Raw genomic sequence first — 111,946 nt, forward strand, 5'->3', positions numbered from 1 at the left:
CCTCCGGCCCCGGGTGTGGGGGGGGGCGCCCCGCGGGGGCGCGCGCGGGGGCCCCACCCCCCCCGCCGCCGCCCGCGGGCGGCCCCCGGGGGGGCCCCCCCCGCCCGCGGCCGGCGCGGCGTCCGCCGAGAGCGCCGGGCCGTGGCTCATCGGGTGCGCCCGGACGGGGAGGTGCGCCGGGTCCTGGCCATGGGCCCGGGGACGGGCGCGGTCGTGGCCCTCCTGCGGTAGACCAGGTACGGCCGGGCGAGGTACCCGATCGGCGCGCTCCACACGTGGACGAGCCGGGTGAACGGCCAGGCGGCGAAGAGGAGGCAGGCCGTCAGGGCGTGCAGCTGGAACAGCAGCGGGGCTCCGGAGATCGCCTCCGGCTGCGGCTGGAGGACGAACAGGCCGCGGAACCACACGGAGATGGTGGCACGGTAGTCGTATCCGGGGCCGAAGACGTTGTGGGCGGCGGTGGCGGTGATGCCCAGCAGCACGGTGGCCGCCAGCAGCGGGAACAGGACCTTGTCACTGCGGTCGGTGCCCAGCCGGATCGGCCGGGTCATGAGGCGGCGGGCACACAGCATGCCGAGCCCCGTGACCATCGCGACGCCCGCCACCGAGCCCGCCCAGACGGCCGTGGTGTGGTAGGCGTGCTCGGAGATGCCCACGGCCTCGGTCCACGAGTCGGGGACGGCGAGCCCCACGACGTGCCCGCCGATCACCATGAACGCCCCGAGGTGGAACAGGGGACTGGCCCAGCGCAGCCAGCGGTGCTCGAAGAGCTGGCTGGTGCGCGAGGTCCAGCCGAACTGGTCCTGCCGGTACCGCCAGACGTGGCCGACCACGAACACCGCGAGGCAGACGTACGGGACGGCGACCCACAGGAGCAGGTCGGCGCCGCTCGCGGGGGCGGCCGCCACGGGGAGGAGCGGGGCGTTCATCGGTGGCCTTCCGTACGGCTCGTCGGGTGGGTCGGTACGTGGGCCGCGCGGTCCGGTTCACGGGACGGCGGCGCGGGCGGCGGGGGCACGAACGTGCCCGGCGGGGCGAACTCCCCCTGGCCGTAGGTCCCGTACGGGTCGAGACCGACGTCCTCGTTCGGCGGGCCCTCGGCGATGAGCCGGGCGACGGCGGCCCGGTCCGCCTCCGTGGGCGGCGGGAGCAGGGTGAGCAGCGCCGACAGCACGTGCCGGTAGGGGGAGTCGGAGTCGGTCAGTGCGCGGTGGATCAGTTCCAGTCCGCGCCGGTGCTGGCGCAGCGGCGCCTCGCCCGCGCCGGTGCCGGTGAGGGCCGCGAACTCCAGCACGACCGGGAGGTGGTCGGGAAGTTCGCCGCCGTCGGTGTCCCAGCCGGCGGCCCTGTAGCGCTGGTTGAGGGTGAGCAGGGCCATGCCGCGGCGGCGGGTGTCGCCGTGCAGGTAGTAGGTGAGGTAGAGGCTGCTCTTGCGGCGCAGGTCGAACATCTCGACGTAGTGGCGCTCCAGGGCGTCCGGTTCCTGTGTGGTGAGCCAGTCGGTGAAGGCGGTGAGGTCCCCGGCGGCGGGGGAGGGCGGCAGCGCCGCGACGGCGGCCGCCAGGACGGGCCGCGCGGTGGTGAGTTCGGCGTCGGGGTACTGGAGGAGGAGCGAGCACAGCCGCATGACCGTCGTGCGGGCCTCGGTCTCCTCCGGCGTCAGCCGCGACGGCCGGCGCACGGCGGCCCGGACGCGGGTGCGGACGAGGGCGGGGATGCTCGCGGACATGGGGTTCGCCCGGACGGAGTCGGGCGCGGCAGGGCTCATGACTGGTCTCCGGTCTTCTTGCGGCGCAGGGTCGGGATCCCGAGCATCACCCGTCCGCCGGTGTCGTCGCCCGGGAGGCCGGACGTCTCGACCGGGCAGCGGTCCTCCATCGCGCTCAGCGCCGCGGCGTCCTCCTTGTGCGCTGCGGGGACGACGTACCGGTCCTGGTACTTGGCGACGGCGAGGAGCCGGTGCAGGTCCTCCGCCTCGCGGGCGGTGAGGCCGACGGACTTGAGCACCGTCTCGTCGCCGTCCTCGCCCAGCGTGCGCTCGCGCATGAAGGAGCGCAGTGCGGTGAGCTTCATGAGCACCCCGGCGACGACGTCCGCGTCGCCGGCGGTGAACAGCTCCGCCAGGTACTCCAGCGGGATGCGCAGCCGGGTGACGGCGGCGAAGACGTGGTCGGGGTCGTCCTGGTTGCCGCCCGCCGCGTCGACCGCGTCGAGGACGGGTGAGAGCGGGGGCACGTACCAGACCATCGGCAGGGTGCGGTACTCCGGGTGCAGCGGCAGGGCCACCTTGTACCGCATGACCAGGTCGTACACCGGGGAGCGGCGGGCGGCGTCCAGCCAGTCCTCGGGGATGCCCGACTCCCGCGCCGCCGCGATGACGTCGGGGTCGTGCGGGTCGAGGAAGACCCCGCGCTGGGCGTCCAGCAGGTCCTTCTCGTCCGGGGTGGCCGCCGCCTCACCGACCCGGTCCGCGTCGTAGAGGAGCAGTCCGAGGTAGCGCAGGCGGCCGACACAGGTCTCGGAGCAGACGGTGGGCTGTCCGGCCTCGATGCGCGGGAAGCAGAAGGTGCACTTCTCGGCCTTGCCGGTGGCGTGGTTGACGTACACCTTCTTGTACGGGCACGCCGTCACGCACATCCGCCAGCCACGGCACTTGTCCTGGTCGACCAGGACGATGCCGTCCTCGACCCGCTTGTACATCGCGCCGGAGGGGCAGGCGGAGACACAGGCGGGGTTGAGGCAGTGCTCGCACAGGCGGGGCAGGTGGAAGAGGAAGGTCTGCTCGAACTCGAACTTCACCTTCTCGGCCCATTCGCCGCTGAGGTTGGGGTCGGCGCCGGCGTTCTCGCCCGCGCCGCCGAGGCCGTCCTCCCAGTTGGCGCCCCAGGTGATGGCGGTGGGTTTGCCGGTGAGGACCGAACGGGGCTGGGCCACCGGGAAGTCCGGGCCCGCCGGGGCGCTGACCAGGTTGTCGTAGTCGTAGGTGACCGGCTCGTAGTAGTCCTCGATGGACGGCAGGTCGGGGTTGGAGAACAGCGACATCAGGCGCTTGACGCGGCCGCCCGAGCGCAGCACCAGCCGGCCGCGCTTGTCGAGCATCCAGCCGCCCTTCCACTGCTCCTGGTCCTCGTAGCGGCGCGGGTAGCCGACTCCGGGCTTGGTCTCGACGTTGTTGAACCAGGCGTACTCGACGCCGGTGCGGTTGGTCCACGTCTGCTTGCAGGTGACCGAACAGGTGTGGCAGCCGATGCACTTGTCGAGGTTCATCACCATGGCCACCTGGGCCATCACCCGTCCGACAGCGGCTTCGCCGCGGGGTCCGACAGCGGCTTTGCCACGGGGTCCGACGGTGACTCCGTCACGGGACATTTCAGTACTCCACATCCTGCGAGCGACGGCGGATGACCGTCACCTCGTCGCGCTGGTTGCCGGTCGGGCCGTAGTAGTTGAAGGCGTAGGTGAACTGGGCGTATCCGCCCGCGAGATGGGTCGGCTTGAGCAGCAGCCTCGTCAGGGAGTTGTGGATGCCGCCGCGCTTGCCGCTGACCTCGGTCTTCGGCACGTTCACGTTGCGGTCCTGGGCGTGGTACATGTACACCGTGCCCTCGGGCATGCGGTGCGTGACCACGGCGCGGGCGGCGACGACGCCGTTGCGGTTGTACGACTCGATCCACTCGTTGTCCTTGACGCCGATCTTCTCCGCGTCGACGGTGGACATCCAGATCGTCGGTCCGCCCCGGGACAGGTCGAGCATGTACTTGTTGTCCTGGTAGTTGGAGTGGATGGACCACTTCGAGTGCGGGGTCAGATAGCGGACCGTGACCTCGGCCCGGCCGTCCTCGTGCAGCTGCTCGTCGCCGTAGTGCTTGGGCGTGTTGAGCGGCGGCCGGTAGACCGGCAGCTGCTCGCCGAGCTCGGCCATCCAGTCGTGCTGGACGAAGAAGTGCTGGCGGCCGGTGAGGGTGTGCCAGGGCTTCTTGTGCTCGGTGTTGATGACGAACGGCGAGTAGCGGCGCCCGCCGGTCTCGCTGCCGGACCACTCGTAGGAGGTGATCACGGAGCGGGGCTGGGTGCGGGTGTCGGCGAAGGTGATGCGCTCCGCCTCGCGTTCGGCGGACAGTTCCACCAGGCCCTCGCTGCCGGTCTGCCGCTCCAGTTCCTTGAAGCCCTCGGTGGCGAGGCGTCCGTTGGTGGTGCCGGACAGGGCGAGGATCGCCTCGCACATCTCGCTCGCGGTGGCGATCGAGGGCCGTCCGGCGGCCACGCCGTCCCGTACGGTGCCGTTGCGGTGCCGCAGGTCCTCCAGCTCCTGGTCGGGGTGGACGGTGACGCCCTTGGTGGTGGTGCCCAGGGTGTCGAGGAGCGGGCCGATGGCGCGCATCTTCTGGCCGATCACGGCGTAGTCCCGCTCGATGACGACCAGCTTCGGCATGGTCTTGCCGGGGACCGGCTCGCACTCGCCGTGCTTCCAGTCCTTCACCGTCCCGCCCGGCTGGGCGAGTTCGTCCGGGGTGTCGTGCAGCAGCGGCACCGCGAGGACGTCGGTGCGGGTGCCCAGGTGCTCGGCGGCCAGTTCGCTGAACCGGTCGGCGATGGTCATGAAGGTGTCGTAGTCGGTGCGGGCCTGCCAGGGCGGGGCGATGGCCGGGGTGAAGGCGTGGACGAAGGGGTGCATGTCCGTGCTGGACAGGTCGTCCTTCTCGTACCAGGTGGCGGCCGGCAGGACCACGTCGGCGAGCAGACCGGTCGAGGTCATCCGGAAGTCCATGCAGACCATCAGGTCGAGCTTGCCCTCGGGGGCCTCCTCCCGCCACACCACGTCCTTCGGGCGCCCCTCGGGCGGGGTCTCCTCGGAGCGGACGGCCGCGTCGGTGCCCAGCAGATGGCGCAGGAAGTACTCGTTGCCCTTGCCGGACGAGCCGAGCAGGTTGGCCCGCCACACGGTCAGCACCCGCGGGAAGTTGGCCGGGTCGTCGGGGTCCTCGGCGGCGAACCGCAGCTGCCCGGACTTCAGTTCGTCCACGATGTGGTCGGAGACCTGCTTGCCGCGCTTCTTCGCCTCGTCAGTGATGTCGAGCGGGTTGCGGTTGAAGCCGGGGTGGCCCGGGCTCCAGCCCAGCCGGATCGCCTGCGCCAGGCAGTCGGCGAAGCCCTTGTCCTTGAACCGGCCCTCACCGAGCGGCGAGGCCAGCTCCTCGGGCCCGAACGCCTCGTAGCGCCACTGGTCGGAGTTCAGGTACCAGTACGAGGTGCCCGCCATGTGCCGGGTGGGCCGCTGCCAGTCGAAGGCGAACGACAGGTGCTGCTGCCCGGTGACCGGGCGGACCTTCTCCTGGCCGACGTAGTGCGCCCAGCCGCCGCCGTTGACGCCCTGGCAGCCGGTCATCGTGGTCAGCGCCAGGAAGGCCCGGTAGATGGTGTCGGAGTGGAACCAGTGGTTGGTGCCGGCGCCCAGCGCGATCATCGAACGGCCGTTGGTGCGCTCGGCGTTGCGGGCGAACTCCCGGGCGATCCGGGCCGCCTGCTCGGCGGGCACCGAGGTGACCGTCTCCTGCCAGGCCGGGGTGTACGGCTCGGAGGCGTCCTCGTACGAGGACGGCCAGCTGCCCGGGAGCCCGGGACGCTCGATGCCGTACTGGGCGAGCATCAGGTCGAAGACGGTGGTGACCAGCCGGCCGCCGATCCGGCGCACCGGCACACCGCGGACCAGGACCGAACCGCCCTCCGTGGCGCCCTCGTCGAAGCGGGGGAGGGCGACCTCGACCGTCTCCTCAGCGCGCTCCAGCAGGCTCATCTCGGGCACCACATCGCCCAGTTCGAGGTTCCAGCGGCCCTGTTCGGACTTCTCCCAGCGGAAACCGAGCGAGCCGTTCGGCACGACCGGTTCACCGGTGGCCGAGTCGAGCAGCACGGTCTTGGACTCGGCGTGCTCGGTCTCCTGCCCGAGGTCGGCGGCGGTCAGGAACCCGTCCGGGACCAGACCGCGGTCGTGCTCGCGCAGCGTCACGAGGAACGGGGCGTCGGTGAACTTCCGCATGTACTCCTGGAAGTACGGCACCTCGCGGTCGACCAGGAACTCGCGCAGGATCACATGACCCATGGCCATCGCCAGCGCGCCGTCGGTGCCGGGGTGCGGGGAGACCCATTCGTCGGCGTGCTTGACGTTGTCGGCGTAGTCGGGGCTGACCGCGACGACCTTGGTGCCGTTGTAGCGGGTCTCGGTCAGGAAGTGCGCGTCGGGCGTACGGGTCACGGGGATGTTGGAACCCCACATGATCAGGTAGCCCGCGTTCCACCAGTCCGCGGCCTCCGGCACGTCGGTCTGGTCGCCGAAGACCTGCGGCGAGGCGATCGGCAGGTCCGCGTACCAGTCGTAGAACGACAGCAGGGTGCCGCCGATCAGCGAGTGGTACCGCGCGCCGGCCGCGAAGGAGGCCATCGACATCGCCGGGATGGGCGAGAAGCCGGCCACCCGGTCGGGGCCGTACTTCTTCACCGTGTGCACCTGGGCGGCGGCGACCAGCTCGCTCACCTCGTCCCAGTTCGCGCGCACCAGACCGCCCTTGCCGCGCGCCCGCTTGTAGGCGCGCGCCTTCGCCGGGTCGCCGGTGATCTCGGCCCAGGCCGCCACCGGGTCGCCCAGCCGCTTGCGGGCCTCACGCCACATCTTCAGCAGCGTGCCGCGCACATACGGGTAGCGGACCCGGCTGGGCGAGTAGGTGTACCAGGAGAACGACGCACCACGCGGACAGCCGCGCGGCTCGTACTCGGGGCAGTCCGTGCCGATCGACGGATAGTCGGTGGCCTGGTGCTCCCAGGTGATGATGCCGTCCTTGACGTACACCATCCACGAGCAGGAACCGGTGCAGTTGACTCCGTGCGTGGACCGTACGACCTTGTCGTGGGCCCACCGGTCGCGGTAGAAGCCCTCCCACTTCGGGTCACCCTCGCCGAACACGGCACGGCCGTCGGCCGACACCTCGCGACGGTTGAGCAGCCGCCGGGCGGCCAGCGGCCAGTCCTCACCGAGCGACGCCCGCGGTCGTACGTTCTGATCTTTCTCCATGGCTGTGACGCTAAACGCCGCTGATCACGGAGTACCTGGTCCGGCGGTCCCTGGCGGACCGCCTTCCGGCCCCCTCCTGACGGCCGGAATGGGGCCGAACGGCCCCTGTTCCGGACCCGGTCGGCCGGAGGGCCGGGTGCGGCCGCGGTTGCATGCTGGCCTCGGCCGAACGGTTCGAGAGGACCGCTCGGTCACACCGATGCAGAAGACCCCGGCCGCCGCGCCGACCACGGCCACCGCCGGTGGAACCCGACGGCGGCCGATCCGGAGGATCCCGTGCACGACCCCAGCAGCTCCCGTCGAGGCCGAACCCGCCGCTGCTCACGGTGGGAGCCGTGCGCGCCCCGGCCCGGCCGGTGTCCGGCCGCCCGCCCTGACTCCCGGGCGGCCGGACACCGTCGTGCGACGGGAAGGGACGAGCGGTGAGCGCCGTCACGCACGCCATCCGCCGCCAGCGGCACGACGCCGGGGAGCGGCCGTTCATCGTCATCTGGGAATCCACCCGGGCCTGTCCGCTGGCCTGTCTGCACTGCCGGGCCGAGGCCGTGCCCGACCGCGACCCGCGCGAACTGGACACCGCCGCAGCCCAGGACCTGCTGCGCCAGGTGGCCGCCTTCGGGCACCCCGCCCCCCTGTTCGTGATCACCGGCGGAGACCCGTTCCAGCGCCCCGACCTGACCGACCTCATCGCCTACGGCAGGGAAGCCGGAGTGCGGGTCGCCGTGTCCCCCTCCGGCACCCCGACGCTCACGGAGGAACGGCTGCGCGCCGTGCACGCCGCGGGCGCCTCCGGGCTCTCCCTCAGCCTGGACGGCTCCACCGCCGAACTCCACGACACCTTCCGCGGGGTCCCCGGAGTGTTCCGCTGGACCCTGGACGCCTGGGACACGGCCCGCGCCCTCGGCATGAAGGTGCAGATCAACACCACGGTCGCCCGGCACAACCTGCACGACCTCCCCGACATCGTCCGCCTGGTCGCCGAACACGGGGCGATGCTGTGGAGCGCCTTCTTCCTCGTGCCCACCGGCCGGGGCCGCAGCCTCGGCGTCCTGACGCCCGCCGAGGTCGAGGACGTGCTCAACTTCGTGTACGACGTGGGCCTGACCGTCCCCGCCAAGACCACCGAGGCCCACCACTTCCGCCGGGTCACGCTCCAGCGGCGGATCCTCGCGGACAAGGGCGACGACCACGTCGCGGCCCTCGGACTCGGCCCGCTGTACCGGGAGTTGCGTGACCGGGCCGCCGGCCTGGGGCTCGACACCGCGGTGCGCCGGGTACGGCGTCCGCCGCTCGACGTCAACGCGGGGCGCGGTTTCGTCTTCGTCTCGCACACCGGATCCGTCCACCCCAGCGGGTTCCTGCCGCTCGGCGCCGGCAACGTGCGCGAGCGGCCGCTGACGGAGATCTACCGCTCCTCCGACCTGTTCACCGGTCTGCGGGACGCCGACCGGCTGGGCGGCCGGTGCGGTGCCTGCGAGTTCCGCCGGGTCTGCGGCGGCTCCCGCTCGCGCGCCTACGGCGTCACCGGCGACCCCTACGCCGAGGAGCCGTGGTGCGGCTACGTCCCCGGATCCTTCCCCCACCAGCGGGAACTGGCCTCCCTGCTGGCCGGCGGCCCGCCCTCGCAGCCGACTGCGCAGCCGTCCGTCCCTCCCCGTCCGACCGCCGCCCCGGGCGGCAAGGAGCACCGTGAGCACCGTGCACAGCAAGAGCGATGACCCGCCGGAGGAGGCCACCCGCCCGCGCAGCAGGTTCAAGGAGTCCGGACAGCGCGGCCGTCACCTGGCCGCCCACGCGCTGGTGGCGGCCTGGGCGGTGCTCGCCCTGCTGGCGGCGAGCGAACGGCAGACGCTGCCGGTGGCCCGCTGGCTCGCCGTCCACCTGTTCCTGCTGGGGGCGGTGACGACGGCGATCGTGGTGTGGAGCGAGCACTTCGCGGTCGCGATGCTCCACGCCCGGCTGCCCGACCGGCGCTGGAGCGACGCCCGGCTGGCCGGCGTCAACACTGGCGTCGCGGGCGTCCTCGGCGGGGTGTGGGCGGACCTGCCCGCACTGACCGGCGCGGGATGCGCGCTGCTCGTCACCGCCGTCACCGCGCACCTGGTGGTGCTGGTCCGCATGGGGCGCGGAGCGCTCGCCGGACGGCTCGCCCCGCTCGCCGACTACTACCGGGCCGCCGCCGTGGCACTGCTCGTGGGCGCGGTCCTGGGCTGGCTGCTGGCCACCGGCCGAGCCGGAGCGGGACACTACACCGGGCTGAGGCTGGCCCATGTTCACGTCACCCTCCTCGGCTGGATCGGGCTTCCCGTGCTGGGCACGCTGTTCATGCTCTGGCCCACCGTGCTGGGCGTCCGCATGGCCGAGCGCACCACGCGGCTGGCCCGCCGTGTGCTCGCGCTGACCGGCGGCGGTCTGCTCGTCGCGGTCGCCGGACTGGCACTCGGTCTGCGCCCCGCCGCCGCGGCCGGCATGGCCCTGTACGCGGCGGGGGTCGCCGTCGCCGGGCACCTGCTCGCCGGCACGGTGCGCGACAAGCCGGTGATCTCCGCGGCCGCCGCGTGGATGCTGGCCGCGGCCACGGTCTGGCTGGCCGTCGGCGTGGCCGTGGACCTCGGGCTCCTGGTCGCGAGGCCGCTCACCGCGGTACGGGACGACATCGGGTCCCTGGTCCCGGTGCTGCTCGTCGGGATGGTCGCCCAGGTCCTCGTCGGGGCCCTGACCTACCTCCTCCCCATCGTCCTCTCGGCCGGCCCGAAGGAGCGGGCCGCCCTGCGGGGGGTCCTGGAGTGGTACTGGCCGCTGCGGCTCGCGGCCCTCAACCTCGGCGTCGCCCTCCTGGCGCTGCCGCTGCCCCGTCCGGCCGCCACCGCGGGCGCGCTGCTCGCCGCCGCGGCCGGAGCCGCGTTCCTCGCCCTGACGGTGACCGTGCTCGTCCGCGGCGGTCGCGCCGTCCTGCGGGAGACCGGGAGAACCGGCGGGGCGGGGCGTCCCGTGCTGTGGGGTACCGCCGCGGGCGCGGTGGTGACCGTACTGGCCGTGCTGGCCGCGAACAGCGGCGGCGGCACGGGGACCTCGGACGTCGCCGCCGGAGCGGCGGGCGGGGGCTCGGGAGCCACCCGCACCGTCGCCGTCTCCCTGGGCGACATGCGGGTCCGCCCGGCCCGGATCGAGGTCGCCGCGGGAACCCGCCTGCGCCTGGAGGTCACCAACACCGACTCCCAGCGGCACGACCTCAAGGTGGACGACGGCCCCGCCACCCCGATGCTCGCCGAGGGGGACAGCAGGACGCTCGACCTCGGACCGGTCACCGCGGACCGCACGGCCTGGTGCACCCTGCCGGGCCACCGGGCGGCCGGAATGACCCTGGACGTCGTCGTGCAGAAGAACGGCACCGCGACGGCCGAAACCGGACACACGGGACACACGACGGCCGGACACGGGAGCGGGACGTCCGGCGCCGCGGGCCTGGACCTGTCCGCCCCCTTCTCGGCCGGCTGGCGGCCGCGCACCGCGGACCTGGCCCCTGTCCAGGGCGGCACGGTCCACAAGACCGAACTGCACGCCCGCCACGCCGAGATCGAGGTGGCCCCCGGCGTCAAGCAGCAGATGTGGACGTTCGGCGGCACCGCGCCCGGCCCCACCCTGCACGGCAAGGTCGGCGACGTCTTCGAGATCACCCTCGTCAACGACGACACCGGCATGGGCCACGGCATCGACTTCCACGCCGGATCCCTCGCCCCCGACCGGGCCATGCGCACGATCCAGTCCGGCGAGCGCCTGGTCTACCGCTTCCGTGCCGAGCGCGCCGGGGCCTGGCTGTACCACTGCAGCACCACGCCGATGCTCCAGCACATGGGCAACGGCATGTACGGCGCCGTCGTCATCGACCCGCCCGGACTCGCGAAGGCCGACCACGAATACGTCCTGGTCTCCTCCGAGCTCTACCTCGGTGCACCGGGCAGCACCGCCCAGGTGACGAAGATGCGCGAGAACACCCCGGACGCCTGGGTGTTCAACGGCATCGCGAACCAGTACAGCCAGCGGCCCCTGAAGGTGAAGGCCGGTGAGCGGGCCCGCTTCTGGGTGGTCGCGGCCGGACCGTCCGACGGCATCGCCTTCCACGTCGTCGGCACCGTCTTCGACACCGTGTACAAGGAGGGCGCCCACCTGCTCAAGCCCAAGGACGCGGGCGGCGCACAGGTGCTGGACCTGGCCCCGGCGCAGGGCGGTTTCGTCGAGACGGTGTTCCCCGAGGCCGGGCACTACGCCTTCGTCGACCACGACATGCGCCACGCCGAGGCCGGCGCCCACGGCATGGTGGAGGTGAGCGACTGATGGACACCGTCACCTGGTGGTCCCTCGTACGCTTCGCGCACGTGACGGGCGCCGTCCTGTGGGTCGGCGGCCAGCTGGCGCTGTCCCTGGTGGTCCTGCCGCTGGCCCGCCGTCTGCTCGAACCGGAGGCCAAGGACCGGTTCACGTCGGCGGCGGGACGCCGGTTCGGGATGCTCACCGGGGCCGTCTTCCTGCCGGTGCAGCTGGCCACGGGCTGGGCCATGGCCTGGCACCGGGGCGTCACCTGGGCCTCACTCGCCGAACCGGGCTACGGACGCACCCTGGCGGCCAAACTCGCCCTGTTCGCCGTGGTGATGGCCGCCGCCGCCGGCCATGGCATCGCACAGGCCAAGGGCCGCCCGGACCTGGCCCGTTCACTGGCGGTCGTCTCCCTCTGCGGCTCCCTGGGCGTCGTACTGCTCGCCACGGCCCTGCCCTCCACCTGACCCGACCGTTCCACCGTGCGAAGGAGTCTCCATGCAGACCCGGAAAGTCGACGCCGCAACGGTCCGCGCACTGCTGGCCGCGGCGGTGGCGGCGCCATCGATACACAACACCCAGCCCTGGCGGTTCGGCCTGGACCCGGACACCGGCGTGATCCAGGTCCGCCTCGACCGGGCACGACGGCTGCCCGAGGCCGATCCCCGGCTGCGTGCCCAGCACCTGTCGGTGGGCGCGGCCGTCCTCAACCTCCGGGTGGCCGCCGAGCACCTCGGCTGGGACCCGGTCGTCATGCTCTGCCCCGTCCCGCACGACCCGGACCTGCTGGCCACCGTACGGCTCACCAGGCCGGACGAGACCGCGCGGCTGCCCCTGCGCGACCTGTACGAGGAGGTCGAGCGGCGCCACACGAGCAGGATGCCCTTCACCGGCCGCCCCGTGCCGGAACGGATCGCGTACGAGATGGCCGGCGCGGCCCGGGCCGAGGGCGCGCACCTGGAGGTGCCGGACATCATCGGGACCCGGCACCTGCTGCGCCTGACCCAGGCGGCCGAGGCCCGCAACGCCGCCGACCCGGCCCGGGTGGACGAGGAGCGCTCCTGGGTCACCGTGCCGGGCGCCGACGGGGCGTACGGCATCCCGGTCACGGCCCTGGGCGCGCGGGACGCTTCCGGCCGGATGCCGGTGCGGGACTTCACCGGCGGGCTGCCCGTGCCGCGGCTGCCGGCCCTGCGTTTCGAGCGCCACGCCCAGGTGGGCCTGCTGTGGACCGCGTACGACTGGCGGGAGGACTGGCTGAGGGCGGGGCAGGCGCTGGAGCGGGTCCTGCTCACGGCGACCCGGCACGGGGTGCGCACGTCGGTGCTGCACCAGGCGATGGAATGGCCGGACCTGAGGGCGGCGATGGCCGGCGCGAAACGGCGCTGCGGGCCGCAGGTGCTGATCCGCTTCGGCTACGGCACCGACGGCGGCCGCACACCCCGCGCCGGCGTGGAACCCGTACCGGGTCCGGAGGCGGGGCCCGGGGAGCGCGGACCGGGGGAATGAGAGCCGGTCGGCAAGGAGACGGCGTGGACGGGACCCGGTCGGCGGGGAGGCCGACCGGGCGGGGTCCCGACGGCGGTGAAACGGGGCCGGAGACGGCGTGTCCGGGAACCGGCCGACGGGATCCCGGCGGCCTGGGGAGCCCCGTCGGCGGGACCCGCGCCGGGGCACCGCGTCAGACGGGTCCCCGTCGGGTCGGACGGGTCCCCGCCGCGTCAGGCGGGTCCCTTGAGCTCCCGGCCGGTGACCATCTCCGACTCGATCCGTACGAACACCGCGTTCCGCAGCGGCATCCAGGAGGTCGGGCCGCCCTGAGACAGCCGTTCGTGCTCCGCGCGGTCGGTCACGACGGTGGCCCGCCCGGTGACGACCACACTCCAGCCGGACCGCGTCTCCGCGTCGAACTCGTCCGCCTCGAAGGCGACCACGACGCGGTCGATCGCGCGGACGAGGTCGGAGCCCGACGAGGTGCACAACAGGACGGAGTCGTCCGTGTCCAGACAGAAGTTGACCGGGAGGACCGCGGGCAGGGCCTGCCGGGTGTACACCACGCGGCCGACCGGGACCTTCGCCAGGAGGCGGAAGCACTCCTGCCGGTCGAGTTCGTGAAACGTGTCTTCCTGGGACATCCATCAATCCTCTCCTCCCGCGCCGGGACCGAGTAGGGCCGGTCGGCCCTACTGAGGGGGAGCCGAAAGGCACGTTCCCGCACCGGAAGGACGGCCGGGACAGGGCACGTGACCAGCGCCCTGCGTCCCGTCGACCGTCCCGGCGCCCGTCAGCCGGGTTCGCCCACCGGCACGGGTTCGCTCACCGGCACGGGCTCGCTCACCGGCACGGGCTCGCTCACCGGCACGGGTTCGCTCACCGGCACGGGTTCGCTCACCGGCACGGGCTCGCGCACCATGAACACGTCCACCGGATCCTCGGACTCGGTGGTGAACCCGTACCGCTCGTACAGCCGCCGGGCCGGGCTGCCCCGCAGTACGTTCAACCGGACCGGGACACCGGCGCGGTCGCACCGCTCCAGCAGCTCGCCCAGCACGCCCGAGCCGATGCCGCGCCCCTGGAGGCGGGGCGCCAGGTAGAAGTGCTCGAACCACCGGCAGTCCTCCGCCGGCCGCAGGGCCACCGCCCCGGCGAACGCGCCACCGACCTCGATCACCCACGTGTGGCCCGGGTCGAACGCGTCCCGCAGACGCTGGCGCACACGGTGCGGGTCGTAACGTCCGAGCCGCTCCAGATCCGCCCGCATCACGACGGCCCGCAACTCGGCCACCGCCTCGACGTCCCGGACCGACGCAGGCCGAAGCTCCCAGTCACCCATGATGATCACACTAACGCGCGGGGTTGGTCAGAGACCCGCGGCTTTTCGTTCGTTCTCCGTCAACGGGGGACCGTCCAGCAGAGGTTCTTTCCGGCCGAGGAAGACACGAAAGAGCATGTCGGGCGCGAGGAGCCGGGCCGGTGGCCGCTCCATGCTCATGACGTCCAGGAGCACCCGCAAGGCGTGGGGGTTGCGTGCCCCGGCGTCGACGGCGCGGTCGATGAACGTCGCAGCGGCCCGTTCCAGTCTGCTGGGCGTCTTGTCCGTGGCGCCCGGGTAGAGGGCGTCCTGGCCCACGGCCAGGTCCCAGGCCTGCCCCACGGGGCGTGCAGCGCGACGCTGGATACGCCTGGCCGTTTCCGGGGAGCCGATGTCATGCCTCGCGAGCACCTTCTTGAGCGCGAGGACGCCCTGTGCGGCAGCCGTCAGACCATGTCCGTAAACGGGGTTGTATCCGGCGATGGCGTCCCCCAGGACGGTGAAGCCGGCCGGCCAGCTGGGCAACTTCTCGAAGTACCGGCGTTTGTTGGCCGTGCTGCGGGTGGTGACGACGTCGGTGAGCGGTTCCGCCTTGGCGAGGAGATCTCCGATGACGGGGTGGGGAAGAGAGCGGGCGAAGGGCACGAACTCGGCGTTGTCGCGGCTGGGTTGGCCTCCTCTGCTGCCGGAGAGGGTTACGAGCCACTGACCCTCCTCGATGGGGAGGATGATGCCGCCCCTGCCCGGTGGCCGCGTGGGGTCCGCCTGCACGTTGACGATGGGGAAATCCTCGCCGGTGGAGGCGGGAGCCCGGTAGATCCGGCTCGCATAGCCCACGCCGGCGTCGACCACCTTCTCCTGCACCGGCGGCAGACCGAGGCCGGTCAGCCAGACCGGTGCACGGCTGGCGCGTCCGGTGGCATCTATGACCAGGTCGGCCAAGAGGGTCTGTACTCCCTCCGCGTCGCGTACGCGTACCCCGGTCACGTGGTCGGCGTTGCCTTCGAGAGCGAGGAGTTCGGTCCGCTCGCGTACGGTCACGCGGTGCCGCTGGAGGACTTGGGCGCGGATCGTCGAGTCGAGCAGGTCACGGCTGCCCGCGAGGTTGACGTGGTGGGCGTTCTCGAACCGTCTGAACCACTGTCCGGAGGGCGCCTTGCTGACCATGCCCGACATGATCGGCACGCGGCGGGCACCGCGTGTCACGAGCTGATCCGTGATGCCGGGCAGAAGGTCCTCCAAGGCTCGCACCCCGCCTGACCACAGCAGGTGGGCATGGCGGGCCTGAGGCAGTCCTTTGCGTGGGGCAGGCAGTCGGGGCAGGGCATCGGACTCGATGACCGTGACGTCCGCGTGGTCGGAGAGTACGGCTGCCGCGAGCATGCCGGTCATACCTCCTCCGATCACGAGAGCGGCAGGCTGACGGCCAGACGTTCTCTCGGGCATTGGCGGAAGCACCCTTTCTGGCGGCCGTCCGGCCGTGAAGGCTCCTGACAGGCGATTACTTTCAGAGGCACCGGAGTTCGAACTGCGGTAGGACAACGTACCTTCGCGTCCAAGGACGTTGGGATCACTCGTGGGGCACGTCCTGCAGGGCCGCGCGCCGACGGGCTGCCGCGACGATGGGTGAGGTCTCGATGGCCCGGGCGAGCTTGACCCTCGTGTGGGGTCTCTCCATTGTTTCGAGCAGACGCACCTCGGACGTGCGGCAGCTGTGGTGACGAGCCGTCACGCGGATGCGGGCCGCGGCCAGCATGGCGGCGTCCGCCACCACCCTCGCGTCCTCCAGTACCGACTGGTGCGTGCCGGTGACCTGATGAGGGCCCGGGGCGGCGGAACGAGGTGAGAGCAGCGGTTGCCGCGTGCGGATCCTCGTCCACCAGTCGAGCATCCTCGGCACAGGGCCGGAGTCTGCTGGGGGGACCGACTGGCGAAGTGCCTCGGAGTAGGCGGCGTCACGGATCTCCATGTCCAGGTAGGGCCCGCAGGCCAGCACGCCGTCCAGGATCGTGATCTCCTGCTGGGTCAGGCGCACCACGGGAGAGGTCCACCAGCGGAACTCGGCCGTCACGGAACCGCGAAGCCCGCGCAGTTCCGCCCAGAGCGGTTTCTGGAGCCGGTAACGGTTCCAGGCGCGTACGTTGTCCACGACAGGAGGGCCGAGGCGGGGCAGCGCGAAGCCGGTGGCGACAAGGACGCCGGCGATCGCGACCAGCGGCGGCGACACGTCGGTGCTGAGATAGTCCCAGTCACGTCCGGTCCAGCGGGCCGCCATGGAGGTGTACTTCATCGCTTGGTAGGACAGGTCGAAGCAACTGCCGATGACGATCAGGGTCAGACCGGTGTGCGTGATCCCGGTGACCACCCGGAGCCAGCCGAGACACATGCCCGTCAGAATGATGGTGGCGAGGGTGTGGAACGCCAGATACAGCAGGATCATTTCGCGCATGTACGGCGTATTGGCGTAGTAGGTGTCCAGGTCCCGTGTCCGCTCGACGGGCGCGTCGGCCAGTGCGAAGAGCACCACGATCCCGATGATCACCAACGTGTAGAGGGCCACGACCAGGAGCATCCGCCGCTTGAGTCCCGGGAGGGGCCCGCCCCGCCACGCGATCATCAGGACGAGGTAGGAGGCGCTCAGCGCAGACATGCCGCAGTACACCAGCGGTCCGGAGAAGTTGGATATCCCTGTGAAGGCGTTGACCGCGGTGATCGTCGGGGGTGCGGACAGCACGCAGACGGCGGAGCCGATCAGCAGGATCGCGGTGCTGGGCATGACCGCGGGGTCCCGCCACGTCGCCCTCGACGAGGGGACTTTGATCGCGACGGCGATCAGCAGGATCGCACCGGGGACGTAGAACACCAAGTCGCTGCCGTTCATCGCTCACGGCCCTTCCGGACAGGGCACAGGTGCAGGCTCGTGGCGGACTGGCCGGGCCCCGGAGCCGGGATGGCGGATGGGCTCATGTGGGTGATTTCTCGCCATCCTCGACGTGTTCGACCGCAGGACGGGACGACACGGCCGAATCCGTGCGGACCGCGGCCGCGACGGGTGAGCTGTGCAGGGCGCGAGACACCCCCACGAGAGCGGCGCGCGCGGTCGGGACAGCGGAGTCTCCGGGAACACGCGGTGTACGGGTGCGGCCCTGGCGCGTCGCCTGCGAGGCTGCGCGGATCATCGCTGCCTGACCGATGAGAACGGCTTCCGGAACGGTACTGCCAGCGGCTTCGGCGGCCGACTGCGCGCGTGCGCGGACGTCGTCGTCGAGCTGCGGACGTACGAGGCTCAGCCCGTCCTGGATGCCTGCCTCGCGTCGGGTCAGGTGGACCTGGGGCGAGGCGTACCAGCGGATGGGCGCGGCCAGGGACGTGCCGGGGCTGGCTTCGCTGAGTTCGCTCCACAACGGCCCGAGTCGTATGTAGGCGGCGAGAGTCCGGCCGGTGGTGACCGCCCAGGGACCTACCAGAGGCAGCAGGAATCCGACGATGGCGAAAGGAGCGGCCATGGCGGAGAAGAGGGGTGAAAGGGTGGTGCTGAGCACGTCCCAGTCCCGCCCGCTCCTGTGAGCGGCCACCGCGGTCAGCTTGAGGCTGCTGAAGGAGAGATTCAGCAGCCAGCCGACACACAGGATCCACAGGCCGGCGCGCAGCCAGCCGTGGACCTGAAGAGCCCAGCGCCAGCACATCATGGTGGTGACGAGGGCGGCGGTCATGTGCGCCAGCAGGTACAACATGATCATCTCGCCGATGTACGGCGCTGACGCGTAGTACGTGTCGAAGTCGGTGCGGCGCTCCACCGGAGCGTCACCCAGGCCGAACAGAACGACCAGGGCGGCGATGACCAGTGTGTATCCAAGGAGCCAGTATCTCGAGACCCGCCGTACGTGCTCGGGCGAGCCACCGCGCCAGTGAACGATCAGCAGCAGGCAGGAGGCGCTGAACCCGCTGATGATGATGTACACCAGCAGAGACGAGGCGTTCGGGATCCCGCTGATGTCGTTCACCGCGGCGATCGTCGGGGGCGCTGCGAAGAAGAATCCCGCGCCTCCCACGGCGATGACGACGCAGACCGACCGGACGAGCGGGTCACGCCAGGCTCTCCGCAGATCCGGAAGTTTCACGGCGAAGCAGGTCCACAGAGCGGCGGCAGGTATGTAGTAGTCGAAGGAGTCCACGAGTCAGACCTGTCGGCGACGGTTTCCCAGTGACGCATTGATGCGTCCGGCGATGTCACTGTGCCCCGTCGGCACACTGCCGGGTTCGCTCTCCAGCCAGACGCGGAACCGTGTGGTCGCCAGCAGGCCGAACATCTCGGCGGCCCTTTCCTCGCTGTGCTTGAACTCGGTGCGCGCGGCCACCCTGCGCACGGTTTCGTCCAGCTCGGGCAGATCCGGTCGGGTGGCCAGCATCCGGGTGGCCAGGGACTGGCCGACAGTGTGATTGCCGCACGCACCGTCGAGCAGGTGCCAGACCTCGTGGAAGAAGATGGCCAGTTGATGGAGCGGGGTCGCTCGCTCGTCGATCACGATGACGTCGAGGTCGGGCAGATCGAGCCAGAGACCACTGGCCGTCCGGTGCGGGAACTCCTTCCGGAGAACGAGGAGTTCCCGTCCCGTCTTCGCGCCGACCACGCGGATCAAGGCGTCGAACAGAGCGTCCGGCTCCGCGGGGACCGGCAGTCCGACACCGGCGACCAGCTCGTCGACGAGACGACGCATGACCCTTACCTTGCGCACTGTTCTCCCCAGGAAGTGCGAGAAGCCTGCGGCTTCGTGTCAGCGTTCTTCGCTCTGTGCAGGACGGTGCCGATCCAGGACGGCGGCGTGGTCAGCCTCCGTACGCAATATGCCAAACCCGGGCTTGGCGTGCACGGAGAACCATCCGAAGGCGACATCGCGGTGGGCTATATGATGCTGAACAAGTCGGATAAAAGCAGACCTGTGAGCGCCGGGCCGGATGACTGGATACGGTCGTCGCCTGTGCGGCCCGAGCGGCCCCGCCGGGACGGCTCGCGGGGGTGAGGACGACCGTGGCCGTCTTGCCCGAGTCACCGCCCGGGCGATCCGAAGGAGAACCGGACATGACCACATTCCCCACCGCGCGAGCCGTCCGGACCACCCCGGAGGGGCTTCTGTGGGAACCCGGCGAGCGCTGGGTGCGCGGCCGGCGCGGCGAGGTGACCGTCGTGGACAGCAGGCACCCCGTCCTCGTGTGGGAGCCGGAGGTACCGGTGCCGCTGTACGCCTTCCCGCGCGAGGACGTCCGCGAGGACCTGCTCCGGCCCGCGAGGAACCCCGCGACGGGGACGCACACCGGCTCGCGGATCTTCTACGACCTCGATCTCGACGGCGAGCTCATGGAGAACGCGGCCTGGACGTTCCCCGCCGCCGACCTGGCCGGACACATCGCCTTCGAGTGGTACAGCCGCGTCGGCCGGGGCCTGGACCGCTGGTACGAGGAGGAGGAAGAGATCTTCGTCCACCCGCGCGACCCGCACAAACGGGTGGACGCCATGGCGAGCAGCCGTCATGTGCGGGTCGAGATCGACGGCACCCTCGTCGCCGACACCGTCCGCCCGGTCCTGCTCTTCGAGACGGGGCTGCCGACGCGGTTCTACATCCCGCGCGAGGACGTCCGCACGGAACTCTTCGTCCCCACCGCCCACCACACCGGCTGCCCCTACAAGGGCACGGCCGACTACTGGTCGTGGCGGCGCGGAGCCGCCGTCCCGGCGAACGTCCTCTGGAGCTACCCGGATCCGCTGCCCGCGGTGGGCACGGTCAAGGACCTCATGGCCTTCTACAACGAGGCGGTCGACATCACCGTGGACGGCGAACGCCTGGAGCGCCCCGTCACCCCGTTCACCCGGGCGCTCTCGGAGCAGACCCGGAAGTGACGCGGACGGCCCGGCCGGTTTGTGGGAACCAGAACCATGCCGGGACGGCGGCACCAGGCGGGCTCCGCGCCACGCGGGCTCCGCGCCACGCGGGCTCCGCGGCTCCGTGACTCCCGGGCGCAAGCGGCGACCGGCTCGTACCGGCGCCCCGCGCTCGCCGGTACGGTGGGGACTCCGCCGAGGGAGGTCCAAGTCCGTGTCCCCCGACACCATGTGGAGCATCGGAGAGCTCGCCGAGCGCGCCGGAGTCACCGTCAAGACCGTCCGCTTCTATTCGGACCGGGGTCTGCTGCCCGAGGGCGCCCGCAGTTCCGGCGGCCACCGCCGTTACGGCCCCGAGGCGCTCGACCGGCTGCACCTGATCCGCTCGCTGCGCACCCTCGACCTGCCGGTTCCCGAGGTGGAACGGGTCCTCGACCAGGACGACACGCTGGAGGACGTCGTCGCGGGGCAGCTGCGGCAGATCGGCTCGCGGCTCACCGCCCTGCGCTGGCAGGAGGCGGCCCTCCGACTCGTCCAGGACTGTGCCCCCGAGGAGCGCGCCGCCCGACTGCGGCTGATCGGCGCGGTGTCCGTCCCGCCCAGCACCGCGCCACTGGCGCGCTTCTGGCGGCGCTGGCTGCCGCCGAGGCTCCCGGCCCGGCTCGTCTCCTCGATCGTCGAACACTCCGTTCCACAGCTCCCCGACAGCCCGACACCGGCCCAGGTGCTGGCCTTCGCCCGGCTGCACGCCTTCGTCACCGCGCCCTGTCACGGCACGGACGACTGCCGGCCCACGGCACACCAGCCCGACGGCGGCCGTCCGGCCGTGCTCTACGACGGTCTCGTCGAGGCCTACGCGCTGGCGTCGCCGCAGTTGCGTGCGAAGCGGTCACCGCGCGCGGGCGAGGCGCTCGACTGCTTCGTGTCCGCCTATGCCCGTTCCCGTGACACGCGGGACACGCCCGCCTTCCGCCGCGGACTCGGCAGGCAGCTCGCCGCGGACCCCCGTATCGACCACTACTGGAGTCTCACCGCCGAGATCACGGCCTCCCCCGAACCGACACCGGGCGCCGTCCACGACTGGCTCCGCGCCGCGCTGGACGACCAGATCGCCCGCCGGACGGGCTGAGCCGGGTTTTCCCCTGTTCTCGGCCCTTGTCCTTTCCGGAGGCGGGACGAGAAGATCACCGGGCCGACGGACCGTGGGGTCTGCCGGTTGACGGTGGGGGAGTGCGGGTGGCAGGAGAGATGCGTCTGCTGGGGGAACCGGACCCGGCGGCGGCGCGGCGCGCCAGGATGGTCCTGGTGGCCCTGCTGGTCGTTCTCGTGCTGCGCTCCTTGATCGAGTGGTACACGGAACGGGACCTGGTCACCGGCAGTCAGGGGCCGTTTCCCGCGGCGCTGGGGCCGGAGGCCCCGACCGCACCGGCGCATGTCGCGCACCGGTCCTACCACCCGGAAGCGCTCGTCCACGGACTGGCGGTCGACGTCATCTACTCCGGTGTCAAGGCCCTGAACGTGCGTACGGGCAAGGAGTACTGGCGTTACAAACGGCGCGACGACGACGCCGGCATACCGTCGGCCGAGGTGTCGGACGACACGGTGGCGGCCTGGTTCGACGACGGGCGGCTGGTGGGCATCGACCTGCGCACCGGGAACGTACGGTGGAGCACCGATTTCCCGCAGCACGGCTTCCAGAGGCTGCACATCGGCGCGGGCCAGGTCGTCGCGCAGACTCCGGGCGGGGTCGCCGCCTTCTCCGAGCACAGCGGGGACGAGCTGTGGAGGCTGGGGCAACCCCGGTCCTGTGAGGACTCCACGCCCTGGGTGGTCCACGACCTGCCGGAGCGGCTGACCGTCGTCGAGCTGAACTGCGGGAACTCGGACGAGCCGGGCGGCGTCGCGATCGGCGTCGACAACCGCACCGGCGCCGTGCTGTGGAAGCGTGCCGTCCAGCAGGAGCTCTACAAGGCCGACGACCACACCCTGGTCGCCGTCGCCCCCACGGACACCGGATGGCCGGGCGAAGCGGCCCGCGTCCAGGTGCTGGACGTCGACAGGCGGGGTGCCGAACCGCGGGCCGAATTCACCAGCGACGAATGGTTTCCCATGGGCGCACAGGACGGCGTCGTCATCTCCGACGGGGGCGCGGAACCGCCGGACAGTGCCCACGGCACCGTCCTCACGGCCTACGACACACGGGTCGGCGAGCGTGCCTGGAAGCGCCGGGCCGCGGCGGGCCGTTCCTACGGATGGGCCAGGATCGCCGACGGGCGGGTCTACGTCGTGGAGAACTCGACGGTCCTCGAAGAGGACGAGGACCGGGATCTTCAGGCCGACCTGCTCGTCCTGGACGCGCACAGCGGAAAACTGCTCCACAGGCTGCGGCTGCCGGACCTGACGGTGCCGGACGGCTTTTCCCTGACCGACCTCGCGGTCGAGGAGGTCGGCGACGGCGCCGTCCGCGTCGGGTGGCTCGAGTCGTCGGACGAGGCGTGGATCGTGACCTGAACGACCCGGGCCGGTGGTCCGGCGAGCGGACCGTCCGGCGGGCCGGCGGGCAGACCGCTCAGAACGTCCACCGCGTGTGCGTGAAGACCCCGTCGTCGCGCCCGAAGCCGTAAGCGGTGGTCGGGGATACCGCGTACATCGTCGCGTCCCCCTTCCGGAACGCGTCCCCGATCCCGTGGAAGGTGCCTTCCGGGGAGGTGATGTGCGGTCCGTACTTCGTTTCGTACGCCGTGATCACCTCTTCCAGGACGGCTGGATCGGCGACCGGTACGGCCTCGCCCTCGATCACGAGGTCGAGTCCCTCGGTGAGCGAGTTCCCGCCGGTGGTCAGCGCGCAGTGCCTGTCGTGGGCGAGGTTCCTCGCCTTCTGCTCGCCCGGGCCGGTGGAGAAGTACAGCACCCCGTCGTGCCAGGCGGCGATCACGGGCGTGACGTGCAGCCTGCCGTCGGGCCGTACGGTCGACACCCAGAAGATCTCGGCCGCCTCCACCCTCCGCCGGGCCTCGTCCCACTCGGTGGCGGTGACGTCCGCGGCTCCCGGGCGGGGACGGAGCGCCGAGCTGTAGCGGGCGTCGAGCTCGGTGGCGGGCCGCTTCGCGGGTTCCTGGGTCGGCATGGCGGAACTCCCTTCCTCGTTCTGATGACGACCGGTCGGCCGCCCCGAACTCATCGCCGCGGCACTCGTTCGCCGCGCGTTCGTGCCGTCCCGGCGACGACGAGGGGGCTGTCGCACGCGCGGCCGGAACTCCGGCGGTCGGCCGAGCGGGCGACGGCGGTGGGATGCGCCGTGGGACGGGGGAAGGCATCGATCATGCCGCCGGCCCGGCGGCGACGGTTTCCGCAGACGGCCCGGCCACGCGCCGGCCGCCGAGAACAGATGGGCGAATCGTGAGGCACAGGGCGACGCAGGCACGAACACGCAAGTCCGCACCGGCCGGCAGCCGTGCGGGGTGGGCGCGACGGCTGGCAGCGGTCACGGGAGCCCTCGTGCTCTGCGCACTGCCGGCCGGACCGGCGGGCGCGGCCCGGGAGAACGGCCCCTCACCGGCCAGACCCCCGCTGTTCGTCTCCGACTACGGCAACAACCGTGTGGTGAGACTCCCGGCGACGGGCGAGGGCCAGACGACGGTCCCCCTCGACGGTGTCGTACGTCCGACCGGTCTGGCGTGGGACACCGCCCGCGACCTCTACATCTCCGACACGGGCAACAACAGAGTGGTGAAACTGGAGGAGAAGGGAGGCGCGCAGTCCACCGTCCCCACCGTCGGCCTCTCGCGCCCGCTGGGCCTCGCCGTCGACGCCCACGACACCCTCTACGTCGCCGACAGCTTCAACGACCGCGTCGTGAAGATCCCCTCCGACGGCAGCGGGCAGACCACCGTCCCCACCACGGGGCTGCTCCACCCCTGGGGCCTGGCCCTGGGCACCGGCGGGGACCTGTACGTCTCCGATTTCGTCAACGACCGCGTGGTCAAGGTCGCCGCGGACGGCAGCGGCCAGACCACCGTCCCCACGACCGGCCTGTCCCAGCCGACCGGCCTCGCCCTGAACGCCGCCGGGGACCTCTACATCTCCGACAGCGGCAACGACCGCGTCGTGAAGGTGGCCGCGGGCAGCGGTACGCAGAGCACGGTGCCCACCACCGGACTGAACGATCCGCTGGGCCTCGCCCTGGACGGCCGCGGCGGTCTCTACGTGGCCGACGGTCTCGGCAACCGGGTCGTACGGGTCGAGGAGACCGGCGGCGGACAGGTCACGCTTCCCGTCTCCGGTCTCAGCACCCCGACCGGTCTCGCGTTCCCGCCGGCCGGCAAACGGCCCAGGTGACACGGAGCACCACGGCGGCGAGCCGCTCGTCCAGGCGCGCCGGGCCGGGCACGTTCCGGTCCGGCGCGCCGGAGGCACGGTGGGGCGGAACGGCTCCATGGCGTACGACCCCACCGGTCACGGCGCGTCCGGTCACGAAGCGTCCGGTACGGGGACGTCCACGGGCTTGAGCGGTGCGGGACCGGCGCCGGCCTCGGGCACGGATCCGCCGCGCAGCTCCGGGGTCCTCGCGCCGACCCACAGAACCGCGAACAGACAGAGGAGACCGCCGCTGACCAGGGAGGTCACCCCGGAGGTCCAGCCCGCGACGACACCACCGCGCAGGTTGCCGAGGTGGGGGCCAGCCTGGCCGACGATCTGCTCGGCCGCCGTCACCCGGCCCAGCAGGGCGTCCGGTGTGTGGGTCTGGACGATCGTGCTGCGCGAGATCACCGAGACGGCGTCACCGGCCCCGGCGAGGGCCAGCAGCACGAGCCCGGCCCACGGGTCACGCACCAGGCCGAAGGCCGCGAGCGCCACGCCCCACAGCCCCGCCCCGCAGAGCATCACCGCTCCGGGACGCCCCAGCCGCGTGATCGGCCCGGACAGCGCGGACGCGGCGACGCCGCCGACGGCGAGCACGGACAGGAACAGTCCGAGGGTGCGGGGACTGCCGCCGAAGCGTTCGGCGTTGACCAGCGGGAACAGACTCGTCGGCATCGAGAGCACGGTGGCGGCCAGATCGGTGATCAGGGCACCGCGTACCGCCCGGTGACCGGCCAGGAAGCGGAGGCCGTCCAGCACCCCGTGCAGCCCGGCCCGGGACGGTTCGCCCGCGGGCGGCAGAGCGGGCAGCCCGAACGCGCCGTAGAACGCGAGCCCGAACGACAGGGCGTCGACGAGGTAGCACGGTCCGATGCCCGCCCAGGCGAGCACGACGCCGCCGAGGGCCGGACCGGTGAGCATCATGGCCTGACCGGTGACCTGCTGGAGCGCCAGTCCGGCCGCCACCTGGTCCTTCGGCAGCAGCCTCGGCACGAACACGCCCGCCGCGGGACCCCCGACCGCCGAGCAGCAGGACTGCGCGGCGACCAGGCCGAGCACGCCCGCCACCGGGACGTGCCCGGTGAAGCCCTGCACCGCGAGCAGCAGGGAGAAGACCGCCTGACCGACGGTCGCGAACAGGAAGATCCGCCGGCGGTCGCCGCGGTCCGCCCAGGAACCGGCGAACAGTCCGAACAGCACCATCGGCAGCGCCTGCGCCAGCCCCACCGCGCCGGTCCACACCGTGCTGTGCGTCATGTCCCAGACCTGGTACATCACGGTGACCATGGTCATGAAGCTGCCGAGCACGGAGACGGTCCGGCCGATCAGCAGACGCCGGAAGGCCGGGGAGGTACGCAGCGGCCGGACGTCGATCAGGGTTCGGGACAGGCTCATGAGGGGCGGCGGGACGCGCGGGGGTCGTTCACGTCGCGCAGGCTAGCCGGTGTCCATCGGCGCGGCGAATCGTTTTGACTTCAACCGCCACCGTCCCCGCGTACGACCGTCCCCGCCGTCCCCGCGTACGACCGCCGCAGCCCCGCAGCCCCGCAGCCCCGCAGCGCGAGAGGAGCGGCCGTCGGACGGACCGACGGCGTCAGTCCGTCCGACGGCGGGCCTGCCTCACCTCGCGGTGGACGGCCCAGGCGTCGGCGACCGGGCCCAGATGGCCGAGCTTGTCCGGGTTGAGCACCGAGCGGATGGCCTGGATCCGACCGTCGAGCACATCGAGGGCCAGCGTGTGCAGGATCTTGCCGTCCGGGGCGCGGAAGACCGCGCCGGGCTGGCCGTTGACCTCGTGCGGCTCGAAGGTCACGTCGATCCGGGCCAGCACGGGGAAGACGGACGCCAGGAGCCGGGCCACCTTCTCCGCGCCGACCACGGCCCGGGCCAGGTTCGGGGCGTTGCCCCCGCCGTCCCCGACCATCTGCACGTCGGCCGCCAGCAGACTCCGCAAGGCGTCCACGTCGCCGTCCCGCAACGCGTCGAAGAAGCGCTCCGCCAGCTCCTGCCGCTCCTTGCGGTCCGCTTCGAACCGCGGCCGGCCGGCCTTCATGTGGCGGCGCGCCCGCACCAGCAACTGCCGGCACGCAGCCTCCGAACGGCCCACCGCCGTGGCGATCTCGTCGAACCCGAAGGCGAACACCTCCCGCAGCACGAACACCGACCGCTCCAGCGGGCTGAGCCGTTCCAGCAGGAGCAGGGCCGCCATCGACACGGAGTCCGCCAGCTCCGCCGAGCGCTCAGGGTCCTGGTACGGATCGCTCAGCAGCGGCTCGGGCAGCCACGGACCCGCGTACTGCTCCCGCCGTACGCGCGCCGAGCGCAGGACGTCGATCGACACCCGCGTCACCGTGGCCGACAGGAAGGCCTTGACCGAGGTGGGCGGGGTCGTGGAACGGTCGAACCGGAGCCAGGTCTCCTGCACCGCGTCCTCGGCCTCGCTCACGCTGCCCAGGATCCGGTAGGCGATCGAGAACAGCAGCGCCCGCAGCTCCTCGAACTCCTCGGCCTTGTTCACACCGGTCTCCCTTCCCGTCGATCCCGCCCTGCCCCGTCGCCGCGCTCGTTCAGTGGAACTGTCCCGGCTCGTAGTCGCCGGCCGGCTGCCGGGCGATGATGTTCAGCCGGTTCGCCGTGTTCATGAAGGAGACCAGCATGACCAGGGCCGTGAGCTGTGCCTCGTCGTAGTGCTTGACGGCGTGCGCCCACACTTCGTCGCTGACCCCCTCGGCCGCGTCCGCGACCCGGGTGCCTTCCTCCGCCAGTGCCAGCGCGGCGCGCTCGGCCTCCGTGAAGACCGTGGCCTCCCGCCAGGCCGCGACCAGGTGCAGCCGCACCGGGGTCTCGCCGGCGGCCGCGGCCTCCTTGGTGTGCATGTCGATGCAGACGGCGCATCCGTTGATCTGGCTCACCCGCAGCGACACCAGCTCCTGCGTCGCGGCGGGCAACGCCGAGTCCTTCAGCGCCTTCCCGGCCGACATCAGGTGCTTGAGGGCCTTGCCGGCGGTCGGGTCGGCGAAGTAGTTCAGGCGCGCTTCCATGGTGGGCTCCCTCTGTTCGGCGGTGGTCACGACCCCTGAGACGAGGCAGCCCGCCCCCCTGTGACACGGACGGACGTGACCCGCGCCACATCACCCCGCAGGGCACCGCACCCGGGATCGCCGGGCTCGCCCGCCGGGCGGACGACGCGGCTCCGCGGACGCGCCGTAGCCTGCCCGCATGGCACAGCTGTCGCTCACACCGATCCGCTTCACCCCGGACGAGACCGCCGAGGTGGTCGCCCTCTACGCGAGCAACCCGGAGTACTGCCGTGCCGCCGGCGAGTACGACCCCGAGCACCTTCCGGCCGACAGGATCGAGGCGGACCTGCGGGAGGAGGCGGGCACCGAGGGGTGCGAGGTCCTGCTCGCCCGCGACGAACGGGACCGGATCGTCGGCCTGCTGTGCCTGCTCGACCGCCATCCCGTCGACGGGCACCCCTGGATCGGGCTGCTGCTGGTGCGCGCGAGCCTTCACCGGCGGCGGATCGGAAGGCGTCTGGCCGGACTGACGGAAGACCGGTACCGGCGCGAGGGCAGGGACGGCGTCAGGCTCGCGGTCCTGGAGAACAACCCGGCGGCTCTGGCCTTCTGGAGTTCCCTGGGCTGGCGGGAGATCGACCGCCGCGAGGACCGCCAGTACGGCCGCCCGTGCATCGTCATGCACAAGCCACTGACCTGAGGCTCCCCGGGCACGCGTCCGCACCGCCACCGGGTGTCCGCCGACGGTCTCCTGCCCGGAGAAGGACCGACTCGTCCCCGTCCGGCCCCCGTGCCCCCGTCACGGCCGTAGGCCCGCCTGCCTGAGGGCCAGCCTGGACAGGTCCGCGATGACCTGCTGGTCTCCGCGGCGCCAGGCGTCGGCGAGGCCGCCCGGTGGGGTGGGGAGCGTGGCGAGGCGGCGCTGCGGTCCGGTCAGGGCGCGCAGGGCGAGCAGGTCGGCGCCGCCGGGAGCCTCCAGGAGCCTGCGGGTGGTGGCGCTGCGCCGGATCCAGAGCAGGCGCGGCGGAAGCCACAGCACCAGGACGAAGGCCACCGAGAGGACGATCAGGGCGATGGCGGCCAGCAGGGCCACGCGGCCCACCAGGTCCTCCAGGGACTGTCCCGCGTCGGAGAGACCGGTGGCGGCGTCGGCGGCGGACCGGAGCGGCTTCTTCAGGGTGTCCCCGACGAACGGCACTTTCGAGGCCGCGTCGCCGGCGTCGTCGAGACCGTCGGCGAGGCTGTCGCCCGCGCTCTGGGCCTCCCGCCCCGGCTCGGCCAGCAGCATGATCGCGTGGTGGACCACCAGGGCGAACTTCACCGCGGCCGCGATCAGTGCCACGGCGACCAGGTCGGCGACCACCTGCCGGACCCGGCGCGCTGGGGTCTGGGCGTAGAGGCGCATGGGCGTACTCCTGTTCCGGCGATGCCGTGGACCGACCGGCGGAGCCTCGTGGGGTACGGCGGTTCGTGCTGCCGAGGCTCGACCGGTCGTGTGCGTACGGGGGAGTGGAGAAGGGGTGCGGGGAACGGGTTTCCGCGACCGGTGAGTTGAACGGGAGGAGCGGGCCGAGGACGGGCGGGCGCTGTGCCGGAGGTCGACAGGGGCGAGGGGGCGGGCCCGGACGGGTTCCCGGGCCATCGTGACATTCCGTCAGCGCGACTTCCCGTCTTTCGCGAAGTCGTGCACGGCGTGGTGCGTGGGGCGGGTGGGGGCGCCCCGGCAGGGGCGGCGGCCCCCGGACCCGGAACGGTGCCCCGGTCGGCCGCGTCCCGCGCGGGCCAGGGCCTTCCCGGCCCCGGAGGAGGGGCGGCGACGAGCCCGGCGGCGGGGACGCGGGCCGACGGGGAGGTGGGCCGACGGGGACGCGGCCGGTTCTCCGACGCCTCCGGGCGGGCCGTGCGCAGCGGTCACACGGCGGCGAGCAGGTCCTCGAGCGGCGCGGGCACCTGGCCGGGGGAGAGAGCCCGGACGAGGACACGGCCGTAATGGATCTTGCGGCCCTTCTTCGTACCGAGGAAGCGCCTCAACTGCCGCTGCGGGGAACGGCCGTGCTGGGCCGGCTGACGGACGAAGGTCCGCAGGGCACGCAGATCGCCCTCCTCCCGGATCAGCTCCTCCACCCGGGACACGCCCAGCGCGCGGATGAGCTCGTCCTCCAGATCCGCCGCGCAGACGAAGAACTCCCGCTGCCGCGCCCCCTCTCCCTCCGGACCGTCCTGGCCCAGGGCGCGGGCGTAGTAACCCCGTTCCGCCTCGTCGCACAGTCCCGTGAGGCGCAGGCCGAGGCCCTGCGGACCGAGGAGACGGGCGTGGCGCCCCACGCTCATGGCGCCGTTCATCGCCAGGACGCAGACCCCTTCGGCCTCCAGGTCCCGGCCGCGGCTCTCGGCGAGCGCGCCGACCGCCGCGAGATCGCTCGGCCCCTCGAGCAGCACGACCGTCTTCACGGACAGCTCCGCGGCCAGCTCGCGCGCGCGATCACCGGGGCCACCGGCCACCCACGCGGTGATCGTCTCCCGGAACGCCCCCATGTCGGTCATGGGCCGAGTCTGATCCCCGCCCGTCCGGCACGGCAACGGAATTCCACCGGTGCGCCCGCCCGGGGCACGCGGGCACCGGAGGGGGACCGGCACCCGCACGGGCCGGTCCCCCTCCCCGGTGCGAGGCGGTCCACCGTCGCCGGCCGAAGCGCGGAACCATGAACGGAAGTCCTCACCACGTGCGTTGACACGAGCATGAGTATGCTCGCGGAGTTGTCCGTCATGAAGCGGCGGGGTGATGGCGGGTGTGGGGGTTCATTCGATGATGACGTCGCAGCCCGGGACCGTCGGCGTGGCTTCGCCCGAGCCGGACCGCGCCGCGGCCTGGGGGACGGAAGAGCCGTCGGTGCTGCTGGTCGAGGACGACCCCGGCGACGCGCTGCTCGTGGAGGAGATGGTCGCCGACAGCGCACTCGGCATGCGCCTGCGCTGGGTGCGCTCGATGGCCGAGGCCTGCGACGTGCTCGCGTCCGAGGTCCCCGACTGCGTGCTGCTCGACCTGCACCTCCCGGACGCGCACGGCCTTGAAGCGGTGTCGAGGGTGCGCGAGCGCGCCGAACACGTCGCCGTCGTCGTCCTCACCGGACTCGCCGAGGAGGGGACAGGTCTGGCCGCCGTGGCCGCCGGCGCACAGGACTACCTGGTCAAGGGCCGGGTCGAGCCCGAGCTGTTCGGCCGGGCGGTCCGCTACGCGATCCAGCGCAAGCAGGCCGAACGCGACGCGGCCGCGTTGCAGGCGAGCCAGATGCTGGCCCAGGAGAACGCCCGCCTGGAGCGGGGGCTGCTGCCGCGCCCGCTGCTGCGCGGGGACGGCGTCGAGGTCGTGACCCGGTACCGGCCCGGCCGCGCGCACGCGCTGCTGGGCGGGGACTTCTACGACATCGTGCAGAGCGCCGACGGCACCGTGCACGCCCTGATCGGCGACGTCTCCGGGCACGGCCCCGACGAGGCGGCCCTCGGGGTCGCGCTGCGCATAGCCTGGCGCACCCTCGTGCTCAGCGGTGTCACCGGCGCCGACCAGGTGGCCCGGCTGGAGGAGATCCTCATGGCCGAGCGGGCCAGGAACGGAGTCTTCGCCACCCTGGTCATCCTCAGCGTCGGTCCCGGCCGGCGGCGCGTCCGGATGGTGCGCGCGGGCCATCACGGCGTCCTGCTGTGCGGGACCGGCGGTGTCGAGTGGCTGGAGGTCCCCGGCGGCCCTGCGCTCGGCATCATCCCCGGCGGGGCGCGCTGGCCCGTGGAGGAACTCGCGCTCCCGGAGGGCGCGGCGATGGTGCTGTTCACCGACGGCCTCTTCGAGGGGCGCGTCGGCCGCGGAACGGAGCGGCTGGGCGAGGAGGGACTGCTGGCGATGGCCCGTGAACTGGCGGGTCTGCCGCCGGCCGCGTTCGTCGACGGACTCATCGACCGGGCCGAGGCACTGGCCGAGACACAGGGCGGCCTCGCCGACGACGTCGCCGTGCTCCACCTGCGCTGGGACCGGTGACCGTGAAGGGCGTGCGTGAGAACAGCGGCTTCGAGGACGGGACACGGAACATGACCGGCGCACGGTGGGCCGGACGCCGGCTGACGGTACAGGGCTGGATCAGGATGGTGCTGGCGCTCATGGCGCTGCTGGTGGTCGTGGGCGCCGTGGTCGGCGCGGGGCTGCTCCGGAGCACGGCCGCGGTCACCGACCATCTGCTCCTGGACGTCGAACCCGCGCAGACGGAGGCGTACCGGCTGCAGTCGGCCCTGGTGAACCAGGAGACGGGGATCCGCGGCTACGCCATCGCGGCCGACCGCCAGTTCCTCGACCCCTACCTGCAGGGCCGGAAGGACGAGGCGTACGCCGCCGCCCGGATGCGCGCCCTCATCGGCGACCGCCCCGGACTCCTCCGTGAACTGGAGACGGTCGAGAAGCGGGCGGCCGACTGGCGGCGCACCTACGCCGACCCCCTCGTGAAGGACATCACCCCGGGCGAGCCCCGCACGCTCGACCCCGTGACCGCCGAGCGCGGCAAGAAGTCCTTCGACCGCATCCGCGGCGCGTCGGCCGAGCAGATCGCCGGACTGGCGGCGGCGGTCGACCACGGCCAGGACCAGCTGGCGTCCGCGCGGTGGGTCCGTGACGCGGTGTTCACCGCCATGGTCGTGGTGTTCCTGCTGACCGGTGTGGTGCTGACGGTCCTGGTCCGCGTACTGGTGACACGTCCGCTGGACGACCTGCGCGTCGCCACCCGCCGGGTGGCACAGGGCGACTTCGACCACGCCATCGCCGGAGGCGGACCCGCAGACCTCACCGCCGTGGCGGGCGACGTCGAGGACATGCGGCAGCGCATCGTCGCCGAACTGGACGCCTCCCGCGAGCAGCGGGAGATCCTGGCGCGGCAGACCGCGGACCTGGACGCGCAGGCGGTGGAGCTGCGCCGCTCCAACGCCGAACTCGAACAGTTCGCGTACGTGGCCTCCCACGACCTCCAGGAACCGCTGCGGAAGGTCGCCTCGTTCTGCCAGCTGCTGGAGAAACGCTACGGCGACCAACTGGACGACCGCGCGCGGCAGTACATCGACTTCGCCGTCGACGGCGCCAAACGCATGCAGGTCCTCATCAACGACCTGCTCACCTTCTCCCGGGTGGGCCGCGTCAATGACGCCCGCCTGCCGGTCGACCTGGACCGGGCGCTCAGCAAGGCACTGGCGAACCTGGACGGTTCGGTCGCCGAGAGCGGCGCGCGCATCGACCGGCCGGACGAACTGCCCCAGGTCGTCGGGGATCCGACCCTGGCCACGATGCTCTGGCAGAACCTGGTCGGCAACGCCGTCAAGTTCCGCAGGCCCGACCGCCCCCCGCACGTCCGCATCACCTGTGCGCGGGACCCGGAGGACCCCGGAGCCTGGCGCTTCTGCGTCACCGACAACGGCATCGGGATCCCCGGCGAGTTCGAGGAGAAGGTCTTCGTCATCTTCCAGCGGCTGCACAGCCGCGACGCCTACGGTGGAACCGGCATCGGCCTCGCGCTGTGCAAGAAGATCGTCGAACACCACGGCGGCCGCATCTGGATCGACACCACCCACACCGACGGCACGCGCTTCTGCTTCACCGTCCCGTCCGCCGGCACGGCGGACGCCCTTCACGACAGCACCGAGGACAAGGCCCTGACATGACGACCCCCGCCGGCACCCCCATCGACGTCCTCCTCGTGGAGGACGACCCGGGCGACGAGCTGATGACCCGGGAGGCGTTCGAGGACAACAAGATCGGCAACACCCTCCACGTGGTGCGCGACGGCGAGGAGGCGCTCGACTTCCTCTACCGGCGCGCCGCCCACACCGGGGCGCCCCGCCCCGACCTGATCCTCCTCGACCTCAACCTGCCCAAGTACGACGGCCGCCAGGTCCTGGAGAAGATCAAGTCGGACCCGGCGCTGTCCCACATCCCGGTCGTCGTCCTCACCACCTCGGCGGCGGAGGAGGACATCCTGCGCAGCTACAAGCTGCACGCCAACGCCTACGTCACCAAGCCGGTCGATCTGGACCAGTTCATCGCGGCCGTCCGCCAGATCGACGACTTCTTCGTCCAGGTGGTGCGCCTGCCACGGCAGAACGGCTGATCAGGAACCGGCGGCCCCCGGCTGCCAGGTGGCCTGCACCAGGGCCCGTTCGACGCCCGCCAGATAGACGGCCGCGGCGAGCCAGGCCCGTGCGTAGCGGTCCGGGTCGGCCCCGCCCGTCCGGCCGAAGACGTCCCGGGTGCGCCGGTCGGCCTCCGCGGCGAGGCCGGCCGCCAGGTCCGCGGCCGTCGGGAAACCACCGCGCCGCAAGGCAGCCCCGTCCCCGCGCAGATCGCCGTCGCGCGCGGGTTCCGCGACGGCCCTGCGGCCGCCCGAGACGGCGACCTCGACCAGCCGCCGCAGCCGCCACAGCGGTGCCTGCGCCAGCGGGTCCGGCGCCTCGCCGCCCGGTCCGTCCACGACGGCGGCGCGTACGACGTCCGGCGGCGGGAAGTGCGCGCCCTCCAGCCGGTCGTAGCCCAGGTCGGCGTGGCCCCGCCACTCCGCGGGCAGCCGCAGCGTCGCCTCGGTTCCCGGCAGCGGGGCGACGGCCAGCGGGCGGAGCGTGGCGGCGCGGTCCGGGTCCAGCCGGCCGACGACCCGCAACCGCAGTCCCGGCCGGGAGGCCAGCCGGCGGAAGTTGGCCGTGTGGGCGAGGCCCGGGTGAGCGGAGGCCGGGGCCAGCCGCATCAGAACGCCCTCGGCGTCCGGCCGCCCGGCGGGCAGCTCCCGGGCGATCAGGTGCTCCCCGGCCGCCCCGACGAGGACCAGGTCGCAGCCGACCAGCTCGCGGGCCGCCTGCTCGGCGCTCTCCGGATCGGCGTCCGGAGCCGCCGTCAGCCGTTCGGTGACGGCCTCGGCGAGCGGACGGGCGAACAGCGCGGCGAGGGGCCCCGAGGTCCACGACCCGCCCGCGAGCGGAGTCGCCCGCACCCCCTTGCCCGAGCCGAGACGGCCGTCCGACGACACGGTCGCACCGGAGATCAGCAGCCCGCCGCGGGCGAGCTGGGCGTGATCGAGGTTTCCCGAGCCGAGCGCCACGGTCGCGGTGGCCGCGCCCTGGGCGCGGGCCGGTCCGCCGGGCTTGACGTCGGCGACCGAGAACCAGCGGCCGTCGTCGGAGACGACATGGGTGACGACACCGCCGTACCCCGTGGCGGAGATCACCGGCTCGCTGCAGACCCCGTGCACCCGCAGGCTGCCGGCCGGCCGGTAGGCGCGGCGGGCGGTGCCGATCACCGTGGGCCCCGGCGCCCCCGCGTCCAGCAGGGCCGTGGTCAGGAGCAGTTCCCGTACCTGTGCGACGAGGTCGGCCAGCCGGTGGCCGTCGTGCCGGGCGCGTGCGCCCCGCAGCCCTCGTACGACCCGCAGCGCGGCCGCCTCGGCGCGGTGCAGTCCGGCGAGACGGGCCGTGTGCGCGGCCCTCAGCAACTCGGCCTGGGGGACCGCGCCCGCAGCGGGCACCCCGGCGGCGAGCAGGGCCGCGGCCGCCGACCACAGTTCGGACGCGGCGGCCACCTGGGCGTCGGTGAGGGCGACGGGCTCCGCCGGCTCGGTGACGGTTTCTGTGGGGAGCGCCCCGGCGGACGCGGCGGTGGATTCCCCCGCGGGGCCGGCGGTGTGCGGCACCCCGGGAGCGGGGGCGGGCGGCACCCCCGGAACGGTGGCGGGCGGGGCGTCGGCGACAGCCGTGGCCGCGGCGCCGGTGGCCGCGTCGGCGACCGTGCCGGAGTCCTCCGGCCGCGCGCCGTCGCCACCGGTCTCCGCCTCGGCGTCCGGGTCGGCCAGCGGGCAGGCGCCGAGGACGGCGGCCCGGTGCAGGCACCGGGGGGCGAGCAGACAACTGCACACCACCTGGTCCGCGTCCGTGACGGAGCCGGACGGGCCGGGGGAGAGCACGACCTCCGCGTCCTCACCGCACCGCACGCGCCGGACCGTGCCGTCGGTGACGACCGGCAGGGCCGTGTACGACGCGATCGCGGCGTCCAGCTTCTTGCGCAGCCTGCTGGTCAGGCCCTCCACGGCGGAGGCGACCACATCGGGCACCACCGGGGGCAGTTCGGCGTTCAACGGGCTTCTCCGCGGAGACGGTCGCCCACCCAGCGGGCGAGGGCGAGGGGACTGAGCGCGGCGACGGGCATGCCGGCCGCGACGAGTTGCTGCGCGACGGGCACCGAGTAGCGCGGGGTGCCGGTGTCGTCCAGGGCGGCGCACCCCATCAGGTGAACCCCGGAGCTCGCCAGGGCCCGTACCTCGCCGAGGAGCCCGCCCAGCGGGTAGCCCTCCTCGAAGTCGCTCACCACGACCACGAGGGTCCGGCTGGGCACGGTGACCAGGGAACGGGCGTGGCTGAGCCCGGCCGCGATGTGGGTGCCGCCGCCGACCCGCACTTCCAGGAGCAGCGACAGCGGGTCGTCGACCCGGTCCGTCAGGTCGATCACGTCCGTCGAGAACGCGAGGAAGTGCGTGGACAGGGTGGGCACACCGCCCAGCACGGCCGCCGTCAGGGCCGACCAGACGACGGATGCCTCCATCGACCCGGACACGTCGACCACGAGGATCAGCCGCCAGTCGGCCTCCTTGCGCGAGCGGGTGCTGAACACCGGCCGCTCGGGAACCACCACGGTCCGTCCGTCTGCCGTGCGGTGGGTGTGGGCCAGGTTGGCCCGCAGGGTGCGCGGCAGGTCGAGCCGGCCGCCGGGCCGCCTCGTGGGGCGGGGCGTCGCGAGCCCGGTGAGGGCCGGGCGCATCCGGGTGGCGAGTTCCTCGGCCAGCTCGTCGACCAGACGGCGTACGAGCGGGCGCAGGCGGGCCAGCTGCTTCTCCGGCATTCCGCCGGCCAGGGACAGCACCGAGGTCAGCAGGTCGACCGAGGGGCGGACCGAGGCCGGGTCGAGTTCGGCCAGTACGTCATTGCGCCCCTGGTCGGCGGCGCGGGCCAGCACCTCCTCCCGGACCTGCGACCCGAACAGCGCCTCCAGTTCCTCGGCCCACTCACGGGCCGTCGGGAAGGACGCCTCCCGGCCGCCGCCCCGGCCGGGGGAACCGCCTTCCCGGCCGAGGTCGGAGGAACCCTCGCCGCGGCCGGTGCCGTACAGCTCGTCGAGCGCGTGCGCGTAGCGGCGGGCGTTCTGCGGGAGCTTGTCGGTCTCACGGCCGAGGAGCAGCCGCCAGCGGTCGGCGGGCGTGATCCGCGGAGGGCCGGACGGTGGTGCGGTGGCCGCCGCGGCCGAGGAGTACGGCGGTGCCACGGGCGTGGACACGGAGTGCCCGGCTCCGGTCCGGCCGGGGACCGCGCGGATCCCGGAGTCCTCCGTCCGGATGACGTCCGTGTCCGCAGGCAGACCCAGCGCGCCGAGTGCCGCGAGTCCCGCCGCGTCCGCGGCCGTCCACAGGGCGAGGAGGTGCGGCGAGACGGTGAGCGACAGGTCGGGACGGTCGCCCAGCCGCTCGGTCACGGTGTGCAGGAGACGGTCGCGGCCCGCGGGGGTGAGCGTGTCGAAGCCTCCGCGCAGGGCGGGCAGCCGGTCCAGGAAGCCCTGGTCGGTGAGCGTGTCCACGCGGTCCAGGAGCGGGTCGAGCGCCGTCGGCGCCGACTGGAGCAGCGCGGCCGCGCCACTGAGCAGCCCGCCGAGACGGCGGCCCAGGGCGTGTCGCGTCTCCGGGCCGGTGGCCGTGTCGATCCAGCCCGCGACGCGCGCGCCGAGGACGGCGGAGTCGTCGAGGTCGAGCAGCACCCGGGCGGCCAGCGCGGCGCCCTGGACGAGCGGCGAGCCGGTGCGGGCGAGGGCGCCGAGAGCGTCGTCCATCCGCAGTCCGAGGCGGTGTTCACCGGCCCGCGAGGCCAGTTCGACGAGCGCCGCCGTGTCCTCCGGCCGGTCGCTGCCCGCCAGCCCGGGCAGGGTGCGGACCGCCGATTCCAGCAGCTCGGCGGCCAGTTCGGCGGCGGCCTGCCGGGTGTCGGGACCGGTGCCGGGCAGATGGCCGCGGCACAGCGCCTCCAACAGGTCGAGCGCGGCGAGGAGCTCGGGCAGAGTGGCCGAGGCGGGGAAGAGCGCGGCGGCGTCGGCGAGCCGCTCCGACACGAGCGCGGGCAGATCGCAGCGGGCGGCGGCGCCGAGTGCCGCGAGGACCTGGGCACAGGTGGGCCCGCCGTCCGCGGACTCCCGGCGGAAGGTCTCCCGCAGGGTTCCCTCGGCGGCCAGGGCGGGGGTCACTCCCCGTATTCCGGCCAGGTCCAGCCGTACGGGGACGGCCGGGCTCCAGGACACCCGCCAGCGGGTGGTGAGCGCGGACGCGTCGCCCGTACCGGCCACGGCCACGGTCTCGCCGTAGCCCGCGCCGCACACGGCGAGGCGCTGGAGCAGGACCTCGCGGCGGCCGTCGAGCGCGGAGCGGAGCGGGTCGAGCCGCAGCTCGCGCGCCGCGGGGTCCTCGGGGCCGGGCAGCCGCAGCGCGGCCACCTCCGCCTCCACGCACGGACCGAGGCCCGAGCGGGGTGTGCCCGGCGCGATCCGGCCCCGGTCGGTGCCGACCAGGACCACTTCGAGCGCCCGCGCGAGGGCCCGGCCGCGGCCCAGCGGTTCGCCCTGTCCCATCACGCTCGTCAGCGCTTCGAGGACCTCGCCCCGTCCCGGCGCCGCGAGTCCGCGCACCCGCGCGAGGTCGCCCGCCATCCGCAGGGTCTCGGCGGCCTCGCCCGTGCCGGCGGGGTGTCCGGCCGAGCGCAGTTCCCGGCACACGTCGGTGATCGCCCGCGCCGCCGCCTCCCCCACCCGCTCGGGGTCGCCACCGGCCCGGAACACCGCCTGCTGCCAGCGCGGGTCCCGGATGCCCGCCGGGTAGCCGGAACGGGAGTCCAGCAGGTCGAAGGCGTAGGGGACGAGGGACGTGACGACGTCCGGGGTCTCGGGACGGACACCGCGGCCGGCCGGAGTCGGGACCCCGCCCGCGGCACCTGACCCTGAACCTGAGCTCGAGACCGAACCTGAACCCGAGCTCGAACCCGGCGCCGGATCCGGGTCCGGACCCGTCCCGGCCGTCGTGGCCGTCAGCGCCGGGGCGTGGAACGCGCCGACGACGGCCGCGACCCGGCGTCCGCCGTCCGCCGCGCGGGCGATCGTCTCGCGCATGTGCGCCTCACGGGCCAGGTCGAGCGCCGGTGCGCCGCCCGAGGCCTCGGCGTCGCCGCGCAGCGCCCAGCCGACACCGAGCGCGGCGCGGCGGATCGCCTCGGGAGTGGATCCCGGGGCGAGGACCTCCACACAGCGGTCCCACAGGTCGTCACCGTCACGGCCGGTCCCGGACGCGGCGAGCGCGTTCCCGAAGGAGACGGGCGCGGCCAGGGCCGCCTCCTCGGCGACCGCGGACCGCGTGTCACCGGACGGGAGGGGGCCGTCGGCGTCCGACCGGGGATCGCTCCACCGGGGATCGGACATCGGCAGATCGCAGCACACGACGTCAGCTCCCCGGTCCCGCGCCCAGCGGACCGCCGCCAGCTCAGGGGAGAAGTCGGCGAACGGATAGAAGCCGAGCCGGCCGTTCTCACCGGCCCCGGCGAGCGCGACCGGCGCGACGGTGCCCGGGGCGGCCAGATGGGGCAGCCACGCCTGGAAGTCGGCCGGCAGCTCCACGCACACGACCTCCGCCCCGAACGCGTCGAGCAGGGCGGGCACCGCCGAGGCGAGCGCCGGGCTGTGGTGCCGTACGCCCAGCAGGTACGGCGCCAGGGAGTCGGCGAGGGCGGTGACGGCCGCCCGTGGATCCTGGGTGTACGTCACCGGAGGTTCTCCCGCAGGTCCCAGAGCCTGCGCCACAGCGCGGAGCCGTCCTCGGCGCGGCGGCGCACCGGGCCGTCCCAGTAGCCGAGCAGACGTGCGTGGTCGGCGGGGTCGTCCTTGCGGACGACGCCCAGCAGGTGACCGGGGACCAGGTCGAGGGAGTCGGCCCCGGGAAGATAGGCGGCGGCCACCCCGAGGGAGACCGCGACCTGCACCGCCTCGGCCGTCGACATGACCGTGCCCGGCCGTTCCACGTCCCAGCCCTCGGCCGAACGGCCGGCCCTCAGGTCGCGGAAGACCGTGACCAGCACGTCCAGGACCGCGTCGTCGACCCCGAAGGCGGCACCCGCCCGCTCGACGGCCGCGACGGCCTGCCGCCGTACGAGCGCGGTCTCGGCCTCGACGTCGGCGATCGGGTGGACGGTCTCGAAGTTGAAGCGGCGCTTGAGCGCGGCGGACATCTCCGAGACCCCGCGGTCGCGGAGGTTGGCGGTGGCGATGACGGTGAACCCGGGGGCGGCCGCGACCTGCGCGTCGTCGGTGCCGGCCAGTTCGGGCACGCTCATCCGCCGGTCGGACAGGATCGACACCAGCGCGTCCTGCACCTCGGGCAGACAGCGGGTGATCTCCTCGACGCGGGCCACCCGCCCGGCCCGCATGGCGGCCAGCACCGGGGAGTCGACCAGCGCCGTCGGCGTCGGGCCCTGGGCGAGCAGCAGGGCGTAGTTCCACCCGTAGCGCAGGGCGTCCTCGGTGGTGCCCGCGGTGCCCTGGACGGTCAGCGCGCTGGTGCCGCAGACGGCGGCGGACAGCAGCTCGGAGAGCATGGACTTGGCCGTGCCCGGCTCACCGACCAGCAGGAGACCGCGCTCTCCGGCGAGGGTGACGACACACCGTTCCACCAGGGCGCGTTCGCCGACGAACTTGGGGGTGATCACGAGCTTGTCGGGCAGCGTGTCGTGGCGCTCGGGGAGTGCGAGGGGCTCGCCGGAGCTGCCGCACACGAAGGTGATGACGGCGCGCGGTGTCAGCCGCCAGCCGGGCGGACGGGGGCCCGCGTCGTGGGCGGCGAGGAAGGCGAGTTCGGTGGCGTGGCGCTCCTCGGCGGGCAGGGTCTGCCGCGCCGGAAGGGCCGTCGCCGTGTCGGTCGAGGGCATGCGTGTTCCTTGTTCGGTAGGTACGTGTGTCGCAGGTCTGTCGTGGGTGTGTCGTGAGTGGCGGAGGCGCCGGGGCCCGTGCCGGTGGAGGCCGGGCCCCGGCGGTGTGTCAGCGGCGGCGGTTCGGCCGTGTCTCGAACTTCTCGAACCGGGGTCCGCCGCCTTCCTGGACCTGCCGCCAGACCCTCCGGTACAGGTCCGCGACCGGTTCGGTCGGCACGATCACGGAGAGCAGGGCCTCCTCGCGCCACAGCAGGTCGTCGTACAGCGGCCGCTTCCACTGCTCCAGCGGAACGCGCGGAGCCTTCGGCACCACCCAGCCGCCGGGCAGGAACAGCGAACGCCCGGCCCTGGTGCGGCTGGCCTCCACGACCAGGTCGGTGGCCGCCAGTTCGGCACGGGCCGCCTTGAGGCGGGCCGGCTTCCACCCCGTCCAGCGGGCCGTCATCCGGTCCGTCGGGTCGGGCATGGCGAGCAGCATCAGATAGAGCGCGGCGGCGTCCTCCCCGAGGCCGTGCTCCTTGGCGGCCTCCGTCACCAGGTCCGGCACCGAGCGGGTCGGGTCCTGCGGCCACCAGGTGCCGTCCTTGCCCCGCTCACCCGCCTGCGGGTCGCCCGGATCGGAGAGCAGGGCCTCGAAGCGGGCCGAGCGGGCCAGCCGCAGGGCCACCTCCACCTGGTAGGGACGCTGGCCCTCGACGCGCAGCGCGGGCAGGTACGGGTCCTGGCCCGCCTCGTCGAGCAGCGAGACCCGCAGGGCGGGGGAGGGCTGGTCGTCGTGCGTGGCGAGGACGACGGCACCGTAGCGCTCGAAGCCCTTGCCGACCTCGGTCGGCGCTCCCGCCGTCTTCCGGAAGGCGGTGAGGCTGACGTACTGGTTGAGGTCGAGCATCAGCCCGGGGTGCGAGAGCCGGTCGCGGACGGCGTCGAGAGCGGCGGGCAGCGCGGCACGGATCGGATCGCCGGCCGGCAGCCGGTGGGCGAGCCAGGCGGCGAGCCCCACGAAGCCGAGCAGGACCGGTCCGCCGAATCCGGCCCCGTCCTGGTCCACGCACTTGACCCGGTCGCCGTCGACCGCCCACTCCAGGTCACGGGTGAGCCGGGGCTCACCGGCCGGGTCCAGCAGGGCGGGCAGCGCCTGGCGGACGTTCCACTGCCCGTGCTTGAAGGCGCGCACCGCGTCGCCGAGCAACTCCTCGGGAACGGCGGCGCGCCGGCCCACCCTGCTGTTCCAGACCTCGGCCGCGGCGGCCCAGTCCGGTCCCTCGGTCCACAGGCGGGCGGGCTCGGCGGGCAGCAGCGCGGCCACGACCGCGGCACGGACCACCGGATCCACCTGGCGCAGTTCCTCCTTGGCCACGGCCGCCGCGGCGGACTTCACCCCGATGTCCCGGCACGCCTGCGCGGTCAGGAACGACCGTTCGTAGACGTCGACCCGGGGCAGACCGGCCACGATCAGCCGGGCCATGGTGTCGGTGACGCCCGTCAGACGGGCGAACTCCTCGGCGGCCTGCGGGAACCAGGGTGCCGGGCCGTGTACGGACAGCTCCGCGAGGAACGCGCCGAGCCGGCCCGCGCGCCCGTCCTCGCCCAGCGGGGCCGATTCCCGGAGCTCATAGGGCTCCGGGACCTCGAAGCGCCCGGCCGGATCGTGGAAGAAGCCGGTGAAGACACAGCCGTCGTCGTCCTGCGACAGACGTCCCACCACGGCGACGAAGGAACCGCCGCCCAGCGGCAGCACACCGTTCCACGCGCCCTCGCGCCAATCGCCCGACGGGGTGCGCAGCACGCCCGCCCCGAGGCGCAGCTCCACCTTGCGCCAGTGCGAGCGCCCGGCCTCCGGCATCAGACCCAGGGCGTCGAACTCGGCGAGCAGCGCCTGCAGGGCCGCACGGTGATCGTCGGAAGTGGTGCAGGCAGCGGCCCGGAAGGCCAGGGCGGGCACGCGGTCGAGCAGGTTCTCCAGGTGCGGCTGGCCGACGGGCACCCGCCGTCCGTCGAGGTGCAGGGGTGCCGCCGGTCCCTCCACCGCGGCCGCGTCGGTGAGCCGGGCCGCCCGCCCGAACTCGCGCAGGGCACGGAAGACGGTGTCGGCCTCCTCGTCCCGGTTCCACCAGTAGCGGGTCGTTCCGGACAGCCCGTTCGTGGCCTCGAGGAGCACGGTGTCCGGCGGGCCGGCCGGGCCCTCCTCCTGCGGGCCGCCGTCGAGGGCGCGGGTGAGCCGGGCCGCCACCGCGTCCAGGACGGCCTGCTGGCCGCCCGCGTGCCGGACGACACCGGCGATACCGGCGACCAGCGCGTCGTGGGTGACCGGCAGGAGGGAACGGATCGCCTCGGGCAGGGCGTCCTTGTCCTCGTGGCCGGCGGCGGACAGCAGGGCCGCCGCCGTGTCGCGGTCGACGCGCCGCAGCGACGCGGAGCCCTCGAGGTCGCGGGCCGTCAGACACTCCCAGTACTGCACCGGCGGCAGCAGCAGCGAGCCCTCGCCGTAGGCTCCGGGCACGCGGTCGGTCTTGGCCACCGAGGTGGTGACGCCGTCCGCGTCCACGATGGCGAGGCTCCAGCTCTCGCGGACGACCGCCCGCGCCTCCTCCGCGCCGGGGAAGACCACCAGCGTCGAGGGCCGGGCGACGTCCGCGGGCAGGGTGACGGTGTGTCCGGCCAGGTCCTGGGTGCGCACGGAGCCGTCGGGCAGCTTCACCGAGCGCAGACCGACCAGACCGTCCACGGGCGCGGAGGCGGGCGTGGCGCCGGCGGTCGGCGACGGGCTCAGCCGGCCCCCGCCGAACGTGCTGCCCTCGGGGGTGTCCCGCAGGGCGTCGGCGAGGAAGGCGGGCCTGCTCGCCCGGCCGCGCTCACCCGTCGTCGGGTCGTACTCGTACCAGTCGTGCGTGCCGTCGTCCGAGCTCCACACCCAGTACGAGACGCCGTCGCAGAGCAGCTGGTGCTCCTCGGGCAGGGTGGTGTCCCCGGCGTGCAGGACGCCACCGCCGCCGGTCGTGCGGCCGCCGCCGGGCAGGGGCAGGGTGATCGGGCCGTTGCCCTGGTACCAGTCCATGCGGGTGCCCCGGGTGTTCCGGGCTCCCTCCAGGGACAGCAGGTGGTCGGGGCGGGTGTGCCAGTAGCCGCGCAGGCCGTCCTTGTGGTCGTTCCAGTAGACGAGGAGCTCCCCGTCCACGTGGTGGAAGCCCGGGTCGCCCCAGGTGCTGTTCGCCGGGATCCGCAGGTCGTGGGTGAGCAGCGTGCCCTCGGCGCCGATCACCCGTGCCTGGGCGGCTCCGGCCACCACGAGGTGGGGCCAGGCGTCGGCGACGACCACGTCCTCGACGTCGGCCTTGGGGACGAGGGAGGCGACCGCGTCCTCCCAGGCGGGCCAGCCGAGTTCGTCGAAGAGCCCCGCCCGCAGGGTGCGCGCCAGCACCGGAGCGAGGTCGGTGGCGGCCGCGGCACGCACCTCGTCCTCGGCCAGCGCCAGCGCCTCGGCGGGCAGCCACTTCAGCCGGGCCAGCGCGTCGGGCAGCTGGGGCAGGCCGACCGCGGTGAACCGCCGCACGACCGCGCGCACCCACTCCGCGAGCAGGGGAGCGCCGCCCGGCGACACCGCCAGGAGCGCGATCGCCCGCCGCGACTGGTCGTCGTTGCAGAACCGGTCCGCGCCCCGGTGGAACGCCCCGTGGAAGCGGCTGTCGGCGGCCAGCGACACCAGGTCGCGGCGTCCTTCGCCGAGGGCCCACTGCGTCAGCAGCAGCGCGTCGCCCTTGTGCGGGGCGGCCACCGGAACGTCCAGCGACAGCAGCAGGTCGATCAGGTCGAGATCGTGGACGACCCTCAACGCGGCACCGGACGCGGCGAGTTCGGTCCGCAACCGGTCGGCGGTCCGTTCCACCAGCGAATACAGCTCGGCCATGCGGCTGGGATCACGCCAGGACCGGGTCCGCTGCCGGTAGGCCAGGAACCGCTCCAGCCAGCCCGCGGCACCGTCCTGCGGCCGCTGCTCCCCGGGCAGGGAGGCGTCCCACAGCCCGGCGGTGGCGCCGGAGGCCTCCAGCATCTCCAGCCACATCGCCGGCATGTCGCTGTCGTGGGCGGCGGGCATCAGATCGAGCAGGACGCCCCGCACCCGCGGCTCGCGCGTGGCCAGGGCGACCAGCGCCGTGCGGTGGCCCTTCCACCAGCCGGCCGGCGCGCGCAGGGTCGCCGGCAGCGTGAGGAGTTCGCGGACGTACTCCTGCTCGGCGAGGTTCGCGTCCAGTCCGGCCGCCCGGGCCAGCTTGCGCAGGTCGTTCGCCATCTGCACCGACGGCGGCAGCCCGCCCGCGGTGCGGCGCAGGCACAGCCGGGTGAAGCGCCGCAGCGCGTCCTCGGCCGGCACGCGCGCCGCCAGCTCCCTGGCGTAGGCGGACAGCACCTTGACCGGGAGGGCACCGGCGAGCGCGAACTCCAGGAACACGGCGTCCAGCCGCTCCTCCTGCACCGCGAGGCCGTGCTCCGCCTCGGCCTTGCGGGCACGGGTGAAGAGCTGGGCCGCGTAGGTGGCGTTCTCCTCCGCGAGGAACACGCGCCCGGCCTGCTCGTAGAACGTCGGCAGGAAGTGCGGCACCGAGGCGGCCAGCCGGTCCCCGAGTTCCACGAAGGCGTCGAGGGCGGCCTTCGGACGGGACTTGACCTGCCGGGAGGCCCGCTCCAGGTCCGGTACCACGCGCAGCGCGTGGTGACCGTCCTTCGGGTGGTGCACGAGCACCCACTCCGGGAAGCCCAGCGACTGGCGCGGCCCCAGCCCGACGACGACGGGTTCGGCGTCCTGCTCCAGGCCGAGGAACCCTGCGGCCAGGTCCTCCGCCGCACCCAGCTCGCCCGCGACCAGCCGCACCACCACCCGGTCGTCCAGGCCCGGGTGACGGTACGTCCGCGCCGTCAGCGGCACGCCCAGCTCGCCCGCCCCCTCCGTGCCGGGCGGCAGCACCGCTCCCGCCGTCAGCAGTTCCTCGTACGACACCTGCGTCCCCCCGCTCATGCGTTCTTGCCCTCCTCGATGACGCGCCCGGCGTACAGCGCCGCGGCCATCCGCATCCCCTCCGACCAGGCGACGGGCCCCACCTCGCCCAGCGGCAGGGCGCGGCCCTCCTGGTCCCGCCAGGTGAGCGCTCCGGTCTCGACCTCGCTGTCCCAGTACGGCTCCCCGATCCACACCGAGGACTCGAGGGTGCGTCCGCCGTCCCGCACCCGGGCGGTCGCGTAACCCCCGGAGACGCGGTAGCCGAGCGAACTCGCCCGCGCGGCGAGCGCGAAACGGGAGCGGAACGAGCCGCCGGCGAAGTCCCTCACCTCGGTGGCCTTCGCGCGGAGGTCCTCGGGCCGGTGCCATGTCGCCCGGTGGATCTGCTCGACCCGCTGCACGATGCCCAGTTCGGCCGCGAAGTCGCGCAGGTCGTCGAGGTCGGGGAGCAGCACCGGGTGCGGCAGCGTGACCGTGCGCGGGGCTATCCGGACGGTCTCGCCGTCCAGGTTCACCAGCCGCAGTTCGCCGGCGTCGGTGGCGCCGCGCAGGAAGCCCACGTCGTCCGGGTCGTCACCGACCACCACCAGGTCGCGCAGCGCGGACTGCCACGCCTCGTCGGGCCACACCCGGGCCAGCAGCCCGGTGGGCACGGGCAGCGACGACACCATCCACGCGTCGACCTGCTCCACACACGCCGAGGCATGACGGTCGAGCCACTCGGCGAAGCGCCGCAGCCGGTCCACCTCCGGGTGGTCCTTCAGCGCGCGCGGGAGCGACTTCAACTGCCGTCCCGCCGCCCGGCCCGAGGTGGCACGCGCCGCCACCCGCCCTTCCACAAGGGCGACTTCATACCCGTCACCCGCCGCCAGCCACCCCACGAGCCACAGCCTTCCGCATCGAGGAAACCAGATGAGAGCACAGTTCACCCAGGTCAGTCCGTCCCGGGTGGAGTGCGACTATGCAGCGAACGCTAGCGTCGGCCACTGACAACCGGCCCCCGTACCCCCAGATCGCGGGCACCGCACCCGAGCCGGAGCCGGCACCGCTATCGTGCGTGGGGTGTTCGACTCGTATGCGGGAACGGACGATGCCGCGGTCGCGGCAGCCGCGGCCCGTGCCGGGGCGGACGTGGTGCGGGCCATGTACGGCCGGCGCCTCGCCCGTATCGACAAGGGCGGCGGGGACTTCGCCACCGCCGCCGACGTGGAGGCCGAGAGGACGATCCTCGGCGTCCTCCACGAAGCCCGGCCCGACGACGCCGTGCTCGGCGAGGAGAGCGGGCCGCGGGGTGCGGCGGGGGCCGCGCGCCAGTGGCTGGTGGACCCCTTGTGCGGCACGCTGAACTACGCCGCCGGCACCATGGCGGTGGCCGTGAACGTGGCGCTGCGCGGCGGTGCCGCCGCGGTGGCCGACCCGTTCGGCGGCGAGGTCTTCTTCACCGACGGAAAGACTGCGTGGGTACGGCGCGACGGCGCCGACACGCTTCTGGTGCCCTCGGCGGCCACCGGGCTCGTGGACGTCAACCTGGACCCGCCGTTCCCGGGCGCGCCCGGCTTCCGCGCCGTGGACCTGCTGGCCCGGCCCGCCTTCGTGGAACGCTTCCGGCCCCGGGTCCTGTCCACGACGCTGGCCCTGGCCTGGGTCGCCGCCGGCAAACGCGCCGCCTACGTGACGGACGGCGGCGACCTGTCCGGGAGCGTGCACTTCGCCGCGGGCATCGCCCTGTGCGGGGCCGCCGGCTGCGTCGTCACCGGGATCGACGGCGCCCCGGTCGGGTCCTCGGGCCGGGGACTCGTGGCGGCCGCCGACGCCGGGACCCACCGGCTGCTGATGTCGATGATCACGGGCCGCTCCTGACCCCGAGGGCGTGGCCGCCGTCTCGAAGCCACGGCCGCAGGTGTGGACGACACCCTGGGACGGATCCCGGACGGTGGCGCAAAAAGTGACAGGACGTCCTGATCGAGGTGATGATCGCTTGCAGGTGTGACGTGTCGGTCCGTGACTCGGCAGAGCGCTGGAGAGGAGCTGTCCGGATGGGGAAACACCTCGTCGCGCTCGGAGCGACGGCGGTCGCCGCAGCCCTGGTCCTGGCCGGTTGCGGCGACGACGACCCCGAGAACGCCTCGCCCTCTCCGTCCGGCACGGGCAAGGCGCCGCTGTACGACGAACTGCCGGAGTCGGTGCGGAAGGCCGGTGTCGTCAAGGTCGGCTCGGACCTGCTCTACCCGCCGATGGAGTTCGTCCGGAACGGCAAGCCGACCGGCGTCGACCCCGACCTCGCCGCCGTCCTCGGCAGGGAACTCGGCGTGAGGTTCCAGTTCGGCAACGGGTCCTTCGACACCCTGCTCACCGGACTGCGGGCCGGGGAGCACGACGTCGTGATGTCCGCGATGACCGATACCAAGGACCGTCAGGAAGGGCTCGACCCCGCCACCGGGGAGAAGATCGGCGAGGACATCGACTTCGTCGACTACTTCAGGTCCGGATCGTCGATCATGGTGAAGAAGGGCAACCCGGAGGGCGTGAAGACGCTGGCCGATCTCTGCGGCGAGAGGGTGGCCGTGCAGAGCGGCAGCACCGCGTACGACCTGCTGCAGTCCCAGAGGTGTGACGAGCCGATGGACATCGAGGCCTACGACACCCACGACCAGGCTCAGGCCCGCCTCAAGAGCGGCGAGGTGGTGGCCGACGTCGCCGACTTCCCGGTGGTCGCCTACGCGGTGAAGACCGCGGGCGGCGGCGAGGACTTCGAGATGGTCGGCGAGCAGATCGAAGCCGGCCCGTACGGCATCGCGGTGCTGAGCTCGAACACCCAGCTGCGGGACGCGATTCAGGCGGCCGTGAACGCCGCTATCCGGGACGGCTCCTACGGCGAGGTCCTGAAGAAGTGGAACGTCGGCGAGGGCGCGGTGACCGACGCCACGATCAACAGCGGCACCTGAACGGGACGATCCCCCTGCCGTACGGTCCTCAGGTCATCCGGCGCCTGACGCTCCCCCGAGCGGCGAGATGTCGAGCGACTTGAAGACCGGCCACCGGTTTCCGACCTCGTTGATGCCGGAACGGATGGTGATGCCACCGGTGAGCTGATCGGACGGCTTCTCCGAGACATGGCTCATCTCCACCCGGCCGTCGATGTACGCCGTGGTGGTGTTCTGCCCGACCTCGACGACCACGGTGTGGTCGGACTTCGCGTCCAGCGTCCGCGTGGCCACCTTGTAGCCGTCGACCAGCAGGGTCGCCCGGTTCCGGGTGATCACCACGGTCACCGGTTCCTTGCTGTTGGTCCGGACACCCAGCGCGGCCTGGTTGGTGCCGTTGCCCAGCGACCCGAGCAGCGCGGTGGCGCTGTAGTCGGTCCAGTCGACGCTGCTGTTCGGCCGGTAGTCGGCCTTGGCGTACCGGGGTGTCAGCGGTGACGAGGGAGCCTTGCCCAAGAAGACGTCGAAGCCGGTACGGGTCTGGCGTCCTCCCCAGTTCTCCGGCTCGGACAGCGGCCGGTGCGCGTCGGCCGGGACCTGCACGTTCTGCCCGACGCTCTCCAGCATCTGGGCGGGAGTGGTACTGGCGAGGATCTCGATGCGCTGGACGAGGCCCTCCGACGCGGACCGCCGGCTGGCGGTGAGCGGAATGCTGGAGTGGTCCGTCATCACGAGGGGGAAGAGTTCCTTGAGCAGGTGCCTGGCCTGTGAGTCCGTCGAGTCGGCGTCCTGCCGGCCCGGTCCGTCGGAGAAGGGGATGGCGAACATCGAGGGGGCCGGCAAGCCGTGGTCGGTGATGTCCTTGACGGAGCCGACGAGGTCGTGGAGCACCCTGGCGCGGTACTCGGCGGGGTTCTCCCGCCGTCCCTCGTCCTTCAGCCACAGGCGGTTCATCAGCGGTGCTCCCGTGTTGCCCGTGGCGTCCAGCGGCTTCATGCTGTGCATGGCACGGGTGTGGCTCTGGAAGTCCCAGCGGCCCGACCGGTGCATCCGCTCGATCTCGCGCCAGGTCAGGTAGTAGGGCCGGTGCTTGTCCATCGACCCGGTGATCAGGGCGATCGTGCCGTGCATCTTGTGCTTGGCCAGGATGCGGTCGGCGTACTTCCACAGTCCGTCGGTGCCGTCGTCGAAGGTCAGCAGCACCGAGCGCCGAGGCACCGGACCGCCGTTCATGTAGTTGGTGAACTGCTTCGCGGTCAGGGTGCGGTAGCCGGCCTGCTCCAGCGCGGTCAGCTGGGCGTCGAACGCCTCCGGGGTGAGCACGTAGGGGCTCTTGCTGTTCTTGTTGACGTCGTGGAAGGTCAGCACCACCGGCGGAGCGTGGTCAGGCAGTCCCTCGCCCCGTCGCGCCCAGCCGATCTGGTCCGACATGGTGACGGACGCCTGGGCCAGCGGTGCCTGCGGGGTCATGTACTTGCGGCTGAGGTAGCGCTCGATACCCACGGCTCCGGACGTCACCACCACGGAGAGGGTGAGTGCCCCGAGCAGGGCGCGGACGGGCCACTGCGTCCAGCCGCGCCCCCAGCCGTGACCCTTGCCGCGGCTGCGGTCGTGGCCGGCCTTCTCTGCGTAGTCACCGCGGCGACAGGGTTCCGGACCGTTCCCGTGGTCGTGCACGACGATGCCGGCAGGCTCGCGCAGCCCGTGCCCGGGAGCCATCAGAGCACACTCCCTCGTGACAGAACGATCAGATAGATGCCACTGACCACCATGACGGCCACCACATCGGTGATCACCCGGACCGTCTTGCGCTGCAGGAAATTCCTCATCACCGAGTCCTCGACCAGACACCGCGACGGATGGTCGCGAGGGAGTACGGCAGCAGCCAGGACAGCAGCAGTGCCGACAGCAGGCTCATCAGCGGTCGGTAGCGCCAGCGGGTGTCACCAGGGTTGTCGATCTTGAATGCCAGGCCCCAGATGCTGCCCTTGAGGACCACGCCGCACAGATACAGCACGCTCACGAAGATCCCGCCCTGTATCGGGGACCAGATCATGTGGCGGACCGCCATCAGCGGCGCGGCCAGTACCCACAGCACATGTCCGTAGTACAGACAGGACGGGCCGACGCCCCGCCGCCACATGAAGGTGCCGGTGAAGAAGGTGTTGCGGATGAAGCTCTTCTTCCAGCGGATCTGCTGCTTCATGAACGGCCGGAAATGCTCGGGCACGTTGGTCCACACCTTGGCGGACTGGACGTAGCCGATGCGCCACTTGCGCTCGGGATAGTCCTGCGCGGTGACGAACGGCGAGTCGGCGTACTGCTTCTTCAGCTTCTTGCCGACCCACAGCTGCCCCAGTACATAGCCGGTGAGCTGACGGTCGGTCGCGAACCGGAAGGGGGCGCCCAGGAAGCGGTCGCCGGCCCAGGCCGGGAAGTAGTTGTACACCGCGTCCCGGCGGAAGACCGCCAGCGGACCGGAGACACAGGTGACCGAGCCGAAGACCGACTCGGCGGCCTTGGCCACCCGGAACTGCCCCTCGTACCAGACGTCCTGGGCCCGGGTGAAGAGCGTCTCGTCCACGTTCAGCGCCCTGCAGTGGCCGCTGACCGCGCCCAGTTCGGGGTGGTCGACCAGGGCCTGCACACACTTGCGCAGGGCGTCGGGCGCCAGGATGCAGTCGGAGTCGGTGAACGCCAGCACGTCGCCGGTCGCGATGCCCGCCCCCCGGACCAGGGCGTGCTTCTTGCCCAGGTTCTTCTCCAGTTTGAGCAGGGTGATGCCGAGTTCCCGCGCCAGCTCGTCCAGGATCTCCCGCGTCCCGTCCTCGGAGAGGTCGTCGATCACGATGATCTCCAGGTCCGGGTAGTCGCTGGCCGCCATCGAGCGCACGCAGCTCTCGATGTACTCGACCTCGTCCTTGACCGCGAGCAGGAAGGACACCTTCGGCACGGCGGGCAGGGACGGGAAGGAGGCGAGGTTCTTGGGGCGCCTGCGGAGGGTGCGGACCGACGGGTCGTCGTAGCGGCTGTACGCGATCTGCAGCATGGCGATCGTGCCCACCAGGACCGTGATGCCGTAGCCGATGACCAGCGGCTTCTCCGGCACGAGCGGGAACTCGCGGGCCAGGATCAGGCCCAGCGGCAGCAGGCAGAACATGGCCAGCACCCGGCGCACCGCGAAGCGCACGTCGGTCTGCATCCGGTTCGTCCAGCGGGTGAGCGGACCCGGCGGCCTGCCGACGACGGCGGCCGAGCGGACCTGCGGCAGCGGCACGGAGGCCCGGGGGCGAGGATTCGGCAGGATCAGCCCGCACGGGGCGGAGGCAGCCTGGACGGTCGTACCCGCACGGTCGGCCGTCATGTCGGGGGATTCGGCGGGAGTCGCCTCACCTGGCACGCCGCCTCCCGGCGCCCCGGGCAGCACTGCCCCGGGCGCCGCGAGGGCCGCGTCCGCGGCTCCCGGCGCAGACAGGTCGGTCACAGCGTCTCCTTGGCCGCCACACCGTCGAGACGGTAGGTCGCGTCCAGGACGTCGTCCCGGTCGTTCAGCCAGGCCAGGTCGGCGTCCGGGTGCACGGTGTGCACGAGCACCAGGTCCCACTCGTGGACCTCGGGCGCGAGCACGCTCTCCTGGATCCCGCCGGCCACCCGCGCGGCACGCACCATCGAGTCGGTGAAGCGGACCTGGGCGCCCTCGTGGACGAGCTCGTCGAAGATCTCCAGCGCGGGTGATTCCCGCAGGTCCTCGACGCCCGGCTTGTACGCCATGCCGACGATCAGGATCCGGGCCCCGGTGAGCGGCTTGCCGCGCTCGCCCAGCGCCTCGCGCACCCGGCGCACCACGTGGTGGGGGCGGCCGGCGATGCCGTTCATCGCGGCCTCGACCAGCGGGGAGGTGACGCGCTCGGCGCGCAGCTGCCAGAGCAGGTAGTGGGGGTCGCAGGGGATGCAGTGCCCGCCGACGCCCGGACCGGGGTAGAAGGGCATGAAGCCGAACGGCTTGGTCGAGGCGGCCTCGATCACGGGGATCGGGTCCAGGCCGAGGACACGGCAGTTGTCGGCGAACTCGTTCGCGAGCGCGATGTTGACCGCGCGGAAGGTGTTCTCCCACAGCTTGGTCATCTCGGCCGCCTCGGGGGAGGGCAGCACGTACACGGAAGAGGCCGTGCGGGACAGCACGGAGATGGCCCGGTCGACGGTCTCCTGGCCGGCGCCGCCGACCACGCGCGGGGTGGTGTCCTGGGTGTGGCTGGCGTTGCCGGGGTCGATCCGCTCCGGGGAGAAGGCCACGAAGATGTCCTCGCCCACGGTGAAGCCGCGCTCGGTCAGCGGCTCGGTCAGCAGGTCACGGGTGGTGCCGACGTAGGTGGTGGAGGTCAGCATCAGCAACTGGCCGGGGACGGCGTGCTCGACGACGGTGGCCGCGGCGGAGGTCAGTGCCCGCAGGTCGGGGGCGAGGTGCCGGTCCACCGGGGTCGGTACGCACACCAGAACGGTGCGGGCGTCGGCGAGTGCCGCCGGGTCGTCGGTGAGGGTGAAGCGCGGATCGCCGTTGAACTCCTTCAGCCGCTCCAGGTCGCTGGGCAGCAGGTCGACGTCGCAGCCCTGGATGGCCTCCAGCCGCTCGGCGCTCACGTCGATGCCGATCACCTCGGTGCCCGCGGCCAGCAGGCCGAGCGCGGTCGGCAGTCCGACGTAGCCCAGGCCCACGACTGCCACGGCTCCCACCTCCGGTGCGTCCAGGGCGACTCGGCTGTCGAGAGTCTCGAAAGCGGCGCCGAGGTGCAGTCCGTGGGAGGCGGGGGCGGGCAGGGTGTTCGTAGGCATGTCGGAAGCTCCAGGTGTTGCTCATGGGGATGCACACCTGTCGGCGCGCACGCATTGCCGCGGCGGGGACCCCGAGTCCTGCCCGCACGATGGCCTTGATGCTTCAACGATCTCAATCGGCCATTTTTAGTTCAAGCGGGAGAAAAGCCGTAGTATTCGAGGACTTTCGTCCTTTACGGAAGCGTTATCAACCCTCTGAGCAGGAATTCTGCCCGTTCTCGCCGGTCGGGAAGCCCTTCGGGCGCCCGCGTCGATGTGGCGTAGCAATCAATTTCCGGCCGATGGGGAGTGGTGCACGTCACTCGACTCCGAGGGTCGAGGAGGATCGAGATGGGTCCGTGTCGGGAAATCCACATGCTTCACCGTCCGGTCGGTGATGGGATATGTGAAAGAATGAGTGAGTCTGCGAAGTAATTGCTCCGCGGGCGAGGCGCCGTGCGGGTGAAGGCAACCGGGGCGCCGGATCAGGCGAGTGGTCTTCACCCTCGCGAAGTGCCGTGCCCGTCGTCCGGGCCGGCTGCGAATGTGGAACAAGCAGGAAAACCCCATGACTTGTGGCGTCGCGGCAGCACCTCGCTGCCGTTTCCCCCTGCCGGAACGGTCGTTGCGGCATTCTCCCGTCGAGTGCTGGGAGCTCCGGCCATGACGCGAAGACGACGAACGGCCTGCATCCTGGCCGCCCTTGGCGCCGGTGTCGCGATCACGCAGACGGCCTGTGGCGGCGGAACCCCGTCCGCCGCTCCGTCCACGTCGTACGACGCGACGGTGCGGGCCGACTCCCCGGCCCTCTATCTGTCACTCGGCGCCGGCGGCCCGAAGAAGCAGAAGCAGTCCGCGGTCGCGCTCAAGGCCACCTACCATCACGCACCCGGCGTCACCTCCATGCCCAACGGGGACCGGGCGTCCCTGTTCGACGGAACCTCGCAGTACGTGGAGATCCCGGACGACGACCGGCTCTCCGTCACCACGACCGGTGAACTGACCGTGGAGGCGTGGATACGGCCCGACGCGCTGACGTTCGCCAAGACCGACGGTGCCGGCTACGTCAACTGGCTCGGCAAGGTCTCCAGCGAGGAGGCCCGGACCGAGTGGCTGGCCCGCATGTACTCGCGGGACAACTCCGAGGCCCGCGCCAACCGCATCAGCGGATACGTCTTCAACGAAGGCGGCGGACTCGGCGCCGGTTCGTACTTCGAGGACCGGGTCAGGCCCGGCGAGTGGATCCACTACGCGCTGGTCATCAACACCCGTGAGAAGAGCGACGCTTATCCGACCGGGTACGTCAAGGTCTACAAGAACGGGGTGCTCCGCGACCAGGACGCCCTCGACGGTTACGACATCGTCCCCAGCAACACCGACGCCCCGATGCGGATCGGCACCGCCGCCGCCAAGTCGTACTTCAAGGGCGCGATCGGCAAGGTGGCCGTGTACGACTCCGAGGTGCCCGAGTCGCGGCTCGCGGCCCACTGCCGGGCCATGCACGGGACTCCTCGGGAAGCCGCCGGAACCTGATGTCCGCGCATGAGGTGTCCGCCGGCCGGCGGACAGTGGACGGCCATGGGTGGTCGGCGACCGGCGGGTCAGGATCGTCCATGACGACTCCTGGACAGTCGGACTCCGTCGTGCTGTCATGTTCGCGGCACTATTTCCAACGTTGTAGAGGTCACCGGGCGGAACGGGACAACGTTGTCACCCGGCAGTAGACCCCTTTCGGAAGAAAGGCCGAGCATGTCGGTGAGCAGACGGAGAATCCTCGCCCTCGGCTCCGGCGCGCTGGGCGCCGCGGCTCTCGGAGGCACGTCCTCGGGAGCCGCGGCCGCGGCGCCGCGAGCGGGAACGGCGCCGGCCGACGCGTTCCAGAAACTGCCGCCCGGGAGCGTGACCGCCCGGGGCTGGCTCGCCGGGCAGCTCCGGCTGCAGCTCGCCGGTCTGTGCGGCAGGTACGAGGGTTTCTCGCACTTCCTCGACCGCTCCACGAGCGGCTGGGTGCATCCCGAGCGCGACGCCTGGGAGGAGGTGCCGTACTGGCTGCGCGGCTACATCCCGCTGGCGATCGCCACGGGGGACCCGCACGCGCTGACGCGGTCGCGCGAGTGGGTGGACGGGATCCTCGCGACCCAGCAGGGCGACGGCTTCTTCGGGCCCCGCGGCCTGCGCACGGCACTCAACGGCGGACCGGACTTCTGGCCCTTCCTGCCGCTCCTGCAAGCACTGCGGACGTACGAGGAGTACACCCACGACCAGCGGATCGTCCCGTTCCTCGTCCGTTTCCTCCGCTACATGAACGCCCAGGGGCCGGGCGCGTTCAACACGAGCTGGGTCTCCTACCGTTGGGGCGACGGCCTCGACATCGTCGTATGGCTCCACCGCCGGACCGGCGAGGCGTTCCTGCTCGATCTCGCGGCCAAGATGCACGGTCACGGCGCCGACTGGACCGGGGCCACGCCGAGCCGGCACAACGTGAACATCGCCCAGGGGTTCCGGGAGCCCGCCCAGTACGGGCAACTGACCGGCTCCGCCGACCTCGTACGCGCCACGTACCGGGCCTATGACACCGTGATGGGCGCCTACGGGCGCTTCCCCGGCGGCGGGCTGGCCGGTGACGAGAACGTCCGCCCCGGTTTCGCCGACCCCCGGCAGGGCTTCGAGACCTGCGGCATCGTCGAATTCATGGCCAGCCACGAGCTGCTGACGCGGATCACCGGGGATCCGGTCTGGGCGGACCGCTGTGAGGACCTGGCCTTCAACATGCTTCCGGCCTCCCTCGACCCCGACGGCAGGTCCATCCACTACATCACCAGCGCCAACAGCGTCGACCTCGACAACCGCCCCAAGACGCAGGGGCAGTTCCAGAACGGCTTCGCCATGCAGGCCTTCCACGCCGGCGTCGACCAGTACCGGTGCTGCCCCCACAACTACGGCATGGGCTGGCCCTACTTCACCGAGGAACTCTGGCTCACCAGCGCCGACGGCGGCCTGGTCGCCTCGCTCTACGCGCCGAGCCGGGTCAGGGCCACGGTCGCCGGCGGGACGACGGTCACCGTCACCGAGGAGACGGGGTACCCCTTCCAGGACACGATCACCCTCACCGTCTCCACTCCCCGCCCCGTGCGCTTCCCGCTGCGACTGCGCGTGCCCGGCTGGTGCGAGGGGCCCCGGCTGCAGGTCAACGGCAAGACGGTCACGGCCTCGGACGGCCCGTCCTGGGCGCGGATCGACCGCACCTGGCGCGACGGTGACGTCGTCCGCCTCCGGCTGCCCCAGAAGGCCCGGCTGCGTTCGTGGCCCGGCCAGCACGGCGCGGTCAGCGTCGAACGGGGGCCCCTCACCTACTCGTTGAAGATCGGCGAACGCTACGACCGCTACGCGGGAGACGACGCGTTCCCCGCGTACGAGGTCCACGCGACCACCGGATGGAACTACGGCCTCCTGCCCGACACGTCACTCACCCCCCTGCAGAACGGCTCCGCCGTCCCCGACCAGCCCTTCACCCCCGCCACCACGCCCGTGTCCATCTCGGCGCGGGCCAGGAGGATCCCGGAGTGGGTCGCGGACGACGAGCACGTCGTCGCGCCGCTGCAGGACTCTCCCGCCCGCAGTGACGCGCCGGTCGAGACGGTCACCCTCATCCCCATGGGCGCCGCGCGGCTCCGTGTCACGTCCTTCCCCACGGCGGCTCCGGACGGCCGGCCCTGGACGCCGGAGGCGCCCTTCCGCAGAATCGTCAACAAGAACAGTGGAAAGGTCCTGGCCGTCGACGGCATGTCGACCGAGAACAGCGCGCGCGTGGTGCAGTTCGGCAACACCGGGACCGGCGACCACGCCTGGCAGCTCGTCGACCGGGGTGAGGGCCTGCACCTGATCCGCAACGGGAACAGCGGCAAGGTCCTCGGCGTCGACCGCATGTCGGTCGAGAACAGCGCGATCGTCGTGCAGTTCGAGGACAACGGGACGGACGATCACCTGTGGACGCTGGTCGACGACGGCGACGGCTGGTACCGCATCCGGAACAAGAACAGCGGAAAGGTCCTCGGGGTGGACCGCATGTCCACGGCCGACAGCGCGCAGGTGGTCCAGTTCGACGACAACGGAACGGCCGACCACCTGTGGCGCTTCCTGTGAACCCCTGAGCCCGGCACCTGACGGATCGGCGGCGCGGCGTCCGGCCCGCCGCCGATCCGTCACGTCGTCGATCCGGCCCCGTCAGTCGAAGAGGGCCACGAGGCCGTTCACCCAGATCGCGAGGAACGCGACGACCGCCACCAGGCACCCGGCTCCCGCCAGGAAGTCGGCGAAGCGGCTGTTCTCGTCGTCGGTCCTCGTGCCGTCCGGCACGGTGTCCCAGTCGACGGGACGCCCCGTGGACTCGGAGCAGGCCACGCGCACCGCCTCCAACTGCCCCCTGGCGAAGGCCGTTCGGGCGAGTGATTCCGCACCGCGCCAGGCGAGTGCGCGCATGCGCAGCTCGGCGGTGTCGTACCTGGCCTCGAAGGCCGAGGTCTCGGCCGCGTCCCGGTCCTCTTCGAGATACATCCAGCGGCCCGCTTCCGCGGGCTCTCCGTACAGCCGGTAGACGTCGGCGAGCCGGCGCCGCAGTGTCAGGTCGTCCGGGAACGACGACACGAGCCCGCGCAGGCGCTGGCGCGCGACGGGGACCCGGCCGGCGGCCAGGTCCGCGTCGACGCGCGCGAGGGTGTCTCTCAGTGGCATGTGCAGATCATCAGCTGCCGGAGCGGGCGGCGTCGACCGCTTTTGTTGCTCGTTGCTCAGCGCCTTGCCGACCGGTCCGGGCGGGGGATCAGGACGCCTGGCCGACCCGGTTGAAGAGCCGGCCTGCGATGTCGACCCCGGTGATCGTCCCGTCGGCGTCACGGGAGAAGTAGCCGCGCTGTCCCTCGAGGCCGCCCTCGGTGACGACGTACTCGTCGCCGTCGCCGGGCAGGAAGCCGATGGCCGCGGCCGGGTGGTCGGGCGGCATCTCCTCGTCGGACGCCTCACGGATCTCCGGTTTGATCCCGACTCCCAGGGTGAGACGGGTGCCGTCGGTGGTGATGTCGAGGTTCATGGCGTCGATCTCGTAGCGGCCGACGACGTGCCGGGCCCTCGTCCCGTCGTACGGGAGCGGCTGTGCCCGCTTCTCGGTGACGCCGAGGTAGTGCGCGAGCGCCCACCGTACGACGGACTGGTTGAGGGGGTGGCCGTCCGGGCCGAGGTTGGCCAGCGAGACCACCGCGAAATCGCGCTCGGGCACGATGAGCAGTTCGGCGAACTGGCCGTTGCCCGAACCGCCGTGGCCGATCCCGCGGAGGCCGTCGAAGTCGTGGAGGAACCAGCAGATCCCGAAGCCGTCGCCGAGGGTGCTGCCGCGGAGTCCGACCGTCTCCTCGCGCATGCGGTGCAGGTCGGCGGCGGGCAGCAGACCGTCGCCGTCACCGAGCTGGAACCGCGCCCAGCGCAGCAGGTCGCTCACGGAGGAGGCGAGTCCGCCGCCGGGGTTGTCGTCGCGGGCGCCCTCCTTGAACGCGTTCCAGGGCCGGGCGACGCGCAGTTCGCCGTCCTCGGCGCGGTTGTAACCCACGGCGAACTTGCGGACCATCGCCTCCGCCAGCCCGTACACGGTGTCCGTCAGGCCCACCGGTTCCAGGACGAGCGACTTCACGGCCTGCTCGAACGGCAGGCCCGTGACCTTCTCGACGATCCGTCCCGCCAGGTTGTAGCCGGCCTGGCTGTACGAGGCGCGGGCCCCGGGCGGCGCGATCAGCGGGAGTCCGGGAAGCTTCTCCACCAGGCCGGCCAGTGAGCGGTCCCCCTTGCCGTCGTCGATCAGGTTCCAGTCCAGGCCCGCGGTGTGGTTGAGCAGGTTCAGGACGGTGATCCGCGCCGCGGCCCGCTCGTCGGCGAGGCGCAGTTCGGGCACGTAACGCCTCACCGGCGCGTCCAGGTCCACCTTTCCCCGGGAGACCAGGCGCATCAGCGCGGTCGCGGTGAAGGTCTTGGAGACCGAGGCCACGGGGAAGAGGGTGTTCTCGTCCACCGGCAGCGGGTTGGCGAGGCTGGTCACACCGTGCGAGGCGTACGTCTCCCGGCCGTCCAGGAGTACCCCGACGGCGACACCGGGAACGCCGAGCCTCGTGGCCTGCGACGAGACGAACTCCGACAGCTCGTCCTTCGACATGTCTCCCCCTCCGAGTTGTTGAACTAAGTGCAAGAAGAAGCGTAGGAGTCGCTTGAACAAAGTGCAAGGGGCGTCATGAACTAAGTTCAAGTACAGTGGTCGCCATGCCGCGCAACACGCTGACCGCAGACCGGATCGTCCGTGCCGCCATCGAACTGCTCGACGACGAGGGGCTGGACGGCCTCAACATGCGCAGCCTCGCGCAGCGGCTGGGCTCGGCCGCCACGGCGGTGTACTGGCACATCAAGAACAAGGACGACCTGGTCCGGCTCGCGGGCGACGCGGTCTGGGGCGAGGTCGAGGTGCCCGATCTGGACGCCGCCGACTGGCGTACGGCCGCCGCCGCGCATGCCACCGGCGTCCACGCGATGCTCACTCGGCACCCCTGGCTCGTCCAGGCGTTCGGCAGCCACCTCCTGTACGGACCCGCCCAGGCCCGGCACAACGACTTCAGCCTGGCCGTCTACGAGAAAGCCGGCTTCGCCGCCGCGGACGCGGACCGGGCGGCCGCCGCGGCCCTCGCCTTCGTGCTCGGCAACACCCTCGGACCCGCCGCGCAGGTCTCGTTGAACCGTCGGCTGAACATGGGCGGTGGGGACGCGAAGGAGTTGATGGCCGACGCCATGACGCGTGCCACCGAGACCGCGAGGCGATTCCCGCACCTGCGCGAACGCCTCGACACCGCGGCCGCCACGGAGTACGCCGGAGCGCCCGACGACTCCTTCGAGTTCGGGCTGCGCTCCCTCCTCGACGGTTTCGAGGCACGCCTGGCGGCCGGCCGCGCGGACGGGGTCCGCTGATCCGCGTCCGGCCCGACAGCGGATTCGTCCTCGACGGCCGCCCTCTTCGGGCCGGAACGTCACGCGCGGGCAGGGCGGCGGCATCCCTCAGTTCTCGATGAGGGCCTGCTCCTCATCGGTGAGCCGGCTGAAGCAGGCTTCCTCCGTGGCCGTGACCGTCATCAGGTCGAGTGGGGGCACTGCGACATGCTGGGCGTAGAGGAGCCAGCCCTTCTTCTTGTACGAAGTCATGAAGTAGGTGCTGTCGTCGCCCCCGGGTGATCCCTTCTGCGGCGGCAGGCTTTCTTTCCAGCCCCGTGCCGAGAGGTCGGACAGCATGACCTCCAGTTGCCGCTGTGTGCCGGTCCTGTCGGCGGCATGCGGGGAGCGGTACCGCTTCTCGGTGGACGACCAGGAGACCGCGCAGGAGGCCAGCCGGTTGGTGAGAGCGGCGGTTTCGCGCCCCTTCTCGGTGTCGGTGGGGGCGTGCGGCTTCCGGGGCATGCCGAGTTTCACCTCCACCTTGCCGTCCGCCAGTCCGGCGGCCGCGACGGCCGCTTGCAGGTCCGTCCGAACGGCCTTCTGGCCGAAGGGTGCCGATGCCGAAGAAGAGGAAAGGGCGGTGGTGGCTGCGACCGGGTCGGCAGGTCCGGCGCCCGCACCGCATCCGGTGGCGAGAATCGCTCCCACGGCGACGGCGGCCGTCTGTGCGGTGTTGATCTTATTGGTACGCATGTGTTCTTTCTCGGCATGTCGACTGCTGGGCACCCTCCGGCCGGCCCGGTCGGTCGCATCCTGGCGCCGAATCTTCGCACGACGGCTTTCCCACGTCGGGAACGGGTCCTGGGGACCGCATCGGCGTGGACGGCCCGTGGTGCAAGCCATCGGCACTCCGCTGGGGGTCACCAGGGTGCAGGGGGGACCTTCGGGCGCCAGGTCGTGTCCGATGAAACGATCACGGTTCGCCGAGCCGGGGGAGGGGCGATGCGAGTCGGAGGCCGACGAGGTGGAGGGCGGCTGACTTGCCGAAGCGGGTACCCGCGACCGTCAACACGCGGCGGCAGCGGTCCTGTCCGCTCCCGTGCGGCATCCGTCAACTCACCCCGGCCGACCACGAGATCACTGATGGGACACGGCTAGTCACCCATGAACCACACGTAGCTGCCCGGCGTCGTCCCGCATGCTTCAAGGAGCTCGGCAAGGTCGAGCAGAGCCGCTTTCTGCTGATCGTCGGTACACCCCTGCACCAGGGCGGTGATTTCCTGGCGGGCGACTTGAGCTTCCTGTTCGTTGAACAGCGTGTCGCCGTACGGATCCACCCAGCCGAGCTTGCCCGGACCGTGTCGGTCGAGGGTGTCCAGTGCCCTCGCCAACGCTTCACCGTGCTCGTAAGAGCCTCGCAGCAAGGTGCTCCGAGACGCCCCCTTCCGGGCGGGTCGCCCCGAGTGCAGTTCCAGCTCGATCCCCATGTCCCCCTCCTTCGGCCTCGGACGTCGAAGTCTCGCAGAGCTCATTCGGCCGGCGCGTACCGCCATTACAGGCCGTCGGCGTCGTTGGAGTGGGTTTTGTCCGAAATCGCCGCCGGTCGGGTGCGGGAGGCCTACCGTTCCTCCTCGGCGATCAAGGGGGCTGAGGTGCGGACGATGTCGCTGCGCAAAGGGGAGAACGCGGCACTGACGGTGAGGCCGGTGGCGTTGTCGGTGTCGGTTGGGGGGCTGTCCGCGGACGTCTCGGCGTTGCTCCTGGGAGTGGACGGAAAGGTGCGCAGCGACGACGACCTGGTCTTCTACAACCATCCGTTCCAGGACGGAGTCTCGATCGACGGCCGGACCGTCAGTGCCGACCTGGCCCTCGTGCCGCGGAGCGTGGACCGTGTGGTGATCGCGGAGCGGCGGGCCGCGGTGTACCTGATCCTCGATCACGGTCGGTACATGGAGCAGTTGTACGAGTCGTTCGCGGTGCAGTCCTTCGCCGAGCGGGTCCTGGCGCTGTCGGCCAACCTGGACGACGACGGCACCGTTCCCGTGATCTTCTCCAGCCGGGACGAGCCGTTCCTGGAGGAGATCGGGCTGGACAACTACCGAGGTCGCATCGGCCACCTTCACCAACGTCGCCTTCTACGACGCCGGCAAGAACCCGGGCTCGGTACCGGACGAACGGTTCTACACCGGTCTCATCGACGCCTTCGCCACGTGGATCCGTTCCCTGGCATAGACGGCAGCGGACGCGGGGCGCAGTCCACGGGGCGCGGCGGTGTGCGGGGAGCCGCGTCGGTGGACCACGGCCCGGGGACGCACGGACCGAGGGGCGGTGCGACCGCCGCGGCGGTCAGGGGCGGGTGGGTGTGAGCGAGGCGGCTTCCCAGGTGAAGCCGTCCGGGTCGGTGAACGCGGCGCCGGTGCCGGTGAGGGCGATCCCGTGCGAGCCGCTGCCGTCGTCGGTGACGCCGAGGTCCTTGGCCAGGCCGGCCCGCTTGTACAGCGCCAGCTTGAACCGGTCCGGCCCGCCCCCGGTGAACTCGGCGTACTTGCCGCCGAAGCTCTTCGCGACGGTCAGCCCCTGCTCGACGTAGAACCGCTTGCTCGCCTTCACGTCCGCGACACCCAGCAGGAGCACCCGCTCGTCGATGGTGCCCGTGGCCGGACCCGTGTCCTTCTTCGCCGAGGTCGCGACCTTCCAGATCGTGCCGTCCGGGGCCTGGACGACGCCCCCGTAACCCCACAGGGACTTCGACACGGGCTTGAGCGGTGTGGCGCCGGCCGCGAGAGCGTCCTCGACGAGCTTCGCGACATCGGCCGGCTGGGACACGGTGAGCGCCAGCGTGAATCCGCGGAAGCCGGCCATGGGTGCCGCGGCGGTGCGCAGGCGCAGCCCGGAGCCGAGACCGAGAGCGGTGGCGTAGAACTGCTCGGCGGCGGCCGTGTCGTCCACTTCGAGGGTGATGGATGCGATGGAAGTCATGAGGATCACGCTAGTCGCGGCCGGGCCGGGGTGGCTTCTCCGATCCTGCTCGTCCTGCTCGGGCCGGTCCGGCTCGGCGCGGTCCCGCCGTCCGCCGGATCAGGCCGGGGTGATCGCCTGACTGGCTATGAGCTGCCGGTAGGGCGTGCAGCGCGCGAGGAGCGTGGGGTGGTTGCCGGTGTCGGTGACGGTGCCCTGGTCGAGCATGATCACGTGCTCGGCGTGCTGCACGGTGGTGAGCCGGTGGGCGACGACGATGACCGCACGGGTCGTCGCCAGCTCCTCGATGATGGTCCGGAAGCGTTGTTCGTTGAGGCCGTCGAGCTGGCTGGTGGGTTCGTCGAGCAGCACGATGTCGGCGTCGGACAGCAGGGCGCGGGCGAGCGCCATGCGTTGCCTCTGACCGCCGGACAGGTCGGTCTCGCGGCCCAGCAGGGTGTCGAGTCCCCGGGGGAGGCGGGTGATGTCGTCGGTGAGCCCGACGGCGTCGAGGGCGCCGGCGAGTTCGGCGTCGGTGGCGGGAGTGGCCCGGCCGAGCTGGAGGTTCTCGCGGGCGGTGGCTTCCAGCAGGGTGAAGGCCTGGTCGACGTACGTGATGCGGGTGCGGAGGGCGTCCAGGGGCCAGTGCCGCATGTCGTGCCCCAGGACCGTGATGGTGCCGGAGGAGGGGCGGATGAACCGGTCGATGAGGGAGAGGGTGGTGGTCTTGCCCGCCCCCGACGCGCCCACCACGGCGGTGAGCCCGGTCCGGGCGGTGGTGAAGGAGATGCCGCGCAGGGTGGGGCGGCCGGCTCCGGCGTGGGTGTAGGAGACGGAGTCGAAGGCGACGGCGGGCGCGTCGGGCAGCGGGGTGGGGGCGGCCCGGTCGTCGTCGGCCGGATCGTCTTCCGGCGGCAGGAGCAGCAGGTCGTTGCAGCGGTCCCGGGCGGCGAGACCGGACTGCAGCCGGCCGAGGCCGGTGGCCAGCGTGTTGACGGACGGGATCGCCTGCAGCAGGTAGAGCAGGAACGCGGCGAACGCGGCCGCCGAGATGTCGCCCGCGGCGAGGCGCGCGCCGCCCGTGAGGATCACGGCGATCATGGCGAGCTGGTTGCCGAGGGTGAGCACCGCCGGGATCAGCGTGCCCAGCCGGGCGCCCTCCAGGGAGACGGAGCGCAGCCGCTCCGCGTCCTCGGCGAGGGCACGGGTGGCCAGCGGTTCGGCCCGGTTGGCCTTGATCGTGGTGAGGGCCTCCAGGTTCGCGGTGAACCGCTGGGCGATGTGCCCGACGGCGTCCTGCTGGCCGCTCACGTTGGCCCGCATGCGGCGCAGGACCAGCGTCACCATGAGCGTCAGGGCGGACAGGGCGACCAGCGTGACCACGGTGAGGACCCAGTCGATCCACACCATCACGCCCAGGGTCGCCGCGATGGTCACGGCGGCCAGCGGCAACTGGCTCGCCACGTCCACGGTCTGACGCAGCAGCAGGGCGTCGGAGGTGATGCGGGCGGCGAGCTCGCCGGTGCCCTGGGTCCGGACGACGGGCAGCGGCAGCCGTAGCGCGTGTTCCATCAAGGTGATGCGCAGCCTGTACGCCATGCGTTCGCCGATGCGGGCGAGCAGGAAGCCCGACCACGCCTGGGTGATCGCGCCGGCCGCGGCGGCCGCGCACATCAGGGTGATGTGGTCGGCGAGCGGGCGGTGGGTGGAGAAGTCGGTGATGACCTCCCGGAGGAAGAGGGGGAGGGCCAGGGTGGCGGCGGTGGCGGCGAGTGCGAGGAACAGCGCGGCGGTGAGCGGGCCGGGTTCGGCGGTCAGTTCACGGCGCAGCCGCAGGGGGCCCTTCGTGTGGTGGACGCGGGGGACGGGCTCGTCGGCCACGGGAACCTCTCTGGTGGGCGAGGGGGCGTCGTGCGAGGGCACGTACCTGCCGGTGGGCGGGGCTGCTGAGACCGGGGTCCGGACGTGGCGGGGGCTGCCGGGCCGCCGCCCGGCCCGGGACGTCCGGGCGGGTGGGCGACCGGCCGGGCCGCTGGTGGCGGCCCGGCCGGCTGTGCTGCGTCCGCCCGCTACGGGGCGTTGTCCGCTAGAGGCAGAGGATCGTGCTCACGGTGCTGGCGCCGCAGTTGATCACGCTCAGGGAGCTGGTGTGCGCGAGGGTGTCGTCGATCGGGGTGGCCTCGGTCTCGGGCAGGTCCATCGTCTGCAGGTCGAGGATCATCATGTCTGTTCTCCTTCTTTTACCGACGGGTGGATCACCCGGCCGGGCGGCCGGGAGTCTGGGTGCGCAACTCGGCTGATCCGGCTGCGACTCGGGGTGGTCAGACCTGGCCGGCCGGGTGCCCGGCGGAGGCCGGGCGGTGGCCGTCCGCGACCGCGGCCCGACGGGCCGCGCCCGCCCGTACCGGGCCGGCTCCGCCGGTCCAGGGCAGGAAGGGGGTGCCGGCCAGGGCCGTGCCCAGGGCCAGGAGCACCCCGGCGGAGCCGGTCGCCAGGTCCGCGGAGAGCCGCAGGAGCTGGTCGCCCGGGAAGGCGAGGTGGCCCCGGTAGGAGATCTGATGGAGGGCCAGGAGCCTGCGGTGGCGGTCCAGCGAGGTCTGGCGGTGGGCGGCCGTCTCCGCGTCGTCCGGGGTGCGCGGGCGCGGGGACCGCCAGGGGCCTGGAGCGTGGGGGCGGGGCCGGGTGAGGGCGAGATAGCCGAGGAGCCCCGCGCGGCCGTTGAACAGACCGGGCTGGATGATGAACTCGGGTTCGGCGGCGCGGCCGATCGGCGCCCGGAAGCGGGCTGTCGGACTGTCCGGGTGATGGCCGAGCAGGGCGTCCAGGACCAGCCCGATGCCGGTGCTGCCGGTCTCGATGTAGGGGAGCACCCGGTACTCGTCGAGGACCTGGACGGTGCCGTCCGCCGCGGTCACACACCGTTCGAGGTCCAGTTCGAGCAGGGTCTGGGCCCGTTCGAGGAGCGTGTGGTCGCCGGTGCGTTCGTGGAGGCGGATCAGCGCCAGGGCCGCACCGGACGCCCCGTTCATCAGGCCGGCCTTGCGGAGCCTGCTCGACGGGCCCTCCTTCTCCAGTTCGTCGGCGGCGGTCCGCGCGTGCGTGAGGGCACTGTCCAGCAGGCGGGGATCGTCGGTGGCCGTGGCGAAGTGCGCGAGGGTCAGCGCGATTCCGGCGCGGCCCGACCGCAGGTCCGGGCCCGGCGGGCCGTCCGGCGCCGTCCGGGTGAGCCGATCCAGCAGGTCGAGTGCGGCGTCCCGCTCGCCGAGGAGGTCGAGGGTGTAGGCCACGCCGTGTCCGCCCGTGTAGAGACCGGGCTGTACGGGACGGCCGCGGGCGGCGTCGACGAGCCACCGGACGTGTTCGGTGTCCGTGCCGGCGCCCGTGGCGTGGAGGGCGTACAGGACGCCGGCCGCTCCGTGGGCCAGGCCCAGGCCGCCCTGCGTGAACTGGGCGACGTCGCCGGGGAAGAGCCGGTCGTCGCGGTGCGGGGTGGCCATGGCCCGGATGCCGGCCGCGAGGGAGTCGCGGATGGCCGGCCAGTCCGCCCGCGGCCCGCTGAGCAGGGCTTGGGTCTCGGCCCTGCGCAGGCCCAGCTCGGGCCTGGGGGTGCGGCCGTCCGAGGGGGAGGGGGCCAGCATGCGGCGGATCTCGGCGGTGTATCCGGCGGGCACGGGGAAGCGGCGCTCGACGACGTCGGCGAGTTCGGTGCCCTTGCCCGCGTCCAGCGTGGGCAGTTGGGCGAGCGGAAGGAACAACCACAGCCGGATCGCGGCCAGTCCGTACAGGTCGACCTCGGGTCCGGTGTACCCCCGCGGAGCGGTGAAGCCCGCCGCGCCCAGGGCCGGACGCACGAACGCGTCCGCGGGACTGGCGAGTTCGAAGTCGATGAAGCAGATGTCGCCGTCCGGCCGGATGATCAGGTTGCGGGGGTGCAGGTCCCCGAACACGACCCCGCGGGCGTGCATGCCCTCCAGGATGTGCTCGATCCGGGCCACGATCGCGATTGCCTCGCGGGTGTACTCGGCGACCGTCGTGTCGTCGGCGTCCGGATGGATGAGCGGGTACCTCGCGGTCAGCCACTCGCTCAGTGACTGTCCCTCGACGAATTCCTGGACGAGGAAACGGTGTTCCCACACGGTCAGCAGTTCGTGCACGGCGGGCACGCCGGGAAGTCCGGCCAGCCGGGCCATCATGTCGTGCTCCTGCTGCAGCCGGGTGACGGCGTCTACTCCGCGCTGGTCGAGACCCGCGTGCGGCCGGGCCTCCTTCAGCACCACCCGAGGACCGTCCGCGTCCTTGCGCCCCAGGTAGACACCGCCCGCGTTGGAGAAGTGCAGGACCCGCTCGACGGTGTAGGGGAGTTCGGGCGCCCGCGGGGCGCTGCGCTCGGCGATGGCGCCCTCCACGAACTCGGGCACGGGCGCCCAGTCGGGCACCGAGAAACCGGGGCCGCGCACGTCGGGGACCAGCCGGCCGTCCGGGTCCTCCAGGGCCAGCACCCGCTGTCCGGCGTCGTCGTGACAGTGGCGCTCGGCGAATCCCCCGTAGCGCAGGTACAGCGGTCCCTCCCCCCAGCGCAGATCGCTGAGGATGTACGGGCCTCGGCGGCCGGCCAGCAGCGGTCCGAGACCCTCCAGACATCGCCACAGCTCGGCGTCGCCCACCGGGTAGAGCGTGCAGAACTTTCCGCTCGAACCGCGCGGGGAGTACTTCGAGTTCTGCAACTGCAGGATGGGCAGCCCGCGCAGGAACTTGAACGTGATGCGCTCGCGCAGGCAGTAGTCGTAGACCTGTTCCAGTACCGCCTCGGCGTCCTCCGCGCACGAGGACACGTGGATCTTCCAGCCCTGAGAGGGCAGTCGGACGTCCTGGGGGCGGACCACCGTCCAGATCTCCAGGTCGCCGCGTTCCCATCCGGTAGGCAGCGGCCGGCTGACGGCGGCGAACTCCTCCTGGGCGCCCCAGCGTCGGGGCGAGTCGTAGAAGATCGGGTCTGCGTAGGCGTAGGCCTCGTACCGGTTGTCCATCGGACTTCTCCTCAGGGCAGGGGACGTGTGCAGGCGGGACAGCAAAGGGGAGCGGAGATCTGGCCGGCCTGGAGAGCGGGGAGGGGGGAAGACGCACGGGTCCGGGGAGCGGTGGCGGCCTGATCCCTCGGCGGGTCTGCGGCCACTCGAAGTGTGGGGAAAGCGGTACTTCGACCACAACGGCGCGAAAGAAGTCTTTTCCGAAGATATTCACCCCGGCGTGATGGTGAGGCCGCGTGTCGTCGACAGCGCCCGGGCGCACACCGGATCACCGGAGGGGTCCGGCACGCCACGCCGCCGAGGGACCCGGGCGCGGCCGGAGTCGCCCCTCCGAGGTTGTGACCAGGGCTTTTCGCGCCGGTACGCCCCTGTCGGCTGCCCTGGTCAATTGGGTCCTGCGGGCATGGTTAAAACGGCATATGCCGGGAGAGGGGCGATGCGGAGCATGACCCGGGGGCGCCTGTGGCCCACCCGGTGGCGGATTTGTCGTACCGGCGCGAGAGACACGAACCCGCCTCCCCGGGGCCGCCCGGAGTCCCCCGTGAGCCCGGTCGTGGCGCCATCGGGCGGCGCCGCTCCGCCCGGAATCCGTGTCCGGGCACGCGGAGCGGGTTGCCGGATTCGCGGATGCCATCACGCGACGGGACCTTCGAGGCGGATGCTCGTGGGTGCGCGTGAGATCACCCGTACATCTGTGCGCTACTATTCACCCAGAGCCGTCCGGAGGAAGTCGCTCCGGTCGATTCATGCGTTGGTGGTCCAAGGAAAGACGCCCCGCTTCCTGCGGGGAAATGCAGGTGCAAGGCCTGCCCGGCGCTCTGTCGAAACCCTGTCCCGCGATGTGCGGGACAGGGTTTCTTGCTGTCCGGGGCCGAGTCCGGTCGCGGCGCCGGAGCCTGTCCGGTCCAGGCCCCGGCGCTGTCAGTCGGTCCCGGCCCCGTCCGGTGCGGAGACGGCGAGCAGTGCGGCGCGTACGGCCTCGCACAGCGCGTCGTCGTCCGGGACGGAGCGCCATCCGCCGTGCTTCACGGGCCGTTCGTCGGCGTCGAGGAAGGCCCGCAGAACGGGCCGCGCGGGTGCGGCGTCCGCACCGATCTCCGCCAGCAGCCGCACCGTCTCGGTGACCGCCGGACAGGCGCCGCCCCGTTCGGCGAAGGGGGTGATGGCCCGGACGAGGGCCGGGACCACCTCGTCGGTCCGTCCGGTGATCCGCCACAGCGCCTCGCCGACGCGCAGCGGCAGCCAGCCCTGCGTGTGACGGGGCAGGAGTTCGCGCAGCCGTCCGGCGTACGGGGCCGCCGCCGGCCCCAGTTCCGCCAGCAGCGCGGCGACGCCTTCCTGGCCGTACGGCTCGTCGAGCTGCGGAAGGAGCAGCGCCAGCGCGGGCTCGCGGTCGCCGGTCAGTCGTCCGTACGCGAGTGCCAGGCAGCGTGGAGCGAACCGCTGGCCCGCGGGCGGGGCGTCGAGCAGGGCGCGCAGCCGCTCACGGGGTACGGCCCTCGCCGCGGCCGGCCCGATCGCGGCGAGGGCGTCCAGTGCCCAGACCACGGAGTCGGTGTCCAGGAGGGCGAGCAGTTCCGGGATCGCGGGGGCGGCCCTGTCGCCCCACGACGTCAGCAACCGGCACAGCGCCCGCCGTTCGTCGAGGGAGGAGGCCGCGGCGAGCCGGGCCCGCAGCGGGGGCAGCAGTACGTCGGCGTGGGCGCCGAGATCCGCGGCGACGTCGTCCAGGCTCAGCTCGTACGTCCACCAGCCGTCGGCGTGGGTCGTGCCGTGGGCGAACCCGGATTCCGCTTCGGCCAGATGTTCCGCCAGGAGAGGGGCACACCGCGCGTCACCGACCCGCGACAGCGCCCACAGCGCGTGGGACCGGGCGGACGGACACGGTTCGCCCGGCTCCGTGCTCATGGCCGTCAGCGCGTCCGCCCAGGGGAGGGCGGCGCGCCCGCACATGCCGAGGACCCGGGCGGCGAAGACCCGGTTGCCGGATTCGGCGTCGCCCAGCGAACGCGCCACCGTCGGCAGCAGGTCCGCGACGGCCGAGCGCCGGCGGCTGATCTCCTGGGACGCCACCCGCAGTGCTCCCGCGCGCACCGCGGGGTCCCGGTGTCCGAGCAGCTCGCGGGCCGCGTCGGCCACCGCGGTCCGGTCGTCCCCCAGCAGGCCGACCGCCCAGACGACCGTTCTCGTGGTCGTGCCGTCGGGCCGCCATGTGGCCGGTTCGCTTCCGGACAGCACGTCGGACACGGCCCGTTTGCAGAAATCGTCGGCCTCCCGCTCCGGGAGCGCGCGGCGCAGGGCCTGAACGGCCGTCAGCCGTACGGAGGGCTCGCCGTCGTCCACGAGCGACCGCAGCCAGTCGAGGGACGCGTCGCGCCGCTCACCGGCGTGGGCGGTCAGCGCGCCGACCGAGTCGAGGAGCCGGAGCCGCGTCGGCGCCGCGGACTCGGCGTCCCAGCGTGCCCGCAGCGCGGCGATCACCTCGTCGGCCCGGCCCCGGGCCTCGGCCAGGCAGTGCGCGGCAGCCGTACGGTGCTCCGTCACCGGGGCGTCGAGCAGCGGCAGCAGGTCCGTGACCGCCAGGTCCCAGGCGCCGGGCCAGCCCGGGGTGACGAAGCGGGGCTGTGCGGTGTTCCCCGACCGGGCCAGGGCCCCTACGAGGTGAAGGAGTTCGCCGCGGACGTCCGTGGCCACGGACGGGTCCGCCGCGGCCGCCATGACGTGGGGCAGCGCGGCGGGCGCCGCCGAACAGACTCCACCGCCCTGGTGGTGGACGTGCGTCAGCAGGTCGTCGGCGGCCTCGGCGGCCTTGTCCGGCCGCCGGAGGTCGCGCAGCATGCGGGGCACGTCCTCGGCCGTCCCGTAGGCGTGGGCGAGGGCCGCCCAGTCCACGGCTTCGATCCGCGCGGGCGTACCGCTCGCGTCCTGCGCGCTCGTGTTCCGCTCGCTCATATCCGGTTCGCCTCGACCTGTTCCGCGACGGGGAAGACGTCGCCGCAGTCCGGACAGGTGGCCCGGCCGAAGAGGTACGTGAGCGCGCGGGCGATGTCCTCGTGGCCCGCCCGTGCCGCGGTGCGGTGCAAGCGGGCGGGCAGCGGAGCGAGGCCGGCCGGATCGGCGGCCAGCAGCGGTGCCTTGGGCGGGGTGCTCGTCACGTAGTCGCCGGCCGAGACGAAGGTGCCGTGGTCCCCGAAGGCGACGAACAGCTCCGAAGCGCACTCCGGGCACTCGATCTCGTACTCCTGCTGGTACAGGCCCTCCAACAGCCCCGTGCTCCAGACGCGTTCCCCCTCGAAGGCCAGGACGCACTGGAGGAGGTCCACGAACGCCACGGCGTGCTCGCTCGCCGCGGAGTCCAGCAGGCGGCGGGCCACCGGGAGGAGGACGGCGAGTTCCTCGGCGTAGAGCGCGGTGTGCTCCTCGTCGGTCGCCGACGCGATGAGGCCCGCCAGTTCGACGGCTTCGTGCGGTTCGCCGGGGGCGCGGCCGTCCGCGATGGCCGCCAGGTGGGGGAGGGCGGGGAAACTGCCGCTCTGGACGTCGCCCTGGTGGCACAGGTGGTCCCACAGATCACGCCAGACCTGTCTGTCGTCCTCACCGCCCAGACGTGCGAAGAGGGCGGCCGTGTCGTCGGAGGGTCCAGGTGTCATGCACCGGATCATTTCAGGCGTGGGTCCGTGGCGGAGGGCGGGGGCGCGGGCCGGCGAGTGGTGATGAATCCATCCTTCGGCGGCCGACGCGCGTGGAAGCCGCCGTCACGCGTCACGGCATGACAGTCTGCCACTTGGTGATCACGTCGAGTTGTGGAGGAGTCTGTCATGTCACTCGTACCGCAGGATCTCAAGTACACGAACGACCATGAGTGGGCGCGCTTCGAAGCAGACGGGACGGTGATGGTCGGCATCACCGACTATGCGCAGAAGCAGCTCGGAGACATCGTGTTCGTGGAAGTGCCGATGCTGGGCAAGAAGGTCGAGGCGGGAGAGCCCGTCGGCACCGTCGAGTCGGTCAAGTCCGTCACCGACGTCTACGCTCCGGTGAGCGGCGAGGTGACCCTGGTGAACCAGGACGTCATCGAGCAGTCCGAGGACCTGAACGACGATCCCTACGGCAGCTGGCTCTTCAAGATCAAGCCGGGGGAGGGCACGGCTGCCGAGCGACTGCTCTCCGCCGGTGAGTACACGAAGCTGATCGGCGACTGACGGTCACGGTCGCGCCGGTCATGCCGAGGGCCCGGCACTGCCGGGCCCCGGCCGGCGCGCTGAGCCGCCGGTTCGCGCGCCTGGCACCAATGACCGGACACGCCCTAGTAATAGTGCCGTCGTCCGCCGACCTCGCGGCCGACCGCTCCCAGAACCCACAGCAGGACACCGATCGCGACCAGGATGAGCCCGATGGTCCAAAGGATTCCGATACCGGCGATGAGGCCGATGACAAGCAGGATGACTCCGAGGATGATCATGGCGTCCTCCGGTGGTGGGACGTCGTCTGCGGGCGTCCCCTTCCCCTGCCGCGTTTCCTGTGTCGTGCGGCCTAAACACGCGACGCGTGTCCGCCGTTCGTGCGGTCGCCCCCGTCCCGTGGCCGGGTTCGTCACCGGCGCGCCCGCAGGTCCCGCCGACAATGAATGGTGCGTCACGTCCTGCGGAACGAGGGAGGCAGTATGGCCGACAGCGGTCGTGGATACGTCAGGGACCGGCGCGGGTGCCGCCATTGGGGCCCGCACGGCGCGGCGGGACTGCTCCTGAGGCGGGACGGCAGGTTCCTGCTCCAGCGCCGCTCCTGGCGGGTCCACCACGGCCGCACCTGGAGCACACCGGGTGGCGCGCTGCACGCCGGTGAGAGCCCGTGGGACGGGGCCCGCCGGGAGTTCGCGGAGGAACTGGGCGGTGTCCCGGAGTTCCGCCGGATCCACACCTTCGTCGACGACCACGGCGGATGGGCCTACCACACCGTCGTCGCGGAGATCACCGAGTCGTTCTCCCCGAGCCGCGGAGACGGTGAGGGCGCCGCCCACCGGTGGTGCGCCCCCGAGGAGATCGGCTCGCTGCGCCTGCACCCCGGATTCGCGGCCACATGGCCGCGGTTGCTGGCCGGGCTGGACGGGCTCTGACGGTCGACTCCCGCTCGGACGGAGACGACCGCCTTCCGTCCGGACGGAGACGACAGCCTTCCGTCCGGACGGTACGGGGAAGACGCGCGGGGCCGGGCCGTGTCGGCGGCCCGGCCCCGCGCCGTCATGCCACGCCGCTCAGGACGGCGTCACGCCGAACACCTCCGAGAGGATCAGCTTCGTCAGCTCGTCGGAGGGCGCGGTGCCGTCGGGCGACTGGTTGAGGTTGACCAGGACGACGACGGTCGCCTTCCGCTCCGGGTCGTATCCCACGAAGCTGTTGTAGCCGGGGATCTGGCCGTCGTGGCCGAGGAAACCGGAGAAGTCGACGATCCCCAGCCCGTACGTGGGCGTGCCCGGCACGTCCGAGGTGGGGACGAAGCGCAGCCGCTGGCGCTGGGTCTGAGGGCTGAGGAGCTTTCCGTCGGCGAGCGCGGGAGCCCAGCGCAGCAGGTCGTCCAGGGTGGAGATGCCGCCGCCGGCCGCCCAGGCCCACGAGGGGTTCGCGTCGGTGACGTCCTCCGGGTTGCCCGCCGACCAGTCGGCCCAGGCGGCGTCCTTCCCGGTGAGCACCGGTGCGGTGAGGCTGTCCACGTTGCTGATGAACTGGTAGCCGCGCGGGTGGGGCGAGGGGAAGGCCGTGTCGGTGGCCAGGTTGGTGTGCGGCATGCCGACCGGGCGGAAGACGCGGTCGCGCATCAGTGAGGCGAGCGGCCGGTGGGTGAGCTTCTCGGCGATCAGCCCGAGGATCACGTAGTTGGTGTTGGAGTAGTGCCAGCCCTGTCCCGGCGGGAAGTACGGCTGGTGGCGGAACGCGATCGCGAGCAGTTCCTCGGGCGTCCACTGCGTCTCGGGACGGTCGTCGAGCACCTGGTTGAAGCGCAGGTCCTCGCTGTAGTTGTAGAGGCCGCTGGTCATCTGGAGCAGTTGGCGGATGGTGATGTTGCGCCCGTTCGGCACCCCGCGCAGGTAGCGCGAGACCGGGGCGTCCAGCTCGATCCGGCCCTCGTCGACGAGTTCCAGGATCACCGTGGCGGTGAACGTCTTGGTGATGCTGCCGACCCGGAAGTGCTCGTCGGCCGCGATCGGCTTCCCCGTCCTGAGGGACTCGGTGCCGAGCGTCTTGGTCCAGGTGCCCCACTCCGGCGTGCGGATCGACACCACCGCTCCGGGGATGCGCAGCCGCTGCATCAGGGCGATCAGATCGGGTGTCAGGGTCTTGGCGAAGGGCGGAGCGCCGTCCTTCGGGCGGTGGACGTCGCCGGCGGTGGTGGCGGGTGCGGCCAGGGCCGGTGCGACGGGTGTCAGGGCCAGCAGCGTGGCGGAGAGCAGGACGGTGAGCCGGGAACGCCGCCGGGCCGGCGCGGGGGTGCGCCGGTGGCGTACGAGGGAACGGGGGAGCCGGGTCGGCATGATGGGTCCGTTTCGTCCAGTGGATCGACGTCCCCAGGGATACCGCCCGCGCTCGCCGGCGGCTCGGCGTTGGGCCACCGGTGGGCGTTTTCGCACCGGTGACTCGCCCTGCCCCGTGGGGCGGTGACGGACCGTCAGTCCGAACGTGCTGCGCGATCGCCTGCTCCCGGCGGCCGGACCGGGCGGGTACGGAGGGCGCCGAAGGCGTGGAAAGGGGCCAAGAAGAGGCGCCGCGTGGCCGAATACCGGTGTTCGGGAACGCGGGGGCCCGGGCGGACGTCTCTCATCAGGGGACGGTTCCCTCAGGCGTCCCACCGGTGACATGAGATGCCTCACCGGTGAATCGCCGAGGGATGCCCGCTGACCGGGCCGTCCCCTTGTTAGATTGCGGAACCAGGCACCTCAGGCAGACGCCCGCTTCATCCGCCCGTAGACCGCGGTTCACGCCCGGCCGCTTCCGAGGGACCGGGCCGACGGGCCCGACCGTTCAGGGGGAGTGGGAGATGAGCGACCTGTGGGACGGCTCGGGCGGCCGGGCGACACGCGACCGGACGCCCCGGGTTCCCGGACAGCACGCGTCGCGGCCCGACGGGGGAGGCCTTCCCGGCGACCGGTTCGCGTCCCGGAGGGACTCCCGCTCGCACGGCGGCGGACGGGCACAGTCGGCCGGGCGCGTCAGGCGGGCGCTGAGGATCGCCGGGCTGTGCCTCGCAATCCTGGTGCTGGGCACGGCGGGCGTCGGCTGGTGGTTCTACGAGCACCTGAACGGCAACATCGACACCGTAGCCCTGGACGGCAAGGGCGGCACGGAGAAGGCGGACGCCTTCGGCCGCACGCCGATCGACATCCTGGTGATGGGCTCGGACGGCCGTACGAGCAAGGCGGACTGCAAGCTCGGCGGCGGCTGCGCCCGGACCGGGGTGCAGACCGGCAGCAACGCCGACGTGCAGATGGTGGTGCACGTGTCCGCCGACCGCTCCAACGCCACCGTGATGAGCATCCCGCGCGACACCATGACCCGTGTCCCGGCCTGCAAGGACAGCGAGACCGGGAAGTCGACGGCCGGCTACTACGGCCAGATCAACAGCGCGCTGCAGTACGGCCCGGCCTGCCAGGTGGCCACGGTCCACCAGCTCACCGGCATCCCGATCAGCCACTTCGTCAAACTCGACTTCTCCGGCGTGGTCAAGATGTCCGACGCGGTCGGCGGCGTCTCCGTGTGCGTCAGCGACGACGTGTACGACACCTACTCGCACCTGAAACTGTCGCGCGGCAGGCACACGCTCAAGGGTGTCGCGGCACTGCAGTTCGTCCGTTCCCGGCACGGTTTCGGCGACGGCGGCGACCTGGGCCGTACGGTCTCCCAGCACATCTTCCTCAGCGCGATGATCCGCAAGTTCAAGAGCGCGGGCACACTCACCGATCCTGGTGCCGTGTACCACCTGGCGGACGCCGCCACCAAGGCCCTGACCGTGGACGAGGGCCTGGGCTCCGTGAAGAAGCTGATCGGGCTCGCCCGCGACCTGGACAAGGTCCCCGCGAAGCGGATGACCTTCACGACGATGCAGACGGCCCCCGACCCGGCCAATGAGAACCGTCTCGTGGTGGGCGCGGGCGCGAAGAACCTGTTCGCGACGATCGCCGACGACAAGTCGCTGACCACCGCGTCGGGCGGGAAGTCCGCGGCGGCCTCCGCGACGAAGAAGCCCGGCGCCGCGCCCGTACCCGCCTCGCAGGTCGCCGTGACCGTGGAGAACGGAACGGGGATCACCGGCCGCGCCTCGGTCGTCGCGGGCGCGCTCACCGGGAACGGCTTCAGCCCGAGCACGACCACGGCCAACGCCCCGGTCCCGGCCACCACCACGACCCTCACCTACGGACCGGGTCAGAAGGGCGAGGCCCGGACGGCGGCCAAGGCCCTCGGGCTGCCCGCCTCGCGTCTGAAGCAGGGCACGAGCCCGGGTCTGATCCTGGTGGTCGGCAGCGACTGGCCCAGCGGCACCACCTACCCCGGCGGATCGCCGTCCGGCTCGGACGACGGGAAGAGCGCGGTCGCCGACGCCCACGCCTCCACCGCGGGCGAGACCGAGAAATGCGCCGCTGTCAGCCCCTACAAGACGGTCAGCCTCGGCGGAGTCCCCATGACCCCGGCGCAGGCCTACGCGGCGGCGCGGGACAAGCCGGACTCGGACGAATGAGGCCGGCGGCTCATGAGCCGGCCGGGTTCCCGTCCCCGAGCGGCCAGGACTCGATGTCGCGGTAGTGGATCGGTCCGCTGCTGCGGCCGGCGTTGCTGCCGACCAGGTGCAGACGTCCGGCCGGCCACGGGCGGCCGGTGAACCCGGCGAGGAGCAGGGCGATCTCGTCCACCGAGGTGTGGTCTCCCCTGCGGGCGCGGGCCAGTGTCAGATGCGGGCGGAAGGGCCGTTCCGCGAAGGTGATCCCGCAGTCCTTGACGGTCGTACGCACGTCCGCGGCGAGCGCGTGCAGTTCGCCGAGGTCTCCGTCGATCCCGCTCCACAGCACACGGTCGTCGAAGTGGCCGCTGCCGCGCAGTGCCAGGGACGGCGGCCGGCGGGCCGCCGCGAGGACGGCGAGAGGCGGCCGCAGGAGAGGGACGGTCCCGACCGGCAGCTCCCCCAGGAACGCCAGGGTGATGTGCCAGTCCTCGATGCGGTTCCACCGCATGCGCGGGTGGGTGCCGTAGGCGGGGCGCAGCTCCCGGGCCAGTTCCTCTTTCGCGTGGTCGGGCGGGGCGAGGGCGATGAACACGCGAACGGTCGCGGGCGGGGTCTGATCGTGCACAGCAGACTTCATACCGCACCTTCCGCGCGTGACGACGCCCTCGCCGTGTGCCATGGGCCACGCCCGCGGCCTCAGCCCTCCTCGCGCAGACCCCACGGCGAGCCGTACTCGTCGAGCAGGTCGAGGAAGGGGCGGGGCGGCAGGGCTTCCGGGCCGAGGACCCCGGCGGCCGACCAGGCTCCGCCCGCGATCAGTTCGAGGGCGACGACAGGATTGACGGCGGTCTGCCACACCACCGCCTGGGACCCGTACTCACGCATCGACCACTCGTTGTCGACCACGTGGTAGAGGTAGACCTCGCGGGCCGAGCCGTCCTTGGTCCCCTTGACCCAGGTGCCCGCACAGGTCTTGCCGGTCATGCGGTCGCCCAGGGTCGCCGGGTCGGGCAGACAGGCGGCGACCACGTCGCGCGGGGAGACCCGCACCGGCCCGTTCTCCGAGGGGACGGTGACCTTCTCGGTGGAGTCCAGGCCCAGTTCGTGAAGGGTCTTCAGTTTGGCGATGAAGTCGTCGCCGAGGCCGTACTTGAACGTCACCCGGCGGGCGTCGACCCAGCGGGGGACGAGCAGGACCTCCTCGTGCTCGACGTTGACGCACTCCACCGGACCGATGCCCTCGGGGAAGTCGAAGACCTCCGGTTCGCTGAAGGGGGCGGTGGTGAACCAGCCGCGGTCCCTCTCGTGGACCACCGGGGGGTTGAGGCACTCCTCGATGGTCGTCCAGATGTTGAAGGACGGGGCGAAGTCGTAGCCCTCGACCGTCAGGTTCGCACCGTCGCGCACGCCGATCTCCTCGATCTCGTCGAAGAGTTCGTCGGACGCGTAGCGGGCGAAGACGTCCGACAGGCCCGGCTCCACACCCATGCCGACCAGGGCCAGCCGTCCGGAGCGCTCCCAGGCGGCGGCCTGCTCGAACTGGGCGTCGCCGAGTTTGACACCGCACCGCTCGTAGGGGCGTGTGGCGTGCGGCGCGGACAGGGACATCGCCATGTCGAGATAGTGGGTTCCCGCGGCGCGGGCCGCGTCGAACAGAGGCATCACGAACCGCGGATCGGTCGCGTTGAGGAGCGCGTCGCACCTCTCCTCGACGAGCGCCCGGCGTACGGCGTCCTCGTCGGAGGCGTCCAGGCGCCTCGCGCTGAACCGGCCCCCGTGTTCCCCGAGCGCCGCGACGGCCGCCTCGGCGCGGGCGAGGTCGTAGTCCGCGACGACCATGTGGGTCAGGAAGTCACGACGGGCCGCGATCCGGGTCACGGCCGTGCCCACACCGCCCGCGCCCACGAGAAGCACTCGCATGTCACACATCCTTTCGCCGCCGGAGACGAACGCCCCCGGACCGGACAGATGCAACGGGACGCCCTCGGTTAAGGTCAATGGTGTTGGCGTAAGGACGGGGAGCCCGTCGGACCGAGGAGGGTCGGCATGGCGAAACAGGTGGTGCCGGAGGCGGAACGGCGCAGGCGCCGGCCGACCCGGCAGGGCACGGTGCTCTCCGAGAAACTGATCGTGCGGACGGCGTTGCGGATGCTGCGGGAGCACGGCAGCGCCGGGCTGACGGCACGCAGGCTCGGCACCGCCCTCGGAGCCGACCCCAGCACCCTCTACCGCTACTTCGCCGGACTGGACGACCTGACCCGGGCCATCGGCGAGGAGCTGATCGGGCGGGCACTGGACACCTGGACGGCCACCGGGGAGTGGCGGTCCGACCTGCGGGCGCTCGGCCGGGCCGTCCACGCCTCCTACCTCGCCCACCCCCAGGCCGCCGTGCTGACCGCCAGCCGGGTCACCGGCCGGCCGCGGGAGATCGCGGTGGACGAGACGATCCTCGGCATCCTGCGCGGCGCGGGCTTCCCGGACGGGGACGCGGTCGTCGTCTACCACGCGTTCATCGACCTCACCCTGGCCTTCGCGGCCCTGGACGCCGGGACGCTGGCGCTGACGGACGAGGCCCGCGCGGCGGACGAGGAGATGTGGCGGTCCACGTACGCCGAACTGCCCGCGGAGACCCACCCGCACATCGCGGCCACCGCGCGGCTCCTGGCCGGGCGGATGACCCACAGCGCCTACCCCGTCGTCCTCGACACCCTGCTGAACAGCGCGGCCGAACAGCTCGCCTGGGCCCGCGCCCGGCGCCACCCCGATCCCCCGGACACGCGAAACCCCTGACAGAGGCCTTATGCCAACGCCTGTGCCCCGGTCAAGGGAGAGGAAAAGGGCATGTCCAGCCACGTCGTCGGGCCGGGGCCGGAAGAGGAGACGGCCGTATGGGCACCGTGAGAGTCGGCGTGCTCTGATTTCCCGGGTTGATCTCTTCGGGAACGCGCCGAAGACCCGTTCAGCACCGCAGCGTGCGCGCCCCGGTCACCGTCACCTGCCGGTAGGCGATGCGCGTAACCTCCTGGAGCGGACCGGGGCCGGCCGCGGAGCGGCAGCACACCGCTCCGCGGCCGGACCCGGCTTCGACGGCCCGGTCCGACGCGGATCGGGCGCGGTACACCGGTACACGGTTCGCAGGGGGAGACACCGACACATGACACCGCCACCACCGGCACCCGCGTCACCGTCCGAGTCGCCGTCCCCGCCGCCGTGCGCGGCACCGTCGCCGTCCTCGGGGACGGGGACCGGCGGTTCGGCGGTCCGGATCGGTGCACTCGTACCGCTGACCCGGCCCGGCTGGGCCGAGGCGGGCCGGCACCTGCTCGCCGGACTGGAACTGGCCGTTCGTGACGTCAACGGCACCGGCGGGATCGCCGGGAGCCCCCTCGAACTGGTGGTACGGGACACCGCGGCCGATCCCCGGAAAGCCGCGGCGGCCGTGGACGAACTGGCCGGGCTGGGCGTGGCCGCCCTGGCCGGGGAGTACCACAGCGTCGTCGCCCGCGCGGCCGCCGCCGGGGCCGACGCCCTCGGCGTGCCGTTCCTCTGCTCGTCGGCGGTCCTCGACACGCTCACCGAACAGCCGACGCCGTGGGTCGCGCGTCTGGCCCCGGCACAGTCCCACGGCTGGGAGGTCTACGCGGACTTCGTCCTCGGCGCGGGCCACCGGCGTGTCGCCGTGGCGGCCGAACCGAGTGTCTACTGGGAGTCCGGCACAGGCGTCCTGCGGAAGCGCCTCGCCCGGCACGGCGGTTCCCTCGTCGAACTGGACGTGCGCGCGCTGACCCCGGCGGCCGTGTGCGACGAACTCGTCGGCCGTCGTGCGACGGCACTGCTCCTCCTGACAGGCCATCCGGAGCCCGCGCTGTCGGTCGTCACCGCGGTCCGCGGCGACCCGCGCCTGACCGGGATCATGATCGGCGCTCCGGCCGGACAGCCCGAGTTCACCGAATGGGGCGCCCTGCCGGGTGGCGACGGAGCCGCCGTCCCGTTCCTGCGCTACCTCCCGGAACGCCTGGGCCCCCTGGGCGCGCGCGTCGGGGCGGCCCTGCGCGAGGAACTGGGCCGGGCGCCCTCCTTCGTCGCCTTCGAGGGCTACGACACGGTCACCGTCCTGGCCGACGTCCTGCGCTCCCACGGCACGGACCGGGCACGCGTCGCCGCGGCCTGGCCGGGTGTCGACGTCGAGGGAACCCGTGGGCGGATCCGGTTCTCCCGCGTACCGGGCATCGGCGTCTGGCAGTGGGCGTGGGCACCGGTCCAGGTCGTGGAGCGGGACCGGGCCGATCCCGAGCGCTTTCTGGTCCTCCACTCCGGGTGAGAGGGCCCGGCGGGGCGAGCGCCGTGCCGGACACCCCGGCGGGGCCGGGGCGGGGCCGGACCGTCGCGGCCCCGGCGACGCCGGACGTCCGCCGGCACCGGACCGGTCCGTGCGCATGTGCCCCGGTTCATCAGGGGTGATTCGCGAACTTCCCGGTCCGGCGGCGTACGCGTCCTCTCCCCCGGCGGTCATCACCGGTCGTTTCCACGAGTGCACCGATCACCGCCGGACGGGCGGCGTGCGGTTCTCCTACCGTCGACGGTGATCCGCCGGTCGCGGTTCACCTGACCCGACCGCGGCCGGTGGGCGGGTGTGCCGTCGCGCGCCCGCGTTCACCGCGGCCCGGGTGTCCGGGCCCCGCGAAGGGGGAGAGAACGCGTGAGATCCATCCGTAGATCCGTCGCCCGGCTGGCGCGGCGCACGGGACTGCTGGCCACCGCCCTCGCCACGGCGATCGCCTCGGCGGTCGTCCTCGCCCCTCCGGCGTCGGCGGCGACGTACCAGTACGACTGCCGCCGGCTGTCCGGGGACGGTTCCTACAGCCGTCCGCTCGCCCTGGGGAACGTGACCGGCCGGACGGTGATCGCCGTCAACTGCCCGCCGCTGAGGTCCGGCGCGGGCTACACCAAGCGCTTCTTCAGCTTCACGCTCACCCGTCCGGCACGGCGCCCGTCGTACGCAGGGGCGGCCTTCACACTGGACCGGAACCACCGGTCGGCCGTGAACCCCTACCTGCTCAGCGGACCGTACACGGTCATGCACACCAGCGCGGGACTGTGGACGTACAACCGTGCCGGTGTCGCCAACGGGCGCTTCCTGCCGCTCGGGCCCATGCCGGGCGGGGGAACGCTGCCCGCGGGCACCTACCGGCTGGGGGTGCAGAAGCTGACCTCGCCGCTGGGATCGCTCGGCACCCCGTGGTTCAACGTCATGGTCGTCATGGCCTGAGCCGCACGCGCACCGGCGGCCGTACCCGTACGCGTGGCCGCCGTCGTCCCGCGTCCCGGGCCGCGGGACGAACACCCACGACAAGCCTCTGGCAGTGCAACCATCCGGCTCCGGAAGATGTCTTCGCCAGTGAAACGGTTTGTCCCCTTCACCAGGAGCAACTGGGGGCGTCATGCACCATCACCCATCCCGCGCAGTCATCGTCGCCGGCGCCGTTCTCGCCGCCGTCGGCGCCACGATCCCCGCCTCCGCGGCCGCCCAGCCGACGGCGGCCGCCACGCCCACGTCGCCCGCGCGCGTCGTCAACGCCCGCTGGGCCGGGCACTGCACCTACGACCGGCTCGTCATCGACATCAAGGGCGGCACCCCGTCCGTCGCCGTGAGCCGGGTCAGCACCCTCCGCTACGACGCTTCCGGCAGGAAGGTCCCGCTCCCGGGGAAGTACTTCCTGAACATCAGGCTCTCTCCCGCGGTCGCCCACGACAACGCGGGCAACTCCGTGTACCGGGGGCCCCGACTGGTGAAGATCCCGTTGTACAAGCTGAAGGGCCTCGCCCTGACCGGGGACTTCGAAGGGGTCGTCTCCTTCGGAACCGCGTTCCAGACCAAGCCCTCGTACAAGGTGCTCAAGCTGCACAACCCCGAGCGCGTGGTCGTGGACTTCAGCCACGTCAACCGCTGCCGCTGACCCGAACGGCAGGCCCGGACCCGCTGCCGGGGTCCGGGCCTGTGCCCCCGCGGGGCGGCGACGGCGTGCCGCCCCTACGGCGCGATCTCGAACCGCGGCGGCTGAAGGCCCGCGAGGCAGGACGTGTCCGCCGACAGCGGCGCGTCGAAGAACGACCGGGTGACCGTCTGCGCGCAGGGCGACTCGGCGAACGCGACGTGGGCGACGTACGGGACGGTCACGGTGGTGGCGCGGCGCAGGGTGCGGGCCACGTAGGGCCCGTTGCTCGGCGCGGTCTGCGCGTCGAAACCCGCCGACATGACCAGGGTGGGGATGTCGCTGCGCACCACGCTGCGGACGGAACGCGGCTGCGCGGGGACGTTCCAGGCGCGGCAGTCGTCGTGGAGGAAGGGGAGCTGCGGCGCGTTGGCCAGGACGGAGCGCGGGAACGTGGGGAACACGCGCCGCCCCGCCCGGACCACCTGGTCCTCGGTCTCGTACGGTGTCCACTCGCCGCAGAAGACCCCGTACGCGAGCCCGTGCGCGACCCGCCCGACGGCCTGCGGGCTGAGCTTGCCGCCCGCCCACTGCTCGGCGATCCGCTGCGGGTTGCCGTGGGCCAGCTCGTCGATGGAGCGGGGCACTCCGGCCGCCAGGTGGGTGGCGGACGTCAGCCAGGTCACCAGGACCCCGCCGTCGATGACGACCTTCACCGGGCCGGGCTGTCCGGGGACGGTGACGTACGTGGTGACCGGACGGGCCTCCAGCCTGCTCACCAGGTCCTGGAAGGTCCTGGACAGACGGGGGTAGCGCCGGTCGCACTCGGGCTGCCGCGCGCACGCCGCGAACAGGCCGTCGAAGCCCTCGCGCGCGGCCTTCCAGGTCACGGCGCCCCCGGCCAGGGACGGCGGCAGCACACCGTCGATGCCGACGGAGCGGACGCCCTGCGGGTGCGTGCGCATGTAGGTGAGGGCCAGGTCCGTGCCGTACGAGATGCCGAAGACGTTCCAGAGCCTGATACCCAGGGCCACGCGCAGGTCGGCGTAGTCGGCGGCGCTCTCGGTGGTGTTGTAGGCGCCGAGGTCGGCGGTGCGCCGCGCCAGGCCGTCACGGCAGGCCCGGGTCGCCCGCACGTGCAGACGTCCGGTGGAGGGGGCGTCGTAGACGAGGCCGACGACGCGGGCGTTGAACTCGTCGATGTTCGGGCAGGTGAGCACCGGATCGGCGGAGTAGGTCCCCCGCTGGGACATGAAGATGACGTCCCGGTCGCGGTTCAGACCGCCGTCGACCGCCAACTGGGCCTCGGAGACGGCGTCGTCGCCGGGCCCGCCGGCGAACCACACGATCGGGTCGGGCGCGTGTCGGCGAGTGGCGGCCGGTACGACGGCGACGGAGAGGGTGATCTTCCGTCCCCGGGGCCGGGAGCGGTTCTCGGGCACGGTGAGCGTGCCGCAGTTCGCCCCTTCCAGAGCGGGCACCGGGTCCGCGGTCCGCGGACAGGGGCCCGGTACGAAGCGGGAGTGGCCCGCCGTCCGGGCGACCGTGCCCGGGGTCGTCGTGGTGCCGGACCCGGCCTCGGCGGGGCTCGCGGCGAGACCGGCGACCAGGAGGCCGGCCGTGGCCCCGGCCAGCACGGCGGGGAGCCTTCGCCCGGTGCGTCGGTGGAACGGCGGGCGGATGGACGTCATGGGTTCTCCAGGGCGGGGACGATGGTGAACGGTTTCGGCGACAGCCCCGCGACACAGCGGGTGTCGGGAGCGGTGGGACGCGCGAGGAACGAGGTCAGGACGCTCGCCGCGCACGGCGACTGGGGAACCACCCAGTGGCCGATCCCGGGGATGAGTACGGTGGTCGAGCGGGACAGCGTGCGGGCCGCGTACGCGCCCCAGCGGGCCCCCGTCTTGGCGTCGAAGGTTCCCGAGAGCACGAGCGCCGGCACGTCGCTCACGGTCGTCACCCGCTGGACCGGGGTGCGGTCCGGGACGTTCCAGACGCGGCACGCCTCGTGCTGGAAGGGAAGTTGGGGGGCTTGGGCCAGCACCGAGTCGGGCCACCCGGGGAAGGCCCGCCGGCCGGCCGCCAGCAGGTCCGCCTGCGAGTAGCCCGGCACCCACTCACCGCAGGCGATGGACTGCGTGAGGCCGTGCGCGAACTCGCCGACGACGGGCGTCGCACCGGCCGCGCGGGCCCGGGCGAAGCGCTCCGGGTTGCCGTGGGCGAGTTCGTCGAGCGCCGCGGGCACGTCGACGGCCGGGACGGCGTTGGCGACGAGCAGGTTGACGAGCGCGCCCCCGTCGAGGACGACCCTGACCGGCGCGCCTCCCGCGGGCGGCTGTGCCATCACTGTCAGGGGGTGTGCCTCCAGTCGCCGGACCTGCTGGGTCAACGTGCGCGAGAGGTCCGGGTAGCGGTTCCCGCACGCCGGCTGGGCCGCGCAGGCCGCGAAGACGGTGCCGATGCCTTCCCGGGCGCTGTCCCAGGTCCACGGCAGACTGACGATCTGGGGAGGCACGACCGAGTCGATCGCGACCGAGCGGACGCCCTGGGGATGGCGGCGGAGGTAGGTGAGCCCGAGGTCCGTGCCGTAGGAGTACCCGTAGACGTTCCAGCGGCGGATCCCGAGCGCCCGGCGCAGGTCGGCGAAGTCGGCCGCGTTCTCGGTGGTGTTGTAGGCGCTCAGGTCGACGCCCTCGCCCGCGAGACGGTCCCGGCACTGCCCGGTCGCGCGCACCAGGCGCCGTCCGGTCGACGGTGCGTCGTAGCGCAGTCCGACGGCCTGCGCGTAGAAGCGGTCGATCTCCGGGCACGCGAGGTTCGGCCGCGCGTAGAGCGTTCCGCGCTGGGTCATGACGATCAGATCGCGGTCCTGGTTCACACCGGCGCCGATCACGAACGGCATGTCCCCGAAGGCGTCGCCCCCGGGACCTCCGGCCATGAACACGACCGGATCCGCGGACGGCTTCGTCTTGACGGCCGGGATGATCGCGACGGCCAGCCGGATCGTCCGCCCTCCGGGGCGGGACCGGTTCTCGGGAACCTCCAGGAACCCGCACCGCCCCGGGACCGGATCGGGCGTCTGTGGGCAGGGGCCGGGCACGAACCGGGCGGGCGCCCCCGGCCGCGGACCGCCCTCGGCGGCCGTGACCGCGTCGCCCGGTGCCGGGCCCAGGGCGCCGAGGACGGCCAGGCCCGCCGCGACGACGGCCGCCCTGGTGCGCGTGCGCCGGCGGCTCCGCCACGCGGACCCGTACGGTGCGCGCCCCGGTTCGGACCCGGACGCACCGTTGCCGCTGCCCCTGTCCTTGCCCGCGCCGCTTCCGTGAACGGTCGGCGTGCGGCCCGTCCTGATGCCGTGTTTCCTCATGCGATCCCGTTTCTCCGACGTCCCCGGCCACGCCGTGGTCGCGACGTCGGCGCGGGGCTCCGCCCGCCACCGCCTGCTGCGGGCGGGCACCACGTGGGCCAGCCTGGGCGCGTGGACCGGCGTCCACCACTCATGGACTCCACTCGGAGCAGTCCTTGACCACCGGCTGCTTTCCCGCGCCCGAGGCCACGACGGGACCGCCGGCCGCCGTGTCCCGGTCCTTCTCGGTGACCACGGCACCGGCGGCGAGGAGCGTGGCGGCGGAGAGGCTGCCCCAGAGGGCGGCCGGGCCGTGGGGCGCCAGTGCGGTGATCGCCGCGGGGGAGACGGCGAGGCCGAAGCCCGTGGAGAGCTCGAAGCGGGCGAGGACGCGTCCCAGGGCGTGCTCCGGGGCGAGTGCGGTGACGAGCGCCGTGGCGCTGCCGGCGTAGACGATCTCGCCGAAGGTGCAGACGACGGACACCGCGGCAACCGCGGGGGCGCCCCAGACGGGTCCCGTGGAGCCGGCCGCGAGGAAACCGAGGTAGGACACGGTGAGCACCGCCCCTGCGAGCGCCAGGACCGTCCGCCGGGGATACCGGGAGAGGAACACGGTGACCGGGACCTGAAGGGCGACGACCAGCACCGTGTTGGCCACGAAGACGGCGGCCGACCAGACGGGGGAGGCGTGCAGCTGGGTCACCAGGATCAGGGGGAGCGCGATCTCGGGGACGTTCAGGCAGAAGACGTAGACGACGTTGGCGGCCAGCAGCGCGCGCATCCGGGGTACGGGCCCGTGTCCCCGGTCCCCGGCCGGAGCGGCGGCCGGACGCGCGTGAACACGGACCGACCAGGCGAGCGCCGCCGCGACGAGACACGCGAACCCGGTGAGGACCGCCAGCATCCGCAACGCCTCGACGCCGCCCGTCAGGCACGCGGTGGCGAGGAGCGCGCCCGCGCCCAGTCCCGCGTTGCGCAGAGCGCGGCCCGCGGCGAGCGCGGTGTCACGCTCCCGGCCGTGGGAGACCGTGGCCACGAGGGCGGCGTGCGCGGCCGGCCACGCATGGTTGCCGACACCGAGGAAGAGCGCCGCCGTCGCGAACGGCCACGCGTGGCCCGCCGGGGCGGCCAGCAGCAGTACGACACCCGGCACGCGCACCAGCATCGACGCCGCGACGACCGTGCTGCGCGCTCCCCGGTCCAGCCACCGGCCCACCGCAGGGACGCACAGCAGACCCCCGACCACACCGGCCGTCATGGCGGTGCCGGTGACCGGAGCCGACAGCCCCGACACCGTCACCCCGTACAGGAGCAGGAAGGGGCGCAACAGGCCGGTGCCCAGGGCGTCCACGGCCAGGGCGACGGCGTAACGGGGGCCTCCTGAGGCGCGGACGAACGCGCGGAGCCGGGTCCTGCCGGGGATCGTCATCTCGTCTGTGCTCGTCATGACGCCAAAAGGTGGGCGGAACAGCCCTGCCAGGCACGCGAGTTGACGGACATCGTCAACCGGCGGGGGCGTCGGGCGCCTCGTCGGGGATCCTGGGCGGGTGACGTTGAGGATCGACATCAGCGGTCTGCCGTACGAGCGCCTGCGGTTCGCCGCTTCCCCGCTGGCCGAACTGACCGCGATGCTGCACGTGCTGGCCGAGCCCGGACACCATCCCCGACAGGCCGACCGGGCGGACGAGGTGTGGGCCGCGATGCGGCCGGAACTGGCCGAGCGGCTGCGGGAGGCGGACTTCCTGTGGCGTTCCTCGCAGGCCGACTTCCTGCTCCCCGCCCGGCCGCGCCCGACCCTCGCCGAGGAACTGGACGACGTGGACCGGATCGACGACGAGACCTACGTGACCGCCGCGCTCGTCACCACGTGCGGCAGCGACCGGGTCCACTTCGCCACGCCCTCACCGCTCACCGACGACCGGGCGCGCGAGCGGGCCCTGGAGGTGGCCCAGGCGCGTGGCGTCCGGCAGGAGGCGTTCGCGGAACGGCTCCTCGCGGATCCGGCCGCCGTACGGGCACGGGTGCGCGACACGCTCGAACAGTGTGCCGAGGCGTTCTTCGACGCCGCGTGGACGGACGTCGCCGGGCGGCTCGCCACCGATCTGCGCCTGAAGCACGACCTGTTGCGGCACCAGGGCGTCGAGGCGGCGCTCGCTTCGGTCTCCGGCGCGGTCACCCTGGCACCGGACGGCGCGTGCATCGTGGTGGACAAGCTCCAGGACAAGGCGGCCACCGCCCACGACACCGGAGTCACCTTCATCCCCAGTGTGTTCGGCAGTCCGCACCTGGCGGTGGTGCACACGCCCGGCTGGCAGCCGGTGGTGCAGTACCCCGTCGCCGAGCCGGGTCCCTCGGAACCGGTCTCCCTGGAAACGGTCACCCTGCGGCTGGAGGCGCTCGGTCACCCGGTGAGGCTCCGGCTGCTGCGCACCCTGGCCCGTGGCCCGCACACCACCCGCGAACTGGCCCACGCCTGGGACCTCACGCCCCCCGAGGTCTCCCGCCACCTCGCCGTGCTCCGCCGCGCGGGCCTGCTGACCCCCAGGCGCCAGGGGCGCTACGTCCGCTACACCCTGAACCTGCCGGATCTGACGGCCCTGGGAGCCGACCTGCTGGCGGCCGTGCTGCGCTGAGCGGCAGCGGCGTCCGCCGGGCTCAGTACCCGCTGATCCGGGCCACGAAGTACCCGGCGACGAGCACCGTGCCCACGACGATGAAGCTGAGCCACATGTACGGGTGTTCCCATATCCCGCCGTCGGGCTGTTCCTGATGGGCTTCGGCGGTGGAGCCCTCGGCGGGCGGTGTCTCGCCCGGTGGTACGAGTGGATGTGTCATGTCTCAACCGTCCGTCCGATGGATCGGTGCCGCATCTTCTGACGAGCCCGGCACCCGCGGCTCACGGTCGGCACCCGCCCGCCCGGGCCGCGGCTGTTCCCGGCCCTCGCGCAGGCGGCGCCGGTCCTCCTCGTCCCATGCGCGGGTGTCGCGCGGCTGGGTGTAGGGCTCGTCCTCGGGCGGGAGGCCGCCGGCGATCGCCCGCTGGCGCACGGCCTCCGCGTCGAACTCCAGCCCCAGCAGGATCGCCAGGTTGCTGATCCACAGCCACACCAGGAAGACGACGATGCCGGCCATCGTGCCGTAGGTCTTGTTGTACGAGCCGAAGTTGGCGACGTAGAACGCGAATCCCGCGGAGGCGGCCATCCAGATCAGCAGGGCCAGGAGGCTGCCCGGCGTGATCCACTTGAAGCCCTTCACCTTCGCGTTGGGGCAGGCCCAGTACAGGATCGCGATCATCACCGTGACCAGCACGACCAGCACGGGCCATTTGGCGATCGACCATACGGTCAGGGCGGTGTCCCCGACCCCGAGCGCCTGGCCGGCCCGGCGGGCCACACCCCCGGTGAACACCACGATCAGCGCGCTGACCACCGCCAGGACCATCAGGACGACCGTCACGCCGAGGCGCACCGGCAGGACCTTCCACACCGGGCGGCCCTCGGGCATGTCGTAGACGGCGTTGGCGGCACGGATGAAGGCCGCGACGTAGCCGGACGCCGACCACACCGCCACGACCAGACCGACGCAGGCGACGAGGGAGCCGAGACCGGCGTTGCCCTGCAACTGCTCGACCGCTCCGGTGAGGATGTCGCGGGCCGAACCGGGAGTGAGCTGTTTCAGGTTGTCCACCACTTTGTCGGTGGTCGACCTGCCGGTGAGTCCCAGCAACGAGACCAGCACCAGCAGCGCCGGGAACAGGGCGAGCACCCCGTAGTAGGTCAGCGCCGCCGCCCGGTCGGCCAGCTCGTCCTTCTTGAACTCCCGCAGACTGCCGGAGAGAACTTTGCGCCAGGCCTGCCGGGGCAGTTTCATGGGCGTGTCCGGCGCCCGCTCCTCCACCTCGGGCGGGGGCCCGGCCTCCTCCGGGTCCTCGTACGCGAGGTCACCGTTCTGCTCTTTCCGTCGTGGAGCGCCGAATTTCGTCATGGGCGCCGGGTACCCACGCTCATCGTGTCGACCGGTGAGGGCGACCGTCCCGATCAGGTCGTGGCCGCCGATGACGGCAGGGCTCCCGGTCGTCCGTGAAACGGTGTTTTTTCTGCCGTTTCCCCGGATAAGACGCGGAAAACCGAGCACTCGGAGAGCAGGCCGGCCGACGCCTCTCCGGAGGTGCCGGGGCGGCCGGGGTTCCCCCGGTTCGGGCCCATGTGCCGGGGGAACCGTCTAGGGCGCACCGGGCGTGTCGACGCGCCCGGCATCGGTGTCACGGGCCGGAGCCCGCCGTCAGGGGCGGTGGCCGGACGCGTTTGATGTCGTGAGCGCGGGGGACTCGTGGATCCGTGCTTCGGACCGGAGGTGCAATGCCGAGCGAGACCCCTCGTCGCCGGCTCTCCCTCCGGCGGCCGGCGAATTCTCGTACGGCGGACCTGACAGACATCGTTCGGGCCGTTCCCGGAACCGCGTTCCGGGAGGTTCCGGGCCCACGTCCAGGAGCGTCCCCGTGCATGCCGCCCCTTCCGGCTGCGGCCTCGTCCCCGAAGCGCGCACCGGCCCATCCACCGTCCCCGCCCCCGCACGAGCCGCCGAGGACGACCGCCCCCAGGATTCCGAGCTCTTCGTGCGACTGGGGGAACTGCCCGACGGCCCCGAGCGGGACGCCGTACGCGACGAACCGGTCCTCTACCGGCTCCCCATGGCGCACCGGATCGCCAGCCGTTTCCGCGACCGGGGCGAAAGCATGGAAGATTTCCGCCGGGTGCAGGGCCTGCGCAACCAGGTACGCCTCGCCCGCCGAGAGCTCGCCCAGCGCCCCGGCGGCGTCGAACCGCCTCCCGCCGACAGCGCCGCACACACCGGCCTCGCGGAGAAGGACGTCACCGCAGGCCCGCATGGCCGACCGGCTCGGTCTCTCCCAGATGCACGTGTCCCGGCTCATCACGAGCAGCTGCGCCCACGTACGTGATGAGGTGATGGGGCAGTGTTCCAGCGATTCCTCCGCATGAGACGCCTCCTGTTCCACGTCCTCACGTGGTGGCCCGCGCAGGGGCGGGGCGCGCACGGGTGAGCCACGGCCGACGAGGGCTCCTGCGGGGCCGATGACGGGGTGTTCCCCTTTCCGTGAACTCCACGGGGGCTTCCCGCGGAGTCGCCGGTGCCCTCCGGACACGCTGCCGGGCAGGTGCGACGTACGGGCCCGCGGCCCCCGGCCGGTGGGGTGCCGCGGGGCCCGTACGTCGGTCAGGGCGCCGGGCCGCCGGTCAGAGCACCGGGTCGAAGCGGTCCCAGGCGCGGTGGCGGCCCAGCAGTTCGCCGATGCCCCGCAGCCCGTTCTCGGCGCTGTCGGCGGTGACCACGCCGGGCGTGCCGGGGGCGATGCCGGCGGCCTCCAGGGCCCGGGTCCCCCCGTTCCACGCTCCGATGGCCTTTCCGTGCCGGTATGCCTCGGCGAGCAGGAGCACGACGCGCGGGTCGACGCCCGTGGCCGCCCGGGCGCCGTCGTCCGTCTTGGCGTCGCGCGCCGCGTGGGCGTCGGCGCCCGGCGCGGGCGCCGAGGTCACGAGGAGGGCGTCGAACTCGGTGGACCGGGCGGTGGCGAAGGTGCGCTGCACGGTGACGGGATCGCCGTCGTGGTCGAGCACGCCCCCGGCCGGGGCGATCACCAGGGGCACCATGTCGGCGTCCAGGGCGGCCCGCGCCACGGACCGCACGCCGGACAGGTCCTGGCCGTCCGCGGTGATGACACCGACCGTCCGTCCGTCGAGCGGCCAGGTCTCGCCGAGCTGGGAGAGCGCGGGGCTCGGGACGGGGTCCGTCAAGGTCACGGTCGGTTCGGGGGCCGGCAGACCGAGGCCGGTGGCGACCTGTGAGCACAGCTCGCCGTCGATGTTCGCGAGCACCTTCAGCGCCCGCTCCCTGATCGCCGTCTCCCAGCACTTGCTCAGTTCGAAGGTGTAGGCGGCGACGATGTGTTCACGTTCGGTGGGCGTCATGCTCAGCCAGAACAGCCGGGGCTGGCCGTAGTGGTCGTCGAAGGTGGCCGCCGCCTCGCGGACCTTGCGGGCCGCGGGCACCTGCTCGGGCACCTCGACGTAGGCGCCGTCGTCCGCACCGGCGACGAAGGGGCAACCACCGTCCAGGGAGCTGGGACGGTAGGGGGCCACCCCGCGGTGCACGGCGGTCTGGTGCATGCCGTCGCGCAGCATGTCGTTGACGGCGGCGTGCGGCCGGTTGACGGGCAGCTGGCTGAAGTTGGGGCCGCCGAGCCGGGTGATCTGGGTATCGAGGTAGGAGAACAGACGGCCCTGCAGCAGAGGGTCGTTCGTGACGTCGATGCCGGGCACGAGGTGGCCGACGTGGAAGGCGACCTGCTCGGTCTCGGCGAAGTAGTTCGACGGGTTGGCGTTCAGGGTGAGCAGGCCGACCGGCTGGACCGGGGCCAGTTCCTCCGGCACGATCTTGGTCGGGTCCAGCAGGTCGATGCCCTCGAAGAGCTGGTCCTCGGTGTCGGGGAAGGTCTGGACCCCGAGTTCCCACTGCGGGAAGGCGCCCGCCTCGATGGCGTCGGCCAGATCACGGCGGTGGAAGTCGGGGTCGACGCCCGCGGTGATCTGGGCTTCCTCCCACGTCATGGAGTGCACGCCCAGCCTCGGCTTCCAGTGCCACTTCACCAGCGTCGTCGCGCCCTCGGCGTTCACCAGCCGGAACGTGTGGACGCCGAAGCCCTCCATCATCCGGTACGAGCGCGGGATACCGCGGTCGGACATGTTCCACAGCGTGTGGTGGGTGGCCTCGGTGTGCAGGGTGACGAAGTCCCAGAAGGTGTCGTGGGCGCTCTGGGCCTGGGGGATCTCCCGGTCGGGATGCGGTTTGCCCGCGTGGACGACGTCCGGGAACTTGACCGCGTCCTGGATGAAGAAGACCGGGATGTTGTTGCCGACCAGGTCGAAGACGCCCTCGCTGGTGTAGAACTTCGTCGCGAAGCCCCGCGTGTCGCGGACCGTGTCGGCCGATCCGCGCGAACCGAGCACGGTGGAGAAGCGTACGAAGACCGGTGTCTCCACGTCCTTGCCCAGGAAGGCGGCCTTGCTGATCCGGGCGGCTGTTCCGTACCCCTGGAAGACACCGTGGGCGGCGGCGCCCCGGGCGTGCACCACCCGCTCCGGGATGCGTTCGTGGTCGAAGTGGGTGATCTTCTCGCGCAGATGGTGGTCCTGCAGCAGCACCGGTCCGCGCGGCCCCGCCTTCAGCGAGTGGTCGGTGTCGTACAGCCGCGTCCCCTGAGCGGTGGTCAGGAACTCACCGCCCTGGGCGACCTCGTCCCGCGAGGTCGCGGTGGCCTGTCCGGTGGGGCCGTGGGTGTCGGGGCCGCGCTGGTCTGCCTTGGGCGGGAGCGGGCCGGTGGGCCGGGTCGGCTCGTCGACGGGCGGCGGCACGGGGGCCGGCGCGCCCGGGACGCCGTTGCCGGGGCTGATGGCTTCCCGGACCTTCTCGACGACCTTGTCGGCGGTCGCCGCCACGGGGTTCTTCTTCTCGGCGCTCACGATGTCTCCGAATCACTGGGGCGGTGACATGGCTCCGCTCCTTCACGGACACGGGCCGTCCGGTGTACGAGGAGGGCGGGTACCCGGATCGACGGCCACGACGCAGTGACGCACGTGCCGGACGGGTCACCTGGGAGACGGAACCGGCGACGCCCGCACGTCTCGCCGGGGGACCGAAAGCGTGCCGCCCGATGCGCATGCGGCAGGTGGACGCGGGTACTCGCCCCGGACACACCGGGGCGGGGCGGTTCCGAGGACTGCCCACCGGAGCGTGAGGGCCCGGGGCCGTCGTACGAAGCGGCCCGGCCCTCCGTCTCCCTCCCGGCCGGACCGGCGAGGCCCCGGGACCGTGGCCCGTCTTTCGCCCCGCCCCGACGGCCCCCGATCCCAGGAAGGCGCTCCATGCCTGACAACCTGGTCGACAAGCACCCACGTCCCGACCTTCCGCAGCAGGACCAGGAGCACCCCGGATGGACGGGCCCCATGGACCCCCCGCCCGACCACGGCGAAGACTCCTACGAAGGGTGCGGGCTGCTCCTGGACCGCAAGACCCTGGTGACGGGCGGAGACTCCGGCATCGGGCGCGCGGTGGCGCTCTCCTACGCGCGCGAAGGCGCGGACGTCCTGTTCACCCACCTCCCCGAGGAGACGGAGGACGCGGCCGAGACGGCCCGCCTGGTCGAACAGGCGGGACGCAAGGCGGTCGCCGTGGAATGCGACGTACGGGAGGAGGACCAGTGCCGTCGGCTCGTGGACCGGGCGGTCGAGGAGTTCGGCCGCATCGACGTCCTCGTCAACAACGCCGCGTACCAGATGTCCCAGCCCGACGGCATCGGCGAGATCTCCACCGAGCAGTTCGACCGCGTCATGCGCACCAACCTGTACGGCATGTTCTGGCTCTGCAAGATGGCCCTGCCGCACATACCGGCGGGCGGCTCGATCATCAACACCACGTCCGTGCAGGCGTACAAGCCGAGTCCGCACCTGCTGGACTACGCGACGTCGAAGGGCGCGATCGTGACCTTCACGCAGGGGCTGGCGCAGATGGTCGCGGGCGACGGCGTCCGCGTCAACGCCGTGGCGCCCGGGCCGGTGTGGACCCTGTTGATCCCCGCCACGATGCCGGACACCACCGAGTTCGGGAAGCAGGCACCTCTCGGGCGGCCCGCCCAGCCCGCGGAAATGGCGCCCGCCTATGTGTTCCTGGCCTCCGACCGTGCCGGCTTCATCACCGCGGAGATCCTCAACGCCACCGGAGGGACGCCTCTGCCCTGACGGCGGCTCACGGTCCGACGGCTCACGGACCGGGGCGTCCCACGGACCACAGCTCGCCCCGTCCCTCACCCCCGCCCTCGGGGGAGGGCCGGGGCGGGGGCGCACGCGGAGCGGGGCCGGCCGGAGTACCGCTCCGGCCGGCCCCGCCTTTCAGGGCCGGTGCCGGGGTCGGATCCCGTACGGGCCCTGGTGGGTGGTAGGTGTGGGTGGTAGGTCAGATCCCGCCCCGGCCCTGGTAGTAGGTGCCGATCTGCTCGTGGTACCCCGCGTCTCCGACGTGCTTGTCCTTGTCGAACTCGGGGGAGTCCTTGATCTGGTCCTTCGTCAGGGCGACGTAGATCTTCCGCTCCTCGTGGTCGACCCGCTGCACGGTTCCGGCAGGCAGCAGAACGTGCTTGCCGAAGATCCATACGCCGGTGTCGACGACGAGGTGGGCGGAGCCGACGTCGTCCGAGTGCTTGTCGACCTTCCCGATGCTGCCGTCGGTCGCCTCGACCTTGTACCCGGTCAGATCGGTGCCCGCGATGTGGCCGGTGGTCGGCTGGTAGCCCCAGAGGCTGTCACTCATGAGAAACGGCTCCCTTTGTCGCGATTCATTGCCGGTCCACGGCCGAACTGTCGAACCGTGGAGTTGTCCGAGTGCCGCCGAATTCTCGGCGGCCCCTCTTCGGAAACCCGGGTGCCCGGCTTTCCTTGATTTCATGCACCGGAATCCAGGCGTCCCGGAACGCGGGAATCACCACGTCCGGACCGGGCCGGTACGGGGAAAGGGGTGGGCCCCGGCACCGAGGTGCCGGGGCCCACCCCCGGGTGTCGCCGGTCTGCGAGGATCACCAGCGGTACCAGCGGCCACGCCTGCCGCCGCTCGCCGTCGGGCGGATGACGAAGCCGAGAGCCCACACGATCAGCACGATGACCGCGATCCACCACAGGGCCTTGAGCGCGAAACCGGCACCGAAGAGAATCAGCGCGAGCAGAAGAACGAGAAGAACAGGAACCATGATTATCAACCTCCGTGGCATCGGATGCCCGGCGGGCCGGTCCGTATTCCTGGAGATCTCGGCCTCCTGAAGCGCCCGGTGCCGCGAAAGTTCACTTCGGAATTCCTCGGTTCGGGAACGGAATCGGGGGTATCGGGGTGCGCCCCTCATGGTGAGCGGGACGGACGGCTCACTCCGGCCGGGGGCGGCTCGGCGGGAGCCGCGCATGTCCTTCGGGGGCTTCGAGGCCGACGACGTGCCCCCGGTCACCGTCGCCGCCGGAACGGTCTCGCGTGCAACGGGGTTCCCGCGCAGGCGACATGACCGAGGCTCACACCGACGTTTGACCGTGGGCCGACGGGTACTCGGTACCCGAGCGACACGAGAGAAGATGAGAAGCAGTGAGCAGGCGAACCGCAGAGAAACCCGCCCTCCGAGTGGCAGAGACCGGCTGGGCGAAAGCACGCCACCTCCCCCGCAGAAGCGCGCGCACCTGCGTCGCCGCCGTCGCGGACGAGAGCACCTCGACCATTCCCCGCACGGGCACCGAGTGGAACATCGTCAGGGGCGACGACTGAACCCCCGCGCCCGTCCAGCCGCCCCCCGGCACGATGTGCCGGGGGGCGGCGTCTCATGAGCCGGTGCCGGTCAGGACTCCGGCTCGGCCGCCTTTGCGCTTCACTCGTCCTCCGCGTTCGCCTCTTCCATGTCTTCGCCCTCCGCCTGCGAGGGAGTCGTCCGGGGGATGTCGGGACGGGCCGCGTCCTCGTCGTCCGTGCGTTCACCCTCCGCCTGGGACGGGGTCGGGAACAGATCGCTCATGATCGGCCTCACTGACCGGTGTGTCGGGTTCGGTGCCGTGGTGTTCGCCGGAGCGTCGCGAGCGCCTGAGCCGGTCCACGCGCGCGTACGCGTGGAGGTGTCCGACACCGTGCGGATCGTCGTGCTCCTGCGGCGCGAGTACCCATGGCCCGTCGGTTCTCACGCGGCGGCGGGCCGACGGCTTCCCCGAGGGCTCCCGCCCGCGGGGCGGTGGACGCCTGCCTCCGGTACGGCCGTGCGGGCGCGGTCGTCATCGCCGTCCCCGGCGGTCGCGGTGGGTCAGCCCGCTCTGGAGGCGGGAGAGGGCGGCGGTGCGGTGCCGGCGCAGCGCGGCCCGAGCCGCGTTGGCACCGGGGGCGCCGTGGACGCAGCCGCCCGGGTGCGCGGAGGCCGAGGCCAGGTACAGGCCGGGTACGGGTGTCTCCGGGCGGCCGGTGCCGGGACCGGGCCGGAAGACGAGCTGTTGGTGCAGGGCGGTGGTGCCACCGTTGATGGCACCGCGGTGGAGGTTGGCGTCCAGGCTCTCCAGCGTGGGCGGGGCCAGGATGCGCCGGGCCCGGACGAGGCCGCGGAACCCGGGGGCGTACCGCTCTACGTGCGCCTCCATGCGATCGGCGAAGACCTCCTGCTCCCGGGCGTCCCACGAGCCCGTCAGGCCGTCCTCCCCCGCGTCGCCCCGCACCTGCTGGGGTACGTGCGTGTAGGCCCAGGCCGCCTCGGTGCCGCGGGGCGATCGGCCGGGGTCGGCGGTGGTCATCTGGCCGAAGAGGGAGAAGGGTTCGTCGGGGACGCGGCCCATGGCGATCTGCGAGGCGAAACGGGTGAGGGCGTCGACGCCCTCGGCGAGGTGCACCGTTCCCGCCTGCGCGGCCTCGGGACAGCTCCAGGGCACCCGGCCGTCGAGGGCCCAGTCGACCTTGAAGGTGGCGAAGTCCCACTGGAAGCGCTTCAGGTCGGCGAGCAGCCGCGGGGGGAGGTGTTCCCCGGCCACCAGGGAGCCGTACAGGGCGGGCGCGGAGACGTCGGCCAGGACCGCCCTGCGGGCCGGGACCCCTTCGCCCGAGGCCGTGCGCACACCGACGGCGCGACCGCCGCGGACGACGACCTCGGTGACCCGCTGTCCGCAGCGGACGGCCCCGCCGTGCCGCGCCAGGCGGCGGGCGAGAGCGGAGCTGAGCGCTCCGGAGCCGCCGGCCGGCACGGGGAAGCCGTACGTCTGGCCGAGCATGGACATCAGCCACCCGAAACCGCCGCTCCCCGCGGCCTCCGGCGCGAGGTCGGCGTGCAGGGCGTTGCCCGCGAGCAGCAGCCGGCCGCCCTCACCGCGGAACTCCTCCTCGCCCATCCGCCGCACCGGCAGCACCAGTGTCCTGGCCAGCCGCAGCCCGCCCGCCGTCCGCAGCCGCAAGGCCAGCGCGGCTCCGGCGCGGACGGGTGGGAAGGGGGTGAACAGGGCGTCGAGGACGCCCTCGCGCACCGTCTCCCAGACGCGCCACAGCTCCTTCCAGGCCGGTCCGTCGCCCGGCGCGAACGTCTCCAGACTCGCGGCGGTCTCCTCCAGATCCCGGCTGAGGACCGCGCACCGGCCGTCGCGCAGGGGGTGGGCGAGTACCTTCGGGGCGTGGCTCCACGCCAGTCCCTCCTGCTCCAGACGCAGGTCGCCCAGCACCCGGGAAGCCGCGGCCAGGGGATAGAAGGCGCTGAAGACGTCGCTGGTGAAGTCGGGGTCGACCCCGTGGTCGTGCCGCACCGCCCCGCCGGGCGTGTCCTGGGCCTCCAGCACCTCCACGCTCCAGCCGGCGTCGGCCAGGAGGTTGGCCGCGACCAGCCCGTTGGGGCCCGCCCCGATGACTACTGCGTCCGCCATGACGTGCTCCCGGCTCGGTGGTGTCGTCGCGCCCGGTGGCGCGACCGCCGCGGGTCCCGGTGGCGCCCGGGCACCGCACGGGTGCCCGACAGGCGTACGGGACAGCTCCTCAGGCGCCGCGCGGGTGCCCGACCGGCGTACGGGACCGTTCGTCCGCCGCTTCGCAGAGCCGGGCGAGACGACGGAGCATCGCACGGTGCCGGACCTGCAGGGCCGCGTCCAGGAGGCCGTTGTGCAGGGCGCCTCCCGGGCCGCGCAGGGGGTGTTCGTCGAGGATGAGCAGGGTGTGCTCGCCCCAGGGCCGCAGTTCCATCGCGATCCTCGCGGTCCCCAGCGCCCCGCTGTCCGCCTCCAGTTCGAGGGCGGTGTTCGGTTCACTGCGCCGTACGACGGTCCGGTTGCGCAAGGTGACAGGGCCGATGGTGATCTCGTAGCGGAGGGTCGCGCCCAGCTCCGGCCAGCGTCCCTCGTCCGCCTCGACCCGGGAGGTGCCGACCACCCATTCCTCGAACCGTCCGGCGTCGCACAGGACGTCCCAGACGGCTTCGGGGGACTTGTGGATCAGACGATGCCGTACGGCCATGGGGGCCTCCGCCGTTCGAAGTGTCGCGTCCTCTGCGCGTTCCCCGGCCGGACGAGAGCACACATAAGGGAGCATTCTGGGCTTCTTGGCGCCGACTTGTTCCGCAGTGGGGAGGTGGCATGTCCCTCGCGGGTCCCTTGTCCGGCCGCACGGCGGTGGTGACCGGCGCCGCCCGGGGCCTGGGCCGCGAGACGGCCCGGCTGCTGGTGCGGCGCGGTGCCCGGGTGGCCCTGCTGGGGCCGGAGGCGGAGGAACTGGTGAGGACGGCGGCCGCGCCGCGCTGCCTGCCGGCGTCGCCGGGTGGTGGGAGGCCGACGTGACCGACACCGAGGCGATGGAGGAGACGGCCGCACGCGTGCGGTCCCGTCTCGGACCACCCTCGGTCGCCCTGCGGTCGGCCCTGCCGTGTCCGGCCTCGCGGACCCACGCGGCGCCGCGGGTCGCGGAACGCCTGGTACGCGGTGTCGAACACCGCTCCGGCGCCGTCTACGCCCAGCAGTGGGTGAGGGCGGTACGCCTCGCGCGCGCCTGGCTGCCGCCCCTGGTCGCGCTCCGGGCACACCCCTCGGCGCGGCGTCTGGAGAAGGGCGGGGGCGCCGGGGAGAGCGGACCTCTGGGGGCGGGCGGGGAGGCGGCTGTGGGGCGGCCCTCGTGACGGGGCCCGCCGCCTCCTCCGCACTTCGGGGCGCCGCTCCCCGTCCGAGCACACCGGCCCCGTGCGGCGGGGACGGGGCGGGGCCTCCTGCCCGACGCCGGGGACCTCCCGCCCGGCAAGGGGAGACGGCGGGTGGCGGCGGGGCCCGTGAGGCACCGTGTTTGCGGTTGTGGCGGTGGGGAAGCCGGGGGTCGGCGCTTCGGACCGAAGGCGCACACCCGCGAGGGACCTCCGTCCTTCCGGCCGCGGTTTCCTTCGGCGGCCCGGGCGTCCCCCCGTGGTGATCCCTGACCGGAACTGTTCAGGCCGTGCTCGGTACTGCCCCGGGACCGTCCTGAACCCGGCCCCAGGAGCGATTTCCCCGGATTTCCACCCGTTGCCGAGGCAGACGTTGCCAAGACAGTCCACGCAAGGCCCGACGGCCTTGGGCCCAAGGAGTTCGCACTCATGCTGATGCCCCTCCCCGCCACTTTGCGCCGACTCGTGACGGAGTACGAGACGCTCCTCGCCGAGCGGACGGACCCCTCCGGCCGGCGCCTGCGTGACCTCGCCTACACCCTGTGCGTGTCCACCGGCACCCGTGAGATCACCGACGCACTCGCCGTCGCACGCTCCTATCTGGCCGACCCGGCCACCACGACCGCCCTCGCCCGCCCCACGGCCACCCGCCGGGGGGCCGCCGAGTCCCCGGCCTCCCGCGAAGCCGCCCCGCGTTCCGGGGACCGGCCCACGACACCTCTCCTGGCGAGCACGGGCCAGGGCGGCGGAAGGTGAGGGTGTGAGCGACCGGCCCGGTCGGCGCTTCCTCAGGTCCGTGGTCCCGGCGGTCCGGCGGGGGGTGGGAGGGGCACACCCGCCTGCGGTGCGATGACCGCGGGTGCCTGGGCCTGCGGGCCGAGCCATTCGCACACCAGGATGGTGGCGTCGTCCTGCAGTTGCTGGTCGTGGTGTTTGAGCAGGGCGCGGATGAGACGGCGGAGGGTCTCGGGGACGGGCAGGCCGTCGCTGTGGTGGCGGACGAGGAAGTCGACGAAGTGCGCGAGGCCGAACTCCTGGCCTCCGACGCGGGCTTCGGTGATGCCGTCGGTGTAGAGGACGAGACGGTCGCCCGGTTCGAGCTGCTCACGGCAGAGGGTGGTGGGCAGGTGCAGGTCGGTGCCCATGGGATGGGAGGGCGGGCATTTCAGGAGGGTGGACCAGCGTCCGCCGCGGATCACGATGGGCGGAGGGTGGCCGCGGTTGATCCAGGTCAGGATGCCGGTGGTGGTGTCGAGGTCGGCGAGGACACCGGTCACGTAGCGGCTGTGGCCGAACTGCTCCAGCAGGACCCCCTCGACGCGGTCGCCCAGCTGGTCCAGGGGGGTGCCCTGGCGGCGGTGGTTGCGGCAGGCGGCCACGGCGAGGTTGGCGGTGAGGCCGGCGGAGGTGTCGTGCCCCATGGCGTCGAAGACCGAGAAGTGGACGGTGTCGCCGGCGACGGCGTAGTCGTAGGCGTCGCCGCCCACCTCGTAGGCCGGTTCCAGGGCCGCGCCGATGATGACCCGGTGGTCGGCGTAGGTGCGTGGCGGCATCAGCGTCCACTGCATCTCGGCCGCGACGTTCATCGCCTTGACCCGGGTCAGGCGGGCGTAGGAGTCGCTGGTGTCCCGGCTGCCGACGACCAGCATGGCCACCAGCGACGCCAGCGTCAGCATGTCCTGGTGGAGACCGTCACCGTCCTCGGCACCACTGGTCACGCGCAGGACGCCGAGGCGCTCGGTGCCGTCCAGGAGCGGTATCCACCAGGTGTGGCGTCCGTCCGGACCGTCGGCGGCGGACACGACGTTCCCGTACTGGTAGGCGCGCCCGGCGACGGTGCCCTCGACCGGCAGCTCCGGCTGGGCCTCGCCGTCGACCCGCGCGGCGTCCAGTTCCTTGCCGACGAGCAGGCGCAGGACGTCGCGCTGCAGGTCGCCGAGGTAGATCCGTACGTCGTCGAAGCCGGCCGTCGAGGCGTGTTCGGTCACCTGCGACGGAAGCTGCTCGAAGGACATCACGTGGCTGGTGGCCAGCAGCCTCCTCAGCATCCGCAACATCCCGTCGTCGCGCCGTGTCATCGGAGACCCTCCCTTCCGTCGCGTCCGTCCCTGCCGGGAAGAAGCCGTGGTGAGCCGTCCGTCCCGTCCGAGTACCCGTTCCGCGCGAGGGTGTTCCGTCCGGCGCCGTTCCGTACGGGGCGGCCGCCGACCACGTCGACACCCTGCGCGACGCGCCCCGGGTGTTCGTCCCGGACCCGGACCGACTGTGCATGGAACAGGCGCGGTTGCCTCGTGACGCCTGCTTCGCCCGGCACGAGAAGGTGCCGGCCGCCGAGGCCGGAATGTTCCTGCCGGCCGCCGCCGACCGGTCAGGCGCTGGTCGGCGGGCCCGCGATCCGCTGGTTGTAGCGGCGTGCGGCCCGGTCGTTGAGGCCGCTGCCCAGCCTGCGCAGCTTCTCCGTCCAGGTGGAAGCGGTCCGGTCGATGCGGTGGCCCTGCTCGATGCCGTGCTCTGCCGGGCCGGCGCCGCCGTGCGCGGCCGGGGGAGCCGGCAGGAGCCGGGCGGCGACCCTGCTGAGCCGGGTGACGGCGGTCGGCGCCACGCCGTGCGCCACCGACGCGGCACGCGCCGCGGGAGTGAGCACCAGGCGTGTCCTGCGCTTCTCCAGGGCCCGTACGATGCGCTCGGCCGCACGCTCGGCGTCCATCGAGACGACGGGCGCCCCCGAGAGCGCGGAGAACCAGGCGAACTCCTTGGAAGAGCGTCCGCCGAACTCGGCCTGGAGGTGCGAACCGGTGCGCATCAGCCCGGGATGCACGGTCGTGACGCTGAGACCGTCTCCGGCCGTCTCGGCCCGCAGCCCCTCGCCCAGCGCCCCGACGGCCGCCTTGGCGCACGAGTAGGGCAGCAGGTGCGGCACGGCGAGCAGCCCGCCGACGGAACCGATCAGGCACAGCCGTCCCCCCTCCTCGCTCGCGCGCAGACGGGGGAGCGCCGCCATGGCCGTGTTCACGGCGCCGCCGAAGATGGTGGCCATGGCGTCCTCGAAGGCTCCGCTGTCGAGGGACGCCACCGGGGCCACCTGGATGACACCGGCGTTGGCGACGACGATGTCCAGCCCGCCGTGCCGGACGTCCGCCTGCCGGACCACCGACTCCACCGCCTGCCGGTCACGGACGTCGCACACGGCGGTGGAGACCCGTCGGCCGGTCCTCTCCTCCGCCCATTCGGCGCCGCGCCGCAGCTCGTCCTCGTCGCGGGCCACCATCGTGACCTGGCAGCCGCGCTGGGCCAGCCGGGCGGACAGCAGCAGCCCCAGCCCCCGGGACCCGCCCGTGACCAGTGCGGAGAGGCCGGCCAGTTCCGACCGTCGTGGAGTCGATGCCACTTTCATCACCTCGCTCGTGGAAGGGGCCCCGAGTACCCGGATCGGGCACGCGCAGACGTGAGTTCCGCAGCCGGTCAGCCGGTCAGCCGGTCAGTCGGCCGACCGGTGCGGTCCGCTCTCATCCGGGACCGCCGCTGCCGAACGAGCCGCCCGACCCGGAGTCCCAGCGCGGGCGTTCCTGCCGGTCGCTGCGCCTGCTGCCCGGACCGCCGAGCTGGTGCGGGCTGAGGCGCTCGCCCTCGTCACCGGCCCGGGGCACCTCGTTCGGTTCCCTGATCTGCGAGGTCTCGTGCGCGGGTCCCGACTGCGGAAGAGTGGGCTGCTCGTGGGGCTTGGGCGGGCCCGGCTTGCGGCGGCGCGCCCGCATGCCCAGCCCTACCGCCCACACCAGGACCCCCACCAGGACGAGCCCGCCCAGCAGGGCGACGAGCGTGCCGGACGCGGCGCTCGAGAGCGTGATGTTCCCGTATTCGTCGTTCATGGCGGCCGGGTACCCCCACTCGTGAAGCGCAGACTCCGGAACGCCCCCTGCCGGCCGGTTACCTGACCACGATCGCCGCGGGCCGGCATGTCGGCGGACGCGGAACAAACCGGTCGACTTCGCGGTGGCACGCCCTTAGGGTGCGCGGGTTGCCGTGACGGAGAGGCGGTTCGGGACGTGACACCCAGGGCAGTGGTGCGGGAGCGGCTGGCGGGTGCGGCGCGTGCCGCGCTGGGCGGCGGGAGACGGCTGGAGAGAGTCGAACGGGTCGCGGGCGGGAGCAGGAAGGGGGTGTACCGCCTGGTGATGGACGACGCCGCGACGGTGATCGCCTACCTGTGGGACCGGGCGGAGAACCACTGGCCGGAGGCAGAGGGCGACGGCGATCTCACCGACCCGCTCTCGCCCGCCCTCGGGCCGGACCTGTTCGAGGCCGCGCACACGCGGCTGGAAGCGCTCGGCGTCCGCGTACCGGCGATCCGGCTCCTCGACCGCGACGGCACCCACAGCGCCCACGGCACTCATGGCCCGGGCGGCCTCGCGATCGTCGAGGACCTGCCCGGCGAGAGCCTGGAGCAACTGCTCGCCCGCGACCCCGGCGCGGCCGCTCCGGTCATGGCCCGGCTCGGGCGGGCGCTGGAGGCGATGCGGGGTCATCGGGCGCCCGCGTACGGCAAGGTGGCCGTGGTCGACGGAGGGGGCGCTTCGCGCGGGACCTCGTGCGAGGGGATCGTCCTGGACCGTGCGCTGCGGGACCTCGCCGAGGCGGCGGCGCGTGATCCGCGGATCGCGGCGGCCCGTGACCGGCTGATGGAGCGGCTGCTGAGTCTGGCGGAGGCGGTGCGGCCACGCGCGGAGCACGCGGTCGTGCACGGCGAACTGGGGCCCGACCACGTGAGGGTGGACGCGGACGGGAACCCCGTCGTGATCGACATCGAAGGCCTGATGTACTTCGACGTCGAGTGGGAGCACGTCTTCCTGCGGATCCGCCTGCACGACGCCTACCGGTCCCTGGAGGCGGACGGACTGGACGAGGACCGGCTCGCGCTCTACACGCTCGCGCAGCGGCTCTCCCTGACGGCGGGTCCGCTGCGCCTGCTCGACGGGGACTTCCCCGACCGCGCGGCCATGGCGGGCATCGCCGAGCACAACCTGAGGAAGGCGCTGGACCTGGTCCACGCCTGAGCACGCTCAGCCCGCGGCCGGTGCGCCGGTCCCCGTCCCCCGCGACCGGGGAAGCACGCGTCCGATCCTCGCGGCACCGGTGACGTCGACCAGCGGGCCCGGCGAGCCCCCGCGCACCGAGACGGTGACGGTGGAAGGGCGGCCCAGGCCGTCGCCCGTGTCGATGTCGATGTCGGTACGGGCCGGACCGCGGGAGCGGACGGGTGTCGGCCCCTCGATGACGGGCACTGCTCCCCGTGGCCACAGGAGCCCCTTCTTTCCCTCTTCTTCTCTCCGGTCCCGTGCACATCGAGGTCGTCGACGGGTACCCGGCCACGGTTCCCGTCGAGAACCCCGATCCCGTGGGAGGGACGATGACCGGCCCCGGACAACCGCCGTCGTACAGGGCGCACCCTCCGGGGGGCGCGGCGGGCGGCAGCGCACTGATCGTCATCGACATGGTCAACACCTACGAGTACGAGGACGCCGAGCTGCTGACGCCCGCCGCCGAGCGGGTCGTACCGGTCCTCGCGGGCCTGATCGGACGGGCCCGGGACGCCGGGGTGCCCGTGATCTACGCGAACGACAACTTCGGCCTCTGGCGCTCCCACCACGGGGAACTCCTGGAAGCCGCCCTCCGCCGTCCGCACGCCGACCTGGTGGAGCCGATCCGTCCGGCCGACGACTCGCTCTTCGTCGTGAAGACCAGGCACTCGGTCTTCCACGACACGCCCCTGTCGTACCTGCTGTGGCAGCTGGAGGTCGGGACGCTCGTGCTGACCGGTCAGGTCACCGAGCAGTGCGTCCTGTACTCGGCCCTGGACGCGCACATACGTCATTTCGAGGTGACGGTGCCCAGGGACGCCGTCGCTTCCATCCACCCGCATCTGGAGGCCGCCGCGCTGGAGATGATGGAGCGCAACATGGGCGCCCGGATCGTCGCGGCGGGCGACGTCATGTTCCGGGGCGCCCGTCGCCCCGTGCCGGAGGGAACCCGGCAGCGGAGCGGAGGGGGGTCCTGAGCGTACGGGCACGGTCCGCGCGCAGCGCGGACCCGCCGTCGCGCCAGGCCGGCAGCAGACGGGCGGCCAGCCGGTCCTCCAGATGTCCGGTGGCACGGATCCCGAACACCACGTCGGACTCCAGCCACGGCTCGTCCGCCAGCAGTCCGGCGACGACCTCGTGCCGTACGACCTGTTCGTGCACCGCGTCCGCCTCGACGTGCTCGGTGTAGAACCGCACCGCCGCCGCACCCGCGTCCAGCCGGCCGAGAGCCTGTGCCAGACGGCGGGAGGCGGGGGAGGAGGTCACCTCGACGGTCGCGAAGTGGCCCACGAGCGCTCCGCGCAGGGCGCGGTGCAGGCCGAGGAGGGACATGAGGTTCACGGTGGCCAGCGCTTCGGCGGGGGCCGCGTCCAGGTAGTGGCCGTACGAGGTGTCCAGACCCAGATCGGTCATCAGGCCGACGAAGAGGCGGGCGTGGATCTCGTCCGGGCGGCCCGCGCCGAACTCGTCGAACTCCACCGCGGCCATGGCCGCCTTGGCCCGTCCGTACAGCCGGGGGATCACCCAGGCGTGCGGGTCGGCCTCCTTGAGGTGGTAGAGCGAGCGCAACGCCGCGTACTCCCGGACGTGTCCGAGGGTGCCGTGGTCGCGCAGGAAGTGGGAGAGGCTGCCGTCGGCCGCCCCGACGGGTTCGAGCTGGAGCTCGTCGAGCGCGTCCTCCGCGGTGTCGGAGGCGCCGACCGGCGCGTCCGCGCGCAGCGCGCACAGGAAACGGTCCTCCAGACCGGCTCGCAGCGTGAGGAGCCGGGGGTCCCATTCGCGGTCGTCCGGCACGCCCTCGAAGCCGCGGTAGTGGAGTTCGTAGAGGACGTACAGGGCGAGTTGGGGATCGTCGGCGTAGGCGTCTGCGGGCAGTCGCGGGAAGCCGGTGTCCGATCCGCGCAGCGCGGCGAGGAGCGCGGCCGAGACCGGGCCGCGCGGCCGTGGCAGGCGCGGGCCGGTCATGACGGCCCGTCCGGCTTCGCGCGACGGCGGTGACTGGTGTCGCACCAGGGCGGTGTGCGCGTGCGGCGGCAGGTGCAGACGGCCACCACGAAGCGCCGTGACACCCGCGGCACGCCGTCCTCGCCCACGACCTCGACGGGGCCCTCCACCAGGAGGGGCCCCTCGCGCAGGACACGGACGCGGCGGGGGCGTTCAGGCGTGTTCGGCACGGATCACCACCAGTTCCTCCGTCGTGCGGCCGGCCACCATCCCGCGCTCGCGCAGCCAGCCGAGCCGCGAGCGCAGTACGGGCCCGAACGGAAGCCAGGTGCGCTCGACGACCTCCGCGCGCAGTCCGCCCGCGTGCAGCCGGGCCAGCGTCTCCTCGACACCGCTGAGGTGCGAGTGCACGATCAGCAGCCGGCCCGCCGGACGCAGTACCGTCGGCGCGGTCGCGCAGATCCGGTCGATCAGGAGGCGGCCGTCCGTGCCCGCGTCCCACGCGCGGGCACGGCCCCTGGGCGGAACCCCGCCGGGGGCGGGCACGTACGGCGGGTTGGTGACCACGAGGTCGTACCGGCGGCCCGGTACGGCGGACGCCAGATCCCCGTGACGCACTCTCACGACGTGACCGTTGAGCAGTCCGTTGCACCACGCGGCGGCCAGCGCCCGCCAGGAGATGTCCACCGCCGTCACCCGGGCGCCCAGGCGGGCCGCCTCCACCGCGAGCGCGCCGCTGCCGGTGCCGAGGTCCAGGACCTCGGTGCCGGCGGTGATCCGCTCCCGGCGCAGTGCCCGTCCGAGCAGTCCGGTGTCCGTCTGCGGGCGGTAGACCCCCGGCGGGATCCAGCAGCGGAACCGGACGGCCGGGACCTTCCCGGACGGTCGGTCGACGAGGTACGCCTTCACGGTTCCGCTCCGAACGCGCTCGATGGGTGGCGGACAGGCCGGCCGGGGACCGGCGGAGCCACACGGGTACCCCTGAGCACCGGACGTAACGGCGGTGTCGTCTCGGCGGGCGGACAGGGTGGACAGATCCGGGCTGAAGGGTGGAGGCTCACATCTGGGCAATACGTTCGAAATGCGTCTAAAGCATGCGCATTGCGGAACTCGGGAGAAACGAGGAGGCAGGAAGATGCGTCGAGAGATGGTGCAGAAGAAGCCCGACAAGAAGTCCGAGTCCGGTCGTCGCGCGCTCGAGGAGATGGAGCAGAGCCGGCGTCCCGAGGTCCGAAAGGACATCGCGCGAACGTGGTGGCCGGACGGGTAGCCCGGCAGGCGTACGGCGTCGCCCCGGGCGCATGCCCGAGCACGCGGACCTGGCCGTCGAGTGTGGCTGCGGAGGAGGCTCGCCGCTGTGTCGACCGACCCGAGGGAACTGAGTCCGGGCCGTGCCGGGCGGTCGATCCCCGTGACGGGGCCGGTCCGCGAGGAGGAAGCGGAGGAGCCGGTCCGCGCGGAGGAGCCGGGCGGGGCCGACGATCCGGCCCGTGCCGCGGGGCCGGGCGCCACCGGGGAGTTCCCCCGCGCCGCGGAGCCGAGCGTTGCGGGGAAGCCCTGGGGCATCGAGTCGCTGGCGGAGTCACTGACGGTGGCCGTCCGTCGCACCGGGGCGGCGAGCGGCGGGGTCTACCTCGTGGACGAGACCGGACGGCTTCTGAGCCTGAAGGCGGCGTACGGGCTGTCCGGCGAGATCGCCGCGGCCTGGCTGCACGTGCCCGTGACGGCGTCCGTCCCGCTCGGCGACGCGTTCCGTGAGGACCGTGTGGTGTGGGTCGGCTCGCAGGAGGAGATGGCCCTCTCCTATCCGCAGACCGCGGCGGCGCTGCCCTACCGGTACGCCTTCGCGGCGGCACCGCTCTCCGGCCGCACCCGCTGCTGGGGCGCGCTGTTCCTGACCTGGCCGGCCGGTCACTCCGGCCGGGCCTCGCCCAGGGAGCGGGGGAACCTCGCCGCGCTCGGCCGGCGCGTCGCCCGGGCGCTGGAGGAGGCGGGCAGGGCCTTCGTCCCGCCGGACGAGCCCTACATGATCCCAGCGGACGGAGCCGCCGAGGAGTTCTCCCTGTCCGCACACGCGCCCGCCGACCTGCTGGAACGACTGCCGGAAGGCTTCGTGGCCCTCGACCTGGAGGGCAGGATCACCTTCGTCACCAGCCGGGCCGCGGCCCTCCTCGGCCGCCACGTCAGCCAGCTCCTGGGCACCAGGCCCTGGCAGTCCCTGCCGTGGATGGACCAGGTCCTCGTCGAAGAGCATTACCGTACCGCGGTCATCAGCCGTGAGTCCGTCGGCTTCACCGTGCTGCGGCCCCCGGACACCTGGCTCGACATCGGCCTCCACCCGGATTCCAGCGGCATCAGCGTCCGCGTCGACGCCCGCCGCTCCGGCCCGGGGGAGCCGGGCCCGCCCAGGACGGCCTCCCCGGCCGCGCCCGGGACGTCCGCCGGCCGTCTGTACCAGCTCGTGCACCTGGCGGCCGCCCTGACGGACGTGGTCGGCGTGCAGGACGTGGTCGACCTGATCGCCGTCCAGATCCTTCCCGCGTTCGGAGCCGACGGCATGGTCCTGTCCGCGGCCGACGCCGGACGCCTGAAGATCATGGGCCACCACGGCTACGACCCCCGGACCATCGAGAGCCTCGACGGCCTCCCGGTGGACACCAGCCTGACGCCGGCGGGCGAGGCGCTGATCAAGGGGGTACCGCTGTTCTTCGCCGACCCCGACGAACTCGCCCGCGCCTATCCCGCCGCACCACGGATCAGCGGAAAGCAGGCCTGGGCCTTCCTCCCGCTCATCAGCGACGCCCGCCCCGTCGGCTGCTGCATCCTCACCTACGCACGCCCCCACACGTTCACGGCCGACGACCGGGCCGTCCTCACCTCGCTGGGCGGCCTCGTCGCCCAGGCCCTCGACAGGGCACGCCTCTACGACGCCAAGCACGCCCTGGCCCACACGCTGCAGCAGGCACTGCTCCCGCGGAGCCTGCCCGCCGTCGGCGGGCTGGAGGTCGCGGCGCGTTACCTCCCCGCCGGCCACGGCATGGACGTGGGCGGGGACTTCTACGACCTCATCCGGCTCGACCGGACGACCGCGGCGGCCGTCATCGGCGACGTCCAGGGCCACAACATGGCGGCCGCCGCGCTCATGGGACAGGTCCGTACGGCCGTCCACGCCACCGCGGGCGCGCGGCCCGACGAAGTGCTCGCCCGCACCAACCGCGTCCTCGCCGACCTGGAACCCGACCTCCTCGTCTCCTGTCTGTACGCGCACATCGACCTGGCCGGCGGGCGGATGGGCGTGGCCAGCGCGGGCCATCTGCCGCCCCTGCTGCACCGCCCCGGGGAGCGTCCCGGCGTGCTGGAGATCGAGCCGGGTCCGTTGCTCGGCATCGGTGTCGAACTCCCGTACCCGATCACCTCGGTCCTGATGCCCCCGGGAACGACCCTCGCCCTGTACACCGACGGCCTGGTCGAAGTGCCCGGCACCGACCTCGACCGGATGACGAGCGGCCTCGCACAGCTCCTGGCCGGCCGGTCACGGCTGGACCGGCTCGTCGACAAGCTCATCCACCACTCCTGGCCGCACGGCCTCCCGACCGACGACATCGCCGTGATGCTGCTGAGGTCCGGCGAGGCCTGAGCCCGCTCGGCCGCCCGGCGGCCGGCGCCGGACGGCCGGGACGAACCCCCGCCTCCTGGGAGCCCGGCCCCCGCCCACCGTCCATGAGCCCACGGGCTCGCGGCCCGTGACGACCGAGGAGCCACCGCCATGCGCGCACTCTCACCCGTCGAGCATCTGCCGACGCGTGCTGGAGCGCCGGGACGCCGAACTCTCCGAGACCGACGACGCGGGGCGCATGCTCACGTACGACAAGGCCGCGGCCGTCGCGGTCGTCGGCGACGAGGACGGCGCCCACAGGGTGAGCGCCGACGTCTTCCAGGGTCCCGACGACCTCGGCTTCTCCCTGGCGCCCGGGGCCGTCACCTACCGGGTCGGCGAGGCCCGGCAGGGAACCGACTACCAGGACCTCGGGAAGACCCCGACGCGGTCAGGACGACCACCCGCACGCTCGCCGTCAACGCCGTCCACCTCGCGCGGCGGCTCAAGGAGCACCCGTACCCGCCCGGCTGAACCCGCCACGCCCGCCGCCCGCCGCCGCCCCTCCCCTCCCCGTGAGGAGCGGGCCCCGCGGCGGGGGCTGTGTCCGATGCCACCCCGCCGTTGAGGGCTGGGCCACATCGCGCCGCCCCGGCCGGAGCTACCGTGCGTCGAAGACGGTTCGTCTTCTCGGCAGTTCCCGGAGGGCCGGCAGTGCTCGCAGATCTCTCCCCGCTCATCGCGGCGGCCACCCAATGGCTGACGCGGGCCTACCCGGCCTGCGGCGGACCGCTCGCGTCCGCGCTCTGCGAGGCCCAGGCCCGGCAGGCCGTGACCGTCGCGGCATGGCTGAGGTACCCGACCCCCATGGACGCCGCGCTGGTCGCGATGGCGGGCCCGGGCGGCGCGGAACGGCTCGACATGGTCGTCGGCTCGGACATCGCCGGCCCGGACGAGGACGCGGCGGACGACGACGCCTGGCGCACGTGGGTGGACGAGACCGTGGTGAGCTGGGCCGCGTCCCTCCTCGCCGACACCCGGCTGGCCGGCCTCGCGCTCTCCGCGCTCGCCGACGGCGATCACGTCGCCCTCGCCCCCGTGGAGTTCGGGCGCCTGCGGTCGCCGGACGACAGCGACCGGCGAGCGGCGGCCCTGCTGCGCCACCCCGACCTGCTCGCCCCGGTGGCGGCCCTGCACCACGAGGAGCTCGTCGGCCGTCTGGGGCGGGGGCGGGCGCTCGTCGCCTGACAGGACGACACGCCGGACACACCCACGTACTGACAACCACGTACCGACGTCCGACGCACGGGCGTCCGGCACATCGATGTCCGGACGCACAGACGTCCGGCCGCCCGCGCGACCACGAGACGTCGCGCGGGCGGCCCGGGCCCCACGAAACGGTGAGAGGGGGCGTGACGCCCGGCCCGCGGGGGCCGCCCGCAGCCCAGCATTCCCCCCCCGCACAGGGG

At 72.7% G+C, this 111,946-nt stretch carries 92 protein-coding genes and 2 pseudogenes; 38 read left to right on the top strand and 56 right to left on the bottom strand.

The window, feature by feature from the left end; translation table 11 throughout:
- Window positions 1–146: 146 nt before the first annotated feature.
- From narI to ACFW6B_RS02360, 4 genes are all read right to left on the bottom strand, one after another.
- Complete coding sequence (gene narI, locus ACFW6B_RS02345) at window positions 147–929, bottom strand: respiratory nitrate reductase subunit gamma (protein ID WP_386591422.1); 783 nt, start codon at window positions 927–929, stop codon at window positions 147–149.
- Entirely contained in the window at window positions 926–1,768 is an 843-nt protein-coding gene (narJ, locus tag ACFW6B_RS02350; RefSeq protein WP_386591423.1) for a nitrate reductase molybdenum cofactor assembly chaperone, read from the bottom strand. The genes narI and narJ overlap by 4 nt, the downstream gene beginning before the upstream one ends.
- A complete protein-coding gene (narH, locus tag ACFW6B_RS02355) occupies window positions 1,765–3,288 on the bottom strand; it encodes a nitrate reductase subunit beta (protein WP_386591424.1) in 1,524 nt (507 codons plus the stop codon). The genes narJ and narH overlap by 4 nt, the downstream gene beginning before the upstream one ends.
- Window positions 3,289–3,370: 82 nt before the next feature.
- Complete coding sequence (locus ACFW6B_RS02360) at window positions 3,371–7,066, bottom strand: nitrate reductase subunit alpha (protein WP_386591425.1); 3,696 nt, start codon at window positions 7,064–7,066, stop codon at window positions 3,371–3,373.
- Between the two features lie 422 nt (window positions 7,067–7,488).
- On the opposite strand from ACFW6B_RS02360, the gene ACFW6B_RS02365 reads away from it, so the two are divergent.
- From ACFW6B_RS02365 to ACFW6B_RS02380, 4 genes are read left to right on the top strand one after another with little or no spacing between them, the layout of a single operon-like run.
- On the top strand, window positions 7,489–8,784 hold the full coding sequence (locus ACFW6B_RS02365) for a TIGR04053 family radical SAM/SPASM domain-containing protein (RefSeq protein WP_386591426.1): 1,296 nt from the start codon (window positions 7,489–7,491) through the stop codon (window positions 8,782–8,784).
- Window positions 8,756–11,401: a multicopper oxidase domain-containing protein gene (locus ACFW6B_RS02370; RefSeq protein WP_386591427.1), complete on the top strand. Its 2,646-nt coding sequence runs from the start codon at window positions 8,756–8,758 to the stop codon at window positions 11,399–11,401. The genes ACFW6B_RS02365 and ACFW6B_RS02370 overlap by 29 nt, the downstream gene beginning before the upstream one ends.
- Entirely contained in the window at window positions 11,401–11,847 is a 447-nt protein-coding gene (locus ACFW6B_RS02375) for a hypothetical protein (protein ID WP_386591428.1), read from the top strand. The genes ACFW6B_RS02370 and ACFW6B_RS02375 overlap by 1 nt, the downstream gene beginning before the upstream one ends.
- A 31-nt stretch (window positions 11,848–11,878) precedes the next feature.
- On the top strand, window positions 11,879–12,889 hold the full coding sequence (locus ACFW6B_RS02380; protein WP_386591429.1) for an Acg family FMN-binding oxidoreductase: 1,011 nt from the start codon (window positions 11,879–11,881) through the stop codon (window positions 12,887–12,889).
- Between the two features lie 212 nt (window positions 12,890–13,101).
- Here ACFW6B_RS02380 and ACFW6B_RS02385 read toward each other — a convergent pair whose 3' ends face one another.
- The 6 genes from ACFW6B_RS02385 to ACFW6B_RS02410 all read right to left on the bottom strand — a co-directional run bounded on the left by ACFW6B_RS02385 (window position 13,102) and on the right by ACFW6B_RS02410 (window position 18,910).
- Window positions 13,102–13,515, bottom strand: a complete 414-nt coding sequence (locus tag ACFW6B_RS02385) for a pyridoxamine 5'-phosphate oxidase family protein (protein ID WP_386591430.1) — start codon at window positions 13,513–13,515, stop codon at window positions 13,102–13,104.
- A gap of 149 nt (window positions 13,516–13,664) precedes the next feature.
- Window positions 13,665–14,213, bottom strand: a complete 549-nt coding sequence (locus ACFW6B_RS02390; RefSeq protein ID WP_386591431.1) for a GNAT family N-acetyltransferase — start codon at window positions 14,211–14,213, stop codon at window positions 13,665–13,667.
- Between the two features lie 27 nt (window positions 14,214–14,240).
- Window positions 14,241–15,638, bottom strand: a complete 1,398-nt coding sequence (locus ACFW6B_RS02395) for an FAD-dependent oxidoreductase (protein WP_386591432.1) — start codon at window positions 15,636–15,638, stop codon at window positions 14,241–14,243.
- Between the two features lie 124 nt (window positions 15,639–15,762).
- The gene (locus ACFW6B_RS02400; protein WP_386591433.1) at window positions 15,763–17,073 is read right to left on the bottom strand and encodes a hypothetical protein; all 1,311 of its coding nucleotides are present in this window, start codon (window positions 17,071–17,073) and stop codon (window positions 15,763–15,765) included.
- Window positions 17,074–17,155: 82 nt separating this feature from the next.
- Complete coding sequence (locus ACFW6B_RS02405; protein WP_386591434.1) at window positions 17,156–18,367, bottom strand: MAB_1171c family putative transporter; 1,212 nt, start codon at window positions 18,365–18,367, stop codon at window positions 17,156–17,158.
- 3 nt (window positions 18,368–18,370) lie between these two features.
- A complete protein-coding gene (locus ACFW6B_RS02410; protein WP_386591435.1) occupies window positions 18,371–18,910 on the bottom strand; it encodes a toxin-antitoxin system, toxin component in 540 nt (179 codons plus the stop codon).
- 362 nt (window positions 18,911–19,272) lie between these two features.
- On the opposite strand from ACFW6B_RS02410, the gene ACFW6B_RS02415 reads away from it, so the two are divergent.
- The 3 genes from ACFW6B_RS02415 to ACFW6B_RS02425 all read left to right on the top strand — a co-directional run bounded on the left by ACFW6B_RS02415 (window position 19,273) and on the right by ACFW6B_RS02425 (window position 22,581).
- Window positions 19,273–20,088, top strand: a complete 816-nt coding sequence (locus tag ACFW6B_RS02415) for a DUF427 domain-containing protein (protein WP_386591436.1) — start codon at window positions 19,273–19,275, stop codon at window positions 20,086–20,088.
- A gap of 211 nt (window positions 20,089–20,299) precedes the next feature.
- Window positions 20,300–21,199: a MerR family transcriptional regulator gene (locus ACFW6B_RS02420; RefSeq protein WP_386591707.1), complete on the top strand. Its 900-nt coding sequence runs from the start codon at window positions 20,300–20,302 to the stop codon at window positions 21,197–21,199.
- A gap of 107 nt (window positions 21,200–21,306) precedes the next feature.
- Window positions 21,307–22,581 carry a PQQ-binding-like beta-propeller repeat protein gene (locus ACFW6B_RS02425; RefSeq protein ID WP_386591437.1) on the top strand — a complete coding sequence of 425 codons (1,275 nt, stop codon included), beginning with the start codon at window positions 21,307–21,309 and terminating at the stop codon, window positions 22,579–22,581.
- A gap of 58 nt (window positions 22,582–22,639) precedes the next feature.
- Here the strand turns inward: ACFW6B_RS02425 and ACFW6B_RS02430 are convergent, their stop codons facing one another.
- A complete protein-coding gene (locus ACFW6B_RS02430) occupies window positions 22,640–23,197 on the bottom strand; it encodes a pyridoxamine 5'-phosphate oxidase family protein (RefSeq protein ID WP_386591438.1) in 558 nt (185 codons plus the stop codon).
- A 371-nt stretch (window positions 23,198–23,568) separates the two neighbouring features.
- Here ACFW6B_RS02430 and ACFW6B_RS02435 point away from each other — a divergent pair, with 371 nt between their 5' ends.
- Window positions 23,569–24,408 (top strand): hypothetical protein, encoded by an 840-nt coding sequence (locus tag ACFW6B_RS02435; protein WP_386591440.1) that lies wholly within the window; start codon window positions 23,569–23,571, stop codon window positions 24,406–24,408.
- 132 nt (window positions 24,409–24,540) lie between these two features.
- Here the strand turns inward: ACFW6B_RS02435 and ACFW6B_RS02440 are convergent, their stop codons facing one another.
- The 3 genes from ACFW6B_RS02440 to ACFW6B_RS02450 form a co-directional block, all read right to left on the bottom strand.
- Window positions 24,541–25,827, bottom strand: coding sequence for an MFS transporter (locus tag ACFW6B_RS02440; protein ID WP_386591441.1), 1,287 nt, complete (start codon window positions 25,825–25,827; stop codon window positions 24,541–24,543).
- A 199-nt stretch (window positions 25,828–26,026) separates the two neighbouring features.
- Complete coding sequence (locus ACFW6B_RS02445) at window positions 26,027–26,950, bottom strand: RNA polymerase sigma-70 factor (protein WP_386591442.1); 924 nt, start codon at window positions 26,948–26,950, stop codon at window positions 26,027–26,029.
- Window positions 26,951–26,999: 49 nt separating this feature from the next.
- Window positions 27,000–27,473 carry a carboxymuconolactone decarboxylase family protein gene (locus tag ACFW6B_RS02450; protein WP_386591443.1) on the bottom strand — a complete coding sequence of 158 codons (474 nt, stop codon included), beginning with the start codon at window positions 27,471–27,473 and terminating at the stop codon, window positions 27,000–27,002.
- Between the two features lie 178 nt (window positions 27,474–27,651).
- Here ACFW6B_RS02450 and ACFW6B_RS02455 point away from each other — a divergent pair, with 178 nt between their 5' ends.
- A complete protein-coding gene (locus tag ACFW6B_RS02455; protein ID WP_386591444.1) occupies window positions 27,652–28,152 on the top strand; it encodes a GNAT family N-acetyltransferase in 501 nt (166 codons plus the stop codon).
- 99 nt (window positions 28,153–28,251) lie between these two features.
- Here ACFW6B_RS02455 and ACFW6B_RS02460 read toward each other — a convergent pair whose 3' ends face one another.
- A complete protein-coding gene (locus ACFW6B_RS02460; RefSeq protein ID WP_386591445.1) occupies window positions 28,252–28,857 on the bottom strand; it encodes a hypothetical protein in 606 nt (201 codons plus the stop codon).
- A gap of 506 nt (window positions 28,858–29,363) precedes the next feature.
- A complete protein-coding gene (locus ACFW6B_RS02465) occupies window positions 29,364–29,996 on the bottom strand; it encodes a TOPRIM nucleotidyl transferase/hydrolase domain-containing protein (protein WP_386591446.1) in 633 nt (210 codons plus the stop codon).
- 262 nt (window positions 29,997–30,258) lie between these two features.
- On the opposite strand from ACFW6B_RS02465, the gene ACFW6B_RS02470 reads away from it, so the two are divergent.
- The 3 genes from ACFW6B_RS02470 to ACFW6B_RS02480 are packed head-to-tail and all read left to right on the top strand — an operon-like array spanning window position 30,259 to window position 33,589.
- Window positions 30,259–31,482, top strand: coding sequence for a PP2C family protein-serine/threonine phosphatase (locus ACFW6B_RS02470; RefSeq protein WP_386591447.1), 1,224 nt, complete (start codon window positions 30,259–30,261; stop codon window positions 31,480–31,482).
- A 50-nt stretch (window positions 31,483–31,532) separates the two neighbouring features.
- On the top strand, window positions 31,533–33,143 hold the full coding sequence (locus ACFW6B_RS02475; RefSeq protein ID WP_386591708.1) for a CHASE3 domain-containing protein: 1,611 nt from the start codon (window positions 31,533–31,535) through the stop codon (window positions 33,141–33,143).
- Window positions 33,140–33,589, top strand: coding sequence for a response regulator (locus ACFW6B_RS02480; protein WP_386591448.1), 450 nt, complete (start codon window positions 33,140–33,142; stop codon window positions 33,587–33,589). The genes ACFW6B_RS02475 and ACFW6B_RS02480 overlap by 4 nt, the downstream gene beginning before the upstream one ends.
- Here ACFW6B_RS02480 and ACFW6B_RS02485 read toward each other — a convergent pair whose 3' ends face one another.
- The 5 genes from ACFW6B_RS02485 to ACFW6B_RS02505 form a co-directional block, all read right to left on the bottom strand.
- Complete coding sequence (locus ACFW6B_RS02485; RefSeq protein WP_386591449.1) at window positions 33,590–35,599, bottom strand: hypothetical protein; 2,010 nt, start codon at window positions 35,597–35,599, stop codon at window positions 33,590–33,592. It lies immediately after the preceding gene.
- Window positions 35,596–39,309: a DUF5682 family protein gene (locus tag ACFW6B_RS02490; RefSeq protein ID WP_386591450.1), complete on the bottom strand. Its 3,714-nt coding sequence runs from the start codon at window positions 39,307–39,309 to the stop codon at window positions 35,596–35,598. Before ACFW6B_RS02490 ends, ACFW6B_RS02485 begins: the two co-directional genes overlap by 4 nt.
- Entirely contained in the window at window positions 39,306–40,466 is a 1,161-nt protein-coding gene (locus tag ACFW6B_RS02495) for an AAA family ATPase (protein ID WP_386591452.1), read from the bottom strand. The genes ACFW6B_RS02490 and ACFW6B_RS02495 overlap by 4 nt, the downstream gene beginning before the upstream one ends.
- Window positions 40,467–40,575: 109 nt before the next feature.
- Window positions 40,576–45,480: a DNA-binding protein gene (locus ACFW6B_RS02500; protein ID WP_386591453.1), complete on the bottom strand. Its 4,905-nt coding sequence runs from the start codon at window positions 45,478–45,480 to the stop codon at window positions 40,576–40,578.
- The gene (locus tag ACFW6B_RS02505; protein WP_386591454.1) at window positions 45,477–46,343 is read right to left on the bottom strand and encodes a DUF4132 domain-containing protein; all 867 of its coding nucleotides are present in this window, start codon (window positions 46,341–46,343) and stop codon (window positions 45,477–45,479) included. Before ACFW6B_RS02505 ends, ACFW6B_RS02500 begins: the two co-directional genes overlap by 4 nt.
- Before the next feature lie 181 nt (window positions 46,344–46,524).
- Between ACFW6B_RS02505 and ACFW6B_RS02510 the strand changes: the two genes are divergently transcribed.
- Window positions 46,525–47,322 (top strand): inositol monophosphatase family protein, encoded by a 798-nt coding sequence (locus ACFW6B_RS02510; protein WP_386591455.1) that lies wholly within the window; start codon window positions 46,525–46,527, stop codon window positions 47,320–47,322.
- 176 nt (window positions 47,323–47,498) lie between these two features.
- A complete protein-coding gene (locus ACFW6B_RS02515) occupies window positions 47,499–48,407 on the top strand; it encodes an ABC transporter substrate-binding protein (protein WP_386591456.1) in 909 nt (302 codons plus the stop codon).
- A 33-nt stretch (window positions 48,408–48,440) separates the two neighbouring features.
- Here ACFW6B_RS02515 and ACFW6B_RS02520 read toward each other — a convergent pair whose 3' ends face one another.
- The 3 genes from ACFW6B_RS02520 to ACFW6B_RS02530 form a co-directional block, all read right to left on the bottom strand.
- Window positions 48,441–50,105 (bottom strand): polysaccharide deacetylase family protein, encoded by a 1,665-nt coding sequence (locus ACFW6B_RS02520; RefSeq protein WP_386591457.1) that lies wholly within the window; start codon window positions 50,103–50,105, stop codon window positions 48,441–48,443.
- A 109-nt stretch (window positions 50,106–50,214) separates the two neighbouring features.
- Window positions 50,215–51,870 (bottom strand): glycosyltransferase, encoded by a 1,656-nt coding sequence (locus tag ACFW6B_RS02525; protein WP_386591459.1) that lies wholly within the window; start codon window positions 51,868–51,870, stop codon window positions 50,215–50,217.
- On the bottom strand, window positions 51,867–53,216 hold the full coding sequence (locus tag ACFW6B_RS02530; protein WP_386591460.1) for a nucleotide sugar dehydrogenase: 1,350 nt from the start codon (window positions 53,214–53,216) through the stop codon (window positions 51,867–51,869). Before ACFW6B_RS02530 ends, ACFW6B_RS02525 begins: the two co-directional genes overlap by 4 nt.
- A gap of 642 nt (window positions 53,217–53,858) precedes the next feature.
- On the opposite strand from ACFW6B_RS02530, the gene ACFW6B_RS02535 reads away from it, so the two are divergent.
- Both ACFW6B_RS02535 and ACFW6B_RS02540 read left to right on the top strand, forming a co-directional pair.
- On the top strand, window positions 53,859–54,728 hold the full coding sequence (locus tag ACFW6B_RS02535; protein WP_386591461.1) for a LamG domain-containing protein: 870 nt from the start codon (window positions 53,859–53,861) through the stop codon (window positions 54,726–54,728).
- A 216-nt stretch (window positions 54,729–54,944) separates the two neighbouring features.
- The gene (locus tag ACFW6B_RS02540) at window positions 54,945–57,338 is read left to right on the top strand and encodes a beta-L-arabinofuranosidase domain-containing protein (protein WP_386591463.1); all 2,394 of its coding nucleotides are present in this window, start codon (window positions 54,945–54,947) and stop codon (window positions 57,336–57,338) included.
- A gap of 81 nt (window positions 57,339–57,419) precedes the next feature.
- Here the strand turns inward: ACFW6B_RS02540 and ACFW6B_RS02545 are convergent, their stop codons facing one another.
- Together ACFW6B_RS02545 and ACFW6B_RS02550 are read right to left on the bottom strand one after the other, a co-directional pair.
- A complete protein-coding gene (locus ACFW6B_RS02545; protein ID WP_386591464.1) occupies window positions 57,420–57,926 on the bottom strand; it encodes a DUF6584 family protein in 507 nt (168 codons plus the stop codon).
- An 88-nt stretch (window positions 57,927–58,014) separates the two neighbouring features.
- Window positions 58,015–59,391: a serine hydrolase domain-containing protein gene (locus ACFW6B_RS02550; protein ID WP_386591465.1), complete on the bottom strand. Its 1,377-nt coding sequence runs from the start codon at window positions 59,389–59,391 to the stop codon at window positions 58,015–58,017.
- Window positions 59,392–59,495: 104 nt separating this feature from the next.
- On the opposite strand from ACFW6B_RS02550, the gene ACFW6B_RS02555 reads away from it, so the two are divergent.
- Entirely contained in the window at window positions 59,496–60,191 is a 696-nt protein-coding gene (locus ACFW6B_RS02555; RefSeq protein WP_386591466.1) for a TetR/AcrR family transcriptional regulator C-terminal domain-containing protein, read from the top strand.
- Window positions 60,192–60,278: 87 nt separating this feature from the next.
- Here the strand turns inward: ACFW6B_RS02555 and ACFW6B_RS02560 are convergent, their stop codons facing one another.
- Window positions 60,279–60,905 carry a hypothetical protein gene (locus ACFW6B_RS02560; RefSeq protein ID WP_386591467.1) on the bottom strand — a complete coding sequence of 209 codons (627 nt, stop codon included), beginning with the start codon at window positions 60,903–60,905 and terminating at the stop codon, window positions 60,279–60,281.
- Window positions 60,906–61,306: 401 nt separating this feature from the next.
- Complete coding sequence (locus ACFW6B_RS02565) at window positions 61,307–61,639, bottom strand: hypothetical protein (protein WP_386591468.1); 333 nt, start codon at window positions 61,637–61,639, stop codon at window positions 61,307–61,309.
- Between the two features lie 96 nt (window positions 61,640–61,735).
- Between ACFW6B_RS02565 and ACFW6B_RS02570 the strand changes: the two genes are divergently transcribed.
- Window positions 61,736–62,518 carry a VWA domain-containing protein gene (locus ACFW6B_RS02570; RefSeq protein ID WP_386591469.1) on the top strand — a complete coding sequence of 261 codons (783 nt, stop codon included), beginning with the start codon at window positions 61,736–61,738 and terminating at the stop codon, window positions 62,516–62,518.
- On the opposite strand, the gene ACFW6B_RS02575 is transcribed toward ACFW6B_RS02570, so the two are convergent.
- From ACFW6B_RS02575 to ACFW6B_RS02600, 6 genes are all read right to left on the bottom strand, one after another.
- The gene (locus ACFW6B_RS02575; RefSeq protein ID WP_386591470.1) at window positions 62,499–63,131 is read right to left on the bottom strand and encodes a glyoxalase; all 633 of its coding nucleotides are present in this window, start codon (window positions 63,129–63,131) and stop codon (window positions 62,499–62,501) included. The genes ACFW6B_RS02570 and ACFW6B_RS02575 overlap by 20 nt on opposite strands.
- A 99-nt stretch (window positions 63,132–63,230) precedes the next feature.
- Entirely contained in the window at window positions 63,231–64,991 is a 1,761-nt protein-coding gene (locus ACFW6B_RS02580) for an ABC transporter ATP-binding protein (protein ID WP_386591471.1), read from the bottom strand.
- Window positions 64,992–65,196: 205 nt separating this feature from the next.
- Complete coding sequence (locus tag ACFW6B_RS02585) at window positions 65,197–65,334, bottom strand: SapB/AmfS family lanthipeptide (RefSeq protein ID WP_386591472.1); 138 nt, start codon at window positions 65,332–65,334, stop codon at window positions 65,197–65,199.
- 97 nt (window positions 65,335–65,431) lie between these two features.
- A complete protein-coding gene (gene lanKC / locus ACFW6B_RS02590; protein WP_386591474.1) occupies window positions 65,432–68,137 on the bottom strand; it encodes a class III lanthionine synthetase LanKC in 2,706 nt (901 codons plus the stop codon).
- 921 nt (window positions 68,138–69,058) lie between these two features.
- Window positions 69,059–71,089 (bottom strand): hypothetical protein, encoded by a 2,031-nt coding sequence (locus ACFW6B_RS02595; RefSeq protein WP_386591475.1) that lies wholly within the window; start codon window positions 71,087–71,089, stop codon window positions 69,059–69,061.
- On the bottom strand, window positions 71,086–71,787 hold the full coding sequence (locus tag ACFW6B_RS02600; protein ID WP_386591476.1) for a hypothetical protein: 702 nt from the start codon (window positions 71,785–71,787) through the stop codon (window positions 71,086–71,088). Before ACFW6B_RS02600 ends, ACFW6B_RS02595 begins: the two co-directional genes overlap by 4 nt.
- A 168-nt stretch (window positions 71,788–71,955) precedes the next feature.
- Between ACFW6B_RS02600 and gcvH the strand changes: the two genes are divergently transcribed.
- Window positions 71,956–72,339 carry a glycine cleavage system protein GcvH gene (gcvH, locus tag ACFW6B_RS02605; protein WP_386591477.1) on the top strand — a complete coding sequence of 128 codons (384 nt, stop codon included), beginning with the start codon at window positions 71,956–71,958 and terminating at the stop codon, window positions 72,337–72,339.
- A 104-nt stretch (window positions 72,340–72,443) separates the two neighbouring features.
- On the opposite strand, the gene ACFW6B_RS02610 is transcribed toward gcvH, so the two are convergent.
- A complete protein-coding gene (locus tag ACFW6B_RS02610) occupies window positions 72,444–72,599 on the bottom strand; it encodes a DUF6131 family protein (RefSeq protein WP_386591478.1) in 156 nt (51 codons plus the stop codon).
- A gap of 201 nt (window positions 72,600–72,800) precedes the next feature.
- Here ACFW6B_RS02610 and ACFW6B_RS02615 point away from each other — a divergent pair, with 201 nt between their 5' ends.
- A complete protein-coding gene (locus tag ACFW6B_RS02615) occupies window positions 72,801–73,250 on the top strand; it encodes an NUDIX domain-containing protein (protein ID WP_386591479.1) in 450 nt (149 codons plus the stop codon).
- Between the two features lie 138 nt (window positions 73,251–73,388).
- On the opposite strand, the gene ACFW6B_RS02620 is transcribed toward ACFW6B_RS02615, so the two are convergent.
- A complete protein-coding gene (locus ACFW6B_RS02620; RefSeq protein WP_386591480.1) occupies window positions 73,389–74,663 on the bottom strand; it encodes a serine hydrolase domain-containing protein in 1,275 nt (424 codons plus the stop codon).
- Window positions 74,664–75,166: 503 nt separating this feature from the next.
- Here ACFW6B_RS02620 and ACFW6B_RS02625 point away from each other — a divergent pair.
- Window positions 75,167–76,861 (top strand): LCP family protein, encoded by a 1,695-nt coding sequence (locus tag ACFW6B_RS02625; protein ID WP_386591481.1) that lies wholly within the window; start codon window positions 75,167–75,169, stop codon window positions 76,859–76,861.
- Window positions 76,862–76,871: 10 nt separating this feature from the next.
- Here ACFW6B_RS02625 and thpR read toward each other — a convergent pair whose 3' ends face one another.
- Window positions 76,872–77,480 (bottom strand): RNA 2',3'-cyclic phosphodiesterase, encoded by a 609-nt coding sequence (gene thpR, locus ACFW6B_RS02630; protein WP_386591482.1) that lies wholly within the window; start codon window positions 77,478–77,480, stop codon window positions 76,872–76,874.
- Window positions 77,481–77,539: 59 nt separating this feature from the next.
- Window positions 77,540–78,763 (bottom strand): saccharopine dehydrogenase family protein, encoded by a 1,224-nt coding sequence (locus ACFW6B_RS02635; RefSeq protein ID WP_386591484.1) that lies wholly within the window; start codon window positions 78,761–78,763, stop codon window positions 77,540–77,542.
- 126 nt (window positions 78,764–78,889) lie between these two features.
- Between ACFW6B_RS02635 and ACFW6B_RS02640 the strand changes: the two genes are divergently transcribed.
- The 4 genes from ACFW6B_RS02640 to ACFW6B_RS02655 all read left to right on the top strand — a co-directional run bounded on the left by ACFW6B_RS02640 (window position 78,890) and on the right by ACFW6B_RS02655 (window position 82,800).
- Window positions 78,890–79,633 (top strand): TetR/AcrR family transcriptional regulator, encoded by a 744-nt coding sequence (locus ACFW6B_RS02640; RefSeq protein ID WP_386591485.1) that lies wholly within the window; start codon window positions 78,890–78,892, stop codon window positions 79,631–79,633.
- Window positions 79,634–79,997: 364 nt separating this feature from the next.
- The gene (locus ACFW6B_RS02645) at window positions 79,998–81,164 is read left to right on the top strand and encodes an ABC transporter substrate-binding protein (protein ID WP_386591486.1); all 1,167 of its coding nucleotides are present in this window, start codon (window positions 79,998–80,000) and stop codon (window positions 81,162–81,164) included.
- A 378-nt stretch (window positions 81,165–81,542) separates the two neighbouring features.
- Window positions 81,543–82,112 (top strand): hypothetical protein, encoded by a 570-nt coding sequence (locus ACFW6B_RS02650; RefSeq protein ID WP_386591487.1) that lies wholly within the window; start codon window positions 81,543–81,545, stop codon window positions 82,110–82,112.
- 172 nt (window positions 82,113–82,284) lie between these two features.
- Entirely contained in the window at window positions 82,285–82,800 is a 516-nt protein-coding gene (locus ACFW6B_RS02655) for a hypothetical protein (protein WP_386591489.1), read from the top strand.
- Between the two features lie 74 nt (window positions 82,801–82,874).
- Here the strand turns inward: ACFW6B_RS02655 and ACFW6B_RS02660 are convergent, their stop codons facing one another.
- From ACFW6B_RS02660 to ACFW6B_RS02670, 3 genes are all read right to left on the bottom strand, one after another.
- Window positions 82,875–84,467 carry an alpha/beta fold hydrolase gene (locus tag ACFW6B_RS02660; protein WP_386591490.1) on the bottom strand — a complete coding sequence of 531 codons (1,593 nt, stop codon included), beginning with the start codon at window positions 84,465–84,467 and terminating at the stop codon, window positions 82,875–82,877.
- A complete protein-coding gene (locus ACFW6B_RS02665; RefSeq protein WP_386591491.1) occupies window positions 84,464–86,143 on the bottom strand; it encodes an alpha/beta fold hydrolase in 1,680 nt (559 codons plus the stop codon). The genes ACFW6B_RS02660 and ACFW6B_RS02665 overlap by 4 nt, the downstream gene beginning before the upstream one ends.
- A 130-nt stretch (window positions 86,144–86,273) precedes the next feature.
- Complete coding sequence (locus ACFW6B_RS02670; RefSeq protein ID WP_386591492.1) at window positions 86,274–87,569, bottom strand: MFS transporter; 1,296 nt, start codon at window positions 87,567–87,569, stop codon at window positions 86,274–86,276.
- 100 nt (window positions 87,570–87,669) lie between these two features.
- Between ACFW6B_RS02670 and ACFW6B_RS02675 the strand changes: the two genes are divergently transcribed.
- A complete protein-coding gene (locus ACFW6B_RS02675; RefSeq protein WP_386591494.1) occupies window positions 87,670–88,755 on the top strand; it encodes a DUF5937 family protein in 1,086 nt (361 codons plus the stop codon).
- Between the two features lie 22 nt (window positions 88,756–88,777).
- Here ACFW6B_RS02675 and ACFW6B_RS02680 read toward each other — a convergent pair whose 3' ends face one another.
- Both ACFW6B_RS02680 and ACFW6B_RS02685 read right to left on the bottom strand, forming a co-directional pair.
- On the bottom strand, window positions 88,778–88,957 hold the full coding sequence (locus tag ACFW6B_RS02680; protein ID WP_386591495.1) for a DUF6480 family protein: 180 nt from the start codon (window positions 88,955–88,957) through the stop codon (window positions 88,778–88,780).
- A 3-nt stretch (window positions 88,958–88,960) separates the two neighbouring features.
- Window positions 88,961–90,106, bottom strand: a complete 1,146-nt coding sequence (locus ACFW6B_RS02685; RefSeq protein ID WP_386591496.1) for a YihY/virulence factor BrkB family protein — start codon at window positions 90,104–90,106, stop codon at window positions 88,961–88,963.
- A 514-nt stretch (window positions 90,107–90,620) separates the two neighbouring features.
- On the opposite strand from ACFW6B_RS02685, the pseudogene ACFW6B_RS02690 reads away from it, so the two are divergent.
- Window positions 90,621–91,122 (top strand): annotated as a pseudogene (locus ACFW6B_RS02690) (hypothetical protein).
- Window positions 91,123–91,377: 255 nt separating this feature from the next.
- Here ACFW6B_RS02690 and ACFW6B_RS02695 read toward each other — a convergent pair.
- Complete coding sequence (locus ACFW6B_RS02695; protein WP_386591709.1) at window positions 91,378–93,636, bottom strand: catalase; 2,259 nt, start codon at window positions 93,634–93,636, stop codon at window positions 91,378–91,380.
- 426 nt (window positions 93,637–94,062) lie between these two features.
- Between ACFW6B_RS02695 and ACFW6B_RS02700 the strand changes: the two genes are divergently transcribed.
- Window positions 94,063–94,935: an SDR family oxidoreductase gene (locus ACFW6B_RS02700; protein ID WP_386591497.1), complete on the top strand. Its 873-nt coding sequence runs from the start codon at window positions 94,063–94,065 to the stop codon at window positions 94,933–94,935.
- Window positions 94,936–95,149: 214 nt separating this feature from the next.
- On the opposite strand, the gene ACFW6B_RS02705 is transcribed toward ACFW6B_RS02700, so the two are convergent.
- Together ACFW6B_RS02705 and ACFW6B_RS02710 are read right to left on the bottom strand one after the other, a co-directional pair.
- Window positions 95,150–95,503: a PRC-barrel domain-containing protein gene (locus tag ACFW6B_RS02705; protein ID WP_386591498.1), complete on the bottom strand. Its 354-nt coding sequence runs from the start codon at window positions 95,501–95,503 to the stop codon at window positions 95,150–95,152.
- A 262-nt stretch (window positions 95,504–95,765) separates the two neighbouring features.
- Complete coding sequence (locus ACFW6B_RS02710; protein WP_355774985.1) at window positions 95,766–95,936, bottom strand: hydrophobic protein; 171 nt, start codon at window positions 95,934–95,936, stop codon at window positions 95,766–95,768.
- A gap of 380 nt (window positions 95,937–96,316) precedes the next feature.
- On the opposite strand from ACFW6B_RS02710, the gene ACFW6B_RS02715 reads away from it, so the two are divergent.
- Window positions 96,317–96,493, top strand: coding sequence for a hypothetical protein (locus tag ACFW6B_RS02715; RefSeq protein WP_386591499.1), 177 nt, complete (start codon window positions 96,317–96,319; stop codon window positions 96,491–96,493).
- Window positions 96,494–96,593: 100 nt separating this feature from the next.
- On the opposite strand, the gene ACFW6B_RS02720 is transcribed toward ACFW6B_RS02715, so the two are convergent.
- The 3 genes from ACFW6B_RS02720 to ACFW6B_RS02730 all read right to left on the bottom strand — a co-directional run bounded on the left by ACFW6B_RS02720 (window position 96,594) and on the right by ACFW6B_RS02730 (window position 99,187).
- Window positions 96,594–96,737: a hypothetical protein gene (locus ACFW6B_RS02720; protein WP_386591501.1), complete on the bottom strand. Its 144-nt coding sequence runs from the start codon at window positions 96,735–96,737 to the stop codon at window positions 96,594–96,596.
- A gap of 250 nt (window positions 96,738–96,987) precedes the next feature.
- Window positions 96,988–98,604 carry a phytoene desaturase family protein gene (locus tag ACFW6B_RS02725; RefSeq protein WP_386591502.1) on the bottom strand — a complete coding sequence of 539 codons (1,617 nt, stop codon included), beginning with the start codon at window positions 98,602–98,604 and terminating at the stop codon, window positions 96,988–96,990.
- A gap of 109 nt (window positions 98,605–98,713) precedes the next feature.
- A complete protein-coding gene (locus ACFW6B_RS02730) occupies window positions 98,714–99,187 on the bottom strand; it encodes an SRPBCC family protein (RefSeq protein ID WP_386591503.1) in 474 nt (157 codons plus the stop codon).
- Window positions 99,188–99,306: 119 nt separating this feature from the next.
- On the opposite strand from ACFW6B_RS02730, the gene ACFW6B_RS02735 reads away from it, so the two are divergent.
- The 3 genes from ACFW6B_RS02735 (at window position 99,307) to ACFW6B_RS02745 (ending at window position 100,616) form a co-directional block, all read left to right on the top strand.
- Window positions 99,307–99,507, top strand: a complete 201-nt coding sequence (locus tag ACFW6B_RS02735; RefSeq protein WP_386591504.1) for an SDR family NAD(P)-dependent oxidoreductase — start codon at window positions 99,307–99,309, stop codon at window positions 99,505–99,507.
- Window positions 99,504–99,842 (top strand): hypothetical protein, encoded by a 339-nt coding sequence (locus tag ACFW6B_RS02740; protein WP_386591505.1) that lies wholly within the window; start codon window positions 99,504–99,506, stop codon window positions 99,840–99,842. Before ACFW6B_RS02735 ends, ACFW6B_RS02740 begins: the two co-directional genes overlap by 4 nt.
- Window positions 99,843–100,289: 447 nt before the next feature.
- Window positions 100,290–100,616, top strand: a complete 327-nt coding sequence (locus ACFW6B_RS02745; protein ID WP_386591506.1) for a DUF5133 domain-containing protein — start codon at window positions 100,290–100,292, stop codon at window positions 100,614–100,616.
- Between the two features lie 32 nt (window positions 100,617–100,648).
- Here ACFW6B_RS02745 and ACFW6B_RS02750 read toward each other — a convergent pair whose 3' ends face one another.
- The 3 genes from ACFW6B_RS02750 to ACFW6B_RS02760 form a co-directional block, all read right to left on the bottom strand.
- Window positions 100,649–101,938, bottom strand: a complete 1,290-nt coding sequence (locus ACFW6B_RS02750; RefSeq protein WP_386591508.1) for a PP2C family protein-serine/threonine phosphatase — start codon at window positions 101,936–101,938, stop codon at window positions 100,649–100,651.
- A gap of 290 nt (window positions 101,939–102,228) precedes the next feature.
- Window positions 102,229–103,248 (bottom strand): SDR family NAD(P)-dependent oxidoreductase, encoded by a 1,020-nt coding sequence (locus tag ACFW6B_RS02755; RefSeq protein ID WP_386591509.1) that lies wholly within the window; start codon window positions 103,246–103,248, stop codon window positions 102,229–102,231.
- A gap of 118 nt (window positions 103,249–103,366) precedes the next feature.
- Window positions 103,367–103,729: a DUF6479 family protein gene (locus ACFW6B_RS02760; protein ID WP_386591510.1), complete on the bottom strand. Its 363-nt coding sequence runs from the start codon at window positions 103,727–103,729 to the stop codon at window positions 103,367–103,369.
- 192 nt (window positions 103,730–103,921) lie between these two features.
- Between ACFW6B_RS02760 and ACFW6B_RS02765 the strand changes: the two genes are divergently transcribed.
- The gene (locus ACFW6B_RS02765) at window positions 103,922–104,914 is read left to right on the top strand and encodes a phosphotransferase family protein (RefSeq protein ID WP_386591710.1); all 993 of its coding nucleotides are present in this window, start codon (window positions 103,922–103,924) and stop codon (window positions 104,912–104,914) included.
- A 6-nt stretch (window positions 104,915–104,920) separates the two neighbouring features.
- Here the strand turns inward: ACFW6B_RS02765 and ACFW6B_RS02770 are convergent, their stop codons facing one another.
- Complete coding sequence (locus ACFW6B_RS02770) at window positions 104,921–105,142, bottom strand: hypothetical protein (protein ID WP_386591512.1); 222 nt, start codon at window positions 105,140–105,142, stop codon at window positions 104,921–104,923.
- 125 nt (window positions 105,143–105,267) lie between these two features.
- On the opposite strand from ACFW6B_RS02770, the gene ACFW6B_RS02775 reads away from it, so the two are divergent.
- Window positions 105,268–105,915: a cysteine hydrolase family protein gene (locus ACFW6B_RS02775; RefSeq protein WP_386591711.1), complete on the top strand. Its 648-nt coding sequence runs from the start codon at window positions 105,268–105,270 to the stop codon at window positions 105,913–105,915.
- Here the strand turns inward: ACFW6B_RS02775 and ACFW6B_RS02780 are convergent.
- Genes ACFW6B_RS02780 through ACFW6B_RS02790 form a run of 3 tightly spaced genes read right to left on the bottom strand, consistent with a single transcriptional unit; the run spans window position 105,848 to window position 107,728 of the window.
- Complete coding sequence (locus ACFW6B_RS02780) at window positions 105,848–106,903, bottom strand: iron-containing redox enzyme family protein (protein WP_386591513.1); 1,056 nt, start codon at window positions 106,901–106,903, stop codon at window positions 105,848–105,850. The genes ACFW6B_RS02775 and ACFW6B_RS02780 overlap by 68 nt on opposite strands.
- Window positions 106,900–107,112, bottom strand: coding sequence for a CDGSH iron-sulfur domain-containing protein (locus tag ACFW6B_RS02785; RefSeq protein ID WP_386591514.1), 213 nt, complete (start codon window positions 107,110–107,112; stop codon window positions 106,900–106,902). The genes ACFW6B_RS02780 and ACFW6B_RS02785 overlap by 4 nt, the downstream gene beginning before the upstream one ends.
- On the bottom strand, window positions 107,096–107,728 hold the full coding sequence (locus ACFW6B_RS02790) for a HemK2/MTQ2 family protein methyltransferase (RefSeq protein WP_386591713.1): 633 nt from the start codon (window positions 107,726–107,728) through the stop codon (window positions 107,096–107,098). The genes ACFW6B_RS02785 and ACFW6B_RS02790 overlap by 17 nt, the downstream gene beginning before the upstream one ends.
- A 289-nt stretch (window positions 107,729–108,017) precedes the next feature.
- Here ACFW6B_RS02790 and ACFW6B_RS02795 point away from each other — a divergent pair, with 289 nt between their 5' ends.
- The 4 genes and pseudogenes from ACFW6B_RS02795 (at window position 108,018) to ACFW6B_RS02810 (ending at window position 111,725) form a co-directional block, all read left to right on the top strand.
- Entirely contained in the window at window positions 108,018–108,152 is a 135-nt protein-coding gene (locus tag ACFW6B_RS02795) for a hypothetical protein (protein WP_386591515.1), read from the top strand.
- A gap of 321 nt (window positions 108,153–108,473) precedes the next feature.
- Complete coding sequence (locus ACFW6B_RS02800) at window positions 108,474–110,519, top strand: SpoIIE family protein phosphatase (protein WP_386591714.1); 2,046 nt, start codon at window positions 108,474–108,476, stop codon at window positions 110,517–110,519.
- Window positions 110,520–110,661: 142 nt separating this feature from the next.
- Window positions 110,662–111,011: pseudogene (locus tag ACFW6B_RS02805) on the top strand (NADPH-dependent oxidoreductase); the annotation flags it as partial.
- Window positions 111,012–111,191: 180 nt separating this feature from the next.
- Complete coding sequence (locus tag ACFW6B_RS02810; RefSeq protein ID WP_386591516.1) at window positions 111,192–111,725, top strand: hypothetical protein; 534 nt, start codon at window positions 111,192–111,194, stop codon at window positions 111,723–111,725.
- The last annotated feature ends 221 nt before the right edge of the window (window positions 111,726–111,946 follow it).

This window comes from Streptomyces sp. NPDC058751 (assembly GCF_042746485.1).
Classification (GTDB): domain Bacteria; phylum Actinomycetota; class Actinomycetes; order Streptomycetales; family Streptomycetaceae; genus Streptomyces.

Coding starts and splice junctions, on each gene's coding strand:
- narI (WP_386591422.1), bottom strand. CDS start 929: ATGAACGCCCCGCTCCTCCCCGTGGCGGCCGCCCCCGCGAGCGGCGCC.
- narJ (WP_386591423.1), bottom strand. CDS start 1,768: ATGAGCCCTGCCGCGCCCGACTCCGTCCGGGCGAACCCCATGTCCGCG.
- narH (WP_386591424.1), bottom strand. CDS start 3,288: ATGGCCCAGGTGGCCATGGTGATGAACCTCGACAAGTGCATCGGCTGC.
- ACFW6B_RS02360 (WP_386591425.1), bottom strand. CDS start 7,066: ATGGAGAAAGATCAGAACGTACGACCGCGGGCGTCGCTCGGTGAGGAC.
- ACFW6B_RS02375 (WP_386591428.1), top strand. CDS start 11,401: ATGGACACCGTCACCTGGTGGTCCCTCGTACGCTTCGCGCACGTGACG.
- ACFW6B_RS02380 (WP_386591429.1), top strand. CDS start 11,879: ATGCAGACCCGGAAAGTCGACGCCGCAACGGTCCGCGCACTGCTGGCC.
- ACFW6B_RS02385 (WP_386591430.1), bottom strand. CDS start 13,515: ATGTCCCAGGAAGACACGTTTCACGAACTCGACCGGCAGGAGTGCTTC.
- ACFW6B_RS02390 (WP_386591431.1), bottom strand. CDS start 14,213: ATGGGTGACTGGGAGCTTCGGCCTGCGTCGGTCCGGGACGTCGAGGCG.
- ACFW6B_RS02395 (WP_386591432.1), bottom strand. CDS start 15,638: ATGCCCGAGAGAACGTCTGGCCGTCAGCCTGCCGCTCTCGTGATCGGA.
- ACFW6B_RS02400 (WP_386591433.1), bottom strand. CDS start 17,073: ATGAACGGCAGCGACTTGGTGTTCTACGTCCCCGGTGCGATCCTGCTG.
- ACFW6B_RS02410 (WP_386591435.1), bottom strand. CDS start 18,910: ATGCGTCGTCTCGTCGACGAGCTGGTCGCCGGTGTCGGACTGCCGGTC.
- ACFW6B_RS02415 (WP_386591436.1), top strand. CDS start 19,273: ATGACCACATTCCCCACCGCGCGAGCCGTCCGGACCACCCCGGAGGGG.
- ACFW6B_RS02420 (WP_386591707.1), top strand. CDS start 20,300: ATGTGGAGCATCGGAGAGCTCGCCGAGCGCGCCGGAGTCACCGTCAAG.
- ACFW6B_RS02430 (WP_386591438.1), bottom strand. CDS start 23,197: ATGCCGACCCAGGAACCCGCGAAGCGGCCCGCCACCGAGCTCGACGCC.
- ACFW6B_RS02440 (WP_386591441.1), bottom strand. CDS start 25,827: ATGAGCCTGTCCCGAACCCTGATCGACGTCCGGCCGCTGCGTACCTCC.
- ACFW6B_RS02450 (WP_386591443.1), bottom strand. CDS start 27,473: ATGGAAGCGCGCCTGAACTACTTCGCCGACCCGACCGCCGGCAAGGCC.
- ACFW6B_RS02455 (WP_386591444.1), top strand. CDS start 27,652: ATGGCACAGCTGTCGCTCACACCGATCCGCTTCACCCCGGACGAGACC.
- ACFW6B_RS02460 (WP_386591445.1), bottom strand. CDS start 28,857: ATGCGCCTCTACGCCCAGACCCCAGCGCGCCGGGTCCGGCAGGTGGTC.
- ACFW6B_RS02465 (WP_386591446.1), bottom strand. CDS start 29,996: ATGACCGACATGGGGGCGTTCCGGGAGACGATCACCGCGTGGGTGGCC.
- ACFW6B_RS02470 (WP_386591447.1), top strand. CDS start 30,259: ATGATGACGTCGCAGCCCGGGACCGTCGGCGTGGCTTCGCCCGAGCCG.
- ACFW6B_RS02475 (WP_386591708.1), top strand. CDS start 31,533: ATGACCGGCGCACGGTGGGCCGGACGCCGGCTGACGGTACAGGGCTGG.
- ACFW6B_RS02480 (WP_386591448.1), top strand. CDS start 33,140: ATGACGACCCCCGCCGGCACCCCCATCGACGTCCTCCTCGTGGAGGAC.
- ACFW6B_RS02495 (WP_386591452.1), bottom strand. CDS start 40,466: ATGCCCTCGACCGACACGGCGACGGCCCTTCCGGCGCGGCAGACCCTG.
- ACFW6B_RS02500 (WP_386591453.1), bottom strand. CDS start 45,480: ATGAGCGGGGGGACGCAGGTGTCGTACGAGGAACTGCTGACGGCGGGA.
- ACFW6B_RS02515 (WP_386591456.1), top strand. CDS start 47,499: ATGGGGAAACACCTCGTCGCGCTCGGAGCGACGGCGGTCGCCGCAGCC.
- ACFW6B_RS02520 (WP_386591457.1), bottom strand. CDS start 50,105: ATGGCTCCCGGGCACGGGCTGCGCGAGCCTGCCGGCATCGTCGTGCAC.
- ACFW6B_RS02530 (WP_386591460.1), bottom strand. CDS start 53,216: ATGCCTACGAACACCCTGCCCGCCCCCGCCTCCCACGGACTGCACCTC.
- ACFW6B_RS02535 (WP_386591461.1), top strand. CDS start 53,859: ATGACGCGAAGACGACGAACGGCCTGCATCCTGGCCGCCCTTGGCGCC.
- ACFW6B_RS02540 (WP_386591463.1), top strand. CDS start 54,945: ATGTCGGTGAGCAGACGGAGAATCCTCGCCCTCGGCTCCGGCGCGCTG.
- ACFW6B_RS02545 (WP_386591464.1), bottom strand. CDS start 57,926: ATGCCACTGAGAGACACCCTCGCGCGCGTCGACGCGGACCTGGCCGCC.
- ACFW6B_RS02550 (WP_386591465.1), bottom strand. CDS start 59,391: ATGTCGAAGGACGAGCTGTCGGAGTTCGTCTCGTCGCAGGCCACGAGG.
- ACFW6B_RS02555 (WP_386591466.1), top strand. CDS start 59,496: ATGCCGCGCAACACGCTGACCGCAGACCGGATCGTCCGTGCCGCCATC.
- ACFW6B_RS02560 (WP_386591467.1), bottom strand. CDS start 60,905: ATGCGTACCAATAAGATCAACACCGCACAGACGGCCGCCGTCGCCGTG.
- ACFW6B_RS02565 (WP_386591468.1), bottom strand. CDS start 61,639: ATGGGGATCGAGCTGGAACTGCACTCGGGGCGACCCGCCCGGAAGGGG.
- ACFW6B_RS02575 (WP_386591470.1), bottom strand. CDS start 63,131: ATGACTTCCATCGCATCCATCACCCTCGAAGTGGACGACACGGCCGCC.
- ACFW6B_RS02585 (WP_386591472.1), bottom strand. CDS start 65,334: ATGATGATCCTCGACCTGCAGACGATGGACCTGCCCGAGACCGAGGCC.
- lanKC (WP_386591474.1), bottom strand. CDS start 68,137: ATGGACAACCGGTACGAGGCCTACGCCTACGCAGACCCGATCTTCTAC.
- ACFW6B_RS02595 (WP_386591475.1), bottom strand. CDS start 71,089: ATGAGCGAGCGGAACACGAGCGCGCAGGACGCGAGCGGTACGCCCGCG.
- ACFW6B_RS02600 (WP_386591476.1), bottom strand. CDS start 71,787: ATGACACCTGGACCCTCCGACGACACGGCCGCCCTCTTCGCACGTCTG.
- gcvH (WP_386591477.1), top strand. CDS start 71,956: ATGTCACTCGTACCGCAGGATCTCAAGTACACGAACGACCATGAGTGG.
- ACFW6B_RS02610 (WP_386591478.1), bottom strand. CDS start 72,599: ATGATCATCCTCGGAGTCATCCTGCTTGTCATCGGCCTCATCGCCGGT.
- ACFW6B_RS02615 (WP_386591479.1), top strand. CDS start 72,801: ATGGCCGACAGCGGTCGTGGATACGTCAGGGACCGGCGCGGGTGCCGC.
- ACFW6B_RS02620 (WP_386591480.1), bottom strand. CDS start 74,663: ATGCCGACCCGGCTCCCCCGTTCCCTCGTACGCCACCGGCGCACCCCC.
- ACFW6B_RS02625 (WP_386591481.1), top strand. CDS start 75,167: ATGAGCGACCTGTGGGACGGCTCGGGCGGCCGGGCGACACGCGACCGG.
- thpR (WP_386591482.1), bottom strand. CDS start 77,480: ATGAAGTCTGCTGTGCACGATCAGACCCCGCCCGCGACCGTTCGCGTG.
- ACFW6B_RS02635 (WP_386591484.1), bottom strand. CDS start 78,763: ATGCGAGTGCTTCTCGTGGGCGCGGGCGGTGTGGGCACGGCCGTGACC.
- ACFW6B_RS02640 (WP_386591485.1), top strand. CDS start 78,890: ATGGCGAAACAGGTGGTGCCGGAGGCGGAACGGCGCAGGCGCCGGCCG.
- ACFW6B_RS02645 (WP_386591486.1), top strand. CDS start 79,998: ATGACACCGCCACCACCGGCACCCGCGTCACCGTCCGAGTCGCCGTCC.
- ACFW6B_RS02655 (WP_386591489.1), top strand. CDS start 82,285: ATGCACCATCACCCATCCCGCGCAGTCATCGTCGCCGGCGCCGTTCTC.
- ACFW6B_RS02660 (WP_386591490.1), bottom strand. CDS start 84,467: ATGACGTCCATCCGCCCGCCGTTCCACCGACGCACCGGGCGAAGGCTC.
- ACFW6B_RS02665 (WP_386591491.1), bottom strand. CDS start 86,143: ATGAGGAAACACGGCATCAGGACGGGCCGCACGCCGACCGTTCACGGA.
- ACFW6B_RS02670 (WP_386591492.1), bottom strand. CDS start 87,569: ATGACGAGCACAGACGAGATGACGATCCCCGGCAGGACCCGGCTCCGC.
- ACFW6B_RS02680 (WP_386591495.1), bottom strand. CDS start 88,957: ATGACACATCCACTCGTACCACCGGGCGAGACACCGCCCGCCGAGGGC.
- ACFW6B_RS02685 (WP_386591496.1), bottom strand. CDS start 90,106: ATGACGAAATTCGGCGCTCCACGACGGAAAGAGCAGAACGGTGACCTC.
- ACFW6B_RS02700 (WP_386591497.1), top strand. CDS start 94,063: ATGCCTGACAACCTGGTCGACAAGCACCCACGTCCCGACCTTCCGCAG.
- ACFW6B_RS02705 (WP_386591498.1), bottom strand. CDS start 95,503: ATGAGTGACAGCCTCTGGGGCTACCAGCCGACCACCGGCCACATCGCG.
- ACFW6B_RS02710 (WP_355774985.1), bottom strand. CDS start 95,936: ATGGTTCCTGTTCTTCTCGTTCTTCTGCTCGCGCTGATTCTCTTCGGT.
- ACFW6B_RS02720 (WP_386591501.1), bottom strand. CDS start 96,737: ATGAGCGATCTGTTCCCGACCCCGTCCCAGGCGGAGGGTGAACGCACG.
- ACFW6B_RS02725 (WP_386591502.1), bottom strand. CDS start 98,604: ATGGCGGACGCAGTAGTCATCGGGGCGGGCCCCAACGGGCTGGTCGCG.
- ACFW6B_RS02730 (WP_386591503.1), bottom strand. CDS start 99,187: ATGGCCGTACGGCATCGTCTGATCCACAAGTCCCCCGAAGCCGTCTGG.
- ACFW6B_RS02735 (WP_386591504.1), top strand. CDS start 99,307: ATGTCCCTCGCGGGTCCCTTGTCCGGCCGCACGGCGGTGGTGACCGGC.
- ACFW6B_RS02745 (WP_386591506.1), top strand. CDS start 100,290: ATGCTGATGCCCCTCCCCGCCACTTTGCGCCGACTCGTGACGGAGTAC.
- ACFW6B_RS02750 (WP_386591508.1), bottom strand. CDS start 101,938: ATGACACGGCGCGACGACGGGATGTTGCGGATGCTGAGGAGGCTGCTG.
- ACFW6B_RS02760 (WP_386591510.1), bottom strand. CDS start 103,729: ATGAACGACGAATACGGGAACATCACGCTCTCGAGCGCCGCGTCCGGC.
- ACFW6B_RS02775 (WP_386591711.1), top strand. CDS start 105,268: ATGACCGGCCCCGGACAACCGCCGTCGTACAGGGCGCACCCTCCGGGG.
- ACFW6B_RS02780 (WP_386591513.1), bottom strand. CDS start 106,903: ATGACCGGCCCGCGCCTGCCACGGCCGCGCGGCCCGGTCTCGGCCGCG.
- ACFW6B_RS02795 (WP_386591515.1), top strand. CDS start 108,018: ATGCGTCGAGAGATGGTGCAGAAGAAGCCCGACAAGAAGTCCGAGTCC.